At 70.7% G+C, this 114997-nt stretch carries 109 protein-coding genes and 2 pseudogenes (2 of these 111 cut by a window edge); 38 read left to right on the top strand and 73 right to left on the bottom strand.

What is annotated here, in order from left to right:
• Window positions 1-1169, top strand: partial view of a beta-ketoacyl-[acyl-carrier-protein] synthase family protein gene (locus EWH70_RS08330; protein ID WP_130474674.1) — the 3' portion only. 64 nt of this gene lie to the left of the window's left edge; 1169 of the gene's 1233 nt are visible here — the last part of the coding sequence; the start codon falls outside the window, past its left edge; it ends in the stop codon at window positions 1167-1169.
• A 57-nt stretch (window positions 1170-1226) separates the two neighbouring features.
• Here EWH70_RS08330 and EWH70_RS08325 read toward each other — a convergent pair whose 3' ends face one another.
• Both EWH70_RS08325 and EWH70_RS08320 read right to left on the bottom strand, forming a co-directional pair.
• A complete protein-coding gene (locus EWH70_RS08325) occupies window positions 1227-1820 on the bottom strand; it encodes a hypothetical protein (RefSeq protein WP_205669060.1) in 594 nt (197 codons plus the stop codon).
• A gap of 12 nt (window positions 1821-1832) precedes the next feature.
• Window positions 1833-2336: a DUF3145 domain-containing protein gene (locus EWH70_RS08320; RefSeq protein WP_130474673.1), complete on the bottom strand. Its 504-nt coding sequence runs from the start codon at window positions 2334-2336 to the stop codon at window positions 1833-1835.
• 237 nt (window positions 2337-2573) lie between these two features.
• Between EWH70_RS08320 and EWH70_RS08315 the strand changes: the two genes are divergently transcribed.
• Window positions 2574-3983: a hypothetical protein gene (locus EWH70_RS08315; RefSeq protein WP_130474672.1), complete on the top strand. Its 1410-nt coding sequence runs from the start codon at window positions 2574-2576 to the stop codon at window positions 3981-3983.
• Window positions 3984-4689: 706 nt separating this feature from the next.
• Here the strand turns inward: EWH70_RS08315 and EWH70_RS08310 are convergent.
• Window positions 4690-6084, bottom strand: a complete 1395-nt coding sequence (locus EWH70_RS08310) for a dihydrolipoyl dehydrogenase family protein (RefSeq protein WP_130474671.1) — start codon at window positions 6082-6084, stop codon at window positions 4690-4692.
• Between the two features lie 127 nt (window positions 6085-6211).
• On the opposite strand from EWH70_RS08310, the gene EWH70_RS08305 reads away from it, so the two are divergent.
• Window positions 6212-6628, top strand: coding sequence for an Lsr2 dimerization domain-containing protein (locus tag EWH70_RS08305; protein ID WP_130474670.1), 417 nt, complete (start codon window positions 6212-6214; stop codon window positions 6626-6628).
• Between the two features lie 3 nt (window positions 6629-6631).
• Here the strand turns inward: EWH70_RS08305 and EWH70_RS08300 are convergent, their stop codons facing one another.
• The 4 genes from EWH70_RS08300 to EWH70_RS08285 form a co-directional block, all read right to left on the bottom strand.
• A complete protein-coding gene (locus EWH70_RS08300) occupies window positions 6632-8017 on the bottom strand; it encodes an NAD(P)(+) transhydrogenase (Re/Si-specific) subunit beta (protein WP_130474669.1) in 1386 nt (461 codons plus the stop codon).
• Entirely contained in the window at window positions 8014-8316 is a 303-nt protein-coding gene (locus EWH70_RS08295; protein ID WP_130474668.1) for an NAD(P) transhydrogenase subunit alpha part 2, read from the bottom strand. The genes EWH70_RS08300 and EWH70_RS08295 overlap by 4 nt, the downstream gene beginning before the upstream one ends.
• The gene (locus tag EWH70_RS08290; protein ID WP_240686868.1) at window positions 8316-9413 is read right to left on the bottom strand and encodes a Re/Si-specific NAD(P)(+) transhydrogenase subunit alpha; all 1098 of its coding nucleotides are present in this window, start codon (window positions 9411-9413) and stop codon (window positions 8316-8318) included. Before EWH70_RS08290 ends, EWH70_RS08295 begins: the two co-directional genes overlap by 1 nt.
• 167 nt (window positions 9414-9580) lie before the next feature.
• Window positions 9581-10234 carry a TetR family transcriptional regulator gene (locus EWH70_RS08285; protein ID WP_130474666.1) on the bottom strand — a complete coding sequence of 218 codons (654 nt, stop codon included), beginning with the start codon at window positions 10232-10234 and terminating at the stop codon, window positions 9581-9583.
• A 115-nt stretch (window positions 10235-10349) separates the two neighbouring features.
• Here EWH70_RS08285 and EWH70_RS08280 point away from each other — a divergent pair, with 115 nt between their 5' ends.
• From EWH70_RS08280 to EWH70_RS08270, 3 genes are read left to right on the top strand one after another with little or no spacing between them, the layout of a single operon-like run.
• Window positions 10350-11420: a ferredoxin reductase gene (locus EWH70_RS08280; protein ID WP_130474665.1), complete on the top strand. Its 1071-nt coding sequence runs from the start codon at window positions 10350-10352 to the stop codon at window positions 11418-11420.
• A 9-nt stretch (window positions 11421-11429) separates the two neighbouring features.
• Window positions 11430-12539: a fatty acid desaturase family protein gene (locus EWH70_RS08275; RefSeq protein ID WP_130474664.1), complete on the top strand. Its 1110-nt coding sequence runs from the start codon at window positions 11430-11432 to the stop codon at window positions 12537-12539.
• Window positions 12540-12550: 11 nt separating this feature from the next.
• Window positions 12551-12754, top strand: coding sequence for a hypothetical protein (locus tag EWH70_RS08270; RefSeq protein ID WP_130474663.1), 204 nt, complete (start codon window positions 12551-12553; stop codon window positions 12752-12754).
• 10 nt (window positions 12755-12764) lie between these two features.
• Here the strand turns inward: EWH70_RS08270 and EWH70_RS08265 are convergent, their stop codons facing one another.
• The gene (locus EWH70_RS08265; protein WP_130474662.1) at window positions 12765-13409 is read right to left on the bottom strand and encodes a response regulator transcription factor; all 645 of its coding nucleotides are present in this window, start codon (window positions 13407-13409) and stop codon (window positions 12765-12767) included.
• A gap of 7 nt (window positions 13410-13416) precedes the next feature.
• Window positions 13417-14664: a sensor histidine kinase gene (locus tag EWH70_RS08260; protein ID WP_130474661.1), complete on the bottom strand. Its 1248-nt coding sequence runs from the start codon at window positions 14662-14664 to the stop codon at window positions 13417-13419.
• Between the two features lie 66 nt (window positions 14665-14730).
• On the opposite strand from EWH70_RS08260, the gene EWH70_RS08255 reads away from it, so the two are divergent.
• Window positions 14731-15141 carry a YjbQ family protein gene (locus EWH70_RS08255; protein WP_130474660.1) on the top strand — a complete coding sequence of 137 codons (411 nt, stop codon included), beginning with the start codon at window positions 14731-14733 and terminating at the stop codon, window positions 15139-15141.
• Here EWH70_RS08255 and EWH70_RS08250 read toward each other — a convergent pair.
• A pseudogene (locus EWH70_RS08250) lies at window positions 15085-16065 on the bottom strand (ABC transporter permease); the annotation flags it as partial. The gene EWH70_RS08255 and the pseudogene EWH70_RS08250 sit on opposite strands and share 57 nt — an antisense overlap.
• Window positions 16066-16148: 83 nt before the next feature.
• On the opposite strand from EWH70_RS08250, the gene EWH70_RS08245 reads away from it, so the two are divergent.
• Both EWH70_RS08245 and EWH70_RS08240 read left to right on the top strand, forming a co-directional pair.
• Window positions 16149-16847 (top strand): HAD family hydrolase, encoded by a 699-nt coding sequence (locus EWH70_RS08245; protein WP_130474659.1) that lies wholly within the window; start codon window positions 16149-16151, stop codon window positions 16845-16847.
• A 9-nt stretch (window positions 16848-16856) separates the two neighbouring features.
• Window positions 16857-17684, top strand: a complete 828-nt coding sequence (locus tag EWH70_RS08240) for a DUF8017 domain-containing protein (protein ID WP_130474658.1) — start codon at window positions 16857-16859, stop codon at window positions 17682-17684.
• 306 nt (window positions 17685-17990) lie between these two features.
• Here EWH70_RS08240 and EWH70_RS08235 read toward each other — a convergent pair whose 3' ends face one another.
• Both EWH70_RS08235 and EWH70_RS08230 read right to left on the bottom strand, forming a co-directional pair.
• Window positions 17991-18947: a DUF8017 domain-containing protein gene (locus tag EWH70_RS08235; RefSeq protein ID WP_130474657.1), complete on the bottom strand. Its 957-nt coding sequence runs from the start codon at window positions 18945-18947 to the stop codon at window positions 17991-17993.
• A gap of 1 nt (window position 18948) precedes the next feature.
• The gene (locus tag EWH70_RS08230; RefSeq protein ID WP_130474656.1) at window positions 18949-20700 is read right to left on the bottom strand and encodes a proline--tRNA ligase; all 1752 of its coding nucleotides are present in this window, start codon (window positions 20698-20700) and stop codon (window positions 18949-18951) included.
• A 107-nt stretch (window positions 20701-20807) separates the two neighbouring features.
• On the opposite strand from EWH70_RS08230, the gene EWH70_RS08225 reads away from it, so the two are divergent.
• Entirely contained in the window at window positions 20808-21161 is a 354-nt protein-coding gene (locus tag EWH70_RS08225) for a VOC family protein (protein ID WP_130474655.1), read from the top strand.
• Window positions 21162-21171: 10 nt separating this feature from the next.
• A complete protein-coding gene (locus EWH70_RS08220) occupies window positions 21172-22080 on the top strand; it encodes a 2-hydroxyacid dehydrogenase (protein WP_130474654.1) in 909 nt (302 codons plus the stop codon).
• On the opposite strand, the gene EWH70_RS08215 is transcribed toward EWH70_RS08220, so the two are convergent.
• Window positions 22073-23008, bottom strand: a complete 936-nt coding sequence (locus EWH70_RS08215) for a GNAT family N-acetyltransferase (protein ID WP_130474653.1) — start codon at window positions 23006-23008, stop codon at window positions 22073-22075. The genes EWH70_RS08220 and EWH70_RS08215 overlap by 8 nt on opposite strands.
• 56 nt (window positions 23009-23064) lie before the next feature.
• On the opposite strand from EWH70_RS08215, the gene yaaA reads away from it, so the two are divergent.
• Window positions 23065-23808 carry a peroxide stress protein YaaA gene (yaaA, locus tag EWH70_RS08210; RefSeq protein WP_130474652.1) on the top strand — a complete coding sequence of 248 codons (744 nt, stop codon included), beginning with the start codon at window positions 23065-23067 and terminating at the stop codon, window positions 23806-23808.
• Here yaaA and EWH70_RS08205 read toward each other — a convergent pair.
• The 4 genes from EWH70_RS08205 to EWH70_RS08190 all read right to left on the bottom strand — a co-directional run bounded on the left by EWH70_RS08205 (window position 23805) and on the right by EWH70_RS08190 (window position 27665).
• Complete coding sequence (locus EWH70_RS08205; RefSeq protein ID WP_130474651.1) at window positions 23805-24893, bottom strand: NAD(P)/FAD-dependent oxidoreductase; 1089 nt, start codon at window positions 24891-24893, stop codon at window positions 23805-23807. The two genes, yaaA and EWH70_RS08205, sit on opposite strands and share 4 nt — an antisense overlap.
• A 5-nt stretch (window positions 24894-24898) precedes the next feature.
• Window positions 24899-26440, bottom strand: a complete 1542-nt coding sequence (locus tag EWH70_RS08200) for a phytoene desaturase family protein (protein ID WP_130474650.1) — start codon at window positions 26438-26440, stop codon at window positions 24899-24901.
• A complete protein-coding gene (locus EWH70_RS08195; protein ID WP_130474649.1) occupies window positions 26437-26832 on the bottom strand; it encodes a cupin domain-containing protein in 396 nt (131 codons plus the stop codon). Before EWH70_RS08195 ends, EWH70_RS08200 begins: the two co-directional genes overlap by 4 nt.
• Before the next feature lie 266 nt (window positions 26833-27098).
• Entirely contained in the window at window positions 27099-27665 is a 567-nt protein-coding gene (locus EWH70_RS08190; protein ID WP_130474734.1) for a TetR/AcrR family transcriptional regulator, read from the bottom strand.
• A 90-nt stretch (window positions 27666-27755) separates the two neighbouring features.
• Here EWH70_RS08190 and EWH70_RS08185 point away from each other — a divergent pair, with 90 nt between their 5' ends.
• Complete coding sequence (locus tag EWH70_RS08185; protein ID WP_130474648.1) at window positions 27756-28229, top strand: DoxX family protein; 474 nt, start codon at window positions 27756-27758, stop codon at window positions 28227-28229.
• A 59-nt stretch (window positions 28230-28288) separates the two neighbouring features.
• On the opposite strand, the gene EWH70_RS08180 is transcribed toward EWH70_RS08185, so the two are convergent.
• Both EWH70_RS08180 and EWH70_RS08175 read right to left on the bottom strand, forming a co-directional pair.
• Window positions 28289-29467, bottom strand: coding sequence for a S8 family peptidase (locus EWH70_RS08180; protein WP_130474647.1), 1179 nt, complete (start codon window positions 29465-29467; stop codon window positions 28289-28291).
• On the bottom strand, window positions 29467-30666 hold the full coding sequence (locus tag EWH70_RS08175; protein WP_130474646.1) for a S8 family peptidase: 1200 nt from the start codon (window positions 30664-30666) through the stop codon (window positions 29467-29469). The genes EWH70_RS08180 and EWH70_RS08175 overlap by 1 nt, the downstream gene beginning before the upstream one ends.
• 182 nt (window positions 30667-30848) lie before the next feature.
• Between EWH70_RS08175 and EWH70_RS08170 the strand changes: the two genes are divergently transcribed.
• From EWH70_RS08170 to EWH70_RS08155, 4 genes are all read left to right on the top strand, one after another.
• Window positions 30849-33686: an ATP-binding protein gene (locus EWH70_RS08170; protein WP_240686866.1), complete on the top strand. Its 2838-nt coding sequence runs from the start codon at window positions 30849-30851 to the stop codon at window positions 33684-33686.
• A gap of 1063 nt (window positions 33687-34749) precedes the next feature.
• The gene (locus tag EWH70_RS08165; protein ID WP_130474645.1) at window positions 34750-35691 is read left to right on the top strand and encodes a serine protein kinase RIO; all 942 of its coding nucleotides are present in this window, start codon (window positions 34750-34752) and stop codon (window positions 35689-35691) included.
• Between the two features lie 224 nt (window positions 35692-35915).
• The gene (locus EWH70_RS08160; protein ID WP_205669059.1) at window positions 35916-37289 is read left to right on the top strand and encodes a DEAD/DEAH box helicase; all 1374 of its coding nucleotides are present in this window, start codon (window positions 35916-35918) and stop codon (window positions 37287-37289) included.
• Window positions 37290-37483: 194 nt separating this feature from the next.
• Window positions 37484-37807, top strand: coding sequence for an ArsR/SmtB family transcription factor (locus EWH70_RS08155; RefSeq protein ID WP_240686865.1), 324 nt, complete (start codon window positions 37484-37486; stop codon window positions 37805-37807).
• Here EWH70_RS08155 and EWH70_RS08150 read toward each other — a convergent pair.
• Window positions 37794-38190 (bottom strand): annotated as a pseudogene (locus tag EWH70_RS08150) (PIG-L deacetylase family protein); the annotation flags it as partial. The gene EWH70_RS08155 and the pseudogene EWH70_RS08150 overlap by 14 nt on opposite strands.
• Before the next feature lie 94 nt (window positions 38191-38284).
• Here EWH70_RS08150 and EWH70_RS08145 point away from each other — a divergent pair.
• Window positions 38285-39442 (top strand): 8-amino-7-oxononanoate synthase, encoded by a 1158-nt coding sequence (locus EWH70_RS08145; protein ID WP_240686864.1) that lies wholly within the window; start codon window positions 38285-38287, stop codon window positions 39440-39442.
• A 2-nt stretch (window positions 39443-39444) separates the two neighbouring features.
• On the opposite strand, the gene EWH70_RS08140 is transcribed toward EWH70_RS08145, so the two are convergent.
• Together EWH70_RS08140 and EWH70_RS08135 are read right to left on the bottom strand one after the other, a co-directional pair.
• Complete coding sequence (locus EWH70_RS08140; protein WP_130474641.1) at window positions 39445-39882, bottom strand: GNAT family N-acetyltransferase; 438 nt, start codon at window positions 39880-39882, stop codon at window positions 39445-39447.
• A 24-nt stretch (window positions 39883-39906) separates the two neighbouring features.
• Entirely contained in the window at window positions 39907-40695 is a 789-nt protein-coding gene (locus EWH70_RS08135; RefSeq protein WP_130474640.1) for a S1 family peptidase, read from the bottom strand.
• A 164-nt stretch (window positions 40696-40859) separates the two neighbouring features.
• Between EWH70_RS08135 and EWH70_RS08130 the strand changes: the two genes are divergently transcribed.
• Together EWH70_RS08130 and EWH70_RS08125 are read left to right on the top strand one after the other, a co-directional pair.
• Entirely contained in the window at window positions 40860-41693 is an 834-nt protein-coding gene (locus tag EWH70_RS08130; protein WP_205669058.1) for a M15 family metallopeptidase, read from the top strand.
• 71 nt (window positions 41694-41764) lie between these two features.
• The gene (locus tag EWH70_RS08125; RefSeq protein WP_130474639.1) at window positions 41765-43171 is read left to right on the top strand and encodes a mycothione reductase; all 1407 of its coding nucleotides are present in this window, start codon (window positions 41765-41767) and stop codon (window positions 43169-43171) included.
• On the opposite strand, the gene EWH70_RS08120 is transcribed toward EWH70_RS08125, so the two are convergent.
• Window positions 43162-44400 (bottom strand): CynX/NimT family MFS transporter, encoded by a 1239-nt coding sequence (locus tag EWH70_RS08120; RefSeq protein ID WP_130474638.1) that lies wholly within the window; start codon window positions 44398-44400, stop codon window positions 43162-43164. The genes EWH70_RS08125 and EWH70_RS08120 overlap by 10 nt on opposite strands.
• 48 nt (window positions 44401-44448) lie before the next feature.
• On the opposite strand from EWH70_RS08120, the gene EWH70_RS08115 reads away from it, so the two are divergent.
• Entirely contained in the window at window positions 44449-45120 is a 672-nt protein-coding gene (locus tag EWH70_RS08115; RefSeq protein WP_130474637.1) for a FadR/GntR family transcriptional regulator, read from the top strand.
• 357 nt (window positions 45121-45477) lie between these two features.
• On the opposite strand, the gene map is transcribed toward EWH70_RS08115, so the two are convergent.
• The 8 genes from map to dxr form a co-directional block, all read right to left on the bottom strand.
• Entirely contained in the window at window positions 45478-46335 is an 858-nt protein-coding gene (map, locus tag EWH70_RS08110) for a type I methionyl aminopeptidase (RefSeq protein ID WP_130474636.1), read from the bottom strand.
• Window positions 46336-46345: 10 nt separating this feature from the next.
• Entirely contained in the window at window positions 46346-48124 is a 1779-nt protein-coding gene (locus EWH70_RS08105) for a penicillin-binding transpeptidase domain-containing protein (RefSeq protein WP_420809042.1), read from the bottom strand.
• A 52-nt stretch (window positions 48125-48176) separates the two neighbouring features.
• Window positions 48177-49031, bottom strand: coding sequence for a GNAT family N-acetyltransferase (locus EWH70_RS08100; protein WP_130474634.1), 855 nt, complete (start codon window positions 49029-49031; stop codon window positions 48177-48179).
• A 38-nt stretch (window positions 49032-49069) separates the two neighbouring features.
• Window positions 49070-49465, bottom strand: coding sequence for a VOC family protein (locus EWH70_RS08095; RefSeq protein WP_130474633.1), 396 nt, complete (start codon window positions 49463-49465; stop codon window positions 49070-49072).
• Window positions 49462-50298: a helix-turn-helix domain-containing protein gene (locus tag EWH70_RS08090; protein ID WP_130474632.1), complete on the bottom strand. Its 837-nt coding sequence runs from the start codon at window positions 50296-50298 to the stop codon at window positions 49462-49464. Before EWH70_RS08090 ends, EWH70_RS08095 begins: the two co-directional genes overlap by 4 nt.
• 5 nt (window positions 50299-50303) lie before the next feature.
• Entirely contained in the window at window positions 50304-51455 is a 1152-nt protein-coding gene (gene ispG / locus EWH70_RS08085; protein WP_130474631.1) for a flavodoxin-dependent (E)-4-hydroxy-3-methylbut-2-enyl-diphosphate synthase, read from the bottom strand.
• A gap of 113 nt (window positions 51456-51568) precedes the next feature.
• Entirely contained in the window at window positions 51569-52798 is a 1230-nt protein-coding gene (locus tag EWH70_RS08080; RefSeq protein ID WP_130474630.1) for a M50 family metallopeptidase, read from the bottom strand.
• Between the two features lie 6 nt (window positions 52799-52804).
• Window positions 52805-54010 (bottom strand): 1-deoxy-D-xylulose-5-phosphate reductoisomerase, encoded by a 1206-nt coding sequence (dxr, locus tag EWH70_RS08075; RefSeq protein ID WP_130474629.1) that lies wholly within the window; start codon window positions 54008-54010, stop codon window positions 52805-52807.
• 86 nt (window positions 54011-54096) lie between these two features.
• Here dxr and EWH70_RS08070 point away from each other — a divergent pair, with 86 nt between their 5' ends.
• Both EWH70_RS08070 and EWH70_RS08065 read left to right on the top strand, forming a co-directional pair.
• Window positions 54097-54351, top strand: coding sequence for a DUF2631 domain-containing protein (locus tag EWH70_RS08070; protein WP_130474628.1), 255 nt, complete (start codon window positions 54097-54099; stop codon window positions 54349-54351).
• 12 nt (window positions 54352-54363) lie between these two features.
• On the top strand, window positions 54364-54906 hold the full coding sequence (locus EWH70_RS08065) for a Uma2 family endonuclease (RefSeq protein WP_240686863.1): 543 nt from the start codon (window positions 54364-54366) through the stop codon (window positions 54904-54906).
• A 25-nt stretch (window positions 54907-54931) separates the two neighbouring features.
• Here EWH70_RS08065 and EWH70_RS08060 read toward each other — a convergent pair whose 3' ends face one another.
• Window positions 54932-55987, bottom strand: a complete 1056-nt coding sequence (locus EWH70_RS08060) for a pentapeptide repeat-containing protein (protein WP_240686862.1) — start codon at window positions 55985-55987, stop codon at window positions 54932-54934.
• A gap of 469 nt (window positions 55988-56456) precedes the next feature.
• Here EWH70_RS08060 and EWH70_RS08055 point away from each other — a divergent pair, with 469 nt between their 5' ends.
• A complete protein-coding gene (locus EWH70_RS08055; protein WP_130474626.1) occupies window positions 56457-56864 on the top strand; it encodes a hypothetical protein in 408 nt (135 codons plus the stop codon).
• 179 nt (window positions 56865-57043) lie between these two features.
• A complete protein-coding gene (locus tag EWH70_RS08050) occupies window positions 57044-60016 on the top strand; it encodes a CARDB domain-containing protein (RefSeq protein WP_130474625.1) in 2973 nt (990 codons plus the stop codon).
• A 73-nt stretch (window positions 60017-60089) separates the two neighbouring features.
• On the opposite strand, the gene EWH70_RS08045 is transcribed toward EWH70_RS08050, so the two are convergent.
• Genes EWH70_RS08045 through EWH70_RS08030 form a run of 4 tightly spaced genes read right to left on the bottom strand, consistent with a single transcriptional unit; the run spans window position 60090 to window position 67634 of the window.
• Complete coding sequence (locus tag EWH70_RS08045) at window positions 60090-61985, bottom strand: hypothetical protein (RefSeq protein ID WP_130474624.1); 1896 nt, start codon at window positions 61983-61985, stop codon at window positions 60090-60092.
• 58 nt (window positions 61986-62043) lie between these two features.
• Entirely contained in the window at window positions 62044-63234 is a 1191-nt protein-coding gene (locus EWH70_RS08040) for a hypothetical protein (protein WP_130474623.1), read from the bottom strand.
• A 32-nt stretch (window positions 63235-63266) separates the two neighbouring features.
• Window positions 63267-66209 (bottom strand): DEAD/DEAH box helicase, encoded by a 2943-nt coding sequence (locus EWH70_RS08035; RefSeq protein WP_130474622.1) that lies wholly within the window; start codon window positions 66207-66209, stop codon window positions 63267-63269.
• A gap of 15 nt (window positions 66210-66224) precedes the next feature.
• Window positions 66225-67634, bottom strand: coding sequence for an SEFIR domain-containing protein (locus EWH70_RS08030; RefSeq protein WP_165436199.1), 1410 nt, complete (start codon window positions 67632-67634; stop codon window positions 66225-66227).
• A 171-nt stretch (window positions 67635-67805) separates the two neighbouring features.
• On the opposite strand from EWH70_RS08030, the gene EWH70_RS08025 reads away from it, so the two are divergent.
• The gene (locus EWH70_RS08025; RefSeq protein ID WP_165436198.1) at window positions 67806-68981 is read left to right on the top strand and encodes an SEFIR domain-containing protein; all 1176 of its coding nucleotides are present in this window, start codon (window positions 67806-67808) and stop codon (window positions 68979-68981) included.
• Between the two features lie 5 nt (window positions 68982-68986).
• Here the strand turns inward: EWH70_RS08025 and EWH70_RS08020 are convergent, their stop codons facing one another.
• The gene (locus tag EWH70_RS08020) at window positions 68987-69934 is read right to left on the bottom strand and encodes a hypothetical protein (RefSeq protein WP_240686861.1); all 948 of its coding nucleotides are present in this window, start codon (window positions 69932-69934) and stop codon (window positions 68987-68989) included.
• 496 nt (window positions 69935-70430) lie between these two features.
• Between EWH70_RS08020 and EWH70_RS08015 the strand changes: the two genes are divergently transcribed.
• Entirely contained in the window at window positions 70431-72626 is a 2196-nt protein-coding gene (locus EWH70_RS08015; RefSeq protein ID WP_130474619.1) for an ATP-binding protein, read from the top strand.
• A 115-nt stretch (window positions 72627-72741) separates the two neighbouring features.
• Here EWH70_RS08015 and EWH70_RS08010 read toward each other — a convergent pair whose 3' ends face one another.
• The 3 genes from EWH70_RS08010 to EWH70_RS08000 are packed head-to-tail and all read right to left on the bottom strand — an operon-like array spanning window position 72742 to window position 75531.
• On the bottom strand, window positions 72742-73389 hold the full coding sequence (locus EWH70_RS08010) for a DNA-binding response regulator (protein WP_130474618.1): 648 nt from the start codon (window positions 73387-73389) through the stop codon (window positions 72742-72744).
• A complete protein-coding gene (locus tag EWH70_RS08005) occupies window positions 73374-74474 on the bottom strand; it encodes a hypothetical protein (RefSeq protein ID WP_130474617.1) in 1101 nt (366 codons plus the stop codon). Before EWH70_RS08005 ends, EWH70_RS08010 begins: the two co-directional genes overlap by 16 nt.
• A complete protein-coding gene (locus EWH70_RS08000) occupies window positions 74467-75531 on the bottom strand; it encodes a sensor histidine kinase (RefSeq protein WP_130474616.1) in 1065 nt (354 codons plus the stop codon). Before EWH70_RS08000 ends, EWH70_RS08005 begins: the two co-directional genes overlap by 8 nt.
• A gap of 191 nt (window positions 75532-75722) precedes the next feature.
• Here EWH70_RS08000 and EWH70_RS07995 point away from each other — a divergent pair, with 191 nt between their 5' ends.
• Complete coding sequence (locus tag EWH70_RS07995; RefSeq protein ID WP_130474615.1) at window positions 75723-76322, top strand: hypothetical protein; 600 nt, start codon at window positions 75723-75725, stop codon at window positions 76320-76322.
• 6 nt (window positions 76323-76328) lie between these two features.
• Here EWH70_RS07995 and rlmN read toward each other — a convergent pair whose 3' ends face one another.
• Window positions 76329-77435: a dual-specificity RNA methyltransferase RlmN gene (rlmN, locus tag EWH70_RS07990; protein WP_130474614.1), complete on the bottom strand. Its 1107-nt coding sequence runs from the start codon at window positions 77433-77435 to the stop codon at window positions 76329-76331.
• A gap of 119 nt (window positions 77436-77554) precedes the next feature.
• On the opposite strand from rlmN, the gene EWH70_RS07985 reads away from it, so the two are divergent.
• Entirely contained in the window at window positions 77555-78154 is a 600-nt protein-coding gene (locus tag EWH70_RS07985) for a PadR family transcriptional regulator (RefSeq protein ID WP_130474613.1), read from the top strand.
• On the opposite strand, the gene EWH70_RS07980 is transcribed toward EWH70_RS07985, so the two are convergent.
• Window positions 78106-78921 carry a class I SAM-dependent methyltransferase gene (locus EWH70_RS07980; protein ID WP_130474612.1) on the bottom strand — a complete coding sequence of 272 codons (816 nt, stop codon included), beginning with the start codon at window positions 78919-78921 and terminating at the stop codon, window positions 78106-78108. The two genes, EWH70_RS07985 and EWH70_RS07980, sit on opposite strands and share 49 nt — an antisense overlap.
• A gap of 163 nt (window positions 78922-79084) precedes the next feature.
• On the opposite strand from EWH70_RS07980, the gene EWH70_RS07975 reads away from it, so the two are divergent.
• On the top strand, window positions 79085-79927 hold the full coding sequence (locus EWH70_RS07975) for a VOC family protein (RefSeq protein WP_130474611.1): 843 nt from the start codon (window positions 79085-79087) through the stop codon (window positions 79925-79927).
• Here EWH70_RS07975 and EWH70_RS07970 read toward each other — a convergent pair.
• From EWH70_RS07970 to rpsB, 5 genes are all read right to left on the bottom strand, one after another.
• Window positions 79924-80826: a phosphatidate cytidylyltransferase gene (locus EWH70_RS07970; protein WP_130474610.1), complete on the bottom strand. Its 903-nt coding sequence runs from the start codon at window positions 80824-80826 to the stop codon at window positions 79924-79926. The two genes, EWH70_RS07975 and EWH70_RS07970, sit on opposite strands and share 4 nt — an antisense overlap.
• Window positions 80826-81383, bottom strand: coding sequence for a ribosome recycling factor (gene frr, locus EWH70_RS07965; protein ID WP_130474609.1), 558 nt, complete (start codon window positions 81381-81383; stop codon window positions 80826-80828). The genes EWH70_RS07970 and frr overlap by 1 nt, the downstream gene beginning before the upstream one ends.
• Window positions 81384-81431: 48 nt before the next feature.
• A complete protein-coding gene (gene pyrH, locus EWH70_RS07960) occupies window positions 81432-82175 on the bottom strand; it encodes a UMP kinase (RefSeq protein ID WP_130474608.1) in 744 nt (247 codons plus the stop codon).
• A 106-nt stretch (window positions 82176-82281) separates the two neighbouring features.
• Window positions 82282-83106, bottom strand: a complete 825-nt coding sequence (gene tsf, locus EWH70_RS07955; protein WP_130474607.1) for a translation elongation factor Ts — start codon at window positions 83104-83106, stop codon at window positions 82282-82284.
• A 96-nt stretch (window positions 83107-83202) separates the two neighbouring features.
• A complete protein-coding gene (rpsB, locus tag EWH70_RS07950; protein WP_130474606.1) occupies window positions 83203-84030 on the bottom strand; it encodes a 30S ribosomal protein S2 in 828 nt (275 codons plus the stop codon).
• Window positions 84031-84399: 369 nt separating this feature from the next.
• On the opposite strand from rpsB, the gene EWH70_RS07945 reads away from it, so the two are divergent.
• Window positions 84400-84975: a M23 family metallopeptidase gene (locus EWH70_RS07945; RefSeq protein WP_420809039.1), complete on the top strand. Its 576-nt coding sequence runs from the start codon at window positions 84400-84402 to the stop codon at window positions 84973-84975.
• Window positions 84976-84996: 21 nt separating this feature from the next.
• Here the strand turns inward: EWH70_RS07945 and EWH70_RS07940 are convergent, their stop codons facing one another.
• The 23 genes from EWH70_RS07940 to EWH70_RS07830 form a co-directional block, all read right to left on the bottom strand.
• Window positions 84997-86004 carry a FliA/WhiG family RNA polymerase sigma factor gene (locus tag EWH70_RS07940; RefSeq protein WP_240686860.1) on the bottom strand — a complete coding sequence of 336 codons (1008 nt, stop codon included), beginning with the start codon at window positions 86002-86004 and terminating at the stop codon, window positions 84997-84999.
• 118 nt (window positions 86005-86122) lie between these two features.
• A complete protein-coding gene (locus tag EWH70_RS07935; protein ID WP_130474605.1) occupies window positions 86123-87139 on the bottom strand; it encodes a tyrosine recombinase XerC in 1017 nt (338 codons plus the stop codon).
• Between the two features lie 54 nt (window positions 87140-87193).
• Window positions 87194-88351, bottom strand: coding sequence for a DNA-processing protein DprA (gene dprA, locus EWH70_RS07930; protein WP_130474604.1), 1158 nt, complete (start codon window positions 88349-88351; stop codon window positions 87194-87196).
• Window positions 88348-89859, bottom strand: a complete 1512-nt coding sequence (locus tag EWH70_RS07925) for a YifB family Mg chelatase-like AAA ATPase (RefSeq protein WP_130474603.1) — start codon at window positions 89857-89859, stop codon at window positions 88348-88350. The genes dprA and EWH70_RS07925 overlap by 4 nt, the downstream gene beginning before the upstream one ends.
• Window positions 89860-90246: a YraN family protein gene (locus EWH70_RS07920; RefSeq protein WP_130474602.1), complete on the bottom strand. Its 387-nt coding sequence runs from the start codon at window positions 90244-90246 to the stop codon at window positions 89860-89862.
• Between the two features lie 126 nt (window positions 90247-90372).
• Window positions 90373-90696: a DUF2469 domain-containing protein gene (locus EWH70_RS07915; RefSeq protein WP_130474601.1), complete on the bottom strand. Its 324-nt coding sequence runs from the start codon at window positions 90694-90696 to the stop codon at window positions 90373-90375.
• On the bottom strand, window positions 90693-91511 hold the full coding sequence (locus EWH70_RS07910) for a ribonuclease HII (protein ID WP_130474600.1): 819 nt from the start codon (window positions 91509-91511) through the stop codon (window positions 90693-90695). The genes EWH70_RS07915 and EWH70_RS07910 overlap by 4 nt, the downstream gene beginning before the upstream one ends.
• A 5-nt stretch (window positions 91512-91516) precedes the next feature.
• Complete coding sequence (gene lepB, locus EWH70_RS07905; RefSeq protein WP_130474599.1) at window positions 91517-92446, bottom strand: signal peptidase I; 930 nt, start codon at window positions 92444-92446, stop codon at window positions 91517-91519.
• A gap of 30 nt (window positions 92447-92476) precedes the next feature.
• Window positions 92477-92836, bottom strand: a complete 360-nt coding sequence (rplS, locus tag EWH70_RS07900) for a 50S ribosomal protein L19 (RefSeq protein ID WP_130474598.1) — start codon at window positions 92834-92836, stop codon at window positions 92477-92479.
• Window positions 92837-92960: 124 nt separating this feature from the next.
• Complete coding sequence (gene trmD / locus EWH70_RS07895; RefSeq protein WP_130474597.1) at window positions 92961-93719, bottom strand: tRNA (guanosine(37)-N1)-methyltransferase TrmD; 759 nt, start codon at window positions 93717-93719, stop codon at window positions 92961-92963.
• Window positions 93719-94231, bottom strand: a complete 513-nt coding sequence (gene rimM / locus EWH70_RS07890) for a ribosome maturation factor RimM (protein WP_130474596.1) — start codon at window positions 94229-94231, stop codon at window positions 93719-93721. Before rimM ends, trmD begins: the two co-directional genes overlap by 1 nt.
• Window positions 94232-94242: 11 nt before the next feature.
• A complete protein-coding gene (locus EWH70_RS07885; RefSeq protein ID WP_130474595.1) occupies window positions 94243-94482 on the bottom strand; it encodes an RNA-binding protein in 240 nt (79 codons plus the stop codon).
• Window positions 94479-94943 carry a 30S ribosomal protein S16 gene (gene rpsP / locus EWH70_RS07880; RefSeq protein ID WP_130474594.1) on the bottom strand — a complete coding sequence of 155 codons (465 nt, stop codon included), beginning with the start codon at window positions 94941-94943 and terminating at the stop codon, window positions 94479-94481. Before rpsP ends, EWH70_RS07885 begins: the two co-directional genes overlap by 4 nt.
• A 159-nt stretch (window positions 94944-95102) precedes the next feature.
• Window positions 95103-95861: a CPBP family intramembrane glutamic endopeptidase gene (locus EWH70_RS07875; RefSeq protein WP_130474728.1), complete on the bottom strand. Its 759-nt coding sequence runs from the start codon at window positions 95859-95861 to the stop codon at window positions 95103-95105.
• A 104-nt stretch (window positions 95862-95965) separates the two neighbouring features.
• The gene (locus tag EWH70_RS07870) at window positions 95966-97099 is read right to left on the bottom strand and encodes a cytochrome P450 family protein (protein ID WP_240686859.1); all 1134 of its coding nucleotides are present in this window, start codon (window positions 97097-97099) and stop codon (window positions 95966-95968) included.
• Window positions 97096-97647: a MarR family winged helix-turn-helix transcriptional regulator gene (locus EWH70_RS07865; RefSeq protein WP_130474593.1), complete on the bottom strand. Its 552-nt coding sequence runs from the start codon at window positions 97645-97647 to the stop codon at window positions 97096-97098. Before EWH70_RS07865 ends, EWH70_RS07870 begins: the two co-directional genes overlap by 4 nt.
• Before the next feature lie 73 nt (window positions 97648-97720).
• Window positions 97721-98791: an amidohydrolase family protein gene (locus EWH70_RS07860; RefSeq protein ID WP_130474592.1), complete on the bottom strand. Its 1071-nt coding sequence runs from the start codon at window positions 98789-98791 to the stop codon at window positions 97721-97723.
• Window positions 98788-100326 (bottom strand): signal recognition particle protein, encoded by a 1539-nt coding sequence (gene ffh / locus EWH70_RS07855; RefSeq protein ID WP_130474591.1) that lies wholly within the window; start codon window positions 100324-100326, stop codon window positions 98788-98790. The genes EWH70_RS07860 and ffh overlap by 4 nt, the downstream gene beginning before the upstream one ends.
• Window positions 100327-100846: 520 nt before the next feature.
• Window positions 100847-101725 (bottom strand): non-homologous end joining protein Ku, encoded by an 879-nt coding sequence (gene ku / locus EWH70_RS07850; protein ID WP_130474590.1) that lies wholly within the window; start codon window positions 101723-101725, stop codon window positions 100847-100849.
• Between the two features lie 38 nt (window positions 101726-101763).
• Window positions 101764-102102, bottom strand: coding sequence for a hypothetical protein (locus EWH70_RS07845; protein ID WP_130474589.1), 339 nt, complete (start codon window positions 102100-102102; stop codon window positions 101764-101766).
• Window positions 102103-102191: 89 nt separating this feature from the next.
• Complete coding sequence (locus EWH70_RS07840) at window positions 102192-104507, bottom strand: [protein-PII] uridylyltransferase (protein ID WP_130474588.1); 2316 nt, start codon at window positions 104505-104507, stop codon at window positions 102192-102194.
• Between the two features lie 22 nt (window positions 104508-104529).
• Window positions 104530-104868 carry a P-II family nitrogen regulator gene (locus EWH70_RS07835; RefSeq protein ID WP_130474587.1) on the bottom strand — a complete coding sequence of 113 codons (339 nt, stop codon included), beginning with the start codon at window positions 104866-104868 and terminating at the stop codon, window positions 104530-104532.
• The gene (locus EWH70_RS07830; protein WP_130474586.1) at window positions 104865-106196 is read right to left on the bottom strand and encodes an ammonium transporter; all 1332 of its coding nucleotides are present in this window, start codon (window positions 106194-106196) and stop codon (window positions 104865-104867) included. Before EWH70_RS07830 ends, EWH70_RS07835 begins: the two co-directional genes overlap by 4 nt.
• Window positions 106197-106396: 200 nt before the next feature.
• Between EWH70_RS07830 and EWH70_RS07825 the strand changes: the two genes are divergently transcribed.
• The 3 genes from EWH70_RS07825 to EWH70_RS07815 all read left to right on the top strand — a co-directional run bounded on the left by EWH70_RS07825 (window position 106397) and on the right by EWH70_RS07815 (window position 109004).
• Window positions 106397-107230 carry a putative RNA methyltransferase gene (locus EWH70_RS07825; RefSeq protein WP_130474585.1) on the top strand — a complete coding sequence of 278 codons (834 nt, stop codon included), beginning with the start codon at window positions 106397-106399 and terminating at the stop codon, window positions 107228-107230.
• Window positions 107227-107856 (top strand): (2Fe-2S)-binding protein, encoded by a 630-nt coding sequence (locus EWH70_RS07820; protein WP_240686858.1) that lies wholly within the window; start codon window positions 107227-107229, stop codon window positions 107854-107856. Before EWH70_RS07825 ends, EWH70_RS07820 begins: the two co-directional genes overlap by 4 nt.
• Window positions 107857-107951: 95 nt before the next feature.
• On the top strand, window positions 107952-109004 hold the full coding sequence (locus EWH70_RS07815) for a hypothetical protein (RefSeq protein WP_130474584.1): 1053 nt from the start codon (window positions 107952-107954) through the stop codon (window positions 109002-109004).
• Here the strand turns inward: EWH70_RS07815 and alc are convergent.
• Together alc and allB are read right to left on the bottom strand one after the other, a co-directional pair.
• A complete protein-coding gene (alc, locus tag EWH70_RS07810; protein WP_130474583.1) occupies window positions 108939-109940 on the bottom strand; it encodes an allantoicase in 1002 nt (333 codons plus the stop codon). The two genes, EWH70_RS07815 and alc, sit on opposite strands and share 66 nt — an antisense overlap.
• Window positions 109941-109953: 13 nt before the next feature.
• Window positions 109954-111273 (bottom strand): allantoinase AllB, encoded by a 1320-nt coding sequence (allB, locus tag EWH70_RS07805; protein WP_130474582.1) that lies wholly within the window; start codon window positions 111271-111273, stop codon window positions 109954-109956.
• Between the two features lie 95 nt (window positions 111274-111368).
• Here allB and uraH point away from each other — a divergent pair, with 95 nt between their 5' ends.
• The 4 genes from uraH to EWH70_RS07785 are packed head-to-tail and all read left to right on the top strand — an operon-like array spanning window position 111369 to window position 114448.
• A complete protein-coding gene (gene uraH, locus EWH70_RS07800) occupies window positions 111369-111686 on the top strand; it encodes a hydroxyisourate hydrolase (protein ID WP_130474581.1) in 318 nt (105 codons plus the stop codon).
• Window positions 111687-111688: 2 nt separating this feature from the next.
• Window positions 111689-112570, top strand: a complete 882-nt coding sequence (gene pucL / locus EWH70_RS07795) for a factor-independent urate hydroxylase (RefSeq protein ID WP_130474580.1) — start codon at window positions 111689-111691, stop codon at window positions 112568-112570.
• On the top strand, window positions 112567-113856 hold the full coding sequence (locus EWH70_RS07790; RefSeq protein ID WP_130474579.1) for a nucleobase:cation symporter-2 family protein: 1290 nt from the start codon (window positions 112567-112569) through the stop codon (window positions 113854-113856). The genes pucL and EWH70_RS07790 overlap by 4 nt, the downstream gene beginning before the upstream one ends.
• A gap of 22 nt (window positions 113857-113878) precedes the next feature.
• Entirely contained in the window at window positions 113879-114448 is a 570-nt protein-coding gene (locus tag EWH70_RS07785) for a TetR/AcrR family transcriptional regulator (RefSeq protein ID WP_130474578.1), read from the top strand.
• Here EWH70_RS07785 and EWH70_RS07780 read toward each other — a convergent pair whose 3' ends face one another.
• A protein-coding gene (locus EWH70_RS07780; protein WP_130474577.1) for an ABC transporter ATP-binding protein crosses the window boundary here: on the bottom strand, window positions 114449-114997 show its 3' portion. 1218 nt of this gene lie beyond the right edge of the window; the window shows 549 of its 1767 coding nt (coding positions 1219-1767); the start codon falls outside the window, past its right edge — the gene reads right to left on this strand; its stop codon occupies window positions 114449-114451.

Genomic DNA, 114997 nt, shown 5'->3' with positions numbered 1-114997 from the left:
CTTCCACCTGGGAAGGTCTGCTGTCCGGCCGCAGCGGTGTCGAGCCGCTGGAGGCCGAATGGGTCGAGAAGTTCGGCCTCCCGGTGAAGATCGCGGCGCAGCTCGCGGTCGAACCGACGGAGATCCTGCCGCGGGTCGAGGCCCGCAGGCTCGACCGCAGCGAGCAGGTCGCCATGGTGGCCACCCGCGAGGCCTGGGCCGACGCCGGCCACGGTGAGGACACCGTGGACCCGGACCGGCTCGCCGTCGTGGTCGGCACCGGTATCGGTGGCGCGACCACCCTGCTGAACCAGGACGACCTCCTGGAGAACGCCGGGCTGCGCAAGGTGTCGCCGCTGACCGTCCCCATGCTGATGCCCAACGGCCCGGCCGCGCACGTCGGGCTGGAGGTCAAGGCCAGGGCCGGGGTGCACGCCCCGGTGTCGGCCTGCGCGTCCGGCGCCGAGGCGCTGGCGTGGGCGTGGCGGATGCTGCGTGCCGGTGAGGCCGACGTGGCCGTCGCCGGTGGCGCGGAGGCGGCCATCGCCGCCATCACGATGGCCGGGTTCGCCCAGGCCCGCACGATGAGCACCCGCAACGACGACCCGCACCGCGCGTCGCGGCCGTGGGACGTCAAGCGGGACGGGTTCGTGCTCGGCGAGGGCGCGGGCATCATGGTGCTGGAGCGCGCCGAGTACGCGAAGGCCCGTGGCGCGAAGATCTACGGCAGGCTGGCCGGGATCGGCACCAGCGCCGACTCGTACCACATCACCGCGCCGGACCCGGAGGGCACCGGCCAGGCCAGGGCCATCAGCGCCGCGATCCGCTCCGCCGGGCTCGACCCGGCGGACATTGGTCACGTCAACGCGCACGCCACCTCGACCCCGGTCGGCGACGTGGGCGAGACGGTCGCCGTGCGCAAGGCCATCGGCGAGCACCCGATCCTCACCGCGCCGAAGAGCGTGCTCGGTCACCTGCTGGGTGCCGCCGGCGCGGTCGAGGCCATCGCCACGGTGCTGTCCATCAAGGAAGGCGTCATCCCGCCGACCATGAACATCGAGCAGCTCGACCCCGGCGTCACGCACGACGTCGTCATCGGCGAGCCGCGCAAGATCGATCTGACGGCCGCGATCAGCGACTCGTTCGGCTTCGGCGGCCACAACGTCGCACTGGCGTTCGCTCCCGCCTGAGTTCCATGCCAGGGAAGGCCACCTTCATCACGCCGGTGAGGGTGGCCTTTCCGTGTCTCAGCACTTGACGTGCTCGGGGCTGGTGCCGGCGGGCACGATGTCGAGCTTCCAGGCGTTGCCCTCCCAGACGGCAGGCAGCACCAGCCGCCAGCGGATGCACCGTTCGGGCAGCTCGGGCGGGGCGTCGGCCGGGTCCTGCACGCTGGTGAACGCCACCAGGATCTGCAGCTGCTGCCGTGGCAGGCCCTCGATCCGGTAGACGAGGATGCTGCCGTCGTGCGTGGTCCGGTAGTTGGCGAGCCACTCGTCCCTCGGCTGGGACTGGATCCGCGCGCTGGTCACCACCGTCTTCCAGCGGTCGTAGCTGCGGCCGTTGATCGCGTCGAAGTACGTCTGCAACAGCTGCCGCACCCGCTGGTCCTCCGGGTGCGCCGCGGCGTCCGGTGTCAACTGGACCGTCGGCGGTCCCGGCTGCTGCTCCGGCGGCAGGGTGCTGACCGAGGTCGCCGCCACCTCGCCGGTGTCCTCGGGCTGCGGCTTCCGGTACACCTCGCGGGCGAGCAGCCCGCCACCGACGGTCAGCGACAGGATCACGATCAGGGCGGGCAGCAGCCACCGCTGCCGGTAGCTGGGAGCAGGCTTGCCAGGCACCTCTACAGAGTGTCAGCCCACCTGGTGCAGCCAGGTCACCGGGGCACCGTCACCGGCGTGCCGGAACGGTTCCAGCGCCTCGTCCCAGTTCGCGCCCAGCAGCTCATCGAGCTTGTGCGCGAGCTGCTCGCCTGCCCGGCTCTGCGCGACGAGGGACCGGAGCTGGTCCTCGCCCACCACGATGTCGCCGTTGGCGCTGGCCCGGCCGTGCCAGAGCCCGAGGCCCGGCACGTAGCAGAAGCGCTCACCGTCCACGCCGGGGCTGGGCTCCTCGGTGACCTCGAACCGCAGCATCGGCCACGCCTTGAGCGCGGCGACGAGACGCGCGCCGGTGCCGGCGTCACCACGCCAGCCACACTCGGCACGCAGCTGCCCGGGAGCGGCGGCCTGCGCCGTCCACTTCAGATCCACTCGGCCACCCAGGGTGCCTGAAATAGCCCACTCGACGTGCGGACATACCGCAGACGGCGACGAGTGGACGTACACCACACCACGGGTGTTTCCACGGGTGCTCACTGCTGACCTCCGCTGCTCGACGAGGTGCGTCTTCCCCTACGACCTCTCGAACGGCTGGCCTGCGTACCACATTGTGCACCTCATGCGCGTCTTTGGCCACATCAACCACACAAGTATCACCCTCATCCGGGTGGGCGCCGCCGCTGCGCCGTTCGGATCACGACCGTTCCTCCCGTGCGCGGGACCGTGCGGCTACGGTATGCGCGAAGAATCGAACACTTTCGGGGGAGGTTCAGGGTGCGGCTGGTCCGCCTCGCGCAGAAGCCGTCCCGCGTCGCCGACGACATCCGGGCCGCGCTGGCGTCGCTCGGCCGGGGCAACACGGTGATCGGCGGCGTCGCCGTGGTCGGCGTGCAGCCTCCGGGCTGCCCACGCGCGGTCGACGCCGTCGTGCTGCTGCCCAAGGCTCTGCTGATCGTGGTCGGCGTCGACCTGCCGGACCCGGCAATGAAGCTGGAGGCGCCGCTGGCCGACCAGTGGAAGGCCGACGGCTGGCCGCTGGTCGGCACCGACGAGGCGTCCAATCCGGCCGTCGAGGCGCTGTCCAGGGCGGCCTCGGTGGCCACTCACCTGCGTTCCGTTGGCGAGCTGCCCGTTCCCGTCGGGACGGTGATCGCCGTCGGGCCGTACGTGGAGACCGTCGAGCAGCCGCCCGCCGACCTGGCCGGCCCGGTGCGGGTCCTGCACCCGACCCCGACCAGCATGCTGGCCGCGACCGTCTCGCTGGCGTCGGCGGCCGAGCCGTGCTCGGTGGCCACGGCCCGCACGCTGCTGGCGGCGCTCGCCCCGGAGACCGCCCGGCTCGACGACGAGGTACTGGCAGGCGAGGGCTTCGAGCCGGCGCCGGAACCCGTCGAGGAGGCCGACCCGCTGGTCGCGCTCGCGCCGACGGTGCCAGCCGAGCCGCCCACCCAGCCGATGCGTCACCCGAAGGGCAGGCCGACCGGCGCGGTCCGCCGAGCGGCCCCCTCGGCGACGCTGCCGCCGCTGTCGAAGGTCACTCCGGTCCCGCCGCCCGCACCGGCCCCCGCGCCGCCGCCCCGGCCCGCGGCGGCCCCGAGGCAACCGGTGCGCTGGCTGCCGATGGCGGCGATGGGGCTGCTGCTGGCCCTGCTGGTGACGGCCGTCGTGATGGCGGCGACCGGCGACTCCGGCGAGCAGCCGCCCGCGCAGGCCGCGCCGCCGCCCGTACCGTCCGGGCCGCAGGTGGACGGGGTGTCGTTCGTGGAGCGGGCCGCCGGCACGGTGCCGACGTGTGCCCCGCACGCGTTCGGCGACACGCAGGCGATGCTGGAGCGCACGCCGTGCACGGCGCTGCGCCGCGCCAGCTACGAGGCGACGCTGGACGGCCGCAGGGCCGCGGTGTCGATGGCCGTGGTGGAGTTCGGTGTCGCCGCCCAGGCGGGCACGTTCAAGCAGCTGGTCGACGGGCCGGGCAACGGCGGGATCGCCGACCTGGCCACCGAGACCGGCCGCTGGCCGGGCCAGCCGCCGGCGTTCCTCGGCGCGAGCTACCAGAGCATGGCCAGCCAGACCACCATCCGGACCGTGCAGGCCTGCTGGCTGGACGGCCCCTCGACGCCGGCCGACCCGGCCCTGACCCGCATCGCCCGCGCCGCCCTGAGCCTGCCCACCCCCGGTCCCTGACGGCTCGAAGCACTCCCGGCGGGACGGGCGGCGGTGGTGGCGGCGTGCGGGAGCGTGGAGTTGGCGTGCACGAAGGTGGGACTCGCGTGCGGGAAGGTGGGACTCGCGGGTCCGTAGGGCGAGCGGGATGTCTCACGGTATGAACTCCACGCTCGTGCACGCGAACTCTGCCGTCCGGCACGCGAGTGCTACCTTCCCGCCCGCTACCCGGCGGGACCGGACAGGGCATCGCGGTGAAGGGGGCCTTCACGGCGTCTGATGCGGGAGGGCCTCGGCAACGTCGGGTGGTCCGGAGCGCGTCATTCGCGTTCCGGAAGGCGAGACTCGCGGTCCGGCCCGGCAGGGCCGCGCGAGCGGCCCGTTCGGCCAGGCGAGGACAGGACTGGTCTCGCGATCTGGACCCGGCACGCCAAGCAGTGGGACTGGGTAGGGGGAACGTGCAACTCGCGGGTCCGGAACGGTCGACTCGCGGGTCGGGAACGGACAACTCGCGCGAACGGCCCCTTCACGTGGGCGACCGGCACCAGGTGAGAACCCGGTCCACATCGTGAGTTCTGCGCTCACGCACGCGAGTTCTACGTTCCGGCACGCGAGTTCCACGCTCGAGACCAGCCACCTCGCCCTGCCCGCACCTGGACTCTGCCGGGGCCCCGACGTCTCACGTGCTGAAGGTGGTCTTCACGTGCTGTGGGCCGTTGCCGGAGCGTCAGAGGCCGTACTCCTCCAGCAGACGCAACCACACCTCGCTGATCGTGGGGTAGGACGGCACCGCGTGCCAGAGCCTGCTCAACGGCACCTCGCCGACGACGGCGATCGTCGCCGAGTGCAGCAGCTCCGCCACGTCCTGGCCGACGAACGTCACACCGACCAGCACGTCGCGCTCGGTGTCGACGACGATCCGTGCCTTGCCGGTGTAGTCGTCGGCCTGCAGGGCCGATCCGGCAACCGCGATGTCGAGGTCCAGCACCCGGTGCGGCGCGCCCTCGGCGGCCTCGGTCAGGCCGACCGACGCAACCTCCGGGTCGGTGAACACCACCTGCGGCACCGCGCCGTGGTCCGCCGTGGTGGCGTGGGCGCTCCAAGCCGAGGTGTCGACGTCACCGCCACGGGCCCGCGCGGCGATCACGTCGCCGACCGCCCGCGCCTGATACTTGCCCTGGTGGGTCAGCATCGCCCGGCCGTTGACGTCACCGGCCGCGTACAGCCAGCCACCGTCCACTCCGGACACCAGACCGGTGTCGTCCACCTCCAGAGCGTCGCCGTCGGACAGGCCGACCGACGCCAGGCCCAGGTCGTCGGTGGCCGGCCGCCTGCCGGTGGCGACCAGCAGCTGGTCGGCGACCACCTCGATGCCGTCGGGCAGCTGGACGTGCACCACACCGTCGCGTTCGGACACCCGTTCGGCGGAGGCGTTGGCGTGTACCCGCACGCCGTCGGCACGCAGGCCCTCGGCGACCAGGTCGCCGGCGAACTCAGGCATCCGGGGCAGCGGCCGGTCGCCGGACAGGATCAGGTCGACCTGCGACCCCAGCCGCGCCCACGCCTGCGCCATCTCGACGCCGACCACCCCGCCGCCGATCACGGCGAGCCTGGCGGGAACCTCGCTCGCCGCGGTGGCCTCGCGCGACCCCCACGCGTTCACCTCGGACAGGCCGGGAATCGGCGGCTGCTTCGGCACGCTGCCCGTGCAGACCACGACCGCGTGCCGGGCCCGCAGCACCCTGCCGTCGTCCAGGGTCACCTCGCGTTCGCCGCTGAGCCTGCCGCGGCCACGCACCGGCACGATGCCCGCACCCTCGGCCCAGCGCACCTGGCCCGCGTCGTCCCAGTGGGACGTGAACGCGTCCCTGCGGGCGAACACGGCGGCCGGATCGAGTCCGCCGTCCACCGGCACACCGGGCACCCTTCGCGCGGCCTCCAGCGCGATTCCGGGGCGCAGCAACGCCTTGCTGGGCATGCAGGCCCAGTACGAGCACTCCCCGCCGAACCGCTCGTGCTCGACGAGCGCGGCCGTCAAGCCGCCGCGCACCGCACGTCCGGCGGCGTTCTCACCGACCGGCCCACCGCCGATGACCACGACGTCAAAGGTCTCCTCTGGCATGACCCCAGCGCACACCACAGCGGCCCCCCGCGCAAGTCCGGGGATCCCACAGCGGATTCACAATCACGACAGGTATCCTGCCTGCCGACCGGAATACCGGGGGCGATCGAACACTTGGGAGCATCTCGTGGCGAAGAACACCGCTGTCCAATTGCTGGACGACATCACCGGCGAGCCGGCCGAGGAAACGGTGTTGTTCGCTTTCGAGGGCATCGAGTACCAGATCGATCTGTCCGGCGAGAATGCCGAGACGCTGCGGGAGGTTCTCGAGCGGCACGCGAATGCGGGCAGGCGCACGGGTGGCCGCAAGCGCAAGCGCCGGATCATCGCGCTGCCGGCGAAGAAGAAGACCACGGCTCGCAAGTCCGCTGCTGCCGAGAAGAAGCCCGCCAAGGCCGCGAAGAGCACCGGAACCAAGCGTCAGGCGGCCGCGAAGAAGAGCGAGCCAGTAAAGAAGAACGAGACGAAGAACACTCGGAAAACCGCGGCGAAGAAGGCGCCGGTGCGCAAAGCGCCGCCGGTCACCTTCTCCGCCGCGAAATAGCCGCTAAAGCGCCTTGAGTTCCTCGACGATGTCCCCGACCGACGATTTCGCGTCACCGAAGAGCATGCTTGTCTTCGGGTCGTAGAACAGGTCGTTGTCGATTCCGGCGAATCCGGAACTCATCGAGCGTTTCAACACGATGACCGACCGGCTGGCGTTGACCTTCAGGATCGGCATCCCGTAGATCGGCGAGGACGGATCGGTCTCCGCCGCCGGGTTGGTCACGTCGTTGGCTCCGATGACCAGTGCGACGTCGGTCTGCGCGAACTCGGAGTTGATCTCGTCCATCTCCTTGAGCCGCTCGTACGGGACGTCGGCCTCGGCCAGCAGCACGTTCATGTGCCCCGGCATGCGGCCGGCGACCGGGTGGATGGCGTAGGAGACCGTGATTCCCTTGCCCTCCAGCAGGTCGGCCATCTCCCGGACGGCGTGCTGCGCCTGCGCCACCGCCATGCCGTACCCGGGCACGACGACGACCCTGCTCGCGTAGGCCATCTGGATCGCGGTGTCGGCCGCGCTGGTGCTGCGCACCGGGCGCTGCTCGCCACTGCCGCCACCGGCGGCGACGGCCGCGCCGCCGAACCCGCCGGCGACGATGGCCGGGATCGACCGGTTCATCGCCTTGGCCATCAGGTTGGTCAGGATCGAACCGGACGCGCCGACGATCATGCCGGCCACGATGAGCGCGGTGTTGTCCAGCGCGAGGCCCATGGCCGCTGCCGACAGGCCGGTCAGCGCGTTGAGCAGCGAGATGACCACCGGCATGTCGGCGCCGCCGATCGGCAGCACCACCATCACGCCGAGCACGGCCGACGCCACCAGCAGCCCGATGATCAGCAGCTCGCTGGTCGCGCCGAAGGAGATCGCCACACCGCAGGCCACCGAGCCGACCAGCAGCAGCAGGTTGACCGGCTGCTGCACCTTGCCCAGCGTCACCGGCCGCCCGGTGATCATCTCCTGCAGCTTGCCGAACGCGATCAGCGAACCCCAGAACGACACCGAGCCGACCAGCGCCGCGAACAGCGAGGCGATCGCCACGTACACCGGCTCGTGGGCGTAGCCCTCGGTGGTGCGGAACTCGACCCAGGCGATCAACGCCACCGCGCCGCCGCCGACGCCGTTGAACAGCGCCACCATCTGCGGCATCGCGGTCATCTTCACCTTGCGGGCCGACGGGATGCCGACCACGGTGCCGATGCCGACGCCGAGTGCGATCAGCACCCAGTCGCTCATTCCCGGCGTGAGCAGGGTGGCGACCACGGCGATGCCCATCCCGACCGCGGCGATCCAGTTGCCGCGCACCGCGGTACGCGGGCCGGTCAGGCCCATCAGGCCGTAGATGAACAGGGCGAACGCGATGATGTAGAGAACTGCGATGAGACTGGTCACGAGTCGGCCCCCTTGTCGCGGTCGGCCCGCTTGTCCTTGAACATGGCCAGCATCCGGTCGGTGACCAGGAATCCGCCGACGACGTTGATCGTGCCGAAGGCGATGGCGATGACCAGCAGGATCTTGTTGAACACGCCCTCGACGCCCGTGCCGAGCACGATCAGGCCGCCGAGCAGGACGATGCCGTGGATGGCGTTGGTACCCGACATCAGCGGCGTGTGCAGCGTGTTGGGGACCTTGGAGATGACGGCGAAGCCGACGAAGCCGGCCAGCACCAGGATCGCGATGTTCTGCAGCATCAGGACTCCTCTCCGCGGCCGGTGACGCACGCCCCGGCGATGATCTCGTCGGAGAAGTCCAGGTGGAGCTTGCCCTCGTCGTCCACCAGCAACTCCACCAGCTCGGTCAGGTTGCGCGCGTAGAGCTCGCTGGCGTGCGCGGGCATGTCCGCGGGCAGGTTCAGCGGCGAGGTGATGGTCACCCCGTGCCGCACCACGTCGGTGCCCGGCTCGGTCAGCTCGCAGTTGCCGCCGGACTCGCCCGCCATGTCGACGATGACGCCACCCGCGGGCATGCCCTCGACGGCCGCGGCGGTGACCAGCGTCGGCGCCTTGCGGCCGGGGACGAGCGCGGTGGTGACCACCACGTCGAACTTCGTGATGGCCTCGGTGAGCCTGCGCTGCTGTTCGGCCCGTTCCTCCTCGGTGAGCTCGCGCGCGTAACCGCCCTCGCCCACCGCCTCGATCCCGAGGTCGAGCCACTGCGCGCCGACCGACTTGACCTGCTCGGCCACCTCGGGCCGCACGTCGTAGCCGGTGGTGCGGGCACCGAGCCGCCGAGCCGTGGCCAGTGCCTGCAGCCCGGCGACGCCCGCGCCGAGCACCAGCACCTCGGCCGGCGGGACGGTGCCTGCCGCGGAGGTGAGCATCGGGAAGAAGCGGGGCAGCCGGTCGGCCGCGCGCAGGACCGCGCGGTAGCCGGCGACGCTGCTCTGCGAGGACAGCGCGTCCATCGCCTGCGCGCGGGAGATGCGGGGAATGGACTCGACGGCCAGGCCGGTCACCCCGGCGTCGGCCAGAGCCTTGACACCATCCACATCGGACAGCGGGTTGAGGAAGCCGATGAGCACGGTTCCCTTGTCGAGCTTGGCGATCTCCTCCCGCGTCGGCGGGGTGACCTTGAGGACGAGCGGCGCCTTCCAGGCGTCACCGATCTCGGCGCCCGCCTCGGTGTAGGCCTCGTCGGACAGTGCCGCGCCGGACCCGGCGCCGGCTTCGACCACGACACGTATGCCGTTGCGAGCGAGTCTGGGCACGGCCTTGGGCACCATCGCGACCCGGCGTTCACCGGGCCTCGACTCCTTGACCACGCCTATGGTGAGTGGAACGTCAACCACCTGGCGACCTCCCTGTCGAGGTGCTGGGGCCACACGGACGACGAGGGGTGACAGGCGGTGCCCAGGCGCCTGATCCATCTACGTCCAGATGACCGCTTCACGATCAATGTCACGTCTACCACGGCCGGTGTGTCCTGCGGCACCACCCGCTGGCGGACAGTGTGCCCCTAACTTGTGTGTTCCGGGTCACTGCGCCAGTTGGCCACGCCGAGCAAGATCAGGCGGAGTCGTTTTTCCGCCGTTCGGAGTATTCGCCGGTCGGTTCCGGCGCCGCGGGGACGGACGTCGAGCAGGTCCTCCACCGTGGCGAGCATCGCGGTGACGATCAGGCCCGCCATCATGTGCAGGTCCTCCGAGCTCCAGGCCCGCAGCTGGTCGAAGCGGGCCAGGTCGACGGCGAGTTCGCTGGCGAACAGCCGTAGCTCGTCGGCGATGGCCCGCTGTATCGGGCCGGCGCCACCGTAGCGTTCCCGCAGCAGGAATCGGAAGTGATCCTCGTGACGGCGGACGTGGACGTGCAGTGTGTGCACCGAGTCGCGGATGATGTCGCCGGAGCTCGTTTCCCCTGTTCGCGCCGACCGGAGCATGTCACGCAGTGTGCGCATCGACTGCTCGACCAGCTCAACCCCGAGTTCCTCCATCGAGGCGAAGTGCCGGTAGAACGCCGTGGGCACGATGCCCGCGCCCCGGGTCACTTCCCGCAGGCTGAGATCGGCGAACCCGCGCTCGTCCAGCAGTGACAGGGCCGTCTCCAGCAGCGCCTGCCTGGTGCGGCGCTTGCGTTCCTGCCTGGTGTTCGTCTCGGATTCCGTCGCTGTCACCGTTCCAGCCTACGACTGTGCACCTATCGCTCAGCTCACACTACGCCCGAGTTGACACATGCGGGGCACCCTCGGGCATGCTTGAGTGCACAGGCGTTCACTCAAGGAGGTCGGGATGGGCAGGCTGACCGCGCTGGCGGAGGCGTTGCTCACGCCCCACGGCGTGGACCGCTACCTCGAACTGCTGGACCCGATGCTGGTGCGGCGCGAGATCCGCGGCGTCGTCACCGGCGTGCGGCACCAGACGCCGAGGTCGGTGACGCTGACCGTGCGGCCGAGCAAGGCCTGGCCGGGGTTCACCTGCGGCCAGTACACGCGGGTCACCGTGGACATCGACGCGGTGCGGCACTCGCGGTGCTACTCGCTGTCCGGATCCCAGCACCGGGCCGGCGAGCTGGAGCTGCACATCAGCACCGTTCCCGACGGGCTGGTGTCGCGGTACCTGCGCGAGCACGCGCGCCCGGGCATGGTGCTCGGGCTTTCCCGCCCGCAGGGCGAGTTCACGTTGCCGCCGCAGCGGCCGGAGCGGATCCTGCTGATCGCCGGGGGCAGCGGGATCACTCCGGTGCTGTCCATGCTGCGCACGCTGGCCGACGAGCGGTACGGCGGCGAGGTCACGCTGCTGTACTACACCGCGCGGCCCGCCGACCAGCCCTACCGCGACGAGCTGGCCGAACTGGCCGGACGCCCCGGTGTCCGGGTCGTCGTGGTGCACACCCGTGACCACTCAGGCAGCGGGCCGCGTGGCCACTTCCGCGCAGCACATCTTTCCGAGGTCGCCCCCTGGTACCGCGAGGCACCGGCGTACGTATGCGGTCCGGTGCCGCTGCTGGAGGCGGTCCGGAAGCTGTACGACCGCCACGGCCTCGGTGAACAGCTGCACACCGAACAGTTCACCCCGGCGGCGGGCTTCGCCGCCGGAAGCGGGGACACCACCGGGCGGGTGCGGTTCACCCGCAGCGGCAGGGAGGCAGGCAACACCGGCTCGTCCCTGCTGGAGCAGGCGGAAGCCGCCGGGCTGACGCCGGAGTACGGCTGCCGGATGGGGATCTGCTTCTCCTGCACCGCCCGCAAGTCCACCGGTCGCGTGCGTGACCTGCGGTCGGGCGCGGAGTCGGCGCAGGACGACGAGGAGATCCAGCTGTGCGTGTCCGCGCCCGTCGGCGACGTCGCCATCGAAGTTTAGGAGGGTTTCATGACCGGCTTGCAGGACCGGCTGACGCCGGAACAGGTCGAGGAGTTCGGCCGCGAACTGGACGAACTGCGTCAGCGGATCGTCGACGACCTCGGCACGGCCGACGTCGAGTACATCCACAAGGTGATCCGGACCCAGCGCGGGCTGGAGGTGCTGGGACGCGGGCTGATGTTCGCCGGGTTCTTCCCCCCGGCGTGGCTGGCGGGCACCGTCGCTCTGTCTCTGTCGAAGATCCTGGACAACATGGAGATCGGGCACAACGTCATGCACGGCCAGTACGACTGGACGCGTGACCCGGCGCTGAGCTCGCAGCGGTTCGAGTGGGACACGGTGGCGCCGGCGGAGAACTGGCGGCACTCGCACAACTACATCCACCACACCTACACCAACATCCTCGACAAGGATCGCGACATCGGTTACGGCATCCTGCGGATGGACGCCGAGCAGAAGTGGCACCCGTACTACCTGGGCAACCCGGTGTACGCGACGCTGCTGGCGATCTTCTTCCAGTGGGGCGTGATGCTGCACGACCTGGAGGTCGACCGGCTGCTCAAGGGCGAGCGCAAGTGGTCGGAGTTCCGCGAGGTCCGAGCCAGGATCGCACGCAAGGCCGCGCGCCAGTTCGGCAAGGACTACGTGCTGTTCCCGCTGCTCACCGGCCCGCTCGCGCCGCTGACGCTGCTGGGCAACGCGACCGCGAACCTGACCCGCAACCTGTGGGCGTTCGCCATCATCTTCTGCGGCCACTTCCCCGCCGACGTCGAGAGCTTCACCGAGGAGGAGACCGAGCGGGAGACGCGCGGGCAGTGGTACCTGCGGCAGATCCTCGGCTCGGCCAACATCAGCGGCGGGCCGCTGTTCCACATTCTCTCGGGCAACCTGTCGCACCAGATCGAGCACCACCTGTTCCCCGACATCCCGGCCTACCGCTACCCGAAGATCGCGCCGGAGGTGCGGGAGATCTGCGAGCGGTACGGGCTGCCGTACAACACCGGTCCGCTGCGCAAGCAGCTGTGGTCGGTGGCGAAGAAGATCGTGTCGCTGGCGCTGCCGCCGCGGCCGAAGCCGACGTCCCCTACGCTCGAACGCGAGCACGCAACCGCTGCCTGAGGAGGCCGACGATGGTCGGGGAGTACGAGCGCACCAAGGACACCGTGCAGGTCCTCACCGAGTCCGCGGCGACGCACATCGGCAACATCGCCAGCATCATCACGGCCGCCGTCCGCGGTGTCGCCAGGGAGACCGGCGAGTGGATGACCGACGTGTTCGAGATGCGCGAGGCCGCCGCCCGCGCCCGCGACGACGACCCCGAGCGGCGGCAGTGACCGGGCCGGATCAGGTGTCGAGGTAACGCAGGACGGCCAGGACACGGCGGTTGTCGCTCTCGGCGGGCGCCAGCCCGAGCTTGCCGAACAGGCTGGTCACGTACTTCTCCACCGAACCGGGTGACAGGAACAGCGTCTCGGCGATGGCCGCGTTGGACCGCCCCTGCGCCATCAGGCCGAGCACCTCCCGCTCACGTGGCGTCAGCGCGGCCAGCGCGTCGGTCCGGCGGGTGACGCCCATCAGCTGGGTGACCACCTCCGGGTCCAGGACGGTCTCCCCCGCGGCGACGCGGCGCAGGGCGTCGAGGAAGTCCGACACCTCGGCCACCCGGTCCTTGAGCAGGTAGCCGACGCCGCCCGCGCGGTCGGCGAGCAGGTCGCTGGCGTAGCTGGTCTCGATGTACTGGGAGAACAGCAGAAGCGGCTCGCCGGGGTTGGCCCGGCGCAGCTCGATGGCCGCCCGCAGGCCCTCGTCGGTGTGCGTCGGCGGCATCCGGATGTCCACAACGGACACGTCGGGCCGGTGCTCGGCGACCGCGGCGAGCAGCCGCTGGGCGTCGGACACGGCGGCCACCACCTCGTGGCCGCGCAGCGTGAGCAGCTCGGTCAGCCCCTCCCGCAGGATGACGTTGTCCTCGGCGATCACCAGGCGCATGGGTTCCTCACAGTGGAATGTGGACGGTCACCACGGTAGGGCCTCCCGCCGGGCTGTCCACCTCCAGGTGGCCGTCCACGGTGCCGACGCGGTCGACCAGCCCCGCGAGTCCACCACCGGGCCGGATCTCGGCACCGCCCGGCCCCTGGTCGGTCACCACCAGCCGCAGCCGGTCCTCCACAGTGGACACCGCGAGATCGACCGGGCCCGCGCCGTACTTGCCGGCGTTGGCGAGCAGTTCGGCCGCGGTGAAGTAGGCGATGGTCTCCACCGCGACCGGCGCCCTGCGGGCCAGCGCGAACTCGGTGCTGACCGGCAGCGCCGCGCTCGCGGTCAGGGTGCGCAGGGCGACGTCGAGGCCCGCGTCCAGTGCGGGCGGGTGAATTCCGCGGGCCAGGTCGCGTAGCTCGGCCAGTGCGCGGGTGGCGTTGCCGTGCGCTGCCGAGACCAGCGTGCGCAGCCGGTCCGGGTCCGGCTCGCCGCCGGCAAGTTCGTCGGCGGCGATGCCGAGCTTCATGGTCAGCGCCACCAGGTGCGCCTGCGCTCCGTCGTGCAGGTCCCGCTCGATGCGCCGCAGCCGGGCGGTGGCGTCGTCGACGGCGACCGCCCGGCTCGCCTCCAGGTCGCGGACCCGCTCGGACAGCGTCACCGGCCCGAGCAGGCCGCGGGCGAGCAGGCGGTCGGCACCGGTGAGGACATGCACCAGCACCGGGGTGACCACCAGCAACAACGCGGCGAACAACGACACCGCGACGGCGGCCGGCCAGCCCCGGGTGCCGATGTCGAACACCGGCATGACCTGGTGATCGCCGAACATCAGCCGCCACAGCGTGTAGAACGTCCCGGCCACGCCGTAGAGGACCAGTGCGGTCGTCATCGCCAGCATCGCCAGCGACAGCGGCAGCCGCAGCACCAGGTAGGCCAGGCAGCGCCAGGCGACGGCGTCGCCGAGTCGGCCGCGGATCCACCGCCACAGCCCGGGCTCCAGTGCCGCCGGACGCGGCGCGGGGACGGTCACGCCGAGCAGCCCACGGGCCAGCCGCCGGTGTGCCGCGCCGAGCGTGCGGGCGGCCAGCAGGCAGCCGCCGAGCAGGAGCAGCCCGATCAGCAGCGGTGTCGTCACGACGCCCAGCAGCAGGCCGAGCAGCAGCGGCAGCAGGGTGAGCAGGGTGAGCGGCACGCCGAGGAGAACCCAGGCCAGCTCGCGCCACAACCGCCCACGGAGCGGCGTCACCAGCAGGTCCCGGAGATTCACCCCTACAGCCTGCCCTCCGGCACGCAACGCCGCCTACCCGGTTAACCCCCGGGTTACCGTTGAACCATGTACACCAAGGAGATCGAGGTACGGACGGGCCACGTCGCCGTGGTGCACGACCTGACCAAGGACGCCGAGGCGTTCCTGACCGAGGCCGACGCGGCCGACGGCCTGCTGCACGTGTGGGTGCCGCACGCCACCGCGGGCCTGGCGGTACTGGAGACCGGCGCCGGCAGCGACGACGACCTGCTCACCGCCATCGACGACCTGCTCCCCCGCGATGACCGCTGGCGCCACCAGCACGGCACCCCCGGTCACGGCCGCGACCACGTGGTGCCCGGGTTCCTACCGCCGTACGCCACCCTGCCGGTGATCGGCGGCGTGCTCGCCCTGGGCACCTGGCAGTCGATCTGCCTGGTCGACACCAACGTCGACAACCCCGCCCGGCGGGTCCGGTTCAGCCTGCTTGCCGGGTAGCAGCAGGACCACCAGCCCGGCGATCAGCAGGCCGGCGAACACCCACAGCGCCGTCGTCACGTCGGGCGCGTCCGGGGTGCCCAGCAGCAGGCTGCGCAGTCCCTCGGTGAAGAAGCGGAACGGTGTCCACGACCACAGCAGCACCCGGTACGCCGGGTTCAGCAGCTCCGGGACCGTCCCGGCGACGGCGGGCGCCACCAGGTACAGCGGCCCGAGAACGGCCATGGCCCGGATCCCGAGCAGCCGCAGTACCGCGGCCTGGACCGCCGCGAACGCGGCGACCGCCAGCGTCAGGAAGCCGAGCACCTCGCCGTTCAGCGGCAGGGTGTCGTCCCACAGCCAGAGGAACCCGGTCAGCACCCCGGTGACCAGCACGGTCGTCCCGCCGACCAGGGTCAGCCTGGTCGTCACGGCCACCCCGCCCGCGCGGCGGGCGAGCAACGCGAGCACGGCCCCGCCCGCCAGCGCGCCGACCCAGGCCAGTGCGCTCAGTGCCATCGGCGCCGCGCGTCCGGCAGCACTGGCCGGGTGCAGGGTCTCCACCCGCACCGGCGCGCCCTGCGACAGCGCCTGCGCCACCCCGGTCAGCGCCTGCTGGGCGACCTGGGTGCCGGTCGGGTTCACCGCGCCGGAGACGACGACCACCGGCGTCTGCCCGAGTTCGAGGACACCGTAGACCTCCTTGTCCTCCAGCAGCGCGCGACCTTCCGCCGGGGTGGTGACCCGCCAGGCCAGCTGGTCACCACCCTGGCCGGTCAGCCGCTGTGCGACGGCCTGTGCCGGCCCCTGCTCCGGCACGGACACGGCGACCGGCACCCCGTCGGGCGCCACCGTGGTCTGCGCGCCGAAGGTCAGGAAGCCCAGTACGACCGCGACCACCGCCCCCACCAGGGCTGCGAGTACGCCCCGCGACCACGTCACCATGACGCCTCCAAAATTCGCCACTTGTAGAATTAGGGTCACGGTAGCAGGAAGTCAACGACTGTTGAAATAGTAGGTTCGATACCGTGACCTCCGATCGACTGGTTCTCTGGGACATCGACCTGACCCTCGTCGACCTGCGTGGCCTGGGTGGCCGCTGGTACCGCGAGGCGCTGGCCACGGTCGCCGGCATCGACCTGCGGGAGATGCCGGCGTTCCCCGGCCGCACCGAACTCGCCATCACGACCGAACTGCTGCACGCCCACGACGTCGAGGCGACCGAGGAGACCGTCGGGCGGATCTGGGCCGAGCTGATCCGGCTGTCCGAGGGGGCACGGGACTCGCTGCCCGAGCACGGGCACGCCCTGCCCGGCGCCGCGACCACGCTCGCCAAGCTGGCCGACGCCGGAGTCGTCCAGTCACTGGTCACCGGCAACCTGCCGGAAATCGCGCTGCACAAGCTGGCGGCGTTCGACCTGCACCGGCACCTGGACTTCGACATCGGCGGCTACGGATCGCTGTCCGCGCAGCGACCCGACCTGGTCGCCCACGCCATGGAGCTGGCGGAACGCAAGCACGGCAGGCGGTTCCCGGCGGAGTCGGTGGTCGTGGTCGGCGACACCCCGAACGACGTCGCCGCCGCCCTGGCCCACGGTGCGGTCGCCGTCGGGGTCGCCACCGGCAAGCACACCGAGGCCGAACTCGCCGAATCCGGGGCGCACGCCGTTTTCCGGGATTTGTCCGAGACCGGTGAAGTCCTGCCCACGCTCGCGGGAGCGCTCTAGTCTTCGGGTATGCCGACTGGGGACGAGAAGAAGGACGACCCGAGCTGGGTCCCGCCCGCGGAACCGCCACCGCCCGACCTGCCGCCACCACCGGCGCCGCCGCCGTCGAAGCCGTCGCTGGGCAGGCGGATCCTCGACCATCCCTTCAAGTTCGGCCTACCGGTGATCGGCGTGCTGCTGGTGATCGTCATCGGGAGCGCCGTGGTGGGGTTCACGCTGCTCGCCGACAGGTACCGCGACATCCGTTCCGACCGCGACACCCCGTCCGCGCAGACCGGGCCCGTGGTGGCGGGCTGGCAGGCCACCGTGTCCGGTGACGGGCGGTACGCGGTGGACGTGCCACCGAACTGGGCCCCCGAGCCGCGCGGCCGGGAAGTGCCGCTGACCAGCGGCGACGGCAAGATCATCCGGGTGGACGGAGCGGCGAGGCTCGCGCTCGGCTACTGCTCGAACGCCAACCAGGCCAGGGCGATCAGCGGGTTCGACAGCGTCGACGACTCCTCGCTCACCGGAGACTGGGACCGCTCGGTCGGCGGCGTCAGCAACCTGCTCACCTCGATCTACCCGCCCCGGACGATGGCGCTGACCGTCGAGAACTCGGAGACCGTGAATCTGCCGGGCACCGACCGCAGTGCCCTGCGCGTCACCGCGACCCTGACCCGCAAGGGCGGGCCGGGCGAGTGCGAGCCGCCGGCCGTCCGCGCGATCGTCACCGTCCTGACCCACGCCTCGCGGTCCGACGACGTCCACATCGTCGTCGCCGACGCCGGTGTCGGAGGCGCGCTGTCGGCCGAGGAACTGACCCGGCTCGCCGGCAGCCTGCGCGTGATCCGTTAGCGGCCATTGCCGTGGACACGTGGGCGGATAGCCCGTTGTCCGGTGTGAAGGCCGAGTTTCTGTCGTCTCATGTGCTGAAGGTGGCCTTCACGAACATCCCGTCCTGGGGTCGCGGCCTCACCAGTCACATCCGGCCCAACAGACCCAGCCGTCACCACGAAAGAGACCCAGCAAACTCCCCCAATGTGGCATTGGGGAACTTGAACTCCCCCAATGCCACATTGGGGGCACACAGCACCCGGACTTTGCCGGGCCGCGGGCGTCTGCAGCCGTGAGGGCCCCCTTCACGGCATCGCAGCCCGGGCGTCAGCGGATCACCGACGGCGTGCCGGGGATGGTCGACCTGTCCTTCTCCGGCACCCCGCGGAAACTGCGCAGCATCTGGGCGATCTCGTCACGCGTGGTCGGCTGGTCGCGCGTCTGGTCGGCGTAGACGACCAGCACCGCGCTGCCCGGCTTGTCCGCCTTGGGATTGCTCAGCGCGATCGCGCCGACGAGGGCGCTCGTCACCAGGCACCGGTGCCCGCCCGCCGGGGTCACCTCGGCCAGGCGCATCTTCACCGCGACCTTCTTGCCGTTCAGCGAGATCTCCGTGTCGGTCGCCTCGCCGACCGACACCCGCGGCGGCGGGCCGTCCCAGGTGTAGGCGCGCTCGGCGACCTCGGTGACGGTCTGCGCGGTGGCCTCGGCGGCGTCGACGACCGGGACGCTGCGCACCCCGGCACCGGCCAGCCGGGAGCTGCGTTCGCCCTCGCAGTACCCGTCGCGGTAGAAGGCGCTGGTGGTCAGCGACAACGTCGGCCTGCCGTCACCCTCCCAGCCGTGGATCGTGCCGGGCTTGGGCGTCCACCTGGCCGGGACGTCGTAGGCGAACGTGCCGTCGCGCGAAGCCACCGACTGCCAGCCTGCCACCACGGCGGGCACCTTGACCTGCGGCGGCGGGGTGTACGTGCTCGGCGGGCGGGTGGTGGGGCGCGGCCGCTCGTCGTCGGACCCGCCGGTGGTCGACACGTAGTACATGCCGCCCCACACCAGGATCACCGCGAACCCGACCAGCACCGCCCGCCTGGTCTTCGCGTGGTTGGGCTTCGGCTCGCTCCGCGGCTCGGGTTCCGGTTCCGGCTCCGGTTTCGGCTCGGGGGCGAAGCCGTGCGTGGGCGCGAAACCACCGCTGTCGGACGGCTCGTAGCCGCCGAACCCGGACAGCGCCGCCTTGTCCTCGTACCCGCCGGCCCGCTGCTGCCGCCGGTTGAACCAGCCCACGTCAGTGGCCGGTGACGCCGCGCAGGTGCTCGACCACCTCGCCGACGGGCACCTCGGTCCGCTCGCCGGAGGCCCGGTCCTTCACCTCGACGACGCCGTTGGCCAGACCGCGGCCCACCACCAGGATGGTGGGCACGCCGACCAGCTCGGCGTCGGCGAACTTCACGCCCGGGGTGGCCTTGCGGTCGTCCAGCAGCACGCTCAGCCCGGCCGCCGACAGCTCGGCCGCGATCTTCTCCGCCCCCGCGGCGACGGTCTCGTCCTTGCCCGCGATGACCAGGTGCACGTCGTAGGGCGAGACCTGGCGCGGCCACACCAGGCCGAGCTCGTCGTGGTACTGCTCGGCGATGACCGCCACCAGCCGGGACACGCCGACGCCGTAGGAGCCCATCGTGATCCGGATGGGCTTGGAGTCGGGGCCGAGCGCGTCCAGCTCGAACGCGTCGGAGTACTTGCGGCCGAGCTGGAAGATGTGGCCGATCTCGATGCCGCGGGCGGCGACCAGCGTGCCCTTGCCGTCCGGCGACGCGTCGCCCTCCCGCACCTCGGCGGCCTCGATCGTGCCGTCGGGCGTGAAGTCACGCCCGCAGACCAGGTCGACGACATGGTGGTCGACCTTGTCCGCGCCGGTGACCCACGCGGTGCCGCGCACGACCCTGGGGTCGACGAGGTAACGGACGCCGTTGTCCTGCAGTGCCTTCGGGCCGATGTAGCCCTTCACCAGGAACGGGTTGGCCGCGAAGTCGGCCTCCTCCAGCATGGCCACCTCGGCGGGCTCCAGCGAGGCCTCCAGCCGCTTCTGGTCGACCTCGCGGTCGCCGGGCACGCCGACGGCGAGCAGCTGCCAGTCCTTCTGCCCCGGCTGGCGGGTCTTGAGCAGGACGTTCTTCAGCGTGTCGGCCGCGGTGAACGTGCGGCCCAGCCCGGCCTTGTCGTTGAGGAAGTCGACAAGTGTCTCGATGGTCGGCGTGTCGGGCGTGTGGTGCACCTGCGCCTCGGGCAGGCCCTCCACCGGCAGCTCCGCCGGGGCGGGCGTGACCACGGCCTCGACGTTGGCCGCGTAACCGGATTCGGTGCTGCGCACGTAGGTGTCCTCGCCGGTCTCGGCGACGGCGAGGAACTCCTCCGACGCCGACCCGCCCATGGCGCCGGACGTGGCCGACACGATGACGTAGTCGAGGCCGAGCCGGTCGAAGATGCGGATGTAGGCCTCACGGTGCAGCTGGTAGGACTTCGAGAGGCCGTCGTCGTCGAGGTCGAAGGAGTAGGAGTCCTTCATGACGAACTCGCGGCCACGCAGGATGCCGGCCCGGGGCCGCGCCTCGTCCCGGTACTTGGTCTGGATCTGGTACAGCGTGACCGGGTAGTCGCGGTAGGAGCTGTACTCGCCCTTGACGGTGAGCGCGAACAGCTCCTCGTGCGTCGGCCCGAGCAGGTAGTCGCCGCCCTTGCGGTCCTTCAGGCGGAACAGGTTGGGGCCGTACTCGGTCCACCGGTTGGTCGCCTCGTAGGGCTCCTTGGGCAGCAGTGCGGGGAACTGGATCTCCTGCGCGCCGATGGCGTCCATCTCCTCGCGGACCACGGCCTCGATCCGGCGCAGCACGCGGATGCCCAGCGGCAGCCAGGTGTACCCGCCCGGCGCGACCCTGCGGACGTAACCGGCGCGGACGAGCAGCCGGTGGCTCGGCACCTCCGCGTCCGCCGGGTCCTCTCGCAGGGTGCGCAGGAACAACGACGACATCCTGGTGATCACTTCGGGTACTCCTCGCGGCAAGGGCGATAGCTGTTCTGCGAAGGGTAGTCAACCCCGCGCGAGCTGCCGCAACCGGTGTTGTCGGTGGTGACGGCTAGCGTGCGGCCATGACTATGACCCTGGGAATGGTGACCGTCGACTGTGCCGATCCGGTGGCGCTGGCCGGGTTCTGGACCAAGGCGCTGGGCGTCGAGGTCGTTCAGAACTTCGAGGACGCCTACCTCGTCCTGGCACCGCAGGAGGGCACCGGCGTGTCGGTCGCGCTGCAGCAGGTGCCCGAGGAGCGGGCGGGCAAGAACCGGCTGCACCTGGACTTCGGGACGGGCGACCGGGCCGCCGAGGTGGCCCGCCTGGTCGGGCTGGGCGCGACGGAGCTGCGTGAGCACTCCGTTCCCGGCCTGGACTGGACCGTGCTGGCCGACCCGGAGGGCAACGAGTTCTGCGTGGGAACGCCACATTAGTGTCCGTGGCATGACGCGAGTGCTGGTGCCGTGGGCGGACCTGGCGGACTACGGCACGCTGCCGGACGGGCTGCGGATCGACGTCTACGACGGCGTCGCGTCGCCGCCGGCCGACCTGTCCGGCGTCGAGCTGTACGTCCTGCCCTACGACCGGGGCAGCGGGCCGATCGAGCTGATGCGTGCCATGCCCGCGCTGAAGGCCGTGCAGAGCCTGTCCGCCGGGGTGGACAAGGTCGTCCCGCTGCTGCCGGCCGGCGTCGAGCTGGCGAACGGCCGAGGGCTGCACGACGCCAGCGTCGCCGAGCACGCGCTCGCGTTGATCCTGGCCGCCCAGCGCGATCTGCCGCGCTGGGTCGACCAGCAGCGGTCCGGCTCCTGGGAGCGCGAGCACACGCGCTCGCTGGCCGACAGCAGGGTGGTGCTGCTCGGGTACGGCTCGATCGGCAGGGCGATCGCGCGGTTCATGACCGCCGGTGAGGCGACCGTCGTGCCGGTGGCGTCGACGGCCCGCCCGGCCGAGGGTGTGCACGGCGTGAGCGAGCTTCCCGGACTGCTGCCCGGGGCCGACATACTCGTCGCGGTGCTGCCCGACACCCCGTCGGCACGCGGGGTGATCGGCGCGGCCGAGCTGGCCGCGCTGCCCGACGACGCGCTCGTGGTCAACGTCGGCCGGGGGTCCACCGTGGACACCGCGGCGCTGACCGCCGAGACCGGCACGGGCAGGCTGCGGGCCGCGCTGGACGTCGTCGCCCCGGAACCGCTGCCCCCGGACCATCCACTGTGGACCACGGCCGGTGTGCTGATCACCCCGCACGTCGCGGGTGGATCGGCCTCGTTCTACCCGCGGGCGAAGCGGCTGATCGTCGAGCAGCTACGCCGGTTCGCGGCAGGCGAGCCCCTGCTCAACGTGGTCAGCTGACCCGCAGGATGAAGTTGCGCACCTCGTGGACCACCTCGAACCCGCATCGCTGGTAGATCCGCAACGCGCCGGGGTTGTCCCGGTCGACGGTCAGTGCCGCGGTCGCCAGTCCCGCGTCGCGGGCGGCCCGCAGCGCGTGCCCGACCAGCCCGGTGGCGGCGCCCCGGCCACGCAGTTCGGCCCGCGTGCCGATGTCGCCGAAGTACACCTCGTCGCCGTGCACGAGGCCGGTCAGGAATGCCAGCACGGTGTCGTCCGGTGCGAGCACGACGAACGTCAGGTCCGGCCGGAACGCGCGGTTGCCGGTGGTTCCGTGCCGCCACACCTCCGGCGACTGCGGGATGATGCCCCAGTGCTCGGTGAAGATCTCGTTGTTGGCCAGCCGGGTGGCTTCGTCCAGCCGCGGCTCGAACGGCACCGGCCGCAGGTCGGCTGGCGGTTCCGGGAGCTCCGGCAGTTCGCCGAGCGCCACCCGCATACGCAGGTAGGTGCGCTCGTTGCGGTAGCCGGCGACCTCGGCCACCTCGGTCAGCCACTTCTGGCCCTCGGGGACCCGCAGGTACAGGTGCAGCGGCACGCCGGGGTGGGATTCGGCGTGCAGCCGCCGTCCGGTGGTCTCGCACCAGCGCGCCAGCTCGCCGGACAGCTCGGGCGTGCGGTGGTCCGGCGCGAGCTGGAATCCCACGACCAGCAGGTGCACCGGATCGGCTGACGGGCGGACCTGCGCGGTCGCGTAGCCGACCAGCCGGTCGCCCGCCCACACCGACGTGCTGCCCTCGGCCAGGTCGAGCCCCGGACGGGTGAGATGGTCGACCACGTCGGCCTGCGCGGGGACTCCCTCCGCCGGTTCTGCCGCCTCCACCTCGGCGAGCAGTCGGACCAGCTCAGGAGCATCGGAAAGGCGCAGCGGCCGCCACTGGAGTCGCACGCGCAGCACCCTAGGCGGTGGCACGACGGCGGGGCACCCGATTTAGGGTGGCTGACGTGCTCGTGCTGCTTCCCCCGTCCGAGACCAAGGCCCCCGGCGGCGACGGCCCGCCGCTCGACCTCGCCGCGCTCGGGTTCGCCGAGCTGAACCCGACCCGGCAGAAGGTGGCCGACGCGCTGGTCGACCTGGCGGCCGACGTCCCGGCGAGCCTGGCGGCACTGGGACTGTCGCAGCGCCAGGACGAGGAGGTGGAGCGCAACGCCGGGCTGTGGTCGGCACCGACGCTGCCCGCGTTGCGTCGCTACACCGGCGTGCTCTACGACGCGCTGGACGTGCCGGCGTTCGGCCGCGCGCAACTGGCCAGGGCACAGCGCAGGCTCGCGGTGTGCTCGGCGTTGTTCGGCGTCGTCCGCGCCACCGACCCGATTCCCGCCTACCGGCTGTCCGGCGGCAGCAAGGTTCCGGCACTGGGGCCGTTGGGTTCGCTGTGGCGGCCTGCGCTGGAACCGGCCCTGGCCAGGGTGAACGGGCTGGTGCTGGACCTGCGTTCCGGCCCGTACGCGGCGCTGGCACGGATTCCGGACGCGGTGACCGTGCGGGTGGTGTCCGAGGGCGAGGACGGCAGGCGGCTGACCGTCAGCCACCACAACAAGGCGTACAAGGGCAGGCTGGCCTCCGCGCTGGCCACCGCTCCCCGCGAACCGTCCACTGTGGCCGGTCTGGTCCGGATGGCGACCCGGCTCGGCTTCGCCGTGGAACGCACCGGCGAGCACGAGCTGGAGCTGCTCGCCGACGCCTAGAACCGGTCCGGTCGTAGCGCGGAGATGTCCACTTCGGACTCCTCGCCGAGGACACCCTCCGCCATCAGCACGCCCACGTAGGGCGCCAGGGTGAGCCCGGCCGGGCCGAACCCGGTGACGACGTGCAGCGTCGGATGCCCCGGGACGGCGCCGAGCAGCGGCAGGCCGTCGGGGCTGGCCGGGCGGAACCCGATCCTGGTCTCCAGCAGCGTGGCCGTGGCCAGTCCGGGTGCGACCGCCAGCGCGTTGTCCAGCACCTCGTGCTGGCCACCGGCGGTGATCCGGTGGTCGAAGCCGGAGCCGGTCTCCCTGGTCGCCCCGACCACCACCCGCGAACCGGCGAACGCCAGCAGGTAGTGCGACGACGGCGGCAGCACCACCGGCCAGGTCGCGGTGTCCGTCCCGGGCAGCTCCAGGTGGCTGATCTGGCCGCGCTGCGGCGCCACCGGCAGCTCGACACCCAGCGGCGCGAGCAGTTCGGCACTCCACGCGCCAGCCGCGACGACCACCGCGTCCGCGGCCTCGGGCCTGCCGTCGACCAGTACCTTGCCCCCGGCCAGCTCGGCCCGTCCGCGCTCGATGGCCGCCCCGCGGCGGACGGCGCCGTCGAGCAGCGCCGCGCGCAGCACCCGCCCGTCGACCCGGCCCGCGCCGGACACGTGCACGCCGCCCAGCTCGGGCGCCAGTGGCGGGAACAGCTCGCGTGCCTGGTCCGGCGGCACCCGCCGCACCGTCCCGGCCTGCGGGAACTCGGCTGCCCGGCGGTGCAGGAGTTCCTCGCGCTCGTCCAGGTCGGCAGGATCGGCCGACACCACCATGCCGCCGACGACCTCGTAGGAGCAGTCCGGTGCGCCGTCGGCGGCCAGCTGCGCGACCAGTTCCGGGTAGAACGCGGCGGCCCGTCCGGCCAGCCGCAGTTCGGCGTCGTCGCGGCGGGTGGTCCACGGCGAGACGATGCCCGCCCCGGCCAGGGTCGCGGCTCCGGCGACGCCGGCATCCACCACCAGCACGTCCGCTCCGCGCCGGGCGAGCTGGTAGGCCGTGCTCGCTCCGCCGATTCCCGATCCGATCACGATCACTCGCATGGGCTTCACCTTCCGGCCGCCAGCACGGCCATCGCGGCGTTGTGGCCAGGAATTCCGCTGACCCCGCCGCCGCGGGCCGCGCCGGAGCCACACAGCAGGATCCGCTCGTGCGCGGTCTCCACGCCCCAGGTGCCGACGGCGTCGTCGTCGGTGGCGTAGGGCCAGGACAGGTCACCGTGGAAGATGTGCCCGGCAGGCAGGGCCAGGTCGTCCTCCAGGTCGAGCGGGGTCTTGGCCTCCAGGCAGGGCGTGCCGTCGGGCATGCGCCACAGGCAGTCCTCGATCGGTTCGGCCAGCACGGAGTTCAGCGAGGCCAGTGTCGCCCGCAGGGCGGCCTCGCGGGCGGCATCGTTGTCCGCGGCGAAGACCCTGGCGGGCAGGTGCAGGCCGAACAACGTCAGCGTCTGCGCGCCGGCTGCCCGTTCGGCGGGGCCGAGGATCGACGGGTCGGTCAGCGAGTGGCAGTAGATCTCGCACGGCGGCAGGTCCGGCACGGCCCCGGCGGCGGCCTGCCGGTGGGCGTTGGCCAGCTGCCGGTAGCCCTCGTTGACGTGGAACGTGCCGCCGAACGCCGCCCGCGGGTCGACGCTCGCGTCGCGCAGCCGCGGCAGCCGGGACAGCACCATGTTCACCTTGAGCTGGGCGCCCTCCGGTGCGGGCCGGCCGGTGTCCTCGCCGAGCAACCGGGCCAGCACCTCCGGTGCGACACCGGCCAGGACGTGCCGCCCGTGCACCGTCCGCTCGGTGTCGCCCTGGCGCACGCGGACCTCGCCGTCGGGGTTCACCGCCAGCACCTCGGCGCCGGTGAGCAGTTCGGCACCCGCGTCCGCGGCGACGTCGATCAGCGCGCCGGTGACCGCGCCCATGCCGCCGACGGGCACGTCCCAGTCGCCGGTGCCGTTGCCGATGACGTGGTAGAGCAGGCAGCGGTTCTGCCGCAGGTCCGGCTCGTGGGCGTCGGCGAACGTCCCGATGAGCGCGTCGGTGAGGACGACGCCGCGCACGGTGTCGTCGCCGAAGGTCTCCTCCAGCGTCTGCCCGATCGGCTGCTCGAACAACATCCGCCACGCCTCGTCGTCGCCGACGGCCGCGCGCAGTGCCTTCCTGCTCGGCAGCGGTCCGGTGAGCGTGCCGAAGATCCGGGCGGCCACGTGACCGGTGCGGGCATAGAACCATTGCCAGGCGGCGAAATCGGCGTCGCCGCCGGTCACCGAGGCGAACGAGGCGGCGGTGCGGCGCTCGTCGGCGGTGTCCACCAGCAGGCCGGTGTCGCCGACCGGCGTGTAGGACGACGTCCGGCGGCGGCGCAGTTCCACGCGCAGGCCGAGGTCGGCGCGGATCTTCGCGGGCAGCAGGCTGACCAGGTAGGAGTAGCGCGACAGCCGGACGTCGACACCGGGAAAGGCACGCGTGGACACCGCCGCGCCACCGAGCCGGTCCTTGCGCTCCAGCACCAGCACCGAACGGCCCGCTCGCGCCAGGTAGCCAGCCGCGACCAGCCCGTTGTGGCCGCCGCCGACCACCACGACGTCGTAGCTCGCGGTCACGTCGCGTCCCACGGGCCGGTCTCGGTGCGCGCCTCGTCCGGCGAGTCGACCGGCCACGGCGGCATGGTCACGCCGAACGCCCGCAGGCCGTGGTCGTCCGCGCGGAACTGGAAGGTCGTGCCCAGCGGGATGGTCAGGCAGGTGCCCGGGGTCAGGTCGACGGTCTGTTCCCGCCCGCCCTGCTTGCGCCACATCTGCCCGGAACCGCCCACGATGTACCAGATCTCCTGCACGGTGGCGTGCGACACAGCGGTGGAGACCTGGTCGGGCGCCAGCTCGAACAACGCGGCGCTGCCCGCGTCCGGGATGGTGCACATCGGCCGGACGGCCGAGCCGTCGGGCGCGGGTACTTCCGGCGCGTCGGACACGTGCTGGGTGTCGAAGTCCTGCATGCGGCCATGATCCAGCATCCGCACCGGTGTTGTCTGCGTGCCAGTGCAGTCAAAGCACGTGAAGGCCACCTTCACCACCGTTGAGGTCCGCGTCGCGGCGAAGTCGGGTTGGCCGGGCCCCGAGGCGGTTGCTGAGGGCGCCTTGGGTGCGCAAGGCGCAAGTAAGGTGCCATTGGTTGCGGCGGGCTCGGCCTGGTGTTGTCTCGTCATGGTGGTGAAGGCCCCCTTCATCACGTCTGACGTGGTGAAGGGGGCCTTCACGTGCTTCAGGCGTCGTCCGGGAACAGGCGGGCGGCGACCTCGCGGGCGGCCGTCTCCAGGTCCCCGGTCAGGTCGTCGGCCAGCGCGCCGGTGAGCCACAGCGTGGCGAAGCCGTGCACGAGCGACCAGGCGGCCACGCCGGTGATCCGCGCGTCCGGCCCGGCCCGCTCGCCCATCGAGCCGACGCCGCGCGCCAGCGCCTGCCCGGCCCGGTCCCGCGCGGCGACCAGCTCCGGGTCGTCGGCGTGGTACAGGTCCGGCCGGAACATCACCTCGAAGTGCGCGCGATGCTCCACCGCGAACCGCACATAGGCCACGCCGACCTCGACGAACTCGCCCGTCTCGGCCTCCGCGTCCACCAGCGTGCCCGCCAGCAGGTCGTAGCCCTCCGCGGCCAGTGCCGTCAGCACGCCCGCCTTGTCACCGAAGTGGTGGACGGGTCCGGCGTGGGACACGCCCGCCCGGCGGGCCAGGTCGCGCAGGCTCAGCCCGGCGGGCCCGCGTTCGGTGATGGCCGCGACGGCGGCGTCCAGAACGGCCCGGCGCAGGTCACCGTGGTGGTACGGCATGATCCACAGCTTAGCCGGAATCTTTCCATTGACAAGTTCGCAGGACGGGCGCAATCTTGTCAATGACAAGTTCCAGTGGAAGGGAGTCGGCCGATGGCCCCGCTCATCATCCTGATCGTCGTCACGCTCGGGTTGCTCGCCGCGGGAGCGGCCGGCGTCCGCGCGCTGAAACCGTGGCCGGTCGCCGTCCGCGGCGGGCTCGCTGCCATGTTCACCGCGACCGGCGTCGCCCACTTCGTCGGCATGCGTGCGGAGCTGATCGCCATGGTTCCGCCCGCACTGCCCGCGCCGGGCCTGCTGGTCACCGTCACCGGCGTCCTCGAATTGCTCGGCGCGGCGGCCCTGCTCTGGCACCGCACCGCGCCGTGGGCCGCGGGCGGGCTCAGTGTCCTGCTGGTGGCGATGTTCCCGGCCAACGTCTACGCGGCCGCCAACGGCCTGGCCATCTCAACCGGCGACCAGCTCGCCCCCCGGACGGCCATGCAGGTGGTGTTCCTCGCCGCCACGCTGTCGGTGGTCGTCGCACACCTGCGGACGCGACGGGGACCCCGTGCTCGCGTGGGGTGACGAGCACGGGGTCTCCCTGACCCGGGCCACCACGGGGGGCCGTGTGGTGACCCGAAGGATCAGCGACCGGCCGCGGTGATGAACCCGGTGTTGAGCAACAGGTTCGGTGAACCCGAACCGGCGTTGCGCACCACGCCGCTGGTGGCGTTGCCGGTCAGCTTCGAGCTGACCGTCGCCGGGGTCGCCGAGCGGTCGGTCTGCAGGTACAGCGCCGCGGCTCCGGCCACGTGCGGGGTCGCCATCGACGTCCCGCTCATGGTCGCGTTGCCGTTGTCGGACAGGTGACTCGCCGAGGTGATGTTGCTGCCCGGCGCGAACAGGTCGAGACAGCGGCCGACGTTGGAGAACGACGACCGGTTGTCCCGCGCGTCGGTCGACCCGACCGTGATGGCCTGGGGGATCTTCGCCGGGCCACGGTCGCACGCGTTGCCACCGTTGTCGTTGCCGCCCGCGACCACCGGGACCACGCCCGCCGCCAGCAGCCCCGCCATCGCCTCGTCACCGATGTCCGGGGTGTCGAAGGTCATGCTGAAGTTGGCCACCGCGGGCTTCACGACGTTCTTCGCCACCCACTCGATGCCCTGCAGCGCGTCCGAGTCGGGTGCGCTGCCACCGCAGCCCAGCACCTTCACGCCGACCAGCTTGACCTTCTTGGCCACACCGTAGAGCTTGCCGCCGACCGTGCCTGCCACGTGTGAACCGTGACCGTTGCAGTCGTTCGCGTCCGGGTCCTCGTCGACGAAGTCGTACCCGGTCTCGGCCCTGCCCTCGAACTCGCTGTGCGAGTAACGAATCCCGGTGTCCACAATGTACACCGTGACGTCGGGCGCGGTGTTGGCGTAGTTGTACTTCCTGTCCAGCGGCAGGTTCTTCTGGTCGATCCGGTCGATGCCCCAGGTGGGGTTGTCCTGGACGCCGGCCACCCTGGCCATGCCGTCCTCGTACACCGCCCGCACCGCGGGGTCGGCAGCCAGCCTGCGGGCGCCTGCCTCGTCCAGTCCGGTCACGGCGAACCCGTGCATGGCGACGGAGAACGTCGCCTTGACCTGCCCGCCGTACCGGCCGGCCAGCGAACCCGCGGCCGCCGCGGCGGCCTGCGGCTTCAGCGACACCACGTAGGAGCCGGCGACGTGCTGTCCGGCCTGGACGACGACGCCTTCCGGCTGCGCGGCCGCCGCCGTTCCCGGCAGCGTGAGCAGGAGACCGGCAAGACCCGCGAGGGCGATCGCCGGGCGCATCAGCGCCCGCCGGTGTTCAGGTAGGAGATGTTGAGCAGCTTGTTCGGCGAGCCCGAACCGGGGTTGCGCACGACGTCGCTGGTGGCGTTGTTCACCAGCGCGTCCCGGACCTGAGCCGGGGTGGCACCGGAGTTGGCGGCCAGGTGCAGTGCGGCGGCGCCGGCGACGTGCGGGGTCGCCATCGAGGTGCCGCTGATGGTGTTGGTGGCCGTGTCACTGGTGTTCCACGCCGAGGTCACCGACGTGCCGGGGGCGAAGATGTCGGTGCAGGTGCCGTAGTTGGAGAACGACGACCGGTTGTCCGAGCGGTCGGTGGCGTTGACCGTGATGGCCTCGGACACCCTGGCCGGGCTGTAGTTGCAGGCGTTGGCGGTGCTGTTGCCGGACGCGACCGCGGTGGTCACGCCGGCGCGGATGGCCCGGCGCGTCGCGTCGTCCATCGCCGAGTTGGCGCCCCCGCCGAGGCTCATGTTGATGACGGCGGGCTTCTTCGCGTTCTTGGCGACCCAGTCCAGGCCGGCGACGATCTGCGAGGTCGTCCCGCTGCCCTGGCAGTTCAGCACCCGGACGCCGACGACCGAGGCCTTCTTTGCCACGCCGTAGGTGGTGCCGGCGACGGTGCCCGCGACGTGGGTGCCGTGGCCGTGGCAGTCGTTGGCGACGGCGTCGTTGTCGATGAAGTCGTAGCCGTTGGCCGCCCTGCCGCCGAACTCGCGGTGGCTGATCCGTACCCCGGTGTCCACTACGTACACGGTGATGCCCGCACCGCCGTTGTCCGGGTAGGTGAACTTCGCGTCCAGCGGCAGCCGGGCCTGGTCGATCCGGTCCAGGCCCCAGGTCGGGTTGTTCTGCGTACCGGCGATGCTGACCACACGGTCTTGCTCGACGTAGGCGACACCGGGCTCGGCGGCGAGTCTGCGTGCGTCGGCCTCGCTCATCCGGACCGCCACGCCACGCAGCGCCGTGTCGTAGCCACGGGTGACCTGGCCGCGGTGCTTGCCTGCCAGCTCACCGGCGCTGGCCAGCGGCGCGTTGTCGCGCAGCGCCACCAGGTAACTGCCCGCGATGGCGCCCTCGGCGCCCGCGCCCCGGATCTCACCCTGCGGGGCGGCCGTGGCCGGTGCGGCCAGGCCCAGGGCCGTCAGACCGGCGGCGCAGCCCGCCGCCAGCGCCAGCTTGGTTCGAGAGGAAACACGCATTCCCGACACTCCCATCAGTCCATCCGCGTAACCACGCTGTCACGCGAACACCACTGTTGGGTGACACCACCTACGGAACAAGCACGGCATCGATCCGTAGCCGCCCGTATTTAATAGGTGTCAACAGCGCGGGAATCCCCAGGTGGTGTCAAAGCCGTCAAGATCGACCTAGGCTGCGATGGATGCGTACCGAGCGGCTCCGGGCAGGCGTCCGGACCTCCTCCCCGATCCTGGTCGGGCGGGAGGCCGAGCTGCACACGCTCGTGTCGGCCGTGACCGCCGCACCCGCGGTAATCCTGCTGGAGGGCGAGGCGGGCGTCGGCAAGACCCGGCTGGTCACCGAGATGCTGCGCAGTCAGGAGCTGGCCGGGCGGGCGGTACTGGTCGGGCAATGCCAGCAGCTGCGGGAACCGTTCCCCTACGGCGTCCTGCTGGACGCACTGCGGACCGCCGGCGACCACCTGTCGCCCGGCACGCTCGGCCCGGAGACCGGAGCGCTGCGGCCGTACCTGCCCGAGGTCACCGCCCTGCCACCGGCGCCGGAACCCCTCGGCGACCCACGTGCCGAACGGCACCGGCTGTTCCGGGCGATCCGGGCGCTGCTGCGGGCGCTGGACGGCGCGTTGCTGGTGGTCGAGGACGTGCACTGGGCCGACGACGGCTCCCGGGAACTGCTGCGGCTGCTGATGGCCGATCCCCCGCCCAGCCTGGCGGTCCTGATCACCTACCGCGGCGAGGAACGGCCGGGCGGGCTGCCGCTGGGCGGAGCGTTCCGGCCCGCGCCGGGCGTGGCCAGCGCGCTGATCCACCTGGACCCGCTCGGCACCGACGAGGTGCGGCGGCTGGCCTGCGTCCTGCTCGGTGAGCAGCCGGTGTCGCTGGAGTTCGCGGTCAAGCTGCACGAACGGACCGCCGGTATCCCGTTCGTCGTCGAGGAGACCCTTCGCACCGTCCACACCGCCGACGACGAGCTGCTGGACGAGCTGGAGGTCCCCGTACTGCTGCGGGAGGCGATGGCGCAACGGCTGGCCGGGCTGCCGCTGCCCGCCCGCCGCCTGGCCGACGCCGCCGCGGTGCTGGGCGTGCCCGCCGACGTCGAACTGCTCGCCGAGGTCGCCGCCCTGCTGCCGGAGCGCGCGGTCCCCGCGCTGGCCCGGCTGGCCGACGGTGCCGTCCTGCTGGAGCAGGACGGCGGGCGGTACGACTTCCGGCACACCCTGGCCCGGCAGGCGGTGTACCGGTCGGTGGCCGGGCCGGACCGGCGGGCCCTGCACCTGCGGTGCGTCCGGGTGCTCAGCCGCAGGGAGCCCAAACCGCTGCTCGCGCTCGCCGAGCACAGCAGGCTGGCCGGCGCCGTCACCGAGTGGGTGCACTACGGCGAGGCGGCCGCCGACCGGGCGGCCGAGGTCGGCGATCCGGCGACCGCCACCCGGCTGCTGCGGCGGCTGCTCGACGAGCCGGCACTGGCCAGGCACGACGTCGACCGGCTCGCGGTGAAGTTCAGCCAGGGTGCGTCCAACGGCCTGGCCCAGCACGAGGTCGCCGCGGCACTGGAGCGGCTGCTGTCGGACCACCGGCTGTCCGAGTCGTGCCGCGGCGAGGTCCGGCTCGGGCTCGGGATGCTGCTCATCCGGCAGTACGGCGGGATCGCCGCCGGGCGGATGGAGATCGCGCAGGCCTGTGACGAGCTGGCGGAACGGCCCGCGCTGGCGCTGAAGGCGAAGTCCGTGCTGGCGCTGCCGTTCGTCGGCTCGGCATCGGTGGCCGAGCACCTGCGGTGGATGGCGGAGGTGGACACCGAGGTCGCCGCGTCGACCGACCGCCTGGTGCGCACCACCATGCTGGCCAGCACCACCGGCTCCCGGCTGCATCTCGGCGATCCGGTGGCGTGGGCGCAGATCGACCAGCTGCCTGCCACCGTCGGCTCCCCCGCCGAGCAGCGGCAGCTGGCCAGGGCGCACTGCAACCTCGCCGACGCGTGTGCGTGGACCGGCCACTTCGATCGCGCGCAGGGGTTCCTGCGCAGCGGTATCCAGCTGGCAGCCGACTGCGGTGCGCCGTTCGTCGTCGGCACCGCGCGTGCCACGCAGGCCCACCTGGACTGGCTGACCGGCGAGTGGACCGGCCTGGAGGAACGCTGCACGCGGCTGCTGGACGAGTACCGCGACCTGGTGCCGGTCGCGGGTGAGCTGTCGCTGGTGCTCGGATCGCTCGCCGTCGCGCGTGGCGAGTGGGACAGCGCGACCGCCCGGTTCGCCGAGGCCGGGGTGGGAGACCCGGACAACGCCATCGCGCCGGTCGCGCTCGCCGCGTTCGGCGGCACGGTCCGCATGCTGCTGGCCCGCGACCAGATCGCCGAGGCCATCGGAGCGGCCGACCGGGGCCTGGCGCTGCTGCGGCAGAAGAACGTCTGGTCGTGGGCGGGTGAGCTGGTGCCTCCCGCGGTGGACGCCTACTGCCGGGCAGGCAGGCAGCGTGCCGCCGCGGAGGCACTGGACCAGCTGCACCGCGCGCTGACCGACCGGGACGCTCCGCACGCCAGGGCGGCACTGGCCGAGGCCGCCGGGATCCTGGCCCAGCACCAGAGTTCGCCGGCGGCGGCCGTCGAGCGGCTGGACGACGCGCGGCGCCGCTACGAGCGGCTGCCCGCGCCCTACCCGGCCGCGCTGGTCACCGAGCGGTTGCTCGGGCTGCGCCCGGACGACCCGGAACGCTACGCCGCGCTGGCCGAGGAGTTCGAGCGGCTGGGAGCCGCCCGGGACGGGGCGCGTTGCCGGCACGTGCTGCGGGTCGGCGGCGCGGTGACGCCCTCGCGGCGTGGCCGCCGCGGCTACGGCAACGAGCTGTCGCCCCGGGAACGCGACGTCGCCCGGCTGGTCGCGGCCGGGCGGACCAACCGGGAGATCGCCGAGGTGCTGTTCCTGTCCCGGCGCACGGTGGAGCAGCACGTGGCGGGCGTGCTGCGCAAGCTCGGCGCCCGCTCCCGCGCCGAGCTGCACGAGAACCCGCCCGACGCCTGACCGCCCGCCCGATGTGGTGGCGTCATGCCGTGAAGGGGCCCGCACGGCATCCGTGTCAGGGTCCCGGGTCGCGGGCAGGCGAGGTGGCTGGTTTCGAGCGTGGAACTCGTGTACCGGAACGTAGAACTCGCGTGCGTGAGCGCAGAACTCACCATGTGGACGCCGGATCTCACGTGGCACTGATCGCCCGCGTGAACAGCCCGTTCGCGCGAGTCCTCCGTTCCCGACCCGCGAGTCGACCGTTCCAGACCCGCGAGTTGCACGTTCCCGCCGCCCCGGTCCCGCTGACCGGCACGCGGTTCCAGATCGCGGGACAAACCCGTCCTCGCCTGGCCGAACGGGCCGCCCGCGCTAACCTGCCGGGCCGGACCGCGAGTTTCGCGTTCCTGAACACGTCACTCACCATCCGGACCCCGCGTCCCAGCCCGTGAACCCACCCTCACGCCAACGGACCACTCACCGCGAGTCTCGTCCTCAGGAACCCGAGTCTCGCCTTCCGGAACGCGAATAACGCGCTCCCGACCTCCCGACTTTTGCCGGAGCCCTGGCGTCTGATGCCGTGAGGGCCCCTTCACGGCACAGTCCGGTGCTGCTGGCCACGGACACGTGGGCTGATAGCCCGTCGTTCGGTGTGAAGGCCGAGTTTCTGTCGTCTCATGTGATGAAGGTGGCCTTCATACTCCCGCCGCCCGGTGGTCGCGGCCTCACCAGTCCCATCCGCCCCAGCAGACCCAGCCGCCACCACGAAAGAGACCCAGCAAACTCCCCCAATGTGGCATTGGGGGAGTTCAAGTTCCCCAATGCCACATTGGGGGCACAGCACCCGGACTTTGCCGGGCCGGAGGTCCGGCGCCGGTAAATCGGTTGCGGGCGGCGAGCGGGGTGCGGCAGGGTCGGCGTGATCAGCACGAGTGCCGGCGCGGCCGGCGGACGCGAAGGAGGTGGCCCCATGGCAAGGACCGTCGCGGGCCTGACCCATGCCCGTCCGCACGCCCCGGCAGGCTGACCACGAGCAGCCCGTTCCAACGCTGGGGCTTCCTTTTCACCAGAGGGAGTACTCCCAGTGCGCAAGCACGACTTCGACCGCATCGAGAACGCCCCGGTGCGGCGCAAGCAACGCAGGGCCCGGTTCGACGACGAACCCGCCCCCGCCCGCAGCGGCAGGCTCACCGAAGCCGAACGCGTCCGGCTCGCCGACCTGCGGGCCGACGCCTACACCGAGACCGACATCCCCGGCGACCGCTGGTCGACCTGGGACGCCGCCGAGCACGGCCCGGCACCGCACCCGGACTGGGTGATCACCGACCTGGCCGCCGTCGACACCGAACTCGGCGTGCTCAAGACCGGCAAGGAAGCCGAGGTGCACCTGCTGCGCCGCGGCATCCCCGGCGGCAGGCAGAGCCTGCTGGCCGCCAAGCGCTACCGCGCCGCCGAGCATCGCATGTTCCACCGCGACGCCGGCTACCTGGAGGGACGCCGGATGCGGCGGTCCCGCGAGATGCGCGCCATCGCCACCCGCACCGCCTTCGGCCGCAACCTGATCGCCGAGCAGTGGGCGGTGGCCGAGTTCGCCGCGCTCGGCAGACTGTGGGAGGCCGGAGCGCCGGTGCCCTACCCGGTGCAGCGGGACGGCACGGAGCTGCTGCTGGAGTTCGTCGGCGACGCCGACGGCACGGCCGCGCCCCGGCTGGCCCAGCTACGGCCGGACCCGGACGAGCTGCGTGACCTGTGGCACCAGACCACGATCGCGCTCGAACAGCTCGCCGCGCTGGGGCTCACCCACGGCGACCTCTCGGCGTACAACGTCATGGTCCACAATGGACAGATTGTCCTGATCGACCTCCCCCAGGTCGTCGACATCGTGGCCAACCCACGCGGGCTGGAGTTCCTCGCGCGTGACGTACGCAACATCGCAGGCTGGTTCACCGGAAGGGGCCTGCCCGCGGATCTGGCCGATGTGGACGCTGTGACCCGTGAACTGCGCATGACAGCGGGACTTCGCTGAGCGTGGCGGGGGCCACACAACCGCCCGGCGGCGTGGCCCCCGCCGGTCTCGGCTACACTGAACCGAGCACCGCAGCGAATCCGCGCGGTGGTCCCCTACATCCGTTGGCACACCACCGGTGTGCCGGGTTCGTCCCTGTGAACGCCTACGGCGCAACTCGCCGTGTCCCGCCTGCGTGCGGACGTCCGGGCCTCCTTGCGACGTTCCACGTCCGAGAGGCAACAGTGACAGTCACGCTCGACCCTGCCAGTTCCACGACTTCGTTCGCGGACCTGAACCTGCCGAAACCGCTGCTCAAGGCGCTGCGCGAAGCCGGCATCGACAGCCCGTTCCCCATCCAGGCCGCCACCATCCCCGACGCGCTGGCCGGCCGCGACGTGCTCGGCCGCGCCCAGACCGGCTCCGGCAAGACCCTCGCGTTCGGCCTGGCCCTGCTGGCCCGGCTCGACGGCGGCAAGGCCCGTAGCAGGCACCCCCGCGCGCTGGTTCTGGTACCGACCAGGGAGCTGGCCATGCAGGTCGCCGACTCGCTGACCCCGCTGGCCAAGTCGCTCGGCCTGTGGTGCCGCACGGTCGTCGGCGGCATGGCGTTCACCCGTCAGGCCGACGCCCTGCACCGCGGCGTCGACCTGCTGATCGCCACCCCCGGCAGGCTGTCCGACCACGTGCGCCAGGGCACCTGCAACCTCTCCGACGTGACCTTCGTCGCCCTGGACGAGGCCGACCAGATGGCCGACATGGGCTTCCTGCCGCAGGTCCGCGAGATCCTCGACCTGACCCCGCGCGACGGCCAGCGCCTGCTGTTCTCCGCCACGCTCGACGGTGACGTCAAGAAGCTGGTCGACCAGTACCTGACCGACCCGGTCGAGCACTCGGTGGCGCCGGTGACCGCCAGCGTCGACACGATGGAACACCACGTGCTGCAGATCTCGTTCCGGGACAAGCAGGCCATCGTGACCGAGATCGGCGCCCGCGAGGGCCGCACGATCATGTTCGTGCGCACCAAGCACCACGTCGACCGGCTGACCGAGCGGCTGCGTGCCAGCGGCGTGCGCGCCGCGGCGCTGCACGGCGGCAAGACCCAGGGCCAGCGCAACCGGGTGCTCGCCGACTTCAAGAGCGGCGACGCCACCGTGCTGGTCGCCACCGACGTCGCCGCGCGCGGCATCCACGTCGACGACGTGAGCCTGGTGCTGCACGTCGACCCGCCCGCCGACCACAAGGACTACCTGCACCGTGCCGGGCGTACCGCCCGGGCGGGCGCCTCGGGTGTCGTGGTCATGCTGATCACCCACGACCAGCGGCGCACCGTGCGCAGGCTCACCGACCGGGCCGGTGTCCGGCCGGAGAACACGACCGTCCGGCCCGGCGACGCCGAACTGGCCCGCATCACCGGTGCCCGCGAGCCCAGTGGCGAGCCGGTCGTGGAGCGTCGCAGGGAGCCGCAGCAGGCCCGTCGCGGGCAGCAGCGCGGGTTCGGCGGGAGGCCGCGATCCGGCGGCCGCCAGCCCGAGCGCGGCTTCCGCGGTGCCCGTAACGGCCAGGGTCGCTCGCACCGCCCCGGCGGCCGGACCCCGGCCCGCCGCCGCGACGGCTGATCCTGTCACCACATGCCGAACGGCGTGTGGTCGGCTGCCAGCAGATAACGCAGCAGGAGCCTGAGCCGGGCCATCCGGCTCAGGCGTACCCGCGGCATCCGTTCGAGTGTGTCCGGCATGGCCGCCCCCTTCGGTTAGGTACGACAAGTCTCGTACCTAACCGAAGGTACGAGACTTGTCGTACCATGTCCAGGGTGAGCAACGAATTCGCGCATCCCGATCTCGGCGACGTCGAGCTGGACGCTGTCCTGGCCGCACTGGCCGACCCGCACCGCAGGCGGGTCGTCGTCGAACTGGCCGCCGAACCCGAGCGGGAACGGACCTGCGCCTCGTTCAACCTGCCGGTCGCTCGGTCGACCCGCACCCACCACTGGCGCGTGCTCCGCGAAGCCGGCCTCGTGCACCAGCGCGCGGCAGGCAACACCAGCTACCTGCTGCTGCGCCGCACCGAGATCGACGACCGCTTCCCCGGCCTGCTGGACACCGTGGTGTCGCTGACCGGGGCTACAGCTCGATGAGCTCGAACTCGGTCGCGTACTCGCAGCCGAACCGTTCACCGGCGTCGCCGAGCGCGGCCAGATATGCCTTGTGCTCCCGCAGCGAGGCGATCGCCCTGTCCATTGTGGACCCGATGTCGACGGCGTGATCCGACTTCGGCGACCCAGCGCACGCCCTGCCACGGCGGCAGGTCCAGGTCGCGGAACACCCAGCGGTTGGCCGCGTCCCGCACGGCGTCCAGCACGGCGAGGCCGACGTTGCGGTGGTCGGCCATGTTCAGCCCGACGCCGCCGGGCCAGTTCTCCCGGTGGTTGCCGGTGATCACCAGCTCCGGCCGGAACCGCCGGATGGCGGCGGCGATGTCCCGGCGCAGCGGCAGGCCGTACTCGAGGTCGTCCGGGTGGGCGACGACAGCGAGTGCCCGCTGCCAGTCCCGGGCATCGGCTTGTACGCGCCCCCTGCTCGGGTCGTCCGGTGTGTTTGCGAGACTGCCAGGCGTGAACGCATCCGGTCCAGCTCCCGAACAGGTCTTCGACTGGCTCGACGAGGAGGCCGACCGGCGAGCGGCAGCCGGGCTGACCCGGAGGCTGCGACCGCGGGCGGCCGACGCCGGTGAGGTGGATCTGGCCGGCAACGACTACCTGGGACTCGCCAGGGACAAGCGGGTCGCGGGCGCGGCGGCGGCCGCGGCACTGCGCTGGGGCGCGGGCTCGACCGGGTCGCGCCTGGTCACCGGCTCCACCGAGCTGCACGCCGAACTGGAACACGCGCTCGCCCGGTTCTGCGGCACGCAGGCCGCGCTGGTGTTCTCCTCCGGCTTCACCGCCAACCTCGGCGCGGTGACGGCACTGTCCGGAGCGGAGTCGGCCATCGTGACCGACCGCTACATCCACGCGTCGCTGATCGAGGGCTGCCGGCTTTCCCGTGCCGACGTCGCCGCCGTCACGCACGCCGACCCCGCGGCGTTCACCCACGCCCTGTCCACCCGCCGCAAGCAGCGGGCGCTGGTGGTGACCGACTCGGTGTTCTCCGTCGACGGCGACCTGGCGCCGCTGCCGGAACTGGTGGCGGCCTGCCGCGAGCACGGCGCCGCGCTGCTGGTCGACGACGCGCACGGGTTCGGCGTACTGGGCGAGGGCGGACGCGGCGCGGTGCACGAGGCCGGGCTGGCCGGCGCGCCGGACGTCGTCACGACGATCACCCTGTCCAAGTCTCTCGGCGCCCAGGGCGGTGCCGTGCTGGGGCCGCGGCGGGTGATCCGGCACCTGGTCGAGTCCGCCCGCAGTTTCATCTTCGACACCGCGCTGGCCCCCGGCAGCGCCGCCGCCGCGCTGGCCGCACTGGGCGTCCTGCGGGACGAGCCGGACCTGCCGTCCAGGGTGCTGGCCGTGGCGGCACGGCTGTCCGCGCAGCTTGCCGACGCCGGGCTGACGGTGTCCACGCCGCGGGCGGCCGTCGTGTCGGTGTCGGCCCCGTCGGCCGACGCGGCGCTCGCCTGGGCGACGCGGTGTGCCGAGCAGGGCGTGCGGGTCGGCTGCTTCCGGCCGCCGTCGGTGCCCGACGGTGTGTCCCGGCTCCGGCTGACCGCGCGTGCGGACCTCACCGAGTCCGATGTGGACGCCGCGGTGAAGGTGATCGTCGACGCGGCGCCGTAGGTTCAGCCGCGGCGCATCTCCACGTGCGGGATGCCGTCCTCCAGGTACTCCGGGCCGGACGGTGTGAAGCCGAACTTCGCGTAGAACCCGCCCGCCTGGATCTGCGCGCCCAGCACGCACGGGGCGTCGCCGACGACCTCCAGCGCCGCCTCCATCAGCCGTGCCCCCAGGCCGGTGCCGCGGGCGTGCTGGGCCGTGACCACCCGGCCGATGCGGTAGCCACCCGACGGCTCCACCAGGACCCGCAGGTACGCGTCGACGTCGCCGGTCCACAGGTGGTGGGTGTCGGCACGCAGGTCACGGCCGTCGAGATCCTGGTAGGCACTTTCCTGCTCGACCACGAACACCTGCGCCCGCAGGCGCAGCACGGCATACAGCTGCTCCGCGGTGATCCGGTCGCCGGTGGTGCGCAGGACGGGGATCCGGGCGGTCTGGGTCATGCCGTATAGGTACCAGACCCGGGTTCAGTGGTGGCGGGCCTGCTCCGCGATGTCCTTGGCGAACGTGGCCACCCTCGCGTAGACACCCGGCTTACCGGCCTGCGCGCAGCCCTCGCCCCAGGACACCACGCCGATCACCGTGCCACCGACCACCAGCGGGCCACCCGAGTCGCCCTGGCAGGCGTCGACGCCGCCCTCGGCGTACCCGGCGCAGACCATGGACTTCGCGTCGAAGCTCTCGAAGCTCTTGGCGCAGCTGTCGTCGGCGACGACCGGGACGGTGGCCTTGCGCAGGTAGTCCGAGCGGTCGCCGCCCTCCTTCACCCGCCCCCAGCCGAGCACGGTCGCCCGGGTGCCCGCCTCGTACAGCGACCGGTGCCGCTGGTCGGCCACCTTCGCCGGCTGGTAGGGCACGCTGTCCCGCAACGTGAGCACCGCGACGTCGCTCCCGCTCTCCGGCCGCTGGAAGCCGTCGGGGATCCAGACCTTCCTGACCTCGGCCGTCACGCCCGCCGACGTGCGCTTGTCCTGACGGCCTGCGACCACCCGCATGTCGTTACGGGACATCGCCTTGGCGCAGTGCGCGGCGGTGAGCACCGCGTCGGACGCGATCAGCGTGCCGCCGCAGAACTGGTTGCCCTTCTCGTCGGCGAGGTAGACGGCGTAGGGGTGATCGGCGAGGGAAGCCTCGGTGCCGCCGACGACGAACGGCTGCACGCCCGCGGCGGCCCCGGCGCCGGCCAGCGGCAGGACCGTCCCGATGACGGCGGCGGCGAGCAGCGTCCCCCGGCGGCGCGAGGACTTCTTCGGCATGACTCCGGTTTCCCTTCGACAGACAGCACGGCGGTGCGACTACCCTAAACGGCCTACCGGTCACCCGACGTCACTGAACCGGGTGGAGTAGCCGGCTACCCTCCGCAGCCATCCGGGCCAGGGCCGCCCGGCACCGGCGCGGCACCCGATGTCACCCTGTCCTGGTGCGCACGCTCCCTGGCCTCCTGCTCGCGGTGACGCTGCTCGCCGCCTGCGGCGGGCAGCCGGAGCAGCCACCACCGGCACCTCCGCCGACGCCGCCGTCGACGAGCGCCCCGGCGGCCACCACCACGGCGAAAGCACCGGTGTGGCAGGTCGGCGCCCGCCCGCTGCCCCGCAGGCCCGACGGGTTCGGCCAGGTACTGCCCACCCCGGCCCCGCTGGTCGAGCGCAGCCTGCCCACAGCCGACCTGCTGCCGCCACCGGCTGGCGACCGCTACGCCTCGACCGTCGAACCGGTACCGGCGCGGGTACTGGCCCGCAGCACCTGGCGGCCCGAGTGCCCGGTCCCGTCCGGGCAGCTGCGGTACCTGACGATGTCGTTCTGGGGTTTCGACGGCCGTGCCCACACCGGGGAGATGCTGGTCAACGCCTCGGTCGCCGCACAGGTGACGAAGGCGTTCGGCGAGCTGTACGCCGCGCGTTTCCCGATCGAGGAGATGCGGGTCACCCGGGCCGACGAGCTGGACGCCCCGCCGACCGGCGACGGCAACAACACCGGCGCGTTCGTCTGCCGCCCGGTCCGCGGGCAGACCACCTGGTCGGCTCACGCGTCCGGCCTCGCCGTCGACGTCAACCCGTTCTGCAACCCCTACGTCAAGGGTGACCTGGTGCTGCCCGAGCTGGCCTCGGCCTACACCGACCGCGGCCGCGAGCGTCCGGGGATGATCCTGCCGGGCGGCCCGGTGGTGCGGGCGTTCACGGCGGCGGGCTGGACCTGGGGTGGCACCTGGACCTCGCCGAAGGACATCATGCACTTCTCGGCGACGGGGAACTGAGGCACGGGAACAACCGCACCGCCCCGGCGGTTCCACAACCGGAGAGCATCGACCGACTCAGGAGAAGCAGCGTGCCGCACTACGACCTGGTGATCATCGGGACCGGCTCGGGGAACTCGATTCTCGACCGGCGGTTCGCCGGCTGGAAGACCGCGATCGTCGAGAAGGGAGTGTTCGGCGGCACCTGCCTCAACGTCGGCTGCATCCCGACGAAGATGTTCGTCCACCCCGCCGACATCGCGGCCTCGGTCGGTGCCGGAGCCCGGCTGGGGGTGGACGCCGAACTGCGCGGGGTGCGCTGGCGCGACATCCGCGACCGGATCTTCGGCCGGATCGACCCGATCGCCGCGGGCGGGCGGCAGTACCGCGTCGAGCACGAGGACAACCGTGACGTCACCGTCTACGAGGGCGAGGGCCGGTTCACCGGGCACAAGGAGCTGACGATCACGTTCGCCGACGGCCGCCCGGCGGAGACCGTCACGGCCGGCCGGTTCGTGATCGCGGCAGGCAGCAGGCCCGCGATCCCGGAGATTCCTGGTTTGTCCGATGTGGACTACCACACGTCGGACACCGTGATGCGGATCGACGACCTGCCCGAGCGGGCGGTGATCCTGGGTGGCGGTTTCATCGCGGCGGAGTTCGCTCACGTGCTGGCCTCGTTCGGGGTCGCGGTCACGATGGTGGCGCGCTCCGGCGCCCTGCTGCGGGCCGAGGACGCCGACGTCAGCGCCCGGTTCACCGAGCTGGCCGCGAAGCGCTACGACGTGCGGCTGAACACGACCGTGAGCAAGGTGCGGCGGTCGGGTGGCGGTGTCGCCGTCGAACTGTCCGATCCCGCCGGGGAGGACACCGTCGAGGCCGGGCTGCTGCTCGTGGCCACCGGCCGCAGGCCCAACTCCGACCTGCTCGACGTGGCCGCGACCGGGTTGTCCACCACCGCGGACGGCTACGTGAAGGTCGACGAGTACCAGCGCACCGAGGTCGACGGGATCTACGCGCTCGGCGACGTCAGCTCGCCGTTCCAGCTCAAGCACGTGGCCAACCACGAACAGCGGGTCGTGCAGCACAACCTGCTGCACCCGGACGCGCCGGTGGCCGCCGATCACCGGTTCGTGCCGCACGCGGTGTTCACCTCGCCGCAGATCGCGTCGGTCGGCCTGACCGAGGAGCAGGCGGCCGAGCGCGGGCTGCGTTACGTCACCTCGATCCAGGACTACGCCGGTATCGCCTACGGCTGGGCCATGGAGGACACCACGAGCTTCGCCAAACTGGTCGCGGACCCGGCGACCGGGCAGCTGCTCGGCGCGCACATCATCGGCCCGCAGGCCGCGACGGTGATCCAGCCGCTGATCCAGGCGATGAGCTTCGGCCTGGACGCGGCCAGCATGGCCCGCGGTCAGTACTGGATCCACCCGGCGATGCCGGAGCTGGTGGAGAACGCCCTGCTCGGACTGGAGCTGGACCCGGCTCAGACGTAACGGTCGCGACCGGCGAACGCGCCGACCACCGACTGCACCGCGACGACCACCGCGACCAGGATCAGCGGCACGGTCCACGCGGCGGTCAGGTCGTGCAGCAGGCCGAACAGCAGCGGACCCGGGGTGGCGATCAGGTAGCCGTAGCCCTGGGCCATCCCGGACAGCGACGCGGTGTCCGGGCCGCTGCGAGCTCGCAGCGCGATGACGGTCAGGGCCAGCGAGAACACGCTCATCCCGACACCGACGAGGATGGCCCACAGCAGCGGTGCCGCCGCCGGCGCGACGATCAGGCCGGCGTTGCCCGCGAGCCCGATCAGGCCGAGCCCGACAATCCACCAGGTCTGGCTGCCCTGCCGGGCGGCGACCGCCGGGACGATCAGGCTGATCGGCACGGCCAGCAGCGACATCAGGCCCTGCAGGAGGCCGGCGTCTCCCCTGCTGACGCCGGCGTCCATCAGGACCTGCGGGAACCAGCCCATGACGATGTAGGCGACGAACGCCTGCAGGCCGAAGAACAGCGTGACCGTCCACGCCAGCGGGCTGCGCAGCAGCGAGCGGCCGCGTTCCTGCCGGGGCGCGCCGCCGCCTTCGCCGCGACGGCCGCGGACGGCCAGCAGCCAGACCACCAGCGCGACGACGGCGAGCGCCGCCCAGCCCGCCCACGCCTCGCGCCAGCCGCCGAACAGGTCGTCCATCGGCGGTGTCGCCGCCGAGCCGAGCGCACCGCCACCCTGCAGGGCAGCGGTGTAGACGCCGGTCATCAGGCCGACCCTGGCCGGGAACGAATCCTTCACGACCACCGGGATGAGGACGTTGCCCAGCGCGATACCGGCGCTGGAGACGAGGGTGCCGCCGAGCACGACCAGCGGGCCGTCGAGTACCCGGATCACCAGGCCGACGCCGAGCACACCGAGCGCGAGCGCCACGGCCGCACCGATGCCGACCCGGCGGGCCAGCGCGGGCGCGGCCAGGCCGGCGACGGCGAAGCACAGGCCGGGCAACGTGGTGAGCAGGCCCGCCCAGGTGGCGGTGGCGCCCAGGTCGGCCTGCGCCTTGTCCAGCAGTGGGCCGACGCTGGTGACGGCGGGGCGGAGGTTCAGGGCGGCCAGGACGACGGCCAGCGCCAGCAGCGTGCCGCCCGCGACGGCAAGTGGACGCGCCCGTCCGGCGGGTGCCGTGTCCGTGACGACGCGGCTACGCTCGAGTTCTAGTTCTGGCTCGACGGACACGCCGAGTAGTATTGCAGACGTAGGATGATTGGGCGAAAGGATGTTTCTGTGCCTCTGGCCACTACCCGTCGCACCGGGCTCGTCGACCAGGTGATCGCCCAGTTACGTGAAGCGGTCCGGCAGGGCGACTGGCCCATCGGGCAGCGCATCCCGACGGAACCGGAGCTGGCGGCCACGCTCGGGGTCGGGCGCAACACCATCCGCGAGGCGGTGCGAGCGCTGTCGCACAGCGGGTTGCTGGAGGTACGGCAGGGTGACGGCACCTACGTGCGGGCTACCAGCGAGGTCTCCGGCGCCATCCGCAGGCTGTGCGGCAGCGAGCTGCGCGAGGTACTGGAGGTCCGGCGCACGCTGGAGGTCGAGGGCGCGCGGCTGGCCGCCTCCCGGCGCACGGACGCCGAGCTGGAGCGGTTACGCGACCTGCACGACCAGCGCGACGCCGCCCAGCGGGAGGCCCGGTTCGACGACTTCGTGCGCGTCGACGCGGAGTTCCACCTGACCGTGGTCGCGTGCGGGCACAACACCCTGCTCACCGAGCTGTACCGGGGGCTCACCGAGGCCATCACCGCGTCCGTCGCGGCGACCACGCACGAGGAGCTGGGGCAGGCGGAGGAGATCGAGCACCGCGGCATCGTGGAGGCCATCGCCGACCGCGACCCCGTCAAGGCAGGCGCGGAGGCCGCCGGCTTCCTCGACGAGCTGCTGGCCGGCTTGGACTGAGCCGCCCGCCCGGCAGGCCGTCAGGGCACCAGACGCCAGGGCCCGGCAAAGTCGGGCTCTGTGCGTTCGAACGCAGAACTCGCGGGCCGGAACGCAGAACTCGCGTGCGTGAGCGCAGAACTCACCGTGTGGACCGGGTTCTCACCTCGTGCCGGTCACCCGCGTCAGCGACCCGTTCGCGCGAGTCGTCCCGTCCCAGAGCACGTGAAGGCCACCTTCACCACGTCAGACTTAATGAAGGGGACTGGCCAGACCCACGGACAGGACACACCCGCCACATCGGCACCGTCTGACTTTGCCGGGGTCCTGGCATCAGACGCCGTGAGGGGGCCTTCACGGCCACGTCGCGGCGAGCCGTCAGGACAGGGTCAGGATCTCCGCGCCGGTGGCGGTCACGACGATGGTGTGCTCGAACTGGGCGGTCCACTTCTTGTCCTTCGTGGTGACCGTCCAGTCGTCGTCCCAGATGTCGTAGTCGATCGTGCCGAGCGTGATCATCGGCTCGATCGTGAACGTCATACCCTCGAGGATCTCGGTGGTGACGCTGGGCTCCTCGTAGTGCAGCACGGTCGGCGCCGTGTGGAACGCGGGCCCGACGCCGTGGCCGGTGAAGTCACGCACGACGCCGTAGCCGAACCGCTTGGCGTAGGACTCGATGACCCTGCCGATGACGTTGAGCTGCCTGCCCGGCCGGACGGCCTTGATCGACCGCATGGTCGCCTCGCGGGTGCGCTCAACCAGCAGCCGGACCTCCTCGTCGACGTCCCCGGCGAGGAACGTCGCGTTGGTGTCGCCGTGCACGCCGCCGATGTAGGCGGTGACGTCGATGTTGCAGATGTCGCCGTCCTCGATGACCGTCGAGTCCGGGATGCCGTGGCAGATGACCTCGTTGAGCGAGGTGCAGCAGGACTTGGGGAACCCGCGGTAGCCCAGCGTCGACGGGTAGGCGCCGTGGTCGAGCAGGAACTCGTGGACGACCTTGTCGACGTCGTCGGTGGTCGCGCCCGGCTTGACCGCCTTGCCGCCCTCCTGCAGCGCCTGCGCCGCGATCCGGCTGGCGACCCGCATGGCCTCGATCTGCTCGGCGGTGCGCACGCCGTTGCCGGTGTCCCGCTTCGGCGCCGCCCTGCCGACGTACTCGGGGCGGGCGATGGAGCTGGGCACGGTACGGATCGGCGACTGGACGCCGGGTCGCAGAGGGGCTCGCGTGGGCATGTCCCCCACCCTACGACCCGACCGCGGTCAGGAACCGGTGGGCCGCCTGCACCGCGGGCGCCGACGTCCCGCCACCGACCAGCAGCACGGCGAACGCGAGGTCACCGGCGTAGCCGACGAACCAGCCGTGTGACTGCGAGCCGTCGCCGAACTGGGCGGTGCCGGTCTTGCCGTGGACCTCGGGCAGCTGCGCCAGCACACCCGCCGTGCCGCCGGTGACGACGGCCCTGGTCATCGAGCGCAGCGCCGCGAGCACGTCGGGCCGCAGCGGCCTGCCCACCTGGGACGCCGCGGTCGGGGTGCCGCGCAGCAGCGTCGGCACCGGGGTTCGGCCGGACGCCACCGTCGCCGCCGCCAGCGCCATCCCGAACGGGCTGGCCAGCACGGTGCCCTGGCCGAACCCGTTCTCCGCCTGCTGGATCGTGTTGCCTGCCTGCGGCACCGAGCCGGTGATCGTGGTCAGGCCCGGGATGACGAAGTCCGCGCCGATGCCGAGGTCGCGTGCGGCGTCGGTGAGCGCCGCAGGCGGGAGCTGGGTGGACAGCCGGGCGAACGTCGTGTTGCAGGAGTGCGCGAACGCCGTGCTCAGCGGCACCGAACCGAGCGCGAACCGGCCGTCGTTGGGGATGAGCCTGCCCTCGATCGTCGTGGTGCCCGGGCAGTCGACGACGGCGTCGGCCCGCGTCACGCCGGTGGTCAGCGCGGCAGCGGCCGTGGCGATCTTGAACGTGGAGCCGGGCGGGTAGCGGCCGGACAACGCGATCGGCCCCTGGACGTCTGCGGCCGCGTTCTGCGCGACGGCGAGCAGCTCACCGGTGGACGGCTGCAGCGCGACGATCGCCGCGGGCACCTCGACGCCGTCCAGCGCTGCCTCGGCCGCGGCCTGGGTGGCCTTGCTGAGCGTGGCCGTGACGGCGTCGGCGGGCTGAGCGGGCTGGTTGTGCAGCTCGGCGATCTCGGAGCCGGTCGGGGTGACGGTGACGATCCGCCACCCCGCGGCACCCTCCACCCGTTCGTCCACCGTGGACCGGATCGCGGGCAGGATCTGCTCGCCCAGCGACTTGTCGGCGGGCAGCAGCCGTTCCTGCTCGCTGAACCGGACCCCGGGCAGGTCGTAGATGGCCGGTTTGATCCGCTGGTAGTCGGACTGGCGCAGGGTGACCACCGGCTGCTTCGGACCGTCCACGATGGACTGCTCGGTGATGCCGGGTTCGAACTGCTTCAGTGCCGTGGCGAGCGCGGCAGCGACCTTCCGGACGTCACCGGCCTTGGCCGGGTCGAGCAGGACGCTCACGACCCGGTCGGGTGCCAGCAGGGTCTCGCCGTCGCGGTCCAGCACCGGGGCACGGTCCGGCTGCTGCGTGCGCAGCGTGATCTCCTGCTGCTGGGCCAGCCGCGGGTGCAGCACCGAGGGCTGCCAGCGCACCCGCCAGCGGCCGTCGGCCGAGGTGAGCTGGGCGTCGCCGTCGTAGGACCAGGTGCGGCCGTGCGGCAGCCGCCAGTCCAGCCGGTACCGGGCGGTGGCGGTGGTGGACTTCGACGGCGCGTGCGCGCGGTGCAGCGTGACGCCGATCGACTCCGGCCGCAGCGCGGCCCTGGCCTGGTCGAGTACGGGCCGGGCGGCGTCGGGGGTGTCGGTGAGCCCGGCCGCGCGGGCGGTGTCGCCTGCGGCGAGGGCGTCCAGGAAGTCGCGCGTGATCTCCTCCGGCCCGGGTTCGGACGCGAACACCGAGCACCCGCTCAGCGCGAACACCACGACGGCGGCTACCGCCCAGCCTCTGCCAACCACCACAGCCGCAGTATCCAGCCTCGGCGCCGCGGCTCCCGGCTGCGAAACGCCGTCAGAACAGGACGGTGGCGTAGCAGCCGACCTGACGGAACCCGATCCGGCGATAGGCGGCGAGGGCCGGGGCGTTGTAGGAGTTGACGTACAGGCTCGCGGTGCGGTCCATGTCGCGCACCAGGCGCGCGACGACGGCGGCGGTGCCGGCCGCGCCGAGGCCCTGGCCACGCCGGTCCGGCCGCACCCAGACGCCCTGGATCTGGCCGACGCCAGCCGACATGGCGCCGATCTCGGCCTTGAACACCACCTCACCGGCCTCGAACCGGGCGAACGCCCTGCCGCCGGCGATCAGCTCGGCGACGCGGGCCCGGTAACTGGTCCCGCCGTCACCCGCCCGCGGGTCGATCCCCACTTCCTCGATGAACATCGCCACGGCGGCGGGCAGGTAGCGGTCCAGCTCGTGTGGCCGGACGGGGCGGACCAGCGGGTCTGCGGGCCGCTCGGGCATCCGGTCCATGGCCATCAGCGGCTGGTCCGGGCGGACCTCCCGGGCCGGCCCCCACTCGCTCTCCAGCTCGTCCCACAGGCCGAGCACCTGATCGGCGGGGCCCACCAGCGACGAACACGCCCGCTGGCGCCGCAGGGCCCGGTCGGCGAAGGACCGCCAGGCACCGGCGTTGCCCCGCAGCGGGATCAGGTTGGGCCCGGAGAAGCACAGCCCGCTGATCCGGCCGGACCGGGCCGGGCGGGCGTCGGCAGCCCACAGTTCGCCACCGAGCCGCCACGGATCCAGCCCGGCGGCCTCGATCCTCGCGCTGACCATGCAACTGGCCACCGGGTCGGTGGCCAGCAGCGTACGGACGGCCGGGTAGTCCCGATCGTCGAGCAGCCGCGCTCCAGCAAGCCGCAACACATGACAAGCGTGCCAGATAACCGCCGTTCGCGGGTAGCTCAGGAGCCCTGGTAGGTGCCGACGGTCCAGACGTTGCCCTCCGGATCGGCCAGCGACACGTTCCGGGCGCCGTAGTCGGTGTCGTACGGCTCACGCAGCACCTTCGCGCCCGCCTCGACGGCACGCCGGTGCACGGCGTCCGGGTCGGCGGTCTCCACGAACAGCCACTGGATACCGGCGGGAGCGGGCAGGTCGCTCGCCGACATCGCGGAGCCGAACATGATCCCGCCGCCCTCCGGCCTGCGCATCTCGGCGTGCACGATGGCGGAGCCGTCCTCGGACGGGACGACGAGCGTCTCGGTGAATCCGAGCACGCCGGTCAGGAACGCCCTGGCGGCATCAGTGTCGGTGTAGGAAAGGCAGGGCCACACGCCCGGGGTCGTTGTCTCGCTCATGCCCCCGATTCTGCGGTGGCCTCCTCCGGCAGGTCTTGGAGAAACGGGAGCTCCTCGCGGATCCACGCCGACGGTGTGCAGCCGGCCAGCTCCCGCCATTCGTTGGTCAGATGTGCCTGGTCGTAGTAGCCGCTGCGGACCGCGAGCTCGGCCAGGTTGCGGTACCCGCCCGCCCGCAGCAGCGCACTGGAGCGCTCGAACCGCATCAGCCGCGCGGCCTGCTTCGGCGGCACCCCGACCTCCCTGGCGAAGCGCTCGCTGAAGTGCCGCCTGCTCCAGCCGATCTCCCTGGCGAGCTCGGCGACCGGCCTGCCGCCGTGCCGGGAGATCAGCGACCGCCACGCCCACTGGACCTCGGTGGCGAGGGTGACCGGACCGATCGCCGCGGCGAACTCCTCGTCCAGCACGGCGAACCGCTCGGGCCAGCCGGGCTGGCCGGCCAGCCGGTCGGCCAGCCGCCGTGCCCACGGCACCGGCAGGTCCGCCACGTCGACGACCGACGAGGCCAGCTCGGTCGCGGAAACCCCGAGCAGCGCCCGCAGCCCGAGCGGGTTGAGTTCGATGTGGACGCCGCACTGGTAGCGGTCCTGCTGGATCAGCACCGGACCGAGATGCAGGCCGCCCACCACGGTCTGCAGGCTGACCGGCCCCCGCTCGGCGCCGACGCCCCCGACGAAGTGGACGGGCTCGGCCAGGCTGACGATCAGCGTGACGTTGCGCGAGGGCAGGCCACGGTGGACCGGCAGGGTCACGTCGTGCTGGGTGTACCCGATGTAGCGGCGCACCAGGTGCCGTAGCCCCGGGTGCGGTGGCCTGGCGGCCCAGTCGCTCACATCCGTCAGCCGACCGTGACGCTCGGCTGCCCCTCGCCGATGGCCTCGCCGCTCTCCTCGGCGATGCGCATGGCCTCCTCGATCAGCGTCTCGACGATCTGCGCCTCCGGCACGGTCTTGATGACCTCGCCCTTGACGAAGATCTGGCCCTTGCCGTTACCCGACGCCACCCCGAGGTCGGCCTCCCTGGCCTCGCCGGGACCGTTGACGACGCAGCCCATCACGGCGACCCGAAGCGGCACCTCCATGCCCTCCAGGCCCGCGGTGACCTCGTCGGCCAGCTTGTAGACGTCGACCTGGGCACGGCCGCAGGACGGGCAGGACACGATCTCCAGCTTGCGCGGGCGCAGGTTCAGCGACTGCAGGATCTGGGTGCCGACCTTGACCTCCTCCACCGGCGGCGCGGACAGCGACACGCGGATGGTGTCGCCGATGCCCTGCCGCAGCAGCGCGCCGAAGGCGACGGCCGACTTGATGGTGCCCTGGAACGCCGGACCGGCCTCGGTGACGCCGAGGTGCAGCGGGTAGTCGCACTGCTCGGCCAGGATCTCGTAAGCACGCACCATGACGACCGGGTCGTTGTGCTTGACCGAGATCTTCAGGTCGTGGAAGTCGTGCTCGGCGAACAGGCTCGCCTCCCACAGCGCCGACTCGGCCAGCGCCTCCGGGGTGGCCTTGCCGTACTTGTCCATGATCCGCTTGTCCAGCGACCCGGCGTTGACGCCGATGCGGATCGGCGTGCCGTGGTCCTTGGCGGCCTTGGCGATCTCGGCCACCTGGTCGTCGAACTTGCGGATGTTGCCCGGGTTGACGCGCACGGCGGCGCAGCCCGCCTCGATGGCGGCGAAAACGTACTTGGGCTGGAAGTGGATGTCGGCGATGACCGGGATCTGCGACTTCTTCGCGATGGCAGGCAGCGCCTCGGCGTCGTCGGCGCTCGGGCAGGCGACGCGGACGATGTCACAGCCCGCCGCGGTCAGCTCGGCGATCTGCTGCAGGGTGGCGTTGACGTCGGCGGTCAGCGTGGTGGTCATCGACTGCACCGAGATGGGGTGGTCGCTGCCGACACCGACGGGACCCACCTGCAGCTGGCGGGTCTTACGACGCTCGGACAGGACGGGGGGCGGCAGAGCGGGCATACCCAGCGCGACGTTCATCGGTTCCTCTGCGAGCGAGTACTAGTACGGCGATACCCACGATACCGGCGCGCCCGACCTGCCCGGGCGGCGGCACTTTCACCGCCCGGATCAGCCTTGACCTGCGGAAACGGCTACGGGAGCAGGCGAATCGGGTTGACGATGTCCGCGGTCACGGTGAGCAGGACCACGGCCGCGCCGATGAACACGATCACCATCGTGACCGATGACAACTTCGTGTAGTCGACCGGCGCGCCGATCCCCTTGCCCCGCGCCTTGCGGATGCTGTTGCGGATCTTCTCGTACCAGACCACCGCGATGTGCCCGCCGTCCATCGGCAGCAGCGGCAGCAGGTTGAACACGCCGAGGAAGAAGTTCAGGCTGGCCAGCAGGAGAACGAACACCTCCCAGAGCCCGGCCTCGACGGCCTCGCCGCCGATGCGGCTGGCGCCGACGATCGACACCGGCGTCTCCGGGTCCCGCTCCCCGCCGAAGATCGACTCGACCACGGCCGGGATGCGCTGCGGGAACTCGATGAGCTTCTGCACGGTCTGGCTGAACATCTCGCCGGTGAACGAGACCGTCCCGCCGATCGCGGCGACCGGGCCGTAGTCCAGCATCCGCGGCGCCATCACCCTGGCCGCGCCGATCGCGCCGACCTGCTTCGTCCCGCCGTTGCCGTCCGGCCGCAGGACCCGCGGGACGTTGATCGTCAGGTCGACCGGCTGACCGTTGCGCAGGACCTGCACGGGCGTGGGGCCCTCGGCCTTCTGCACCGCGGCCAGCATGTCCGTCCAGGTGGGGGTCGGCGTGCCGCCGACCGAGGTGACCAGGTCGCCCGGCAGCATCCCGGCGTCGCGGGCCGGAGCGGGGTCCCCGGGCCGGCAGACCGGGTTGTTGTTCTCCTCGATCGTGCGTGCGTCGCGGACGCAGGCCGACACCGAGGCGATGTTCGGCTTGGGTTCCTCCTGGGCGGCGGCCAGGTTGGGCAGGCCCATGGTGATGGCCATCAGGTAGAGGATGACGAAGCCGAGGACGAAGTTGAGCGCGATACCGGCGACCATGACGACAGTCCGCTTCCACGCGGCGAAGCGGTACATCGCGCGCGGCTTCTCGTCCTCGGTGACCTCGTCGAGCGCGGTCATGCCGGCGATGTCGCAGAAGCCGCCGAGCGGGATGGCCTTGAGGCCGTACTCGGTCTCACCGCGGCGGAAGGAGAAGATCTTCGGGCCGAAGCCGACGAAGAACCGCCGCACCTTCATGCCGAAGGCCTTGGCGGTGAGCATGTGCCCGGCCTCGTGCACGGCGACCGACAGGCAGGCGCCGATCACGAACAGCACCACGCCGATGATGTAGGAGAGCACCCGCTACTACTTCCTTCCCGACCCGAGCTCGGCGGCGCGGGCACGTGCCCAGCGGTCCGCTTCGAGCACGTCGTCGACGTCACGCGGCGCACGCCGCCACTCGTCGGCGGACTCCACCACCTCGGCAACAGTGTCCACGATGGAGGTGAAGCTGGCGTTCTGCGCCCGGAACGCCCCGACCATCTCCTCGTTGGCCGCGTTGTAGACGGCCGGGATGCAGCCCCCGGTCGCACCGGCGTGGCGGGCCAGCTCGACGGCGGGGAACGCCTCGTCGTCGACCGGTTCGAACGTCCACGACGCCGGCGACCCGAAGTCGCAGGCAGCCGCCGCTCCGGGCACCCGGTCCGGCCAGTTCAGCGCGAGCGCGATCGGCAGGCGCATGTCCGGCGGGCTGGCCTGGGCGATGGTCGAGCCGTCGGTGAAGGTGACCATCGAGTGGATGATCGACTGCGGGTGCACCACGACGTCGACCCGGTCGGCCGGCATGTCGAACAGGAGCATGGCCTCGATCAGCTCGAGTCCCTTGTTGACCAGCGTGGCCGAGTTGATCGTGACCAGCGGGCCCATCGCCCAGGTGGGGTGGGCAAGGGCCTCCTCGACGGTGACCCCGGCCAGCTCGGCCCGGGACCGCCCGCGGAACGGGCCGCCGGACGCGGTGAGCACCAGCCGGTCGACCTCCTCGGCGCGCCCGGCACGCAGTGCCTGCGCGAGCGCCGAGTGCTCGGAGTCGACCGGGATGATCTGCCCGGGTTTGGCGGCGGCGAGCACCAGCGGCCCGCCCGCGATCAGCGACTCCTTGTTGGCCAGCGCCAGGCTGGCGCCGGTGGCCAGCGCACGCAGTGTGGCGGGCAGTCCCTCCGAGCCGGGCAGCGCGTTGAGCACGACGTCGGCCGGGACGGCGTCGATGAGTTCCAGCACGGCGTCCGGCCCGGCGAACACCCTGGGCAGCCGGAACTCGCCGCTGGCGTAGCCCCGGCGCTGGGCCTCGGCGTACAACGCGAGCTGCAGGTCCTCGGCGGCCGTGGCCCGCACGATGGCGACGGCCTCGGCGCCCGTGGCCAGTGCCTGGGCGGCCAGCGCCGCCGGGTCCGACCCGCCCGCGGCGATGCCGGCGACCCGGAACAGGTCCGGATTACGTTCGGCGACGTCGAGGGCCTGGGTGCCGATCGACCCGGTGGAGCCGAGCACGAGCACACTGCGTGAGGTAGTCATCGGGGCCCATTGTGCCCGGCACCATGGGACGGCCGGGTGACGGTGTGGGATCATCGGGCCCGCACGACGAACCGCGAGGAGTGAACGTGGCGAGCAAGGCGGTCGAGAAGCGACCTCGGGTCGACCCCCGTGACGAGCCGTCGGCCGAGTGGGGCTGGCACGGCACCTTCCCGAAGGCCACCCGGGCCGCGGGCTGGTTCACCGCGGCGGCGATGCTGATCATGCTGATCGGCAACCACCGCAACGCCATGGAGGACATCTGGCTGGTGGGCATCGCCGCCACCCTCGTGCTGCTGCTGGTGCTCGACATCCGCAAGCGCCGCACCGCCTGGCGGAAGTAGCCTTCACCGCCGGTGGTCAGCCTGCTGACGTCGCTGGAGTTCCTGGAGCTACCCGAGGACCGGTCGGCACGCCTGGAACTCCAGGAGGGCGTGCTCATCACGGCCCCGCGTCCACCGTTGGGTCACCAGTACGCGGAACTCGAGTTGGCCCTCCAACTGCGCACGCAGCTGCCGAGAGACTTGATCGCTCTGACCGAGCTGGACGTCGACCTGGAGCTGGGCGAGCCGCCGACGATCCGGGTCCCGGACGTCCTCGTCGTGCCGCGCACGGCAGCACGTGACGGCGGCCTGCTGCGGGCGGCTTCCGTGCTACTGGCTGTCGAGATCATGTCTCCCGGCTCCCGCCGCACCGACAGGGTCACCAAGCCCTCCGAGTACGCGGACGCCCAGATCCCCAACTACTGGCTCGTCGACCTGGATGACCGGCCGAGCCTGACGGCCTTCCACCTGGCCGAGCCGTTCGGCTATCAGGAGAGCCCGTCGGCCACCGGTCGATACACCACCACCGAGCCGGCCGAGCTGACCGTGGACCTCGACGCCCTGCTGCTCGACTAGAAACCAGCGGCCCGGATGTCAAGGGCTAGCTTCCAAAGGAAAGCATGTCGTCCGGGTCCCGCTGGTCCGGCCGGTAAGGCATGCCATCCAAAGTCGCACCTGCGAACTTGATATCTCCGGCGAAGTTTGCATCATCAAACACAGTGTAACTACTGAACACAGCTTGACTAAACCAAGCGTCGCCAGCGAACTTCACGCGATCAAAAAAAGCTTCGCGAGAAAATTCTACACCCGCCAACCACGCGTCATCCATGAAACTGGCTCCACCGAAATTCGCATTCCGCGCGAACACGGCACCTCCAAAGACCGCACTCCCGGCAAAAACAGCGTCATCGAACCTGCAGTTGGACCTGAAGCTCGCCTGCCGGAACACTGTACCTCCTCGGAAGGAGGTTTTCTCAAATCTAGCTTCCCCGCAGAAAATAGAACCATCAAACCTGGTTACCCCACTGAAGTTGGCCTCAGAAAACCAGGCGTACGCATCGAACAGCGCTCCATCGAAGCGTGTCTCCCCGACAAATTCCGCTCCCGTCAAAAAAACGTCACCATAGAACCGGGCATTTACAAAGCGCGCGTTCTCAACGTTACAATTTTCAAGATTAAAGTCAATCAAGAACGCGCCGCTCAAGTCCAGATTGATTCCTTCCCAGTACCTACTCGCATCCACTTGCGGGCTAAGATGACCGGTCATGATCCTCTGGGCAGTGAGCCTCACTTCACGCTCCTGCATCTGCCGGCGATACTCTTCGCCGTACTCACCACTGCCGGCGTTTGCAAGTTGATCGACCGCGAGACTATAAGGCATGCGCAAATAGGCGGCAACCACGTTGACTATAGTCTGCCGTTGAGATGGATTATCCTGCGCCAAACGGTCAAGAGCGTACAACCCGGCGAGACGCACCGGGGCATGCTCCGAACCCAATTGTTCAACCGATTTCAAATACAGTTCAGTTATGCGACGCTCCGCAGCGTCATGCCTCAGGTCTTCGTTCGCCTGCTCCCGCAGCAGAAGGTCGTGCTGCTTGGTCGCCAAATCATACTCTGCAGTCTGCTGACGCCTAGCGGCCAGAAGCAGGGCCACAGCCCCGCCAGCTCCCAGGATAATGGTCCCTACGGTGCGAATACTCTCAAGCTTCGCCTTACTTGCCGCTACCCCATCACCGTAAATAGACAGCAGGAACCAACATGTCGCACCAGCAGTAAGCACAAGAACACTCGAGCATATTGCAATTGTCCGATTGGACAACACTTTTCGAGGCTCCCTAGCTGCCGAATCAGCTGATTCCACGCCCGGGCGTCCCGCCCCTCCTTGATACCCCATCGGAAAATGGTCTCACTCAGTGGGCGTCGGCCAAAAAAAGAACTAATGCAGCGCCACCTGGAGTAACAGGACTCCGGCGACGCCATAGACGCCTCCTGTGCGCCAGGGACCCACCCGAGCGGCCGGGCGTGCGAATACCCTGGACAAACGCCATGGGCATGATCCACGGCTACCGAGTCAGCGAGACGAGTTTCAACGAGCACATCCAGGAAGGCAGGTACCGGGAAGCATGACCAGCACGGTCAAGCTCGTCGACGCCGACGGCCCGTTCATCGAGTTCCGGCGCAGCGACGCCAGGCTGGTCAGCTCCGCGCTGTCCTACGTGTTGTCCAGCGTGTCCACCCCGGCGACCGTCGAACTGCTGCTCGGCAGCCCGGCGGAGCGGGTGGACCGCTACCGGGCGAAACTCACCGACGCGATCGAGGCGGCACAGCGTGCCTACGAAGCCCGTGAGTCGCGGGAGGCCTCGAAGGTCCGGGTCCCGGCGCAGCGAGCGCACCTGCTGTACACCGCGCTCGTGGTCTCGACACACATGACCCGATCGGAAGAGGAGTACAACATCCAGGTCGGTGCGTTCAAGGAGAACGCGCTCGACCTCGCCGACGGCATCATCGCCGCCTTCGAATCGCCTGGTTGAGCACCACCCCGACCACTGTCGCATCTTTGCAAGCTTCTGTACAGATCTTGCGATTCTCTGTCGTCTCCGCTTATGGTGTGGGTCACAACAAATCTCTCCCCTCCCCACCCGGCCTGAGTCGCTCGCGGCCGTCCGGGTCCGACCCCGCATGCCCTCCGACGACGAAGGGTCTCCTGAACATGAAACGGAAACTGCTCGGTGCCGCACTGGCCACGCTGGTGGCCACGGCCGGGCTCACGACCACCGCCCACGCCCAGGACACGAACCTCGCCGCGGGGAAACCCGTCGAGGCGTCGTCCACCGTCTTCCAGTTCGTCGCCGCCAACGCCAACGACGGCAACGTCGGCACGTACTGGGAGTCCGCCCCCGGCTTCCCGTCGACGCTGACGGTGAAGCTGGGGGCGAGTGCCGACGTCGGGTCGGTGGTGGTCAAGCTCAACCCCGACCCGATCTGGGGCCCGCGCACCCAGAACATCGAGGTCCTCGGCCGTGAGGGCGGCGGCGACTTCACGACGCTGCGCCCCCGGGCCGACTACGCCTTCAGCCCGTCCGGCAACCAGAACACGGTCACTATCCCGGTCGGCAAGCGCGCGTCGGACCTGCGGCTGCAGTTCTTCGCCAACACCGGTGCCCCCGGCGGCCAGGTCGGCGAGCTGCAGGTACTGGGTACCCCGGCGCCCAATCCGGACCTGACCGTCACGTCGGCGAGCTGGACACCGGCGGATCCGGACGAGACCAAGCCGGTCACCCTGTCCGCCACGGTCCGCAACGCCGGATCGGCGCAGGCGGCCGCGACGACGGTGGACTTCACGGTGGGTGGCACGGTCGTGGGCAGCGCGCCGGTCGGCCCGCTCGAAGCGGGAGCTTCGGCGACCGTGACGTTCGAGGCACCGCCACGGCCGGCCGGCAGCTACCCGGTAGCGGCCGTGGTCGACCCGGGCAGCAAGGTCAGCGAGACCAACGAGACCAACAACCGCTTCACCACGCAGTCCCCGCTGGTGGTCAAGCAGGCACCCGGCCCGGACCTGGAGGTAACCGGGATCACCGCCAACCCGTCGAACCCGGCGGTCGGCTCGCCGGTCAAGTTCACCGTGGCCGTGCGCAACCGCGGCACCACCGAGGCAGGCGCCTCGGTGACCCGGCTGGTCGCCGGCGGCACGACGCTGAACACCGACACCGGCCCGATCGCGGCCGGTGCCACGGCGAACGTCGCCGTCAGCGGCAACTGGACCGCGACCGCGGGTGGCGCCACGCTGACCGCGACCGCGGACGCCACCGGCACGGTCGCCGAGACCAACGAGACCAACAACGGCTTCGCGCAGCCGATCGTCGTCGGCAGGGGCGCGGCGCTGCCCTACGTCGAGTACGAGGCCGAAGCGGGCCAGCACAACGGCACCCTGATCGAGGCCGACCCGCTGCGGACGCACGGCAAGACCAACTTCGGCACCGAGTCGTCGGGCCGCAAGTCGGTCCGGTTGAACAGCACCGGCCAGTACGTCGAGTTCACCTCGGCGAACGAGGCCAACTCGATCGTCGTGCGCAACTCCATCCCGGACGCCCCGGGTGGTGGCGGCATCGACGCCACGATCAGCCTCTACGCCGACGGCACGTTCGTGCGGAAGCTGAACCTGTCGTCCAAGCACAGCTGGCTCTACGGCAACACCGACGACCCGGAAGGCCTGACCAACAGCCCGCAGGCGGACGCCCGCAGGCTGTTCGACGAGTCGCACGCGCTGCTGGAGAAGTCCTACCCGGCGGGCACCAAGTTCCGCCTGCAGCGCGACGCCGGTGACGACGCGGCGTTCTACATCATCGATCTGATCGACCTCGAGCAGGTCGCGCCGCCCGCGTCGAAGCCTGCCGAGTGCAAGTCCATCACCGAGTACGGCGCCGTACCCAACGACGGCCAGGAGGACACCGAGGCCATCCAGAAGGCCGTGACCGACGACCAGAACGGCGTCATCAGCTGCGTGTGGATCCCGGCCGGGCAGTGGCGGCAGGAGAAGAAGATCCTCACCGACGACCCGCTCAACCGCGGTCAGCACAACCAGGTCGGCATCAGCAACGTCACGATCCGCGGTGCCGGGATGTGGCACTCCCAGCTGTACAGCCTGATCGAGCCACACAAGCAGCCGGGCAGCATCAACCACCCGCACGAGGGCAACTTCGGGTTCGACATCGACGGCAACACCCAGATCTCCGACATCGCCATCTTCGGCTCCGGCCGGATCCGCGGCGGTGACGGCGGTGCCGAGGGCGGGGTCGGCCTCAACGGCCGGTTCGGCAAGGGCACCAAGATCAACAACGTCTGGATCGAGCACGCCAACGTCGGCGCCTGGGTGGGCCGCGACTACAGCAACATCCCCGAACTGTGGGGCCCGGCCGACGGGCTGGAGTTCAACAACGTGCGCATCCGCAACACCTACGCCGACGGTGTCAACTTCACCAACGGCTCCCGCAACTCCAAGGTGTTCAACTCGTCCTTCCGCAACACCGGCGACGATTCGCTGGCGGTGTGGGCCAACCAGTACGTCAAGGACCCGGGCACCGACATCGCGCACAGCAACCAGTTCCTCAACAACACCATCCAGCTTCCCTGGCGCGCCAACGGGGTCGCGGTGTACGGAGGCTACGGCAACAAGATCGAGAACAACGTCATCCACGACACGATGAACTACCCGGGCATCATGCTGGCGACCGACCACTCGCCACTGCCCTTCTCCGGGCAGACGCTCATCTCCGGCAACGCGCTCTACCGCACCGGCGGCGCGTTCTGGGGCGGGCAGCAGAAATTCGGTGCGATCACGTTGTTCCCGCAGGGGCATCCCATTCCCGGGGTGACCATCCGGGACACCGAGATCCACGACTCCACCTACGACGGTATCCAGTTCAAGACCGGCGGCGGGGAGATGCCCGGGGTGGCGATCACCAACGTCAAAATCGACAAATCCAACAACGGAGCCGGAATCCTGGCGATGGGTGGCGCCCGCGGCAGCGCGACGCTGACCAACGTCACGATCACGAACTCCAAGAACGGCGACATCGTCAAGGAACCCGGCTCGGGCTTCGTCTTCAACGGCGGATCCGGCTCGGCACCCGCGGTGTCGAACGGGACCATGCCGGTCTCCACACCGGCCCGGCGGGCCTGGTGACTCCCGGGGGTCACGGGCTGAGCGCCCGCCCGTGACCCCCGGTCCTCAACCGAGGTGTCAATGCGGACGGGCGTCAGCGGCAACCGATGACACTCAACTCGTCCCAGAGGCCGATCACGGTTCGACGAGTGGTGTGCAGGACGTTGTCGAGGAGGGCGAGACTGTTGGTATCCCTGGTGGTCTTACCCGACGCGGCGTCGTCTCGTGCCCGTAGGTACGGCTCACGACGAAGGTGCGGCTGAATGATGAGGACATTGGTTCGATCGGCCGCCACTCGAAGGCGCAGCTGCTGAACAAACTGTGCACAGGTGATCCGCTGGCCGGCATGCCAGGCTGCGGGATTCTCGATGCGCGGCGTGGCGAGTCTGGTCAGCAATACGTCGTTGTCGAGGAGCCGAACGTTCTTCTCCGCCTGCGTCACGACCTGCTCGAACGGCTGAACCGCGATACGCCGGTCGGGGCTGCTGCTCCGTGCTGCCTTGACGTGGATGGCGGTGAGCGTTCCCTTGTCCGTGAGGTGCAGGAAATCAGCCAGCTCGCCCGCACCATCGTCACAGAGCAGCCAGTCACCACCGAAGGATCGGACCACCCAGGCGAACAACGAATTGTCGCCTTCCTGGGCAATCGCGTCGTGAATCAACTGATCGCCTCGAACAGCGGGCTTCTCCTTCGTGATCGAGTATCCGCAGAAATCCTCGAACTCGACGTTGCGGAACGGCGTGCTCACCAGCCTCTCTTTGACAACCTGGTGTCCGTTGAAGTGGTGTCCTGACTCGTAATAGACGCTGATGAGGTCGCCATCGCCGATGGCCTCCTTCACCTCACGGGTCACCGCCTCGGCCGAAGGCTCTCCGTGGTAGCGCACGTCGAGCCGGACGACGCCGCTGGTCGTCGCGACCGGCTTGACCGCCAGTGTTCCGGCAACAGCACCGTCGTGGCCGACATCGACAAGCGCCCGCCCCGAGGACGGCTCCCCGCGCACATCGATGACGACCGAACGCAGGTACTCGGCACGTTCGACGCTCTCTTCGTCGCCGTCGGGTTCTCCGCGCACCTCGTCGGGATCCGGCACAAGCACCTCGTAGGCACCCCACACGCGGCTGAGGTCGGTCTCCTGTACCGCCAGAGCGGGAAACTCCGAAACCGGGTCCTCATCGGCGACCAGCGCCTTCTCGATGACGTCCAGGGCCTCGCCCACGGCCGCGAGAAACATCGCGATGTGTGGTGTGCGCTTCCACGAGATCTTCGAACTACCGGGCGAGATGGTGACGAGATCGCGCAGCACAGCACGCTCGTCGTCGGGAACGTAGGTGAGCTTGGCGGCGGTCATCGCGTATGTTCCGTCCTCGATCGGAGTCAGCGAGTCCTGGAGCCGCAAACCTCCGAGCGCCTTGCTGTCCGCCTTGGTCGTCCGGCGACGGTGCACACCACGCAGCCACAACCGCCTACCGTCACCGCGAAACGCACCAGCGAGCAGGTTCGGCGGGACGAACCGGAACGGCGCAGCACTCCGATGGATCCACCGGCCGAAGCCGTTCTCAGTCGGGAAGGCCGCGCAGACCGCCACCATGTTGTTCCGTCGTACCGCCAGGGACAGCTCGTTAATTACGTCGACGTAGCCGGAGTCCGGATCAGTCCAGGTAGGGCTTCGCTTCAACTCGCGAACGCTACCGTACAGCTCATCGAATCCCAGTTCACGCACAGTGCCGAGATCGTCGACCAAGTCTGTTCCGGTCAAAGAAACCTCGGCTCGCACTCGAACCTCGTCAGCTCTTCCCCGATCACGGGCGCTCTTGCGCAAGAACCTCTGCAACGCATCGAAGGCGCGCTCCGGATCGTCAGCCGTCGCCTCCAGCAAGATGACCGTCAGGTACGGCCTCAGTTCCCCCAGCCGCAACGTACGTGAGACCTCGGGTTCGTGCGTAGTCATAGCACAGGAAATGTAGATACCCATCGCGATGATCGCCATGCGATCGGGCGATCATGCGGTTATTGACCATGAATTGTCCAGTTCAAACTCGAGTGTCCTAAGGTCCGATGGGATCGGCAATTCGCTCGCCAAGCCGGCCTGCCAGGTCGGTGTCGCCCACCTCGAGCGCTATCGCCCGAACGGCGGACAAAGCGGTCGGCAGTCCCAGCTGACGAGCGACGCGACCGATTCTGCGGCTGAGCTCGTCTGTGGTGACGCGCGAGTAGGCGGTCAGGTAGGAGTTGGTACGAGCGAGCAAACCACGTTTACGGCTCAGCTCGTCCTCACAGAGCACACGTAGTACACAGCCATGCAACACGGCGTATGCGCCCAAGGTATTCAGCGGTATCTTTCCTGCCGGTTCGAATGCCTCGGCCGGCAACACGACCTGCCACCCACCCTGGTCGAGCTGTGTAGGTCGGCAAGTATCGACCTCGTTCCGGTGAAGCCATTCCGCGATCCGATCCCGCTGAAGGTCTGGACGCGCGACAAGATCCTCGCGTTCCAGCAGTTGGAAGATCTCCGGTGTCGTCTGGCACAACTCGCTCAGGTCCATGTCCGCGGTGTCCGCGACCTGGCTGTAGGCCAAGTAATGCGTACGCCCACGCTGGTCGACCGCACGGATGGCGTAAATGGGCAGGTAGACGAGTTGCTCACCGAGACTCTCCGGCCGGTCGATACGGGCGGGCAGGTTATACCGGTCCCGGTCGGCGTGGTTCGCCAGCTCCGCCAGCGCCTGGCGCCGAAACCCGTTCGTCGACCAGAGCATCAGGAACCTGCCGCCGCCATTGGCTGAAGTCGCTGCCTTCACCTGTGGAACCGTCAGCAACGAAACGACCGTGGGGTCGTAGTAAGCCCTTCCGAGCGGGTGGGATCTGAACGCGTCGAAGTACAGCTTCCGACGATCTTCCCGCTCGATGACGTAGCACACGTGGTCTCGGTGTGATCGCAGTCCGAGCTCGGTGAGTGCGAACCGATCGTGCTGCTTCGTGAGGTGACCGACCTGCTCCAGGAAGCGTAACGCCCGGTCGACGAGCGGCTCGTCCAGCGCGAGAAACCGTGCCAGGTCCTTAGCGGTGTGCAATCCGCCTTCGGCGATACCACGTTCGACGAACCGGTCGATCAAGCCGTAGTCCCTGCCTTCGGTGACGGTGGCCTTGATCTCCACCTGCCAGATCGGCATCAGGAGAGAAAACAGGCTCGTCGGCTGCAGATCTCGACCGAAGGCGACGTCCTCCAGCGCACGCACCGGCGGGTACGAAATCAAGTTCGTTCGGCGACTCACTCTCGCAACCCTTCCAGCGTGGCGACCAGCTCGGCGTACCTGTGGACGTCGCCAGTGGCGGCCACATGGTCGCGCAGTGAGCGGGCCAACCTCCTGAACCGGTCGTTCGTGGCGCGCAACAGCATGTGCATGTCACCTACCAGAACGAGTTGCCGGCGAGCCCTGGTGAACGCGACGTTCGCACGTCGTAACTCATCGAGAAAGCCGACCTTGCCGGCTGAATTGCTCCGGGTGAACCCGTACAGCACAACATCGCGCTCACCGCCCTGGAACGAGTCGACCGTACCGACGCTGCTGTCGACCGTGTCCGGTGCACCCAGCTGTTCGCGGAGGGTCGTCGAGATCAACTCCGCCTGTGCGGCATACGGGACGATCAGCGCCCATTCGACCCCGCGCCGGTGGAAATACTCCGCGAGCATCGTGAGCATCTGCGCTTCGGCGTGGTTGACACAACCACGCCGCTGCCCGTTCGCCCGCGGCGCCGGCGACTCGTTGCGATGCTGCTGCGGCAGGCCGGAGGTGTCGACGAATGCCAGCGGACTGGCGAACAACGAAGGGTCATGGGCTCGTTCGACCGTCGTCCGCAACGTTCCACCGTAGAACATGTCGGAGACGAAATCCGCGATGACGCGCGGCATACGTCGTTGCCGGGTGAGCCGCACGACGTGACTGGCGGGCAACTCGTCGACGAGTATCTCGAGGGCGCTTGTGGTGAGCAGCGTGCGGATCCTCTCGTCACCGGTGCCAACGCCCCACTCGCCCACATCGGTGTCCAGGAAGGGCGGAAGCTGCCGATGGTCTCCGACGAGTACCGAACGCTTCGCCCGGGCGAGCGGCACGAGAACGTCGGCAGTGCCGATTTGCCCGGCCTCGTCGACAATCGCCAGATCGAACTCGACCTCCGCGATCTCGTCGCGCGACCCCGCACCGACACAGGTAGCCCCGATGACGTCGGCGTACCTGATCAGTTCCGGATACAGTTGCTCGACCTCACCGGAGATCTCCTTACTCCACTCGGTGAGCAGCTTCGCCCGGCCTTCCAGCACATCCAGCTGCTGACCTATCCAGGTGTGCAGAGCCCACAGGTTCCGCACCGCGGTCGCCGGGTCGCCGGTCGCGCTCTCCGGCAGGTTGGCGACGGGGGCGATCACGGTACCGATCACCGACCGCGCCTCGCCGACCCCGGCAGTTGCCTCCGCCACGTGCTGCTGTGCGAGGTGAAGCTCCTGATCGGCCGCGCGCACCCGCGGGTCGTCCCGTGTCATCGCATGCGCCGTCCGCTGGGCGTCCGCGATGGCCGCACGTTGTCTCGCCGCAAGTTCGGTTGCCCCGGCGAGGTCGGCCCTTCTCGCCTCGATTCGCCGTACCCGAGCCCGTCGTGCCGCACGTGCCCATCCGGCGAGCGGAGGCCACCATCGCCGGGCGGAGGCTCTGGCGTCACGCCGCATCACACGCTCGAGCCGCGCGGCGTGGCGCCGGACCTGGTGTTCCTGCTGGACCACCTCTGCTGAGAGCGTCTCGACCCTGGCCTGAGCAGGACCGCCCACAGCACGACGTACCCGCTCCAGCTCTTCCTGGGCCACAGTTGCGGTGGCGAGTGCCGCGGCCAGTGCTCCGATCCGGCGGGCGAGCTCGTCGGCCCATTGCCGTGCGAGCGGGAGCTGCCGATACCCACGCAGCGCTTCGCCGACGCTTCTGGTGATCTCTTCGCGCAACTCGGCGGCCTGTCGCTCCAGCAGAAACGGGATACCGTCCCGATCGATCTTGCCCTCGTTGCCCACCCGCACCACGACGACATCTCGTGACAGCTTGGCGAGCACATTGTCCACGGCCTTGTTCGTGTGGGATGCGACCAGAACCGGTCCCCTGCCCGGCGTCACCGCACAAGATCGCGCGATCTGGCTGATCGTACGGGTCTTCCCCGTGCCCGGCGGCCCCAGAACCACGAGCATGTCCCGCACCCCGAGCGCCCTCCGAAATGCCTCGATCTGGTCCTCATCCAGTTCCTCGGCCGGCGTGTCCGGTACGACCTCCAGCGCTCGTACCTGGTGGTCGACCAACACCGAAAGCAAGGACCGGTTTCGCGCCTGACCCGTCCGGAGCGCTTCGACCGCCTTACGCTGGGTCGTGAAAACGATGTTGCTGGTGGTTACTTCCAGCTGCCCCTGCTGTGGCAGCTGCGCCCAGTCGACCGAACCGTCGAACCGGACGACTACCCGAGCGGCTTCCGCGCGAACGACCTGGCCACGCCGCCCCGATTCACCACGCACCGCGACGAAGCGGTTTCGCTCGGGCACACGATCGCCGACGAGCTGGAAGGCGTAGAACGCGGAACCGGTGTACCGCCGCTCCCCGACGGGCTCGACCGAACGGTGAGGGTAGCCAGGCTCACCCGCGGAACGGCCCCCGGTGATTTCCTGGGTCTTGTCGATGAGGCGATCGAGCGTGTCGAGGAAATCCAGGTGCTTGGCATTCCGGGTCGGCAGCACCTGTTCGCCACCCAGACGCTGAACCAGCACGCTCCAGCCTTGCTGGATACGATCCCACCGCGCGTGCGAGCCACGGGGAACGAGCCGTAGCTCGGCCACCGGTGACCAGCTCGAACGCAGCAACAGGCAACCCCGCGCCAGCGTGTCGTGATCCCGGAGGCCGAGCGGACTGATCGCCGCCACCGTGTAAGCGTCGCCTTCCCGGCTCGCGTACAGCACCACGACATAGGTGCGGGTGTAGAGGCGCAAACTACGAGAGCCCCCTCCCTTCCGCGGCTCGCTGAGCGTCGCGGGTACGCCACGTGGATCGCGGTTCAGGTCGGCGGCGACCTGCGTAACGCCGTTCGGCACCGATCCCGGCCAGTCAGCCGTCTGCTTCTGCAGCTTCGCGTCGAGCTGCCGGGCTGGGACCAGGGCGATCGGACCGGGCAGAGCTACGTCGACGAACAACCGGGAACCTCCCTGTCACCGTTGTCCTGGCGACCATTCGAGTGCGGCCGCGAAAGTACGAATGTCCGGCCGGCGTGCGGGATCGGTGGTCAGCGCGGCGTCGATCACCCGGCTCACCGCCGACGGCAGCGTCGTGGTCCGCCCACCGACCGGCACCGGAGTCCAGAGAGCGGGCGGGTTACCGGTCGCCAGGTGATAGGCAACGGCGGCGATCTGATAGACGTCGGTCCACGGACCCACCCCGCCCGGTGCGCGCCTGCCTTGCTCGGGTGCTCGGTATCTCGACGGCCCCTCACCGCGCCGATACTCGGTGGCGGCGAGGCCGAGGTCACGCAGTACCAGGCTGCCGTCGTCCAATCTGATCATGCACTCCGGCTCCAACCAGCGGTGCGGACGGCCGTGGTCGTGCATCGTCGCGACGACACCGCACAGACCTGCGATCGCACGGAACAACCGTCCGGTTCTCAGCGGGTCGACGACCTCGTTGTCCTCCGGAAGAAAGGTGGCGAGCGTGTCGCAGGGACCACCGGTACGGCTGGATTCGGGCCACCGGGTCACGAGGGTCGTGTGCTGCTCGGTGTCGAGTCCCAGCAACTCCGGCATCCCCGGGCCACGGCCCGTGGGCGCGGAGAGGAGATCATGTTCGCGGACCAGCGCGTCGGCGGCGGCCCTGGCCGCCGCGGTCTCCTGCCGCACCTCCACCTGCCGTAACCACACGAGCTCGTGAGGCGGGCCGATTCGCAGCGCACGGGCCTCGCGTCGCGCCGCTGCCCCGTCCGGTGTCGCCTGCTCGCGGAAACCCTCGTCATGCACCAGATAGCGGTGTTGACCGACCTCCGTCTCGGTACCCGGACGCAGCAGGGAGCCTGGTTCCACCGGTGCCGGTGACCTCGCCACCATGACGGGGTCCGCGCCAGGAACAGGCGGCAGGAGCGGACCCAACGGCGGCATCACGTGAGCAGGCGAGCCGTGCACCGCGCGCAGGAGGTCGGCGAGGCCGTCGAGGTTGAGCTCGCTGATGACGTAGCGGTCCGTGGCATGACCGCACAGCACGTCCGGTATCTCGTCGACGGATCTTCCTGGCAGCACGACCGGAAGGATGCGGCGAGTGGCAGCCGACAGGTTCCGCGCCAGGTTGTCGTTGAGCAGCCGCTGCTCCAGTTCGGTCCTGCCGCCCCCGGCCGTACGGCCGTACGCGGGTGAGGCGATTACGAGAATCAGGTCAGCGTGCTTGAACTGCTCACACGCCCATGCGACCCAGTCACGCCTGCTGTCGGCCTCCCACACGTCCACCCGTGCGTCGATGCCGGCATCCACCCGCAGCAGGGTGGCGAACTCGATGACGAGCCGCTTGTGCTCCTCCGACTCCCGCGCGTAGGAGACGAACACTCGCGGCGAGCCCGCGGCGCCCCCCGGCTGCGACACGGTGAACCGTCCCCTCCCTCGGCGTCGGCCTTGATCAAACGAAAGCACGCACCATGCCAGTACCAATAGTCCGTACGCCGGACAGCGGGAGAACTGTCCTTGATCTGTCCAGTTTCGGTATCTCCGCCCGAAGCGCGCTCCCGAGCGTTGTGCTTGCTAAGGTTCGCCGCCGTGACGTCCGTTTTCGTCTCCTACACTCACGACAGCGATGCCCATAAGCAGGTGGTCCTCGACTTCGCGACCTTCCTGATCGACTGCGGAATCGACGCCGTCCTCGACGAGTGGGTGTGGGAGCGGCAGGACTGGGGCGCCTGGGCTATACGACACCTGACCGAATGCGACTACGTCATCGTGGTCGCGTCCGAGGGTTACCGGCGAATGGGTGACGGAACCGGCCCCAACGACCGCAACCTCGGTGGTCAATGGGAGGCGGCAATGCTGCGTGACTCCCTGCAGGAGGACCGGGCGACCTGGTCGAAGAGAATCCTTCCGGTGGTTCTACCCGGGCAGAGCAAGGACGGAATCCCGCGGTTTCTCCAACCTCACGCGGCCAGCCATTACAACGTCGATTCGTTGAGCCCCGAAGGCGCGGAAGGCCTGCTTCGCACCATCACCAAACAGCCACGGCATATTCGCCCGCCGCTAGGCGAGCCGATCGTTCTGCCTCCATTGAGCGGACCGGGGGCTCCGACGGGGGCGTCCGCCGGCGGCCCGGTCTGGACCCCGCTGCCATCGCCTCTGCCGGTCGTGTGGCGAGGAGAGCTGTTCCACGAGCGCCCGCACTCGCAGCCGACCGTGGAACTCCATCTGATTCCGGCCGAGGCGACCCGGTTCGGGGTAGGGCAGCTCGAAACCGTCCGTGACCAGCTGCCCGACCTGGGACGATCCAGGAAAGTCTTCTCATCCACCGAGGCTTTGATCGTCGACTCCACCGATCAGCTCGCCTGGACTCGATCAGGGAACCCTCACGCCGGCGGACGCGGCATCGTCGTCCATCGCAACGGGCAGCGGACCTGCTGGTTCCCCGTGCCACCAGCGACACTCGGCTCGATCTTCGACCGGGACGACCAAGCAGTCCAGTTATCCAACCGCCTGGACCTGCTGCTGGAAGTACCCCTCCCCCTGCCGACGGCGTTCGCTCCGGCGATCGGGTTGGCCCCGACGGACATGGTCCGCCTCGGCAGGCTGAGCGAAGCCCCCGCCACCCAGGCAATCTTTCCAATCGGCCGAGCAGCCGAGATCCGCTTCGACGCGGACGAGACCGTCACCATCACGGATCTGCGCCGGTTCACCCGTGACGTCGCTGAGGAGCTCGTCGCCCGCGTGGCCAGCGTGTTGCGGCAGTGAGGTGGTCACTGCCAGCGCACACCGTAGGCGAAGCCCGGAACCAGTCCTCGGAATCGCACGTGCACCTCTCCCGACTCGTCGGGTGTCAGCATCGTTCCATGCACGGAGCGGTTCCTCGCGTCCTCCTGGAACACCTTGTCCAGCCGGACGACTTGGTCCGGTACCGGCCGCGCGAACCGAACGTGCAGGTCGAACTGGCCCACGGGCCGTCGCGGCACGCAGACGTAGTGCGGGTACCGCAGCGCGGCCCGGTACCGTAACGCGACGTCATGCTGCTCTCCCCGCCCCAGGACCGACGGTAGCCGCAGCACCAATCCGGCACGGTCGCTGGACTCCGGTACCTGGTCGATGAGCGTTCCGCCATGGAATACGTCCACTTCCAGGCCGGAGATCTCGCCGGCGCCGTCTCGGTCATCCGGTGGGGTCAATGTCAAGGCAAGATCCAGCTCACTGATCTCCTGAGAGTCGGCGACGATCCTCCGGAACTCGAAGGCTTCCGCCACGGGCTGATCCAGCGCCAGTGACACCCGCAACTCCTCTGTATGCCAGCCGTCGGTGGCCCCGACCGGGCCCGCCGGAGTGATAGCCGCGACCGCGAACTGGGCCAGCTGCAGGATGCCGTCATCGATCCGCCGCCGGACGGTACGCGCGTCCCGATTCAGCTCCTCGGCGGCCCAGCGCACACGATCCTGGTAGAACCGGTCCCGCGCCTGCTCGTGCAGGTCGAACGCAACGAGCACAGCCGTACGCAGATCGTCCGGCAGTGGAGCGCTAAACGAACGCAGATGCGTCGAAACCTTGCTCCGGATCTCAGCCACGCCGTCATCGTCAGCGATGTGGCAGAGCACCCGCAGGGCCGGACCGACTCGCTTGTCGACCTGCACGTCCGATAGCCCTCTTCCGCGCCGGAGCAGCTTCAGCTCTTTCACGACGTCCGTCACGGTGACGTTCACCAGTCCTCCCAAGCAGGCGCACGTACGAGAGCATCTTCGTCCACCGGAGCACGCCGTGTCCAGTCGATCACTGTTCGCGATCGGGCCCTGGCGCTTCCCCGGGCCGGAAGATACAGGAAACAGGAAACCCATTGTTTTTTCCGCACGAGCAACTCATTCTTTGAATGAACCGACGAGTTCACGGATCCATCGGTTACATCACGGCAAATAGTCCACTATTCCGCACGAGTTTGTTTCGCCCAAGAGGAGTCGCAATGAAGGTCGAGTGTCCGGTTTCCTGGCTCCTCCGACTGGCCTTCTCCGGAACGGAGGTGAAATGACATGCAGACCCACGTACTCGAGCTGATCCTGGCCCTGCTCACTCTCGCCGCGAGGTGAGGTCGGAATGCCAGGACCGCGAAGCGGTACGTCGGGCGCCGGCCGGTCCTCCGGACTCGGCCGGTGCCTGACGAGAGTACGTACGGCCATAATCGATGGCCGACGAGGGTGGGGTCCGATGACTGAACGAGCGACATTCGGTGCCGAGCTGCGAAGACTGCGACGGGAGGCCGGTCTGTCGTTGGCTGAGCTTGCCACGCGTACCCACTACAGCAAGGGCTACCTGAGCAAGGTCGAGACCGGACTGGCAGCCCCGAACGCAGCCCTTGCAGCTCTGTGCGAATCCGTCCTCGGCGGTGCCGGCACACTCGGTTCGTTGCTGCCTGGCCGGGCCTCCCGGCGTCGGTCGCGGTCGGATGTTAAGCCCGCAGGCCTGCCGCCGCTGACCACCGACTTCGTCGGGCGGGTTGAGGAACTGCATCTCGTCCGGCGAATACTCGCAACCGATGGCGGAGTCTGCGTGGTCTCGGGACTCGGCGGCGTCGGTAAGACCGCGCTCGCTGTCCGGTGTGCCCACCGGCTCGAAGCCGGGTTTCCCGACGGCTGCCTGTTCCTGGATCTGAAGGGCAGTGATGCGGACACGGCTACGCCCGCGTCGCTGCTCGATCGCCTGCTGAGGCTGCTCGGCGTGGCTCCGGACCTGGTACCAGCCGATCCGGACGATCGGGCCGCACTGTACCGGTCATGTCTACGCGGACGCACAATGCTGCTGGTTCTGGACAATGCCGCCAATGCGGCTCAGGTTCGGCCGCTCCTTCCGGCCGAACCGAAATGCCGTGTGTTGATCACGAGTCGTTCGAGGCTCGCCGCGATCGACGAGGCTCAGCACGTTTCGCTCGGCGTGCTACCCACGACCGTCGCTGTCGACCTCGTGGCACGCCTCGCCGACGCAACACCCGATGATGTCGCGGCCCGTGTCGCCGAGCACTGCGGCAGGCTGCCGCTCGCCATCCGAATCGCCACCGCCCGGCTTCGCACTCGCCCCGCCTGGAATCTCGCCGAACTGGAGCAGCGGCTCGCCGCAGAACGCCACCGGCTCGACGAACTGGACGACGGGGAGCGCAGCGTCACCGCGACGTTTCAACTGTCCGTCCAGCAATTGAGCGCGGCCGAGTCCCGGCTACTCGGATTGCTCGCACTTCATCCAGGCGGCGACTTCGACCTCTATGCTGTGAGCGCTCTCAGCGGGCTTCCGTTGCGGGAGGCCGACCAGGTGCTTGGCCGGCTTCACAACAGATACCTGCTCGACCAGTACGAGCAGTCGCGATATCGGCTTCACGACCTCGTGCGGACCTTCGCGGGTGACGTGATGCTCCCGAATTTGGCAGCCCCGGACCGGACAGCCGCCTTTCGCCGGCTTGTCGGCTTCGCCGTCCGAGGAGCCGCACTCGCCGATCAGTTGATCGCACCACGTCGCTATCGACCGGCCATCGGATTCGACGACGCCCCGGAGGTCGTCCGATTGGACGACGACGAGATGGCGCTGGCCTGGTTCCATACCGAGTGGCCGAACCTGGTGGCCATGTGCCGAGCCGCCACCGAGCGCGGGGAACATGAGCGCTGCTGGCAATTGGCGTTCTTCCTGCGCAGCTTCTTCTTCACCGGCAAGCTGTGGGACGCATGGATCGCCACACACCGCTGGGCCCGCACAGCGGCCGTGGCAAGCGGCGACCAATGGGCGCTCGCAACCACTACCAGCAACCTCGGGGTGGCACTGCTCGACCGCGGTGAAATTGACGAAGCCGCGGTCTGCTATCAGGAAGCCCTGGAAATCTACGAACAGTTCGGGGACGAACACGGTCGCTGTACGGCGCTAGCGCACCGGGCCTGGGTCGCCCATTACCGTGGCGATCACACCAACGCACTGCATGACCTGCGAATCGCGGTCGCTCACTATGACCGTACCGGCAACCAGCGAAGCGCTGCGATCACTCGCCGAGGTGTGGCTCTTGTGCTCACCGCGCTGGGACAAACAGCTGAAGCGATCGCGATCGCCACCGAACTCCTGCCTGCGTTCGAGGCACTCGGACTGCCACTCGACGCCGCAATGACCCAGAACTGTCTGGGCTGGGCATGGTTCCACGCCGGCCGGCCCGACCTCGCGGTTGCCGCGTACTGGGATGCCATCGCGCGTGCGAGGGCGTGCGGGAGCAACTACGAAACGGCTCGCGCTTTCACCGGGCTCGGGAATATCGCCGCTGCGGATGACCTGCGCGACAAAGCAGTTGTGTTGTGGGCTCAGGCCGATGACACCCACCCCGGGCTGGACCCGGTAACCGTTGGTGAGGTTCGCGTGCGCCGCGAATACCGCTGACGAGTCGACCTGCCTTCGCCCGCGACGCCCCGGTGCATGGGCGATGGCAGTCCCCTGTTCGTCTTCCTGACAGACAGGCGCTTCGTCATCGGGCAGACACCCTGGCGAGGGCGCCTCACAGGTCGTCCACGTCGACGATGCCGTCCTGGATGGCGCGGGCGAGCAGTGCCGCCTTCGTCGGCGCGGGCCGGCCGACGTTCGCGTACTTGACCCGGATGCGGTCCAGGTAGGTGCCCACGGTCCTGGTCGTGATGTCCAGCCGGTCGGCGACCATCTGCTTGGACTCACACTGGAACCACAGGGTCAGCACCTCGTACTCGCGTTCGGACAGTTGCGGGAAGTGCGGCAGCCTGTTCGCTGCCATCGCACCGGCGAGGGCGGGTGCGACGTAGGGCCGGTCCTGGGCGGCGGCGATGGTCGCGGAGACGAGGTGTTCCTCGCCCTCGGCCTTCGTCAGGAACGCGTGGACGCCGAGTTCGACGCAGCTGAGCGCGATCTCCTCGGAGTCCTGCATCGTGTAGACGATGACCTTGCGGCCGGCGTCGACAAGTCGCCGGACGGTGCCGTGGTGCGACGTGACGGTGTTGTCGACGTTGAGATCGAGCACCACGACGTCGGCCGTGTCGCCCGGCGGTATCCACGCGCACTTGACGGAGTCCCCCGCCGCGACGACCTCGATCGGCGGATCGGTGCAGGCGTACCAGGCACGCACGCCGGCCAGGATCGCCGGGTGGTCGTCCACCACGGCTACCGTGATCGCCATGACACCTCCAGCCACAACTGCCCGTCCCGCACCGACCTGGTGACCTCCACGTCGGCGCCGGGCGCCGGCGACGGGTCCGTCGCCGCGCACCGGACTCCGATCCTGACCCGGTCCGGCGTGTACATCACCGTCAGCCTGACCGCCGACCTCGCCGAGACGACGGCCTCCGACACCGGAGCCACCAGCTGGTGACGCACCCGCTCGGGCACCGTCAGAGGAGTGCCCCGTACGGATAGATGTACCGAGGCGCCGAGGCGTTCCGCGACATCGATGATCGCCCCCAGATCGTGTACCAGCCTGTCGTCGACCTTGTCGTTCTCGCCGAACAGCCTGCGCATCCGGGCCGCCTCCACGGCGCACCGGTGCCGGACACCGGGATCCCGCGGATCGAGTTCGTTCCTGGCGAAGCCCTCCAGCAGCGGGATGGTCGTCGTCTGCAGGTCGGCGTACCGCCACGCGCGGTTGCGGGCCGCGGCGGCGGCCGCCTCCTCGGCGACGGCCGCCGCTTCCAGCCGCAGCGAGCGCTGTGCGGCCGACGCCGAGATCCGCCGCACCGCGAGCGCGCTCATCGCGACACCGACCTGGAAACCCGACACCGCGACGACGATCACGGCCACCGCCGAGAAGTCCTCGACCGTGATCCCGTTGATCACCAGCGGCAGCACCGAGATCGTGGTGTGGGCGACGACGAACAGGGCGAACCAGAACAGCCGCGTGTCGAACAGCAACGCGAGCGCGTACCAGCCGATGAGGCTGAACGACCAGTGCTCGGCCCTGGGGACCGGGTCCAGCGACAGGACCGCGGACAGCACGACCGAGCAGACCAGCAGCGCCACCGCGCCGACGACCCTGGCCACGGCCGGGACCCTGCCCCTCGCCAGCGAGATCGCCGCCACCGAGACGCCGATGACGGCCAGGACGAGGTACATCGCGAGCTCGACGCCGTACACCGGCTGTGTGACCAGGAAGTGGAGGCCGTACACGCCGAACTGGATCACCAGCGGCACCCCGAGCAGCACCACCCGCACCGCGAAGAGCAGCCGCTTCTCCAGATACTTCGCCCGTCCGGCGTCGACGTCAGTCACGTCGCCACCGCCAGGTAACCGTCGTTCCCTCCGCGGGGGCGGAACGGACGTCGACCCCGACACCGGCCGCGGTGGAACGCGCGCGGATCGACTGGGCCAGCCCCTGCCGGTGCGGTGGCACCCGTTCCGGGTCGAAGCCCCTGCCGCTGTCGGACACGACGGCCTCGACCCACCCGCGGCGCTCGTGTGCGGTGACGGTGGCGGCCCGGGTCCCGGCGTGGTGCCGGACGTTGCGCAACGCCTCGCGGACGCCGTGGAAGATCGCCAGGGCCGGGCCGGACGGGAGGTTCATGTCCTCCTGGATCCGCAGCCGCAGGTCCAGGCCCGGCTCGTCGAGCGTCGCCAGCATGCCGGACAGCTCCACCTCGTGGCCGGGGTCCCACTGCGTGCTGAGCAGGTCCAGGTCACGGCGCGCCTGCCCGGGCAACCAGCCGACGTCGGCGACGGAGCCGGTCGACACCATCAGGAAAGTCGTGCTGGCCGTGTCGTGCAGCATCGCCAGATAGGCGCGGTCCGCGTCGCGCTGCGCCCGCAGGGCGGCTGCCGCGCTGCGCCGGCGCAGCTGCCGCTCACACAACGCGTCGAACAGCCGCGCGACCCGCCGGGTCGCCAGCAGGCCGAGGAACGCCAGCATCGCCTGCACCAGCATCCGGCCCGCGGGGAGCGCGGGCACCGGGCCGCCCCCGAGTACGCACCCCAGGCCGTAACTCCCCACGGTGGCGACGGCCAGCAGGTGTCCGGCCCACGGACGTTCGGGCCACTCGAAATAGCAGGTGATCGACACGATGGAAGCCGTCGCGACGATCCAGCCGCCGTCCGCCTGAGGGCCCAGGACGAGCTGGCTCAACCCCAGCAGAACGACGAGCGCGGCGTTCAGCAGCGGTGCGGCCCCCGGCGACGCGGCGCGGAGCCGGCGGTGGAAGCAGGAGGCGAGTACGAGGCCACCGGAGACCGAGACGACCACGAGCACTTCCGCCGTCGAGTGGCCCACCGCGCCGAAGCCGCCGAACAGGGCGACGAGCGCAGCCCGGAGCCAGGACGAACCACTCGACGCCACCTCCTGGAGGCGCTGCAGACACGGCCCCGGCACCCCGAACGTTCCCTTCCCCAGCTGCGTTGAGCCACCACTGTAGAAAGCCGGCCGGCCGGGGGTTCGCCGATTCGGCGAACCGTCACGCGATCGGGGTCGGCGGGGCGCTGGTGACGAATCCGGCCACATCACCGAGTGTGTCCGGGTACGCTCCGCCGGTGGCCAACAGTTCGTACCGTGCCTGGTGCCGGTCGATTCTCGGTCTGCTGGCCGTGGCACTGGTCAGCGGCTGCGGCAGCCCCAGCCGTTCGCCGGCGCCCGCACCCGCGTCGGAAGCATCTCAGCCGCCGATCAAGTACATCCCCGCCGAGCTGCCCAGCTGCGCGGCGATCAAGGAAGCTGTGTCCGGCCTGCCACCGGTCGAGAAGTCGACTGATGCGGGCATCACCCCAACTCGAACCTGCACCTATCGGAACTCCACCGATGAGGCGCCGTACGTCAGCCTCAAGATGGACATCATGGGGGAAGACAGGAACGTTGACACCAGGGAGATCACGAACACCTTCGTCAAAGGCCGCTTCGCCGCACTCGAACTCCCGGGCGATGAGCGGATAACCGACCTTGGCGTCGGGACCGAGGCCCGCTGGTCGGATCCCGAGAGAAACAAGACCAGCTGCATACTCGAGTTCCTCGACGAGAACGCCATATTGAGCGTGCAGTACACGACCCAGAACGAGGACCCGTCGCGTAGCGAGCAATGCCGGACGGGCGCGACCGACTTGGCCAGGCAGCTCTACGCCGCCATACAACCGCGGTAGACGTCGTCAGTTCTCGGCGGCGAGCTGACCGCAGGCGGCGGCGATCTCCTGGCCCCGCGTGTCGCGCACGGTGCAGGCCACGCCACCCGCGTTGACCAGCCGCACGAACTCCCGCTCCACCGGCTTCGGCGACGCGTCCCACTTGCTGCCCGGCGTCGGGTTCAACGGGATCAGGTTGACGTGCACCAGATGTCCCAGGTGCTCACGCAACCGCTTCGCCAGCAACTCCGCCCGCCACGGCTGGTCGTTGATGTCCCGGATCAACGCGTACTCGATCGACACCCGCCGGCCCGACGTGTCCGCGTAGTACCGCGCCGCCTCCAGAACCTCGTCCACCGACCACCGGTTGTTCACCGGCACCAGCGTGTCCCGCAGCTCGTCGTCCGGCGTGTGCAGCGACACCGCCAGCCGCACCTGCATCTTCTCGTCCGCCAGCTTCCGGATCGCCGGCGCCAGACCCACCGTCGACACCGTCACCGACCGCTGCGAGATCCCCAGCCCCGACGGCGCCGGCTCGGTGACCCGCCGGACCGCTGCCACCACCCGCTTGTAGTTCGCCAGCGGCTCGCCCATGCCCATGAAGACGATGTTCGACAACCTGCCCGGCCCGCCGGGCATGAGCCCGTCCCGCATCACCGCGGCCGCCGACCGGACCTGGTCGACGATCTCCGCCGTCGACAGGTTGCGGTCCAGCCCGCCCTGACCGGTCGCGCAGAACGGGCAGGCCATCCCGCACCCGGCCTGGCTGGAGATGCACAACGTGGCGCGGTCCGGGTACCGCATCAGGACGCTCTCCAGCAACGTGCCGTCGTGCGCGCGCCAGAGCGTCTTGCGGGTCGTGCCGTCGTCGCAGGACACCGCCCGGATCTCGGTGAGCAGGGGCGGCATCAGCTCGTCGACCAGCCGCTGCCGGGACGCTGCCGGGATGTCGGTCATCGCTTCCGGGTCGACGGTGAGCCGGGAGAAGTAGTGGTTCGACAGCTGCTTGGCGCGGAAGGGCTTCTCGCCGAGCTCGGCGACCGCCTCGGCCCGCTCGGCCGTCGAGAGGTCGGCGAGGTGCCGCGGCGGCAGCCCGCGCTTGGGCGCGTCGAAAACCAGGGGAAGCGAAGTCATAGCAGGTCAAGTGTCCCACAGGCACCCCGATGACCCAGGTCACGCACCGGCAACTTGCCAGACGACCGCTTCCGATATATCGTGAGTACATCGCAAGCTAACACGAAAGGATCGACATCATGCGAGGACGACCATTTCCACCCGAGTTCGCCCGCCGTGCCTTCGGCCCGCGCGGTGGCCCGTTCGGCGACTTTCCCGGCTGGGGCCCCGGCGGCCCGATGCGCGGCCATCACGGTCATGGCCGCGGACGCGGCAGGCGTGGCAGGCGCGGTGACGTACGGACGGCCATCCTGACGCTGCTCGCGGAGCAGCCCAGGCACGGCTACGAGATCATCAGCGAGATCAACGAGCGCAGCCGTGGCTTCTGGAAGCCCAGCCCCGGCTCGGTGTACCCGACGCTGCAGCTGCTCGCCGACGAGGGCCTGGTGCACAGCACCGAGGACAACGGCAAGCGCCGCTTCGAACTGACCGACGAGGGCCGTGCGGCGGCCGAGCAGCTCGACCGGACTCCGCCGTGGGAGCAGATCGCCGACGACGTCGACCCCCAGCAGGTCAACCTGCGGTCGGCGAGCATGTCGCTGATGGCCGCGGTGTTCCAGGTCGCGCAGGCCGGGTCCGCGAGCCAGCAGGGCAGGGCCGTCGAAATCCTCAACGAGACCCGGCGGTCGCTCTACAACATCCTCGGCGAGGACGAGCCCGAGTCCGACGACGAGGAATGAGGCAACAGCATCCCGGTGGGCTTGTTCCGGACATGGACGCGATAGCCCACCGGGATGGTGATTTCCCCTGATGAGACCCCGTTGTCCCGCATCACCTCGGCGATGGCCAAACGGGCGACCCGGGGACTGAATTCGATACGCAGCACGGATTCCATGCTCTCGACGTCGGTGAACCGCCACCGCGTCGCCACCCGCCGGCAGGAGAATCCCTGTCCGGCGAAGAATTTCTCCACTTCGACGGGGTCGTAGTGCGGAAGGTCGGAACGCATCCACCGCCCGTACGGCTCCGCGGAGACGTCCAGGTCGACGATCGCCAGCGTCCCGCCGGGCCGCAGCACCCGCTCGGCTTCCAGCAGGCCCGGCTCGCAGCCTGGCCCGAAGAAGTAGGCGGTGCGTGCGTGCACCAGATCGGCACTCGCATCCGGAAGCGGAATCCGTTGCGCCGCACCACGTTTCACCGAAATCGTCGGATGATCGGCTATCCGTTTCCTCGCCCGCGCGAGCAGTGGCGCGTGTGGTTCGACGCCGATGACCGACCTGGCACGTTCGGCGAAGAGCGGGAGATGGAAGCCGTCACCGCAGCCGACGTCCACCACGTCGAGGCCGGCCCAGTCGCGTAGTCCGGCGAGCACCCGCCAGATCTCGCCGTCGGCGTCCTGGGCCCGGTTCTCGATCTCGTAGGCGCCGGCGTGGTACCAGATGTTGGGACTAGGCAGAATTTCTGCTTTACGCCGTCTCAGCACTCGGCTTTCCTTGTCCCACAGCATGTTTCCACACCGATGAGCATACCCGCAGGCAAAACCGTCGCCCGAAATGTCTTGTAACTCCCGATCTTCATCGCGCTTTCGTTTCAACCAGTGACATTTCGTGAAGCATTCACACGATCGCGTCGTAGGATCGGGCCCCACAAGGACGTAGGGAGTTCGAGCAATGTCTGTGAGCTCTTCGGCGGCCCCGCGCACCTTGCCCTCCGGTGTCCCCTGCTGGGTCGAACTGGCCACTCCTGACGAGGAGGCGGCAGAGCGGTTCTACGGTGAACTGTTCGGGTGGTCGTACGAGGTCCGTCGCGACCCGGCCACGCCGACCGGGCGGTACTCGATCGCCTCACTCGGCGGGATTCCGGTCGGCGGGCAGTACCAGGCCGCCTCGGGTGGGCAACCCGAGTGGATGCTGCACCTCGCCGTGCAGAACACCGTGACCGCGGCCGAATGGGTCGAGCATCTCGGTGGCAAGGTCACGCTCGGCCCCGTCGACATCCCCGACCGGGGCAGCATCGTGCACGCCACCGACCCCGGCGGAGCGCCGGTCGTCTTCTGGCAACCGACCGAGACGTGGGAGTTCGCCTCGGGCGTCCCGAACACGTTCGCCGGAGCGGACCTGAACACCACCGACGGCCCCGCCGCCGACCACTTCTTCAGCCGGCTGTTCAGCTACACGACCAGCCAGATCGGCGACGAGACGATCGACTATGCCCAGTGGATGCTCAACCACACGCCGGTGCTGTACCGGTACGTCATGGGCCCGGAGTACCAGCGGGGCACACCGGCGCACTGGATGGTCTACTTCGAGGTGGATCCCGCACGGGGAACGGACGCCGTCGCCGGCCACGCCCTCATGCTCGGCGGCAGCGTCGTGGTCCGTCCCTACGACACCCCGTTCGGCCGGACGGCCATTCTCGCGGATCCGTTCGGCGCGGTCTTCTCCGTGATCGACCACGCCGTGGTCACCGAGGGCTGGGGCCGCGCCGAGGTTGACGACCCGTACGACGATTAGACGAAGGCCGACAGCAGTAGCCAGGACACCACTGCCGACGGCAGCAGGGAGTCCAGCCGGTCCATGATCCCGCCGTGGCCCGGCAGCAGGTTCCCCATGTCCTTGATGCCGAGGTCGCGCTTGATCAGCGACTCCATGAGGTCGCCTAGCGTGGCCGTGCAGACGATCGCCACGCCGAAGATCACGCCCTGCCAGGCGTGGCCGTCCAGCATCAGGCTGAGCGTCAGCGCACCGGCGACGACACCGGCGATGATCGAGCCCGCGAAGCCCTCCCAGGTCTTCTTCGGGCTGATCGTCGGTGCCATCGGATGCTTGCCGCCCAGTACACCGGCGATGTAGCCACCGGTGTCCGATGCCACGACCACGATCAGGAACGTGAGCACCCGGCCAACGCCGTCGGCCGGCGGCACCAGCATCACGGCGAACGCCGCGAACAGCGGCAGGTAGGCCGCGGCGAAGACGGACGCCGCGACGTCGGCGAGGTAGCGCTCCGAGCCCCCGGGCAGGCGCCACAGCAGGCAGGCCAGCACGGTGAGCACAAACGCGGTGAGCGCACCTTCCCTGCCGAACGGCCAGGCCAGCCACATCATGGCCTGGCCGCCGACCAGGACGGGCACCAGTGCGATCCGGAGGTTCGCCGCGCGCCGCAGCGCTCCGGCGAGTTCGAACGTTCCGGCGGCGATCGCCGCGGCGACGATGCCGATGAACAGGAAACGAACGGTCAGCAGGGAAACGAGAATCGCCGCACCCAGCAGCACCCCCACCGCGATCGCGGCAGGCAGGTTCCGGCCGGCACGCGACTTCTTCTCGTCGGCGACGGGTTCGGTCGCCGACGAGCCGGCGGTGTCCTCACCACCGGCGCTCTCGGCGTCCCCGCGTTGTTCGCTCACCTGCGTCATCAGACCTCGAGCAGCTCCGCTTCCTTGTGTTTCACGAGGTCGTCGACCTTGTGCACGTAGGTGTCGGTGAGGTTCTGCAGTTCCTTCTCCGCACGGACGACGTCGTCCTCGCCCGCCTCGCCGTCCTTCTGGATGCGGTCCAGCTCTTCCTTGGCCTTGCGCCGCACACTGCGGATGGAGACCTTGGCGTCCTCACCCTTGCTCTTGGCCATCTTCACCATCTCGCGGCGCCGCTCCTCGGTGAGCTGCGGGATGACGATGCGGATGATCGTGCCGTCGTTGCTGGGGTTGACGCCCAGATCGGACTCACGGATGGCCTTCTCGATGGCCTGCAGCTGAGTGGCGTCGTAGGGCTTGACGACGGCCATCCTCGCTTCCGGGATGTTGACGCTCGCCAGCTGGTTGAGCGGGGTCGGAGCACCGTAGTACTCGACGACGATACGGGAGAACATCGCCGGGTTGGCCCTGCCGGTGCGTACCGACGACAGGTCCTCCTTGGCGACGGACACCGCTTTTTCCATCTTCTCCTCGGCGTCGAGGAGGGTCTCGTCGATCACGGCTACTCCTTGCTCGTATCACGCCGCTGATTGTGTTGTCCGCGCATGCTAGACCCCGCCGACCGGGGTACTGACCACCGTGCCGATGCGCTCACCGTTCACCGCACGGGCGATGTTCCCCTCCGTGAGGAGATTGAACACGATGATCGGCATGTTGTTGTCCATGCAGAGGCTGAACGCGGTCGCGTCGGCCACCTTCAGTCCCTGCTCGAGCACCTCGCGGTGGGTGATCTCATGGAACATCTTGGCATTGGGGTCGGTCTTCGGGTCAGCGGTGTACACCCCGTCGACGGCCTTGGCCATGAGCACGGTCTCGCACCCGATCTCCAGTGCACGCTGAGCGGCGGCGGTGTCGGTGGAGAAGTACGGCATGCCGGTACCGGCACCGAAGATCACCACCCGCCCCTTCTCCAGGTGCCGCTCGGCGCGGCGGGGGATGTAGGGCTCGGCGACCTGGCCCATCGTGATGGCGCTCTGCACCCGGGTCGGCACGCCTTCCTTCTCGAGGAAGTCCTGCAGCGCCAACGAGTTCATCACCGTGCCCAGCATGGCCATGTAGTCGGCCCGGTCGCGGTCCATGCCGCGCTGGGACAGCTCGGCGCCACGGAAGTAGTTGCCGCCGCCGATGACGATGGCCATCTGCACACCGGTGCGCACCACCGCGGCGATCTGGACGGCGACCGAATGCACGACGTCCGGATCGACGCCTAGCGACCCGCCGCCGAACATCTCCCCGCCGAGTTTGAGCAGCACCCTGCGGTAACCGGTGCCTTCGCCTCGCTCCTGTGTCATCTCGCCTCCGTCGTCGTGCCGGCTGGACCTGCCCCGCACAACCGTGCCCCGTCGCCGCACTCTGCGGGACGGGGCACGGTGCTGATCACCTGCTTGGTCGCCGGTCTCAGGCCTGGCCGACCTCGAAGCGGACGAACCGGGTCACGGTGACGCCGGCCGCGTCGAGCAGAGCCTTCACCGACTTCTTGTTGTCGGTCACCGACGGCTGGTCCAGCAGCACGGTGTCCTTGTAGTAGGCGTTGACCTTGCCCTCGATGATCTTCGGCAGGGCCTGCTCCGGCTTGCCCTCGGAGCGCGCGGTCTGCTCGGCGATCCGCCGCTCGTTCTCGACGATGTCGGCGGGCACCTCCTCGCGGGTCAGGTACTTGGCCTTCAGCGCGGCGATCTGCAGCGCGGCGCCGTGGGCGGCCTCGGCAGCGCCCTCGCCCTCACCGGTGTACTCGACCAGCACGCCGACGGCGGGCGGCAGGCCCGCGCCACGACGGTGCAGGTAGGTGGCGACGGTGCCGTCGAACGAGGCGGCGCGGCGCAGCTCCAGCTTCTCGCCGATCTTGGCCGAGAGCTCCTGGACCGCGTCGTTGACGGTCTTGCCGTCCAGCTCGGCGTTCTTGAGCTGCTCGACGTCGGTGGGGCGGACGTTCTTGGCGACCTCGACGATCTTGTTGGCCAGTTCCTGGAACTGGTCGTTCTTGGCCACGAAGTCGGTCTCGGAGTTGATCTCGATCAGCACGCCACCGTCACCGGCGACCAGGCCCTCGGCGGTGGCCCGCTCGGCACGCTTGCCGACGTCCTTCGCGCCCTTGATGCGCAGGTACTCGACGGCCTTGTCGAAGTCGCCGCCGTTCTCCTCCAGCGCCTTCTTGCAGTCCATCATGCCGGAACCGGTGAGCTCGCGGAGGCGCTTTACGTCTGCCGCGGTGTAGTTCGCCATCGTGCGTTGTCCGTCCTTACTCGGTACGCGCGGGTTTGTCAGGGAATGTGGTGATCGGGCGGGCACGGTCACGCCGCCCGCCCGATCAACGGGTCATCAGGAAGCGGGCGTCTCGGAGGACGCGCCGCCGGCGTCGGCGCTGACCAGCAGCTCCTTCTCCCACTCGGCCAGCGGCTCGTCGGAGGCCACGCCCGGCTCGGGCTTGTCCTGGCCCTCGGCGGCGGCACCGTTGCGCCCGGAACGGGCGAGCAGCCCGGCCGCGGCGGCCTCGGCGACGACCTTGGTCAGCAGGGCGGCCGACCGGATCGCGTCGTCGTTGCCCGGGATCGGGTAGTCGACCTCGTCCGGGTCGCAGTTCGTGTCGAGGATCGCGACGACTGGGATGTTGAGCTTGCGAGCCTCGCCGACGGCGATGTGCTCCTTCTTGGTGTCGACGATCCACACGGCGCTGGGAACCTTCGCCATGTCACGGATACCGCCGAGGGTGCGCTCCAGCTTGTCCTTCTCGCGGGTCAGCGTCAGGATCTCGCGCTTGGTCAGCCCCTGGAAGCCGCCGGTCTGCTCCTGCGACTCCAGCTCCTTGAGGCGCTGCAGCCGCTTGTGCACCGTCTGGAAGTTCGTGAGCATGCCGCCCAGCCAGCGCTGGTTCACGTAGGGCATGCCGACCCGCTGGGCCTCGTTGGCGATGGCCTCCTGGGCCTGCTTCTTCGTGCCGACGAACAGGATGCTGCCGCCGTGCGCCACGGTCTCCTTGATGAACTCGAAGGCACGGTCGATGTAGGACAGCGTCTGCTGCAGGTCGATGATGTAGATACCGTTGCGCTCGGTGAGGATGAATCGCTTCATCTTCGGGTTCCAGCGGCGGGTCTGGTGCCCGAAGTGCACGCCGGAGTCGAGCAACTGCTTCATGGTGACGACGGCCATGGCCGGATCCGCACCTCTTCTGTCTCGTGCGCCCAGACCTGGGGCCAGGGGCGCTCAGTCGGTTATGTCGCGGTAGGCCGGGTGGCCATCCGCCCTGGTGCAGTGCCGGTTTCCGGACCCTCCGGCGTCGTAGCGCCGCCGGGAAGGGACCGCCGGGAACCGTTGTGCCGGCCGCCGTGGGCGGCCGGACGCGCACATACACGCGAAGTCAGCCTGTGCGAGCACAGGCAGCGCAGATCAGTGTACGCCGCCCGCGACCCGCTCTCACCACCGCATCTCCACTGGTCAGTTGTCCACAGCCCCCCGGTTGTCCACAGCCCGCCGAACTCGCCCTTCCCCTGCCCTGCCATCGCGCCGACAGTGGACACCGTGACCACTCACCCCGCCCGCCGGCGATGGCGGCTCGCTCTCCTGGTGCCGGTATTCGCCCTGGTGGCGGCCCTGCACCCGGTGCTGCTGCGCGCGGCGTGGCCCGTCGAGGCCGCCGCGCCGGCGGTCGTGGGCGAGCCGGGCCGGTTCGGCTGGCCGTTGTCACCCCGGCCGCGGGTCGTGCGGGGCTACCAGGCTCCGGCCACGCCGTACGGTCCCGGCCACCGTGGCGTCGACCTGGCCGCCGCCGAGGGGCAGCAGGTGCTGTCCGCGGGGCCGGGTGTCGTGGTGTTCGCCGGCCAGGTGGCCGGCCGGGGCGTGCTGTCCGTCGACCACGACGGCGGGCTGCGCACCACCTACGAGCCGGTGTCGCCTGCCGTGGCGGCTGGCGACCAGGTGCACCTGGGCCAGTCGATCGGAGCGGTGGTGCCCGGGCATCCGGAGTGCCCCGAACCGGTGTGCCTGCACTGGGGCGTCCGGCGGGGCGAGGAGTACCTCGATCCGCTCCCGCTGGTCCAGGTGGAGTTCGTCCTGCGGCTCAAGCCGTGGGACGGGTCGGGCGGTGATGCCTATTGAGTAGCCGGAATCCGTGCGTTCTCAGACACCGGCCTGCTCGACGAGCTTGGCCCGCAGCCGCAGCACCGCCCTGGTGTGCAGCTGGCTGACCCGGGACTCGGTGACGCCAAGGACCTTGCCGATCTCGGCCAGCGTGAGGCTTTCGAAGTAGTACAGGCTCACCACGATCCGATCGCGTTCGGTGAGCTGCGCGATGGCCTCCGCCAGCTGCCTGCGGTTGTCCTCGTCGACCAGCACCGCGACGGGATCGACCGCGTCGTCGTCGGGCAGCGTGTCCACCAGCGACCCGCTGTCCTTGCCCGCGGCCATCAGGTCCTCGAGCGCCACGACGCTGGTGAGCTGGAGCTGGCCGTAGAGGTCCCGCAGCTCGTCGACGGAGATGTCGAGTTCGCGGGCGAGCTCGGCGTCGGTCGGTGTGCGGTGCAGCCGCGCCCCGAGGCGTTCCAGCGCGCGTTCGGCCTCCCTGGCCCTGCTGCGCACCACCCTGGGCACCCAGTCCTGCGATCGCAGGTCGTCCAGGATGGCGCCACGGATGCGCTGCATGGCGTAGGTCTCGAACCGCAGGCCGCGTTCGGGGTCGAACTTCTCGATGGCGTCGACGAGCCCGAAGATGCCGGACTGGATCAGGTCGCCGACGTCCACGTGGGTGGGCAGGCCGGTGCCGACGCGGCCGGCGACGTACTTGACCAGCGGCGCGTAGTGCAGGACGAGCCGGTCCCGCACCCGCTGCGTCGGGGAGGTAGCGAACTCGCGCCAGAGCGCCTTCACGCCGGTCTCGACATCGGCGGTTTCACCCGAGCGGGTGGCGGGTGGGGCCTCCGGGCGCGCCGGTGCGCCCGCGCTGTCCGCCGGTGCGCCGTTCGTGGCGGGCGGGCGCGGGGCGGGTGCTGTGGAGCCGGCCGTCCCGGCCTGGCTCACCGCCATGGCGCCGTTGGCTGACGAGCGAGCCTGGTGCGGGCCGCACGACGATGGCCCGTCGACCGTGTGGCCGCGGGTCCGCTCCAGTCGCAGGTCAGCGTTGTCGTGCACGTCGTCAGCTCGGTCTCCGGGCTCGTTCGGGGTGGGCCGGCCGGTCCGGTCGGGGCGGCCGTTCCGTCCGCGGGCGGGCGACGTCCGGTTCTCCCGACCGGCCCGCTCCGCCCGGCGGTCACCGGGCGCGAGGGTGGGCTCTGTCATGGATCGCCTTCAGCCGCTCGACCGTCACGTGAGTGTAGAGCTGCGTGGTGGCAAGCGTAGCGTGACCAAGCAGTTCCTGAACGCTGCGAAGGTCCGCCCCGCCCTCCAGCAGATGGGTGGCCGCGCTGTGCCGCAGACCGTGCGGTCCGAGGTCCGCCGCGCCGGGTACCGAGCCCACCGCGTCGTGCACGACCCGGCGCACCGTCCGCGGGTCGAGCCTGCCGCCGCGCACGCCGAGGAACAGCGCGTCCGCGGCCGCCGGGCCGGCCAGCGCGGGACGTCCGGCGTCCAGCCACGCCCGGACCGCCTCGGCAGCCGGCGTCCCGAACGGCACCATGCGCTCCTTGGCCCCCTTGCCGAGGACACGCACGACGCGCCTGCCGAACTCGACGTCGCCGGTGTCGAGCCCGCACAGCTCCGAGACCCGCACCCCGGTCGCGTACAGCAGCTCCAGCACGGCCCGGTCGCGGAGCGCGACCGCGTCCTGCTCGGCCGCCCCCGCGGCGGCGGCCCGCATCATGTCGTCGGCCTGGTCCGGGCGCAGCACGGCGGGCAGCACCCGATGCGGCCGGGGCGCCACCAGACGCGCACCGGGATCGGCCGCCAGCCTGCCGGTCCGGTGTGCCCACGCGGTGAACGTCCGTGCCGACGCCGCCCGCCGGGACAGCGTCGTGCGGCTGACGCCGTCCGCGTGCTGCGCGGCCAGCCACGCCCGCAGCTCGGCGACGTCGAGCCCGTCCAGGGCGGCGTCCGGCACCTCGTCGGGGGCCGTCTCCAGGTCCACCCCGCGCAGGAACGCCAGCAGCGACACCACGTCGCCCAGGTACGCGCGCACGGTGTGCGCGGACAGGCCTCGTTCGAGCGCCAGATGACGTTCGTAGTCATCGAGCACGGCACCGGCCGAGGGCGGGAGCGCGGCCCGCAACCGCTTCAGGTCCGGCCGGCGCGGACCGGAACGGCGCGAGGACCGCGACGACGCTGACGGCATGCTGTCGACGCTGCGGCAAGTTGCACCCAGGGTCAAGCACCGTCGCCGCGCGAGTCAGTGTTCGTCGTCGACCGCCCCCTTCCTGCCCCGCCGCCAGCCGGCCTCGCACCGGACACTGAGGCCGTCCAGTTCCAGGGCGGGCAGCACGGCCCGGACCCGGGCGATCGGCACCCCCGAGTCGACGGCGACACGTTCCGCCGAATACCCACCCCGCGCCGGGAGCGCCTCGTGCACACGCAGGGCTTCGGGGCCGAGGCTGTCGGTCAGCCGGCGAGGACGCGGCCTGCCCGGATGCGCCTCGCCGAACCGGCCGACGGTCTCCAGCACGTCGGCCGTCGACGCGACCAGGGTCGCGGCGGCGGATCTGATCAGCTCGTGACAGCCGACCGACGTCGCGGCGTCGACCGGACCCGGTACCGCCATCACCACCTTGCCGAGGGCACCCGCCGTCGCGGCGGTGTTGCGGGACCCGCTGCGTGCCCCGGCCTCGACGACGACCGTGCCGTCGCTCAACGCGGCGATGAGCCGGTTGCGGACCAGGAACCGGTGGCGAGCCGGTGGCACACCGGGGGCGTACTCCGACACCACCGCACCCAGTCCGGCGACCCGGTCGAGCAGCTCGCCGTGACCTGCCGGGTAGGCCGTGTCGATCCCGCAGGCCAGCACGGCCACCGTCGGGCCACCGCCGGCGAGAGCGCCACGGTGAGCGGCGGCGTCGATGCCGTGTGCGGCCCCGGACACCACCGGGATCCCTTGCGTCACCAGTGCCCTGGCCAGCTCGGTCGCGGTGTGCCTGCCGTATCCGCTGCAGGCCCGGGCACCCACGACCGCGACGCCGGGCTGGACGGCGTCGGCCAGCGGCGGCGAGCCACGCACCCACAACCCCAGTGGCGGCGCCAGGGCCTTCACTCCCCTGCGCACGGCCTGCCACATGGACAGCAGCGGCCACGCGGGCCACTCGTCGTCCTCGGGCACCACGAGCCGCGCCCCGGACCGGGCTGCCAGCTCCAGGTCCTGCGCGGCCTGGTCGAGGTGGGCCCGTGCCTCGGTCTCGGCGCGGGCCGCCGGCGGGCACTTCCCGTCGCGGACCAGTGCCGCGGCCTGGACGGGACCGCGATTCTCGACCAGCTCGCCCACGGCGACGGCCGGTGGCTCCGCCACCCGCATCAGGTAGGCCCGCGCCAGCCGGACCTCGTCGGCTGCCGCGGTCATGCCGCTCTCCGGTCGCGGAACTCCATGGCGGCGGCCAGGTGATCGGCGTCGGGCTCGTCCGCGCCGGCGAGGTCGCACAGGGTCCAGGCGATCCGCAGGCACCGGTCGGCGCCGCGGGCCGTGACCACCCCGCGGTCCAGTGCGCGGTCCAGCAGCACGGTGACGTCCCGCGGGAGCGCGAACTCCTTGCGCAGCACCGGCCCCGGTACTTCCGAGTTCGTCCGCCACCCGTGTTCGGACCACCGCGCGGCCGCCCGGTCACGTGCCCGGCCGACCCGCTCCCGCACGACGGCGGAGGGTTCCGGGTCGCCGACCTCGTGCGCGTGCATCGCGGTGACCGGCCGCATCCGCACCCGCAGGTCGACGCGGTCGAGCAACGGACCGGACAGCCGTCCCAGGTACCGGCGGCGCTCGGTGGGTGAGCACGAACAGTCCGTGTCCCTCGGTGGTGCGCAGGCGCACGGGTTCGTGGCGAGGACGAGCTGGAAGCGCGCCGGGTAGCTGACGACCCCCTTCTGCCTTGCCAGCCGGATCTCGCCCTCCTCCAACGCGGTACGCAGTGACTCCAGTCGCTGGGGCCCGAACTCGCAGGCCTCGTCGAGGAACAGCACACCGCGGTGCGCCTTGCTGATCATCCCCGGCTGCGCGAGACCGCTGCCGCCGCCGATCAACGCCGCGATCGACACGGAGTGGTGCGGCGCCACGAACGGCGGCACCCGCACCAGCGGCGCCGCGCGGGACAGCTCGCCGTTGACCGAGTGCACCGCGGTCACCTGCAACGACTCCTCCGCCGACAACGGCGGCAACAGCCCCGGCAGGCGCCGGGCGAGCATCGACTTGCCCACGCCGGGCGGGCCGACCAGCAACAGGTGGTGCCCACCCGCCGCGGCGACCTCGACAGCCCACCTGGCCTCCGGCTGCCCCAGCACGTCGGCGAGGTCGGGGACCCGCTCCGGCGGGGCTTCGGCGGTCGACTCCGGCTCGGCGAGGGTTCCGGTGCCGCACAGCCAGTCGACGACGTCGGCCAGCCGTTCCGCGCCCAGTGCCTCCATTCCGTCGGCCAGCGCCGCTTCGAACAGGCTCTCGACGGGGACGACGGCCCGGCTCATCCCGGACCTCCGCGCCACCAGCAGGGCAGGCAGGACGCCCCGCACCGGCCTGATCCGGCCGTCGAGAGCGAGTTCACCGAGCAGGACGGTGCCACGCAGCTTCGTCACCGGCACGATGCCGCAGGCAGCCAGCACGGCCACGGCGATACCCAGGTCGTAGCCGGAACCGATCTTCGGCAGGTTCGCCGGGGACAGCCCCAGCGTGACGTGCTGCTCGGGCCACTTCTGACCGCTGTTGCGGACGGCGGCCTTCACCCGTTCCTTCGACTCCCGCAGCCCCGGATCCGGCAGCCCGACGAGCTTCACGCCGGGCAGCCCGGCACCGATGTCCGCCTCGACCTCGACGAGCCTGCCGTCGATGCCGAGCAGTGCCACCGACCAGGTGCGTGCCAGGGGCATCTAGAACGCCCCCTCGATATGACGCAGCTCCGGGCGGCCGTCCTCGGGCAGGGTCACGGCGATGACGTCGAACCTGACCCGGCACCACTGCACCCGCCGCGCGCACAGCCAGCGGTTGGCCAGCCTGCGGATCCTGGCCGCCTTGGCCGCGGTCACCGACTCCTCGCCGTCTCCGCAGGCCGCACCGCTGCGGGTCTTCACCTCGCAGACGACCAGCATCCTGCCGTCGGTCGCCAGCAGGTCCAGCTCGCCCTCACGGCAGCGCCAGTTGGCCTCCAGGACGGTCAGCCCGGCTCGTTTCAGGTGCGCGGCGGCGAGGCGCTCGCCCCGCCGCCCCAGCGACCGGCGCGAGTCGCCCGGCTCCGTGGCCGTGCCTGTCGCGGCCATCCCCCACCCCCTGATGTCGAGACGGCAAGTGCCGTCGTGACATCGACGCTGCCACCGGGGTTGAGCGGGGTGCCAGAGGGAATCGGCGCGCCTGTGGACAGGTGGGGGGCTGTGGACAACCGGCCGTCAGCCGGAGAACGGACCGTCCTCGGGTAGCCGCAACTCCGGCTTGTCGAGTTCCTCGACGTTGACGTCCTTGAACGTGATCACCCTGACGTGCTTGACGAAACGAGCGGGCCGGTACATGTCCCACACCCAGGCGTCGGACATCCGCACCTCGAAGTAGACCTCGCCGCCACCGTCACGTACCTGCACGTCGACCGCGTTGGCCAGGTAGAACCGCCGCTCGGTCTCGACCACATAGGCGAACTGACCGACGATGTCGCGGTACTCCCGGTACAGCGACAGCTCCATCTCGGTCTCGTACTTCTCGAGATCCTCGGCGCTCATGGATTCGGGGCCCCTCCCTGCGGGTTCACATGCCAGTCGGCGGCGAAGAGACCATTCTGGCCCACGTCGTCCCCGGCAGCACGCACCGGCACGCTCATCGCCTGCAGCGCGGCCACGGTCAGCCGGACGGGATGCGGCGCTCGCATCGAGTGAGCCTGCGCCGCCATCGCCACATTCGTGTACGACCACCGGTGTTCCGCACACGGACCGTGCTCGGCCAGTGCCGCGCCGTGCTCGCCGGTGGTGTAGCCCTTGTGCACGTCGAAGCCGTACTGGGGGTGGTCGGCGTGCAGCTTCTCCATGATCCGGTCCCTGGTCACCTTCGCCAGCACCGAAGCGGCAGCCACGCACGCGACCGCCTGGTCCCCCTTGAGCACCGCCAGCGTCGGCGCGGGCATCCCGGGCACCCGGAAACCGTCGGTGAGCACGTATCCCGGCCGTACCGAGAGCCCGGCGACGGCCCGCCGCATGCCCTCCAGGTTGGTCACGTGGATGCCGAGGGCGTCGACCTCCTGGGTGGAGATCACGATCACCGAGTAGTCGACCGCCCTGGCCAGCACCCGGTCGTAGACCCGGTCACGGGCCGCGGGAGTGAGCAGCTTCGAGTCGGTCAGTTCGGACAGCCTGGCGGCGTCCCCGGGGCGCAGCACGCACGCGGCCACGACCAGCGGCCCCGCGCAGGCACCCCGGCCGGCCTCGTCCACTCCGACGACGGGACCGAGACCACGCCGGTCCAGCGCCGAGAGCAGACCCCACGGCAGCTCGCCGCGGACGACCGCCCTTGGCGGCTTCAGTACGGACGAAACCGACGGCATCGCGCTCAGCGCTCCCGCTTCGCCGCCACCCCACGCAGGCCGGAGCCCACCTTGCGGCCCAGCCACAGCGTCGGCCACGCGGCGGCGATCCCGACGCCGAGCGGAAGGCCGTTCTGCCACGCGGGCGCGCCCAGCGCGACCGGTGTGGCCGTCGCCTGCGGGTCGTGGTCGCTCACACCGCCCCAGCGGCCCGGAGGCAGCACGATGATCCGCGCCTTGCCGATGATGTTGTCCACCGGGACGGCGCCACGGGGACCACCACCGCCCTGCTCACGCGAGTCCGACGACTGGGTGCGGTTGTCGCCCATCACCCAGACGGTGCCGTCGGGCACCTTCACCGGGTCGAACGGCTGCTGCTCCGGCGGCACGCCCTCCGGGTAGTGGATGTAGGGCTCGTCCAGCGCCTTGCCGTCGACGATCACGCGGTTCTGCGCGTCGCAGCACTGCACGGTCTGGCCGCCGGTGGCGATGATGCGCTTGACGAAGTCACGCTCGTCCGGCGGTGCCATGCCGATCACCGAGCCGATCGTCTGGAAGAAACCGGCGATGGGGTTGCTCGGCTCCGAGGGCGGAGCGTCGTTCTCCGTCCACGGGTCCGGCCCCTTGAACACGACCACGTCACCCGGCGTGGGATCGGTGAAGTCGTAGGTGATCTTGTCGACGAGGATGCGGTCGCCCCAGCAGTCCGAGCAGCCGTGGAGCGTCGTCTCCATCGACCCGGAAGGGATCATGTAGATCCGGAAGAAGAAATGCTGGATGACGAAGGTCAGGGCGAAGGCGATCACCAGCAGAATGGGCAGTTCGACCCAGAAGGATCGCTTCTTCTTCGACTTGCCCTTGCGGTGAGCACCGCCTTTGCCCGACTCCTCCGATCTGGGCTGTTCTTCCCGGTCCGGATCGTCTTCGGCAGCGTTGGAAGGCACAGGTTCGACCACAGCGCCAGGTTACGTTAACCCGGTGACCGCTCAGGAAGCAGTCGGCGTCTCGCGGCGCTCCTTGATCTTCGCGGCCTTGCCGCGGAGGTCGCGCAGGTAGTACAGCTTGGCGCGACGCACGTCACCGCGCTTGTGCACCTCGATCTTGGCGATGTTCGGCGTGTGCACCGGGAAGGTGCGCTCGACGCCGACACCGAAGGAGACCTTGCGAACGGTGAAGGTCTCGCGGATGCCGCCGCCGCTGCGCCGGATGACCACGCCCTGGAAGACCTGCAGCCGCTCGCGGTTGCCCTCGATAACGCGGACGTGCACCTTCAGCGTGTCGCCCGGGCGGAATTCCGGAATGTCGGAACGCAGCGACTGAGCGTCCAGGGCGTCCAGGGTGTTCATCGGTGGTCCGTCCTCATCGTGTGTCTGGCGTGTCTAGGCTCCGGGCACACGGCAGCTGAACTGCGGCCGGCCCAGGAGTGGCGGCGCGTGGAATCCGACGCGCCAACCGGTCAAGTATTACAGATCAGTTCCCCGCGTCGGCATCGGGGGACCTCAGCCGCCGCAGCAGGGCCAGGTCGTGCTTGTCCAGGCTGCCTTCCGGCAGCCGGTCCAGCAGGTCCGGCCTGCGCCGGACGGTGCGTTCCAGCGCCTGGTCCCGCCGCCAGCGGTCGATCAACGCGTGGTTGCCCGACCGCAGCACCTCGGGGACCGGCAGGTCCCGCCACACCTCCGGCCGGGTGTAGCTGGGACCCTCCAGCAGACCGTCGGAGAAGGAGTCCTGCTCGGCGGACACCGGGTTGCCGAGCACCCCGGGCAGCAGCCGGACCACCGCCTCCACGATGACCAGCACCGCGGCCTCGCCACCGACCAGCACGTAGTCGCCGATCGACACCTCGTCGACCGGCATGCGGCGCGCCGCGTCGTCGATCACGCGCTGGTCGATGCCTTCGTACCGGCCGCAGGCGAACACCAGGTGCCGCTCGGCGGCGTAGGCGTGCGCCAGTTCCTGGGTGAACGGCCTGCCGGCCGGCGTCGGCACGACCAGCCGGGTGCCCGCACCGCAGACCTGGTCGAGTGCGTCGCCCCACACCTGGGGCTTCATGACCATGCCGGGACCGCCACCGTAGGGGGCGTCGTCGACGGCGCGGTGGACGTCGTGCGTCCAGTCCCGCAGGTCGTGCACGCCGACCTCGATCAGCCCGCGGTCGATGGCCCGTCCGAGCAACGCGGCACGCAGCGGGTCGAGGTAGTCGGGGAAGATCGTGACGACGTCGATGCGCATCAGACGTCCAGCAGCCCCTCGGGCGGATCGAGCACGACCCGGCCACCGGCGAGGTCCACCTGCGGGACGATGGCCCGCACGAACGGCACCAGCACCTCGGCGCCGTTCCGGTCGAGCGAGAGCAGTTCGCCGCCCGGGGAGTGCACGACCTCCCGGACGGTGCCGACCTCGGTGCCGTCGGCCAGTTCGGCCCGCAGGCCTTCCAGCTGGTGGTCGTAGAACTCGTCGGGGTCGTCGATGGGAGGCAGCTCACTGGTGTCGCCCAGCAGCAGCGCCCCGCGGAGGGTCTCCGCGACGTCCCTGGTCACGACCTCGTCGAAACGCACCAACAGCCGCCCGCTGTGTTCGCGGGCGGCTGTGACGGTGAGACGGTGGTCGCGGCCGTCCCTGGTGCGCGCGGTGAGTGCCGCGCCGGCGGCGAACCGCTCCTCGGGCAGGTCCGTCCGAAGGTCGACGGACAACTCACCGCGGACACCGTGGGCCTTGGCAACCCGGCCGACGACGACCTCCATCGTGCGTGGGCTCAGCGGTCGGTGTCGACGACGTCGACCCGGACCCCGCGGCCGCCGATGCCGCTCATCACGGTGCGCAGCGCGGTGGCCGTGCGGCCACCGCGGCCGATGACCTTGCCGAGGTCGTCCGGGTGGACGTGGACCTCGAGGGTGCGGCCGCGCCTGGTGGTGAGCAGCTCGACCCGGACGTCGTCCGGGTTGTCGACGATCCCGCGCACGAGGTGCTCGAGTGAGTCAGCCAGGAAGCTCACGCGTCGGCCTTCTCGCCGCCGTCCTCGGTCTTCGCCTCGGCCTTCTCGGACTTCTCAGCCTTCTCGGACTTCTTGCCGCCCTTCTTCTTGGGCGTGGTGGCCTCGGTGCCCGGCTCCTCGCCAGCGGCGGCCAGCGCGGCGTTGAACAGGTCCTGCTTGGACGGCTTGGGCTCGGCCACCTTCAGGGTGCCCTCGGCACCGGGCAGGCCCTTGAACTTCTGCCAGTCACCGGTGATCTCGAGGATGCGCTGCACCGGCTCGGTCGGCTGCGCGCCGACCTTCAGCCAGTGCTGGGCGCGGTCGGAGTCGACCTCGATGTAGCTCGGGTCCTCCTTGGGGTGGTACTTGCCGATCGTCTCGATGGCCTTGCCATCCCGGCGGGTGCGCGCGTCGGCGACGATGATGCGGTAGTACGGCGCACGGATCTTGCCGAGGCGCTGCAGCTTGATCTTGACGGCCACGGGTGTGGGTACTCCTGTCGTTGCTCTCGAAGGTCGGCCGCGCGATCCGAGTGGGGAACGAATGCGACGCCCGGAGTTCAGCTTTGGGTGCACTCGGCACGGTGAGAGGGTCCGGGCCGGTGCAGGCAAGCGACCATTCTGCCAGACGGCCTCCGCGGCTCAGAAACTGACCACGCCTAGTGCCGTGAGCAGGATGGCCAGGGCAGGCAGGAAGTTGTTCATCTGGTGGGCGATGATGCTGCTGAGCAGGCGCCCGGTGTACAACCTGGCCAGGCCGATCGGCACCGAGATGACCAGCAGCAACGTCGTCCGCAGCGGCTCGAGGTGACTGGCGGCGAAGACCCCGGTCGACAGCAGGAAGGCCGCCAGCCGTCCCCACTTCTCCTGCCCCCAGTGCAGCCGCTCGACCGCACCCCAGAGCAGGCCGCGGTAGATGATCTCCTCGCAGATCGGGCCGAGCAGCCACAGGTAGAGGAACATGGTGACGGCCGCGGTCACCGACATGGGCTGGTCCTTGACCAGGGCGCTGATGGCGGAGTCGGCCCGGTCCTCCCCGACGGCCTGGGTCCACACGAAGGCACCGACCGACGTGCAGATCAGGCCGAGCACGCCGAACCGCAGGCCGGTCTGCACGTCCTCCCACCGCCAGGACAACCGCAGGTCGAGCCACGGCCCGTTGCCTCGCACGACCGTGAACAGCACCGCGACGACGGCGGCGATCATCGTCGGCGCGATGGTGCCGATCAGCACGTAGTGGACCGGCAGCGGCTGCCCGAGTGGTTTGGGGCCGAGCAGGGCCGGGACGAACGCGGCCGTGGCCAGAAGGGTGGCCTCGACGACGAGGAAGGCGCCGAGGCCCCAGCGATGTGGAGCGGGGCCGACCTCGGCGAAGCCGGACCGCGGGTCGGGGTCCGGCACCGCGTCGGCGTTCGCTGCGCTCAACCGGGCCTCCGGCGGTGAGGTACAAATCGGGCGCGTCAAGGCTAGCTGCCCCGCCGATCACTGGGCGAACCCGACCTGTATCACCAGGTGACCGGGATGGCCTCCGGGGATCGCAGGGTGAGGAACATGGTCCGCCAGGCGATCTCCTCGTACGGCACCGCGAGCCGCAGGCCACCCGGCTCGGCCAGCGCCAGCAGGCCCTCCTGCAGCTGCACCCGCGCCAGTGCGGCGCCGAGGCAATGGTGTGGTCCGTGGCCGAACGTCACATGCGAGCGGGCATCGGCGTCCCGGTTGGCCGCTCGCAACGGCGCCACGACGAACTCGCCCGCGCGCACCAGCACGCCGCCCATCTCGACGTCCTCCAGCGCCACCCTGCTCTGGTCGGTCGCGCTGCTCTGGTCCGCCTTGAGCAGCTCCTCCACCAGGTCCGCCACGGTGTCTCGGCGGACCTCGGCCAGTCCGGTGCCGGTCCGCAGGAGCTGGAGCACGGCGAGGGCGAGCGCGTTGGCCGGTGGGACGTAACCGGCCAGGACGATCGAGAACGCGAGGTTGAACAGTTCCTGCTCGGTGAGCCGGCCGTGCTCGGCGTCGGTGGCGTCGATCAGGGCGCTCAGCAGGTCCTCACCCGGCTCCGCCCGCTTGGCCGCGATCAGGCCGCCGATGTGCTGGCTGAGCTGCGTTCCGGCCTCGGCCATCGCGTTCGGGTCGGCGGCGGTGAAGACGCCGAGCATGTCGTCGACGAGGTCGGCGAACACCTGCCGTTCGGCGGCCGGGAAGCCCAGCAGATCGGCCAGCACACCGCGCGCGAACGGGACGGCGAAGTCCGCCAGGACGTCGAACGGCCCGTTCGCGGCCAGAAGCTTGCCAACCAGGTCACGGCCGAGTTCACTGACCTGTGGTCGCAGGTGCTCGATCCGCCGCGGAGTGAGCGCGGCACCGGCGATCCGCCGGACCCGGGCGTGCTCGGCTCCGGCCATCGTGAAGAGAAAGCCGGACATCGCACCGTCCCCGGATCCGGGCGGTGGCATTCCCGGAGTCCACGGCAGGAACCGGGAATCCGTGAGCAGAGCGCGGATGTCGGAGTTGCGGGTGAGCAGCCAGGCATCCTCCCCAGTGAGCAGACGAACCCTGCTGATCGGCTCCTCGGCCTGCAGGCGCGCCAGTTCCGGTGGAAAGTCCATCGGATCGGCCGCCTGGAACGGGTAGCTGGTCATCGGGATTCCTTCCTGTCGACGTCGCCGGAGTGGCCGCCGGCGCGTTCGGCCAACGTGAACAGAGGCTTCGGGCTGGAGCTGTCGGAGCCGGCCGTGTCGGCACCGAGCGCGCGCTCGGTGAGCACCCGGTACAGCTCGGCCGCCGCCGAGGTCAGCCGCTGGGCGGTGCCGGCCACGTCGTCCTCGGCGGAGCCGGTCTCGAGCAGCGCCCTGGCGATGACCTGCTCGGCACCGCGGCTCTGCCGCTGGGCGACGGCCTCGTACACCGCGTCGATGGGGCGTACGAGCGTGCGGCGTCGGTCGGCGGGGTCCTGGCGGGCGGTGAGCCAGCCGAGGTCTCGCATCCGCGCGACCGAGGTCGACACGTGGCTCTGCGCGAAGCCGGTGCGGGCAGCCAGCTCGCCGATGGTCATCCCGTCGGTCTCCACGAGGACGGCGGTGACCACCTGGTCGATCTCGGGCACTCGGGGATCGGCGTCGTCCACCATGCCGCGCCTGGCCAGGTCCATCAGGTGCTTACCGAGGAGGTAGAGATCGCTGGCCTTCACATCAGAAACGATACATCAGAAACGATGGAATTATGATGACAGGAGGATGCGTCATGTGAGCCGATGACTGAACTCAGCCGATAACGGTGCCGCGCAGCACGACGTGCCGCGGGTGGCGTAGAACCGCGAGGTCGTCTCGCGGGTCGGTGTCGTAAACGACGAGGTCGGCGGGCGCGCCGTCGGCGATGCCGGGGTGCCCGAGCCAGTCCCGGGCCGCCCAGGACGCCGCGGCGAGTGCCTGCTCCGCGGGCATACCAGCCCGGTGCAGTGCGACGACCTCGTCGGCCAGGCGGCCGTGCTCGACCATGCCGCCGCCGTCGGTGCCCGCGTAGACCGCGACACCGGCCTCGATGGCCGTCGACACCATCGACGTCACCCCCGCATGCAACGCACGCATGTGCGCGGCGTACGCCGGGTAGCGGCCCGCACGGTCGGCGATGCCGGGGAAGTTGTCGATGTTGATCAGCGTCGGCACGAGTGCGATACCGCGCCGGGCCATCTCGTCGAGCTGATCGGCCGACAGCCCGGTGCCGTGCTCGAGGCAGTCGACGCCCGCCGCCAGCAGGCCGGGCATCGCGTCCTCGCCGAACACGTGCGCGGTGACCTTCGCACCGGCGGCGTGGGCCACCCGCACGGCCTCGGCCAGGATGTCGTCCGGCCACAGCGGCCGGAGGTCACCCTCGGCACGGTCGATCCAGTCGGCGACGAGCTTGACCCAGCCGTCGCCGTCGGCGGCCTGCTCGGCGACGGCCTCCGGCAGCAGCTCCGGGGCGTCGAGTTCGATGCCGAGCCCGGGGACGTACCGCTTGGGCAGGGCGAGCTGCCTGCCGCAGCGGATGATCCGCGGCAGGTCGGCACGCTGCTGCAGGGGGCGGATGTCGATCGGCACGCCGCAGTCGCGGATCAGCAGCGTGCCGACGTCCCGGTCGACGGCGGCCTGGTCCGCCGCCTCCGCCAGGGTGGTCGGCCCCTGCGTGCCGATGCCCGGATGGCAGTGGGCGTCGACCAGGCCGGGTACGAAGAACCCACCGTCGATCACCGTGTGCGCGCCGGGGACCGGTTCGGACCGGAAGACCCCGTCGCTGACCCACAGGTCACGGTGCTCGCCGTCAGGCAGGACGACACCCCGCAGGTGCAGGCTCATTTGTTGTTCTTGGGCAGCTTCAGCTTCGACGGGTCGAAGCCCGGGGGCAGGTCGTTCAGGCCGCCGCCGAGCTGGGACAGGTCCGGCATGCCGCCGGGGGCACCGGGAAAGCCACCGGGCGGGAGCATCGGCATCCCGCCGCGGGCCTTCGACGGCGTGGGCCCGCGCCCCTTGGCCTTCTTGCCCTTCTTGCCCTTGCGGTTGTTCTTCCTGCCGCCGCCGGGGCCCATGCCGAACCGGCCCATCATCTGCTGCATGGTCTTCTTGGCCTGGAAGAACCGGTCGACCAGGTCGTTGACCTCGCGCACCGCGACACCCGACCCCTTGGCGATCCGCTGACGGCGGGACGAGTTGATGATCTTCGGGTTCTCCCGCTCGGCGGGGGTCATGCCGCGGATGATGGCCTGGACCCGGTCCAGCTGCTTGTCGTCGACCTGCGCGAGCTGGTCCTTCATCTGACCGGCACCGGGCAGCATGCCGAGCAGGTTGCCGATCGGGCCCATCTTGCGCACGGCGAGCATCTGCTCGAGGAAGTCCTCCAGCGTCAGCTCCCCCGCGCCGAGCTTGGCGGCGGCTTCCTCGGCCTTCTCCTGGTCGAACGCCTTCTCGGCCTGCTCGATCAGGGTGAGCATGTCGCCCATGCCGAGGATCCGGCTGGCCATCCGGTCCGGGTGGAAGGTGTCGAAGTCCTCGAGCTTCTCGCCGTTGGACGCGAACAGGATCGGCTGGCCGGTGACCTCGCGGACGGACAGTGCCGCACCACCGCGAGCGTCACCGTCGAGCTTGGTCAGCACAACGCCGGTGAAGCCGACGCCGTCGCGGAACGCCTCGGCGGTGGTCACCGCGTCCTGACCGATCATGGCGTCGACGACGAACAGCGTCTCGTCCGGCCGCACCGCGTCGCGGATGTCGGCGGCCTGGCGCATGAGCTCCTCGTCGACACCCAGCCGGCCCGCGGTGTCGACCACGACGATGTCGTGCTGCGCCCGCTTGGCCTCCTCGATGCCGCGGCGCGCCACGTCCACCGGGTCGCCGACGCCGTTGCCCGGCTCCGGCGCGAACGTCGTGACGCCAGCCCGCTCACCGACCACCTGCAGCTGGGTCACCGCGTTGGGCCGCTGCAGGTCGCACGCCACCAGCAGCGGCGCGTGGCCCTGCTTCTTCAGCCACAGGGCGAGCTTGCCCGCGAGCGTGGTCTTACCGGCACCCTGCAGACCGGCCAGCATGATGACCGACGGCGGGTTCTTCGCCAGGTTCAGGCGGCGGGTCTCGCCACCGAGGATGGCGATGAGCTCCTCGTTGACGATCTTGATGACCTGCTGCGCCGGGTTGAGGGCCTCGGAGACCTCCGCGCCCTTCGCGCGCTCCTTCACCTGGGCGATGAAGGCGCGGACCACCGGCAGCGCGACGTCCGCCTCCAGCAGCGCGATCCGGATCTCGCGTGCCGTCGAGTCGATGTCGGCGTCGGACAGCTTCCCCTTGCCACGCAGGTTCTGCAGGACCGAGGTGAGCCGATCGGAGAGGGTGTCGAACACGGGTGTGCGCTCCCAGCGGGTTGTGGTCGTCCGGTACGGGTGGAGAACACCCGCACTCCCTCCGAGGGTAGCCGCTGCCGCACACCGCATGGCCGCGACCAGGGCCCGGCCGGTTCACTCCCTCTGACGAACCGGCCGAGCACTCGCCACCTCGAGCCTCGCCCAACCCCCAGTACCAGGCGATTCCCGAACTCTGCGGCCCGCCCCCGAACCGCGTGGGCGCAGGCCGTGTTTCACAAGTCAAGGTCGCGGTCTTCGCGCCCAGGCGGCCCCTGGACGGCACGGGCGGATGCGCCCGAGTACGGCCCAGTACGAGGGCGATCCGCCCGCACCGCCAGGAACCACCTGGATCACGAAGCCCATCGACCAGACCTGTGAAACACGGCCTTAGCCTGCCGGGCGCCTGAAGATCACAGAAGCGTGAAGTCCCCCAGGTATACCTGGGTACTTCTACTCATCCCGACGGGTTTGCCGTGGCCGCGCCGGCGCGGCCACGGCAAACCCTGCACCCCGACTCACCTCAGGAGCCGGCCTCCACCGCGGCGCCCGCCCGCCTCGCCGCCCTGGTCGCGGCGGCCTTCGCCGCCGCGGCCTTGCGGGCCGCCGTCTTCGCCCGGCGCACCGCGGACCGTCGCTCGCGCTCGGCGACGGTGGTCCGCATCGCCGCCAGCAGATCGCTCACCGCGGCGTCCTGCGCGGACGCGGCGGGCTGCAGCACGTCGTCGCCCTCGACCTTCTTCTTCACCAGCTTCGCCACGGCCCTGCGGTAGCCGTCGGTGTAGTCCGACGGCCGGAACGGGCCGGAAAGCTCCTCGACCAGCTCGGTCGCGGCACGCAGGTCGTCGTCGGAGAGCTCGACGTCCTCGTGCCGGAACGGGAAGTCCGGCTCACGCAGTTCGTCGCGCCAGTACATCGTCTCCAGCAGCAGCACCTGGTCGCGCACCCGCAACAGCGCCAGCGTCTCGCGCTGCCGCAGCACCACCTTCACCACGGCCACCCGCTGGGCGCGCTGCAGCGCCTCGGACAGCAGCAGGTACGCCTTCAGCCCGGCGACGTCCGGCTCCAGGTGGTAGGCACGCGACAGCCAGATCGGGTCGATCTCCTCCGCCCGGACGAACGTGCACACCCGGATCGACCCGGCGGCGGGCAGCGGCAACCGGGCCAGATCCTCCTCGCCGAGCACCACGACGTCGCCGCCCGCCGTCGGAACCCCCTTGCCGACCTCCTCCCACGGCACCTCGGCGCCGTCCAGCTCACACACGCGCTTGTAGCGGATGCGCCCACCGTCGGCCAGGTGTAGCTGATGCAGGCCCGAGTCCCGCTCCGCAGTCGCGCTGTACGCCTTCACCGGGATCGCGTAGCCGCCGAACCCGATCGTGCCCTTCCACACCGCTCGCATTCCGCAAGTCTACCCGATTTCGAACAGATGTTCGATACCTACAACCGGGTGTCCTCGTCCGCCATCCGTAGCAGTGTGGTGGCCAGCGGGCCGGCCTCGTCGAGGGCCTCGGCGGCGTAACCGACCGCTCCGGCAGCGGCCGCCAGGATCTCGGCCAGCGCGCTCACCTCGGGATTCGTGCCCAGCGGGTGCTGCCGCAGCCGCTCGGCCATGTCGCCGATCGCCGCGGTCAGGTCGTGCTGGGCCGAGGACAGCCGGTCGATGGCGGCGGCCAGTTCACCCGCGGTTCCGGCGGGTCCCCTGGCGAGTTCGGCGGCACACGACGCCAGGTGCCCCGCGACCACCGTGGGCGGCAGCAACGGCTCGTCGTCACGCATGCGGTCACCGCCTCCCGGTCCGCCGAGATCACCCGCCGGTCATCCTCCCACCACGCACGCCCGGCGGCCCGCCGACACCCCGGACCGGGTCACCCGGCCACGGCCAGTACCGCCTGCTCCACCCGGCTCCGCCAGGCCTGGTCGGGCGGCCCCTGCCGGGGGCCGATGGCGAACGAGTCGACGACGGCAGCGCCGAGGGTGGCGACCCTGGCCCAGCGCACCTCTGCCTCGCACCGGCGCAGCGCGCCGGCCACCCGGTACAGCAGTCCGATCCGGTCGGCCGTGCGCAACTCCAGCACGACGGTCCCGCTACCGGACGTCTCGTCGTCGAACCACAGCACCCGCGGCGGGCCCGCCGGGCCCGGCTCCGGACGCTGGTAGTCACGCTCCTTCACGGCCAGCTTCTGCGTCAGTGGCAGCGTGCCGGCCAGCGCGCGGGCGAAGTGCTCCCGCAGCAGCGCGATGTCGGGCAGCGAGCCGAACCGTGGTGACGCCGTGAACAGCCCGATCCTGCCGCCGTCACCGCCCCGCAGCGCCGCCGTGTGGACCTCCAGTGAATGCAGGGCCAGCACCCCGGCCGCGGGGGCGAGCAGTTCCCGGCTACCCGGCACGGCCAGCGTCACCGTCGCGACGTTGCCGTTCGCGCCGACCAGGACCTCCACACTGCCCTCTCGCACGGCCTTGCCGAGCAGTTGCCGCTCCCGCTCCCCCAACGGCTCGGGCGCGACGAAACCCTTGCCGGCCATGACTTCCCCGCACCGCGAGACCAGCTCGCCGATCAGGCCGGCCTTCCACTCCGTCCAGACCCCCGGTCCGGTCGCCGTCGCGTCCGCCTCGGCCAGCGCGTGCAGCAGCTCCAGCAGGACCGGGTCGTCGTCCAGTGTCGTCGCCACCCGCTTCACCGTCGCGGGCTCGCTGATGTCGCGCCGGGTCGCCGTGTGCGGCAGCAGCAGGTGATGCCGCACCGCGGCCGACACCGTTGCGGCGTCCACTTCGGACAGACCGATCCGCTCGGCCACCCGCTGCGCGATCGCCGCGCCGAGTTCGGAATGGTCGGCCTCGCGGCCCTTGCCGATGTCGTGCAGCAACGCACTGAGCAGCAACAGGTCCGGCCGCGCGACCGTGGTCGCCAGCCCGGCGGCCACCACGCAGGCCTGCACCAGGTGCCGGTCGACGGTCCAGGTGTGCACCGGTTCCCTCGGCGGCAGGTCACGCACGGCGCCCCACTCGGGAAACAGCCGCGCCCACAGCCCGGTGCGGTCCAGCGCCTCGACGGCGTCGACCAGTCCCTCCCCGGCCCCGAGCAGCTCGGTCAGCGCCTCCCGCGCCGCCGCGGGCCAGGGTGAGCGCAGCTCGGGCGCGGAGTCGGCCAGCGTGCGCAACGTGCCGTGTGCGATCGGCCGCCGAGTCCGTGCCGCGGCGGCGGCGACCCGCAGCAACAGCGCCGGATCCTTCGCCGGGACGGCGTCGCGGGCCAGCGCGACCTCGGCGCCGTGCAACACGACGCCCTCGGCCAGCGGCGTCCTGCTCGGCCTGCGGCCGAACCGGGTCCGCGGCGGTTCCACGGTCGCCCGCAACGCCAGGTCGACGGCGTAGCTGACCGCCCTGCCCGCGCCGGACAGCTTGCGGGCCAGCGCGAACCGGTCACCCAGCTCCAGTTCCGCGGCCACCAGGCCGGCGTCCTCCGGCGTGAGCACGTCGCGGTCGCGGCGCAGTTCCCTGCGCAGCTCGGTGCGCACGTCCAGCAGCAGCCTGCGGGCCTCGCGGATCTCCTCCCCCGGCCGGTCGGTCAGCTGGGCGGCGGCGAACGCGTCGAGTAGACCGAGGTCACGCAGCCCGCCGCGGCCGTGCTTGAGGTCGGGTGCGGCGGACTGGGCGACCTCGCCGCTGCGCTGCCAGCGTGCCCGCGCGGCCTCGGCCAGCTCCGGCAAACGTTTGCGGGCGGTACGCCGCCAGCTGTCCCGTGCCGCCGCGGCCAGCCGGTCGGCCAAGCCGGTGTCGCCTGCCAGGTGGCGGACGTCCAGCAGGCCGACGGCGGTACGCAGGTCCTCGGTGGCCACCCGCAGTGCCTCGGCCGGTGTCCGGACGGCGTGGTCCAGGCCGACCTTGGCGTCCCACAGCGGGTACCAGAGGGCGTCGGCGATCTCGCCGACCCCGGTGTTGCCGTTGTGCACCAGCACCAGGTCGAGGTCGGAGAACGGCACGAGCTCCCGACGGCCGAGGCCGCCGACGGCGACCAGCGCGACACCGGGTTCGGCGGTGTCGACGCCGGCCGCCGCGGCGGCCTTGCCCAACCAGAACTCGTACAGGTCCACCAGCGCCGCGCGCAGAGCGGCGGCTCCCAGCCTGCCGTGGCGGCCCTCCAGCAGCTTTGTCGCCGCTTCGGCGAGCTCACCGGCGATCACGGCTGGGCAGTCCCCCGTCGCGTCACAGCGCGTCCGTGCCGCGCTCGCCGGTGCGCACCCGCACCACCGTCTCGACCGGCGTGACCCAGACCTTGCCGTCACCGATCTTGCCGGTGTGGGCGGCGTCGACGATCGCGCTGATCACCTTGTCCACGTTGGCATCGTCGGTGACGACCTCGACCCGGATCTTGGCGACGAAGTCGACCGCGTACTCCGCGCCCCGGTAGACCTCGGTATGCCCCTTCTGCCTGCCGTAGCCCTGCACCTCGCTGACGGTCATGCCGAGGACACCGAGCTGTTCCAGCGCGGAGCGCACGTCGTCGAGTGTGAACGGCTTGACGATCGCCGTGATGAGCTTCATGCCTTGCTCCCCTCGAGCTTCTTGGCCGTACCGGCCACCCCGCTGCCACTGGACACGGCGCGGCCACCGCGGCCGCCGCCGAACTCGTAGGCGGTCTCCGCGTGCTCACCCTCGTCGATACCGGTGACCTCGGCCTCCTTGTCGACCCGGAAGCCCATGGTGACCTTGATGATCAGACCGATGATGGCGGTGACCACGAACGAGTAGCCGAGCACGGCGAACGCGCCGATCGCCTGGGTGCCGAGCAGGCCCCAGCCGCCGCCGTAGAACAGGCCGTCCTTGCTGCCCTCGTTGACCCCGACGGTGCCGAAGAAGCCGATCAGCAGCGTGCCGACCACGCCACCGACCAGGTGCACCCCGACGACGTCGAGCGAGTCGTCGAAGCCCAGCTTGTACTTCAGGCCGACCGCCAGCGCGCAGACCAGGCCGGCGATGGCGCCGATGGACAGCGCGCCCCAGGTGTCGACGAACGCACAGGCCGGGGTGATGGCGACCAGGCCCGCGACCACACCGGACGCGGCGCCGAGGCTGGTGGCGCGGCCGTCCCGGATGCGCTCGATCAGCAGCCAGCCGAGCAGCGCGGCCGAGGTGGCGGTGAGCGTGTTGACGAACGCGACACCGGCGATGTTGTTGGCCTTCAACGCGGAACCGGCGTTGAAGCCGAACCAGCCGAACCACAGCAGGCCTGCGCCGAGCATGACGAACGGCAGGTTGTGCGGCTTCATCGGCTCCTTGGGCCAGCCGACCCGCTTGCCGATGACCAGCACCAGCGCCAGCGCGGCGGCACCGGCGTTGATGTGCACCGCGGTACCACCAGCGAAGTCCAGTGCACCCAGCTGGTTGGCGATCCAGCCGCCGGTCTTGGTGGTCTCACCGGTGGCCTCGTCGGTGGCGTCGAAGGCGAACACCCAGTGCGCCACCGGGAAGTACACCAGCGTCGCCCAGACACCCGCGAACAGCAGCCACGCGCCGAACCGCACCCGGTCCGCGACCGCACCGGAGATCAGCGCGACCGTGAGGATCGCGAACATCGCCTGGAAGGCGACGAAACCGGTGGTGCTCAACGCCTCCCCGCCCATCAGGCCGGACAGGCCGAGTGCCTCGAACGGGTTTCCGAGCAGCCCGCCACCGACGTCGTCACCGAACGCCGTGGAGTAGCCGAAGATCACCCACAGGACCCCGATCAGGCCGAGCGAGCCGAAGCTCATCATGAGCATGTTGAGCACGCTCTTCGAGCGAACCATGCCGCCGTAGAAGAACGCCAACCCCGGAACCATCAACAGCACCAGGGCGGCGCTGGTGAGCAGCCAGGCCGTATTCCCTTCCACGCTTCCTCCTCGCCGAACGGGTCTCGCAGTTGGAGGCAAAGTGTGGGAACGCGGTGTTGCACGAAGTGACACCGGACGTTTCGACCCTGTGAACCGCGGTGTGGCGCATGTTACGGCCGCGTTTCCTCCCAACGGGTGGGATATGTCCGTTCCCGAAACGCGCCCGAAGCACCGGCCGACGGGCATGGTCGAATGGACCGATGGAGTCCTCCGCGATCGCCGCACTGCGCTGCTCCGTGTGCGCGGCAGGCGTGACCCTGGACGGCCGCACGCTGCGCTGCGCGCGGGGGCACGCCTTCGACCTGGCCAAGCAGGGCTACGTGAACCTGCTGCACGCGCGGGTGCCCGCCGGCACGGCCGACACCACCGAGATGGTCGCGGCCAGGGCCGAGTTCCTCGCCGCGGGTCACTACGCGCCGCTGGCCGACGCGATCGCCGACGCGGTTCCCTCGGGAGACGGCCTGGTCGTGGACGCGGGCGCCGGGACCGGCTACTACCTGGCCGCCGTGCTGGACCGGGCGCCCGGCGCGACCGGGCTGGCGCTGGACGTCTCCGCCGTCGCGCTGCGCCGGGCCGCGAAGGCACATCCGGCGATCACCGCGGCGGTGTGGAACCTGTGGGAGCCGTGGCCGGTCGCCGACGACTCCGCGGCCGTGCTGCTCAACGTGTTCGCCCCGCGTAACGGCGCCGAGTTCGCCAGGGTGCTGCGACCCGGCGGCACGCTGGTGGTGGCCTCCCCCGGTCCGGGGCACCTGGCCGAGCTGGCGGACCTGGGACTGCTCGGCATCGGCGCGGGCAAGGAGCAGCGGCTGGACGAGTCGCTGTCCGAGTGGTTCGTCGCGGCCGACCGTCGCCAGGTGCGGCTCCCGCTCACCCTCGACCCCGGCGCCGTGCGGGCCGTCGTCCGGATGGGCCCGGCCGGGCATCACCTGCATCGCGACGGCCGGGCCGAGCGGCTGGCCGCGGTGTCCTCGGCGGTCGAGGTGACGGCGGAGTTCACGGTGTCGGTGTACACCGCGAAGGAGAAACCGTGACGGAGCTGCCAGCCACCGTGCTGGCCGACCCGGACTGGCTGCGGGCCGATCTGGACACCGCGCGGGCGATGTACGGGCCGGTCGACGAACGCGTGCTCGGCACAGTCCGCTGGTACATGGCGTCGTCGGTGCTGCTCGGCCCGGCGGCGGAGTCGGCCGTCGCCGGACGGCTCACCGACCCGGCACTGGACGCGGTGACGCTGCGCCTGCATCCCGACGGCCGCTACGTCGACGCCGTCGCGGACCGTGCGTTCCCCGGTGATCTCGGCGAGTTCGGCGCCACGCTGGGCGACGCGCTCGCCGCGGTGGTGTCGGCGGTGAGCGTCGCGTGTGGCGCGGGCGAGCCCGCCCTGTGGGCCATCGCCACCGACTCCCTGGCCAACCGGCTGCTCTGGGCTGGTCAGGCCGCCGGTGACGTGGACGGCGCGATCGAACTGGCCGGACGTCTCGCCGCGGCGGTCGGCCACCGCATGCCCGCTCCGCGCTACGTCACGGTGGGCCGCAACCAGCTGGTGCGGCGGGCGTCGTGCTGCCTGCTGTACCGGATTCCCGGCGAGCCCAAGTGCGTCAGCTGCCCCCGGCAGACGCCCGAGCAGCGAGCCGAGCGGCTGCGCCCGTTCGGCTGATCTCCGCCGAACGGGGTAGACACCCGCCGCCGACAGCGAGGATCCCCGCACTTCGGCAGATACCCGATCGGGCGCGGCGCGGCGAGTCTCGGAGCATGACGACGACACTCGGCGCACAACTGGCCGTTGCCTACGCCGCACCGCTGTTCTCACTGGTGTACGGCCTGCTCGGCTTGGTCTGGGCCCTCGGCGGGCCCGGCTTCCCATTCGGTGACCAGCGGGCACCCGACGGCATGTCCTTCTTCGTCGGCGCCACGCCGGAAGCCATGGGGCCGGTGATCGCGGCGGTCGGGCTGGCCGGCGGTGTCGCCGGGCTGCTCATGGCCCGCGCCGTCCGCGGCGGCAGGCCGGTGCTGCTCGCGGTGGCGGCGGTGCAGGCCGTCGCATTGCTGCTGGTGCTGCCCGACATCCGGATCCTGCAGAACTTCGCCTACTTGTTCTTCGGCTACTTCGGCCTGATCGACTGGCCGGTGGTGAACATGGCGCTGTGCATTGCCGGTGGTGTGCTGTGGACGGCGGCCGCCGTGGTCTACCGGCAGTCCACTTCGGACACCTGCGCCGGGTGCGGGCGGGTCCCCGCCCGCTGGACGTCGCCGGCCGCGGCCGCCAGGTGGGGCCGCTGGGCGGCCTACGCCGGCGCGGCGTGTGCGCTGCCGTACGGCCTGGTCCGCACGTACTGGGGCATCGAGCTGGCGCTCGGCCTGGACAACGGCGAGGTCGGCCGCACCGTGCCGCACGTGCTCATGCTGTTCGTCCTCGGCGGGCTGCCGCTGGGCGGGGCCGTGCTCACCATCGGCCTGACCCGCCGCTGGGGCGAGGTGTGGCCGCGGTGGGTCCCGTTCCTGCGGGGCAGGCGTGTGCCGCTGTGGTTCCCGGTCACGCTCGGTTCCTGGGCGGCCATCATCGTCACGCTGTCCGGGCTGAAGTTCGACGTGCTGGCCGTCCGGGCCATCGCCGACGGCACGGCGACGCTGAACTGGTCGGGCGGGCCGGGGCTGGCGTTCCTGCCGTGGGGTGTCGCGGTCGGCGTGGCGACGCTGGGCTACTACCTGCGCAGGCGTAAGCCGTGCGCCGCGTGTGCCTCAGCCGGCGGCGGCGAACCGTTCGTCCACGGTGGCCCGGCCGGCCTCGGACAGGCCACCCCATAGCCGGAGCCTCGCCATTCCCCCGTCGGGGTAGACATCCAGCCTGATCCGGTCGATTTCCGGAGCACCGTCCAGTACGAAACGGTGCCTGGTGTCGGGCTGTAGCCGGGTTCGCGGCAGGAGCTCGGCCTCGGTGCCGTCGGGCCGCCGCCCGGTGAGCGACGCCCAGCCGGGCGCGTTGCCCTTGAAGTGCGTGGTGTCCAGCTCGGCCAGTCGCGGCACCCCCGCACCGGCGAGATCGACGCTCACCCAGTCGTTGCCGTCGTCACGGCGGCGCGCGGTCTCCCAGCCCTCGCCCATGACCGCGGCGAAGCCGGGGGCGATGAGGTTCGACGGCGAGGAGTAGAACATGTTGCTGCACCCGGCGATCCGGGCGCCGTTCTCCAGTGCGGCCAGGTCGAGCGCGCCGGGGTCGAGCAGCCGGGGGTCGGCGACCGGCGTACCGTGCACGCGCAGCCGGGCAACTCCGCCGTCGGGGTAGATGCTCAGCCGCACGTGGGTGTACCGCCTGCGTGGCGCCGTGGCGAAGAAGTTCTCCGTGTCACCGGCCAGCGGCGATCGGACGACGACCGTGTCCCAGTCCAGTTCGGACAGTTCCGCCGGGCTCGGGTAGCCGTCGGCCGCGCACGCCTCCACCGACGCGAACGGCGGATAGTTGCCGGTGAAGAACGCGGTGTCCACCACCACGCCGGTGATCGTGCCGGGCAGGCCGAGCCGCACGACGGCCTGGTCGACGCCGTCGGACCGGCGACGCCGGGTCTCCCAGCCGTCGTAGATCTGCCCCTTGTGCCCGAAGCTCCACGGCTGGAAATCCGGCTTGGACGGCTTGATCAGGTTCTCCCGCTCGGCGAACAGCTCGTCGTTGGCCCACACCACGCCACCACCGTTGCGGCGGGAGGCCAGGTCCGGTTCGGCTGTCCACTCCGGACGGTCGGTCATCGCGCACTCCCTTTCAGCACTCGCCCCGGCGCAACAGCTTGCCCGCCGGTCGGTCGCCGGTGATCTCCTCGCCGCGAAGCCACGTGGAACGGACGACGCCGGCGAGCGGGCGGCCGTGGTAGGCGCTCACCGGGTTGCGGTGGGCCAGCCTGGCGACGTCGACGACGAACGCCTCGTCCGGCGCGAACACGCAGAAGTCGGCGTCGAAACCGGGGATGATCCTACCTTTGTGTCGCATCCCGGCCAGCTCGGCGGGCCGGCTCGCCATCCACCGCACGACGTCGGCGAGCGTGAAACCCCTGGCGCGGGCGCCGGTCCACACCGCGGGCAACCCGACCTGCAGCCCGGCGACACCACCCCACGCCGTGCGGAAGTCGCCGGTGTCGAACCGCTTCAGCTCCGGCGTGCACGGCGAGTGGTCGGTGACGACGGTGTCGATCACCCCGGCGCCGAGCCCGCGCCACAGTGCCTCGCGGTTGGCGGCCTCGCGGATCGGCGGGCAGCACTTGAACTGGGTGGCGCCGTCGGGCACCTCCTCGGCGGTGAAGCTCAGGTAGTGCGGGCAGGTCTCGACGGTGATCGCGGCGCCGGCGCGTTCCAGCAGCGGCAGCGCACCGGCGTCGGACAGGTGCAGGATGTGCGCGCGGGCGGCGGCCCGCCCGGCCAGTTCGATCACCCTGCCGATCGCGGTGCGCTCGGCCTGCGGTGGCCGGGACCGCAGGAAGGCCTGGTAGTCGCGGCCGGACGGCGCGGTCGCGGCGTCGATGACGGCCGCGTCCTCGGCGTGCACGATCAACTGGCTGTCCAGTCGCGCGACGGTCCGCAGCGCCTCGGCGAGCTCGCCGTCGGACAGCGGCGGGAACTCGTCGACGCCGGAGTGCAGCAGGAAGCACTTGAAGCCGAACACACCGGCCTCGTGCAGCGCGGGCAGCTCGCCGAGCTTCCCGGGTACGGCACCGCCCCAGAAGCCGACGTCGACGTGGACCCGGCCGCGCGCGGCGTCCCGCTTGGCCTCCAGCGCGGGCAGGTCGACGGTCGGCGGGATGCTGTTGAGCGGCATGTCGACCAGGGTGGTCACGCCCCCGGCGGCGGCCGCCGCCGTCGCGGTGGGGAAGCCTTCCCAGTCGGCCCGGCCGGGGTCGTTGACGTGCACGTGGGTGTCGACGAGGCCCGGCAGCAGGACCACGTCGTCGCCGAGGTCGACGGTCCGTTCGGCGGGCATGTCGGCGTCGAACGGACCGACCGCGGCGATCCGTCCCGCCTCCACCCAGACCGTGCACGACCGCTCGGCGCCGTCGACGATCGCCCGGCGGGCCCGCAGGACCAGGTCCATCGGTGCTCCTTCCCGTGCCGCGTTGACGGTGGGTCGCCGGAATCGTACGGTCACGCAAGATCGCGTCCCAAGTCCCCGCGAGACCGGAGCCGCCCGTGAGCCTGGTGACCACCCATGTCCTCGACACGGCCGCCGGGAAGCCCGCGGCGGGTGTCGCCGTCGAGCTGCGGGATGCCGAGGGGGCGCTGGTCGCGAGTGGACGGACCGACGACGACGGCCGGATCCGGGACCTCGGGCCCGCCTTCCTCGCGGCAGGCGTCTACCGGCTGGTGTTCGACACCGGCGGCTACCTGGGTCCGGGGGCGTTCTTCCCCGAGGTGACGGTGACCTTCCGCATCCCCGATCCGCCCACGCACCATCATGTGCCGCTGCTGCTCAGCCCGTACTCGTACTCCACCTACCGAGGGAGCTGACCGTGGGCATCACGCTGGGACCCAACCAGTACGGCAAGGCCGAGGTGCGGCTGGTCGCGGTCCACCGCGACGGGCCGGTGCACAGCCTCAGCGACCTGACGGTGTCCACCGCGCTGCGCGGCAGGCTGGAGCGAACGCACCTGACCGGCGACAACTCCGACGTGGTGGCCACCGACACGCAGAAGAACACCGTGTACGCCTTCGCCAAGGAGGGCGGGGTCGGCGAGATCGAGGACTTCGCACTGCGGCTGGGCAGGCACTTCACCGGCGAGTTCAGCCACATCACCGGCGCCCGGATCCTGATCGAGCAGCACGGCTGGGACCGCATCCCGGTCGACGGGAAGGGCCACGACCACGCGTTCAGCTCAACGGGTGGCGAGCGGCGGACCGCCGCCGTCACGTTCGACGGCGGCCGGGCCTGGGTGGTGTCCGGCCTGACCGGGCTGGTGGTGCTGAAGTCGACCGGATCGGAGTTCCACGGCTTTCCCCGCGACCGGTACACGACGCTGGCCGAGACCACCGACCGGATTCTCGCCACGGCCGTCACCGCACGGTGGCGGCACCGCGAGGCCGGCGGGAACTGGCGGGAGTCGTTCGGCGAGGTCCGGCGGATCCTGCTGGAGACGTTCGCCACCAAGCACAGCCTCTCGCTGCAGCAGACCCTGTACGCGATGGGCGAGGCGGTGCTGGCGCAGCGCGACGAGCTGGCCGAGATCCGGCTGTCGCTGCCGAACAAACACCACTTCCTCGTCGACCTGGAACCGTTCGGGCTGACCAACGACAACGAGGTCTTCTACGCGGCCGACCGGCCGTACGGGCTCATCGAGGGCACCGTGCTGCGCGACGACGAAGACCACGCCTCGGCCGCGGCGGCCTGGTCATGACGCACCCCGTCGACCGGATTCCGGGCACCGCGCAGCTGATCGCGGGCGGGATCCAGCACGTCGCCGCCATGTACGCGGGCGTGGTCGCCCCGCCGCTCATCATCGGCGCGGCCGTCGGCCTGCCGCCCGGTGAGCTGAGCCTGCTGATCAGCGCGAGCCTGTTCACCGCGGGCCTGGCCACCCTGCTGCAGACGCTGGGCGTGTGGCGCTTCGGCGCGCGGCTGCCGCTGGTCAACGGCGTCACGTTCGCCACCGTGGCGCCGGTGCTGGCCATCGTGAAGCAGCACGGCGCCGGCGACGCGCTCGGTGTCGTGTACGGCGCGACGCTGGTCGGCGGGGCGCTGATGGTGCTGGCCGCGCCGTTCTTCTCCCGGCTGACCCGGTTCTTCCCGCCGCTGGTGACCGGGACGGTGATCACGCTGATCGGGGTGTCGCTGCTGCCGGTCGCGGTCGGCTGGATCGCCGCACAGCAGGAGTCGGCGACCGGCACCGGCCTGCTGCTCGCCGGGTTCACCCTGCTCGCGGTGCTGGCGTTCACCCGGTTCCTGCGCGGGTTCGCCGGGCGGATCGCGTTGCTGCTCGGGCTGGTGGCAGGCACGCTGCTGGCCTGGCCGCTGGGCGCGCTGGACACCAGCACCCTGCGGGAGGCGCCCGCGTTCGGGATCGCCGGGCCGTTCCACTTCGGGACCCCGGTGTTCGACATCGCCGCCATCGTGTCGATGGCCATCGTGATGATCGTGGTGATGGTGGAGAGCACCGCGGACATGCTCGCGCTCGGCGAGATCGTCGACCGGCCGACCGAGCCACGCACGGTCGCCGACGGGCTGCGGGCCGACGGGCTGGCCACGGCCGTGGCGACCGTGTTCGGCGGGTTCGCGGCGACGGCGTTCGCGCAGAACGTCGGCCTGGTGGCGCTGACCAGGATGGTGAGCCGCTACGTGGTGGCCGCGTGTGGTGCCGTGCTGGTGCTGCTCGGGGTGTTCCCGGTGGCCGGCGGGATCGTCGCTCTCGTGCCGCAGCCGGTGCTGGGTGGCGCCGGGCTGGTGTTGTTCGGCAGCGTCGCGGTGAGCGGCATCCGCACGCTGGCCAAGGCGTCCTTCGAGCGCCCGGCGAACATCGCGATCGTGGCCGCGTCGCTGGGCGTCGGGCTGATCCCGATCGCCGCCCCGGAGTTCTACGCGGACTTCCCCTCCGCGGTGCGCACGGTGCTGGACTCGGGGATCAGCGCGGGCTGTGTGACCGCGGTGGTGCTGAACCTGGTGTTCGGCGAGCGTTCCACGCGTTGATAGATCGCTCTACTATGGCGGGGTGACCGACACCAAGGACCGCATCCTCGTCGCCACGGCCGAGCTGTTCCGGCGCAACGGCTACACCGGGACCGGCCTGAAGCAGATCGTCGCGGCGGCGAACGCGCCGTTCGGTTCGATCTACCACTTCTTCCCCGGCGGCAAGGAACAGCTGGCCGAGGAGGTCATCCGCACCTCCGGCCCGATGTACATCGAGCTGTTCGAGCTGCTGTTCGAGCCGGCCACGGACCTGTGCGGCGGGATCGAGTCGATGTTCGCGGCGGCCGCGGACATGCTGGTGGAGACCGACTACGCGGACGCCTGCCCGATCGCGACGGTCGCGCTGGAGGTGGCCAGCACGAACGAGCGGCTGCGGGTCGCCACCGCCGACGTGTTCACCGGCTGGATCGAGGCGGGCACCGCGGGCTTCACCCGGTTCGGCCTCGACGCCGACGCCGCGCGGCAGCTCACCATCACCATGGTCACCAGCCTGGAAGGCGCGTTCGTGCTGAGCAGGGCGCTGCGCGACACCGAGCCGGTGCTGACCGCGGGCCGTGCCGTGGCGGCCACGGCCCGCGCGCTGTCCGGCTGATCAGGCCGCCGGGGCCGCCACCGAGGCGATCTTCAGCGCCTCCACCAGATCGCGGTAGAGCACGTCGCTCTCCAGTAGTTCGTGGTGGGTGCCCGCGGCGCGGCAGAGCCCGTCCTCCATGACGAAGATCCGGTCGGCGTCGATCACCGTGGACAGGCGGTGCGCGATGGTCACGACCGCACCCGTGCTCGCGATGCGGTCGATCGCCGTGTGCACGGCGGCTTCGGTGAGCCCGTCCAGCTGCGCGGTCGCCTCGTCCAGCAGCAGGATCTCCGGGTCGCCGACCAGGGCCCGCGCCAGCGCGATGCGCTGCCGCTCCCCGCCGGAGACGGTCGCGCCGGACAATGGCGTGTCCAGTCCCTGCGGCAGGGACCGCACCCGCTCGTCCAGCCGGACCTCCCGCAGCGCCGCCCACAACGCGTCCTCGCCCGCGCCGGTGTGGGTGTAGGTGAGGTTGTCCCGCACGGTGCCCGGGACCAGCGGCGTGTCCTGCTCGACGTAGACGATGCGCCGCCGGACGTCGTCGACCGACCACTGGTCGAACGGCAC

Source organism: Amycolatopsis suaedae (assembly GCF_004214935.1).
Classification (GTDB): Bacteria; Actinomycetota; Actinomycetes; order Mycobacteriales; family Pseudonocardiaceae; genus Amycolatopsis; species Amycolatopsis suaedae.
Note: the sequence above shows the minus strand (reverse complement) of the source record. Positions and strands in the feature narration are given on the sequence as shown.

Coding starts and splice junctions, on each gene's coding strand:
- EWH70_RS07790 (WP_130474579.1), top strand. CDS start 112,567: ATGACGCACCCCGTCGACCGGATTCCGGGCACCGCGCAGCTGATCGCG.
- trmD (WP_130474597.1), bottom strand. CDS start 93,719: ATGCGCATCGACGTCGTCACGATCTTCCCCGACTACCTCGACCCGCTG.
- dxr (WP_130474629.1), bottom strand. CDS start 54,010: ATGACTACCTCACGCAGTGTGCTCGTGCTCGGCTCCACCGGGTCGATC.
- EWH70_RS08275 (WP_130474664.1), top strand. CDS start 11,430: ATGACCGGCTTGCAGGACCGGCTGACGCCGGAACAGGTCGAGGAGTTC.
- tsf (WP_130474607.1), bottom strand. CDS start 83,106: ATGGCGAACTACACCGCGGCAGACGTAAAGCGCCTCCGCGAGCTCACC.
- EWH70_RS08050 (WP_130474625.1), top strand. CDS start 57,044: ATGAAACGGAAACTGCTCGGTGCCGCACTGGCCACGCTGGTGGCCACG.
- rplS (WP_130474598.1), bottom strand. CDS start 92,836: ATGAACACCCTGGACGCCCTGGACGCTCAGTCGCTGCGTTCCGACATT.
- ku (WP_130474590.1), bottom strand. CDS start 101,725: ATGCGAGCGGTGTGGAAGGGCACGATCGGGTTCGGCGGCTACGCGATC.
- EWH70_RS08280 (WP_130474665.1), top strand. CDS start 10,350: ATGGGCAGGCTGACCGCGCTGGCGGAGGCGTTGCTCACGCCCCACGGC.
- map (WP_130474636.1), bottom strand. CDS start 46,335: ATGCCCACGCGAGCCCCTCTGCGACCCGGCGTCCAGTCGCCGATCCGT.
- EWH70_RS07910 (WP_130474600.1), bottom strand. CDS start 91,511: ATGCCGTCGGTTTCGTCCGTACTGAAGCCGCCAAGGGCGGTCGTCCGC.
- EWH70_RS07970 (WP_130474610.1), bottom strand. CDS start 80,826: ATGACGCAGGTGAGCGAACAACGCGGGGACGCCGAGAGCGCCGGTGGT.
- pyrH (WP_130474608.1), bottom strand. CDS start 82,175: ATGACACAGGAGCGAGGCGAAGGCACCGGTTACCGCAGGGTGCTGCTC.
- EWH70_RS07860 (WP_130474592.1), bottom strand. CDS start 98,791: ATGAGCCTGCACCTGCGGGGTGTCGTCCTGCCTGACGGCGAGCACCGT.
- rpsB (WP_130474606.1), bottom strand. CDS start 84,030: ATGGCCGTCGTCACCATGAAGCAGTTGCTCGACTCCGGCGTGCACTTC.
- EWH70_RS08095 (WP_130474633.1), bottom strand. CDS start 49,465: ATGAGCGAGACAACGACCCCGGGCGTGTGGCCCTGCCTTTCCTACACC.
- EWH70_RS08170 (WP_240686866.1), top strand. CDS start 30,849: ATGCGTACCGAGCGGCTCCGGGCAGGCGTCCGGACCTCCTCCCCGATC.
- EWH70_RS08015 (WP_130474619.1), top strand. CDS start 70,431: ATGACTGAACGAGCGACATTCGGTGCCGAGCTGCGAAGACTGCGACGG.
- EWH70_RS07925 (WP_130474603.1), bottom strand. CDS start 89,859: ATGCCCCTGGCACGCACCTGGTCGGTGGCACTGCTCGGCATCGACGGC.
- EWH70_RS08135 (WP_130474640.1), bottom strand. CDS start 40,695: ATGCCGAAGAAGTCCTCGCGCCGCCGGGGGACGCTGCTCGCCGCCGCC.
- EWH70_RS08225 (WP_130474655.1), top strand. CDS start 20,808: ATGACTATGACCCTGGGAATGGTGACCGTCGACTGTGCCGATCCGGTG.
- EWH70_RS08270 (WP_130474663.1), top strand. CDS start 12,551: ATGGTCGGGGAGTACGAGCGCACCAAGGACACCGTGCAGGTCCTCACC.
- EWH70_RS08310 (WP_130474671.1), bottom strand. CDS start 6,084: ATGCCAGAGGAGACCTTTGACGTCGTGGTCATCGGCGGTGGGCCGGTC.
- dprA (WP_130474604.1), bottom strand. CDS start 88,351: ATGACCGCGGCAGCCGACGAGGTCCGGCTGGCGCGGGCCTACCTGATG.
- EWH70_RS08010 (WP_130474618.1), bottom strand. CDS start 73,389: ATGGCGATCACGGTAGCCGTGGTGGACGACCACCCGGCGATCCTGGCC.
- EWH70_RS07975 (WP_130474611.1), top strand. CDS start 79,085: ATGTCTGTGAGCTCTTCGGCGGCCCCGCGCACCTTGCCCTCCGGTGTC.
- EWH70_RS08185 (WP_130474648.1), top strand. CDS start 27,756: ATGGCCCCGCTCATCATCCTGATCGTCGTCACGCTCGGGTTGCTCGCC.
- allB (WP_130474582.1), bottom strand. CDS start 111,273: ATGGACCTGGTCCTGCGGGCCCGCCGGGCGATCGTCGACGGCGCCGAG.
- EWH70_RS08140 (WP_130474641.1), bottom strand. CDS start 39,882: ATGACCCAGACCGCCCGGATCCCCGTCCTGCGCACCACCGGCGACCGG.
- EWH70_RS07870 (WP_240686859.1), bottom strand. CDS start 97,099: ATGACCAGCTACCCGTTCCAGGCGGCCGATCCGATGGACTTTCCACCG.
- EWH70_RS08180 (WP_130474647.1), bottom strand. CDS start 29,467: ATGCGCCCGGCGATCGCCCTCGCGGGTCTTGCCGGTCTCCTGCTCACG.
- EWH70_RS08195 (WP_130474649.1), bottom strand. CDS start 26,832: ATGCAGGACTTCGACACCCAGCACGTGTCCGACGCGCCGGAAGTACCC.
- EWH70_RS08175 (WP_130474646.1), bottom strand. CDS start 30,666: ATGCGTGTTTCCTCTCGAACCAAGCTGGCGCTGGCGGCGGGCTGCGCC.
- EWH70_RS07985 (WP_130474613.1), top strand. CDS start 77,555: ATGCGAGGACGACCATTTCCACCCGAGTTCGCCCGCCGTGCCTTCGGC.
- EWH70_RS07920 (WP_130474602.1), bottom strand. CDS start 90,246: ATGGCCGCGACAGGCACGGCCACGGAGCCGGGCGACTCGCGCCGGTCG.
- alc (WP_130474583.1), bottom strand. CDS start 109,940: ATGACCGACCGTCCGGAGTGGACAGCCGAACCGGACCTGGCCTCCCGC.
- EWH70_RS07835 (WP_130474587.1), bottom strand. CDS start 104,868: ATGAAGCTCATCACGGCGATCGTCAAGCCGTTCACACTCGACGACGTG.
- EWH70_RS07915 (WP_130474601.1), bottom strand. CDS start 90,696: ATGAGCGCCGAGGATCTCGAGAAGTACGAGACCGAGATGGAGCTGTCG.
- rimM (WP_130474596.1), bottom strand. CDS start 94,231: ATGGAGGTCGTCGTCGGCCGGGTTGCCAAGGCCCACGGTGTCCGCGGT.
- EWH70_RS08295 (WP_130474668.1), bottom strand. CDS start 8,316: ATGCTGCAGAACATCGCGATCCTGGTGCTGGCCGGCTTCGTCGGCTTC.
- EWH70_RS08205 (WP_130474651.1), bottom strand. CDS start 24,893: ATGCGAGTGATCGTGATCGGATCGGGAATCGGCGGAGCGAGCACGGCC.
- EWH70_RS08055 (WP_130474626.1), top strand. CDS start 56,457: ATGACCAGCACGGTCAAGCTCGTCGACGCCGACGGCCCGTTCATCGAG.
- EWH70_RS08265 (WP_130474662.1), bottom strand. CDS start 13,409: ATGCGCCTGGTGATCGCCGAGGACAACGTCATCCTGCGGGAGGGGCTG.
- EWH70_RS07825 (WP_130474585.1), top strand. CDS start 106,397: ATGGAGTCCTCCGCGATCGCCGCACTGCGCTGCTCCGTGTGCGCGGCA.
- EWH70_RS07980 (WP_130474612.1), bottom strand. CDS start 78,921: ATGCTGTGGGACAAGGAAAGCCGAGTGCTGAGACGGCGTAAAGCAGAA.
- EWH70_RS08255 (WP_130474660.1), top strand. CDS start 14,731: ATGTACACCAAGGAGATCGAGGTACGGACGGGCCACGTCGCCGTGGTG.
- EWH70_RS07935 (WP_130474605.1), bottom strand. CDS start 87,139: ATGCCGTCAGCGTCGTCGCGGTCCTCGCGCCGTTCCGGTCCGCGCCGG.
- rlmN (WP_130474614.1), bottom strand. CDS start 77,435: ATGACTTCGCTTCCCCTGGTTTTCGACGCGCCCAAGCGCGGGCTGCCG.
- ispG (WP_130474631.1), bottom strand. CDS start 51,455: ATGAACGTCGCGCTGGGTATGCCCGCTCTGCCGCCCCCCGTCCTGTCC.
- EWH70_RS08240 (WP_130474658.1), top strand. CDS start 16,857: ATGCCGACTGGGGACGAGAAGAAGGACGACCCGAGCTGGGTCCCGCCC.
- EWH70_RS08045 (WP_130474624.1), bottom strand. CDS start 61,985: ATGGCGATCATCGCGATGGGTATCTACATTTCCTGTGCTATGACTACG.
- EWH70_RS08220 (WP_130474654.1), top strand. CDS start 21,172: ATGACGCGAGTGCTGGTGCCGTGGGCGGACCTGGCGGACTACGGCACG.
- EWH70_RS07815 (WP_130474584.1), top strand. CDS start 107,952: ATGACGACGACACTCGGCGCACAACTGGCCGTTGCCTACGCCGCACCG.
- EWH70_RS07845 (WP_130474589.1), bottom strand. CDS start 102,102: ATGCGTGACGACGAGCCGTTGCTGCCGCCCACGGTGGTCGCGGGGCAC.